Annotated in this window: 109 protein-coding genes and 2 riboswitches (1 of these 111 running past the window's edge); of the genes, 42 read left to right on the plus strand and 67 right to left on the minus strand. The window is 35.0% G+C overall.

Annotated elements, in window-relative coordinates; translation table 11 throughout:
- Positions 1 to 126 precede the first annotated feature (126 nt).
- On the minus strand, positions 127 to 492 hold the full coding sequence (locus tag AAC084_RS15610) for a GTPase (protein WP_339841137.1): 366 nt from the start codon (positions 490 to 492) through the stop codon (positions 127 to 129).
- Between the two features lie 497 nt (positions 493 to 989).
- Between AAC084_RS15610 and AAC084_RS15615 the strand changes: the two genes are divergently transcribed.
- The 18 genes from AAC084_RS15615 to AAC084_RS15700 all read left to right on the plus strand — a co-directional run bounded on the left by AAC084_RS15615 (position 990) and on the right by AAC084_RS15700 (position 14431).
- The gene (locus tag AAC084_RS15615; RefSeq protein ID WP_339841138.1) at positions 990 to 1643 is read left to right on the plus strand and encodes a hypothetical protein; all 654 of its coding nucleotides are present in this window, start codon (positions 990 to 992) and stop codon (positions 1641 to 1643) included.
- 247 nt (positions 1644 to 1890) lie between these two features.
- Positions 1891 to 2499: a hypothetical protein gene (locus AAC084_RS15620; RefSeq protein ID WP_339841139.1), complete on the plus strand. Its 609-nt coding sequence runs from the start codon at positions 1891 to 1893 to the stop codon at positions 2497 to 2499.
- A gap of 442 nt (positions 2500 to 2941) precedes the next feature.
- A complete protein-coding gene (locus AAC084_RS15625; RefSeq protein WP_339841140.1) occupies positions 2942 to 3793 on the plus strand; it encodes a DUF5694 domain-containing protein in 852 nt (283 codons plus the stop codon).
- A gap of 59 nt (positions 3794 to 3852) precedes the next feature.
- Positions 3853 to 4347, plus strand: coding sequence for an ATP-binding protein (locus tag AAC084_RS15630; RefSeq protein WP_339841141.1), 495 nt, complete (start codon positions 3853 to 3855; stop codon positions 4345 to 4347).
- Positions 4348 to 4353: 6 nt separating this feature from the next.
- The gene (locus AAC084_RS15635) at positions 4354 to 5097 is read left to right on the plus strand and encodes a zinc-dependent peptidase (protein ID WP_339841142.1); all 744 of its coding nucleotides are present in this window, start codon (positions 4354 to 4356) and stop codon (positions 5095 to 5097) included.
- Positions 5098 to 5189: 92 nt separating this feature from the next.
- Positions 5190 to 6293 carry a hypothetical protein gene (locus AAC084_RS15640; RefSeq protein WP_339841143.1) on the plus strand — a complete coding sequence of 368 codons (1104 nt, stop codon included), beginning with the start codon at positions 5190 to 5192 and terminating at the stop codon, positions 6291 to 6293.
- 184 nt (positions 6294 to 6477) lie between these two features.
- The gene (locus AAC084_RS15645) at positions 6478 to 6657 is read left to right on the plus strand and encodes a hypothetical protein (RefSeq protein WP_339841144.1); all 180 of its coding nucleotides are present in this window, start codon (positions 6478 to 6480) and stop codon (positions 6655 to 6657) included.
- Positions 6658 to 7164, plus strand: coding sequence for a DUF2314 domain-containing protein (locus tag AAC084_RS15650; protein WP_339841145.1), 507 nt, complete (start codon positions 6658 to 6660; stop codon positions 7162 to 7164).
- 109 nt (positions 7165 to 7273) lie between these two features.
- Complete coding sequence (locus AAC084_RS15655) at positions 7274 to 7864, plus strand: Crp/Fnr family transcriptional regulator (RefSeq protein ID WP_339841146.1); 591 nt, start codon at positions 7274 to 7276, stop codon at positions 7862 to 7864.
- A gap of 75 nt (positions 7865 to 7939) precedes the next feature.
- Entirely contained in the window at positions 7940 to 9244 is a 1305-nt protein-coding gene (locus AAC084_RS15660; RefSeq protein WP_339841147.1) for an amidohydrolase, read from the plus strand.
- Between the two features lie 143 nt (positions 9245 to 9387).
- A complete protein-coding gene (locus AAC084_RS15665; protein WP_339841148.1) occupies positions 9388 to 9771 on the plus strand; it encodes a DoxX family protein in 384 nt (127 codons plus the stop codon).
- A gap of 103 nt (positions 9772 to 9874) precedes the next feature.
- Positions 9875 to 10219, plus strand: coding sequence for a cupin domain-containing protein (locus tag AAC084_RS15670; RefSeq protein ID WP_339841149.1), 345 nt, complete (start codon positions 9875 to 9877; stop codon positions 10217 to 10219).
- A 9-nt stretch (positions 10220 to 10228) separates the two neighbouring features.
- Complete coding sequence (locus AAC084_RS15675; protein ID WP_339841150.1) at positions 10229 to 10630, plus strand: group III truncated hemoglobin; 402 nt, start codon at positions 10229 to 10231, stop codon at positions 10628 to 10630.
- A 171-nt stretch (positions 10631 to 10801) separates the two neighbouring features.
- Positions 10802 to 11437, plus strand: coding sequence for a transglutaminase family protein (locus AAC084_RS15680; protein ID WP_339841151.1), 636 nt, complete (start codon positions 10802 to 10804; stop codon positions 11435 to 11437).
- 97 nt (positions 11438 to 11534) lie between these two features.
- Positions 11535 to 12395, plus strand: coding sequence for a phytanoyl-CoA dioxygenase family protein (locus AAC084_RS15685; RefSeq protein WP_339841152.1), 861 nt, complete (start codon positions 11535 to 11537; stop codon positions 12393 to 12395).
- Positions 12396 to 12443: 48 nt separating this feature from the next.
- Entirely contained in the window at positions 12444 to 13031 is a 588-nt protein-coding gene (locus AAC084_RS15690) for a hypothetical protein (protein ID WP_339841153.1), read from the plus strand.
- A 48-nt stretch (positions 13032 to 13079) separates the two neighbouring features.
- A complete protein-coding gene (locus AAC084_RS15695; protein WP_339841154.1) occupies positions 13080 to 13661 on the plus strand; it encodes a hypothetical protein in 582 nt (193 codons plus the stop codon).
- Positions 13662 to 13771: 110 nt separating this feature from the next.
- Positions 13772 to 14431, plus strand: coding sequence for a hypothetical protein (locus tag AAC084_RS15700; protein WP_339841155.1), 660 nt, complete (start codon positions 13772 to 13774; stop codon positions 14429 to 14431).
- Positions 14432 to 14443: 12 nt separating this feature from the next.
- Here the strand turns inward: AAC084_RS15700 and gldC are convergent, their stop codons facing one another.
- Positions 14444 to 14779 carry a gliding motility protein GldC gene (gldC, locus tag AAC084_RS15705; RefSeq protein WP_339841156.1) on the minus strand — a complete coding sequence of 112 codons (336 nt, stop codon included), beginning with the start codon at positions 14777 to 14779 and terminating at the stop codon, positions 14444 to 14446.
- The gene (gldB, locus tag AAC084_RS15710; RefSeq protein WP_339841157.1) at positions 14780 to 15757 is read right to left on the minus strand and encodes a gliding motility lipoprotein GldB; all 978 of its coding nucleotides are present in this window, start codon (positions 15755 to 15757) and stop codon (positions 14780 to 14782) included.
- A gap of 70 nt (positions 15758 to 15827) precedes the next feature.
- On the opposite strand from gldB, the gene nadE reads away from it, so the two are divergent.
- Positions 15828 to 16616, plus strand: coding sequence for an NAD(+) synthase (gene nadE / locus AAC084_RS15715; protein WP_339841158.1), 789 nt, complete (start codon positions 15828 to 15830; stop codon positions 16614 to 16616).
- A 166-nt stretch (positions 16617 to 16782) separates the two neighbouring features.
- Positions 16783 to 17412 (plus strand): response regulator transcription factor, encoded by a 630-nt coding sequence (locus tag AAC084_RS15720; RefSeq protein ID WP_339841159.1) that lies wholly within the window; start codon positions 16783 to 16785, stop codon positions 17410 to 17412.
- 75 nt (positions 17413 to 17487) lie between these two features.
- Here the strand turns inward: AAC084_RS15720 and dnaG are convergent, their stop codons facing one another.
- Complete coding sequence (dnaG, locus tag AAC084_RS15725; RefSeq protein ID WP_339841160.1) at positions 17488 to 19467, minus strand: DNA primase; 1980 nt, start codon at positions 19465 to 19467, stop codon at positions 17488 to 17490.
- A 76-nt stretch (positions 19468 to 19543) separates the two neighbouring features.
- Between dnaG and AAC084_RS15730 the strand changes: the two genes are divergently transcribed.
- Positions 19544 to 19795 carry a zinc-ribbon domain-containing protein gene (locus AAC084_RS15730; protein WP_339841259.1) on the plus strand — a complete coding sequence of 84 codons (252 nt, stop codon included), beginning with the start codon at positions 19544 to 19546 and terminating at the stop codon, positions 19793 to 19795.
- Positions 19796 to 19856: 61 nt separating this feature from the next.
- On the opposite strand, the gene AAC084_RS15735 is transcribed toward AAC084_RS15730, so the two are convergent.
- The 11 genes from AAC084_RS15735 to AAC084_RS15785 all read right to left on the minus strand — a co-directional run bounded on the left by AAC084_RS15735 (position 19857) and on the right by AAC084_RS15785 (position 33102).
- Positions 19857 to 20930, minus strand: a complete 1074-nt coding sequence (locus AAC084_RS15735) for a hypothetical protein (RefSeq protein WP_339841161.1) — start codon at positions 20928 to 20930, stop codon at positions 19857 to 19859.
- Between the two features lie 115 nt (positions 20931 to 21045).
- Positions 21046 to 21798 carry a hypothetical protein gene (locus AAC084_RS15740; protein WP_339841162.1) on the minus strand — a complete coding sequence of 251 codons (753 nt, stop codon included), beginning with the start codon at positions 21796 to 21798 and terminating at the stop codon, positions 21046 to 21048.
- Positions 21785 to 22348, minus strand: a complete 564-nt coding sequence (locus AAC084_RS15745; protein WP_339841163.1) for an RNA polymerase sigma factor — start codon at positions 22346 to 22348, stop codon at positions 21785 to 21787. Before AAC084_RS15745 ends, AAC084_RS15740 begins: the two co-directional genes overlap by 14 nt.
- Positions 22349 to 22495: 147 nt before the next feature.
- The gene (locus tag AAC084_RS15750; RefSeq protein WP_339841260.1) at positions 22496 to 23473 is read right to left on the minus strand and encodes a polyprenyl synthetase family protein; all 978 of its coding nucleotides are present in this window, start codon (positions 23471 to 23473) and stop codon (positions 22496 to 22498) included.
- 166 nt (positions 23474 to 23639) lie between these two features.
- Positions 23640 to 24683 carry a 23S rRNA (adenine(2503)-C(2))-methyltransferase RlmN gene (rlmN, locus tag AAC084_RS15755; RefSeq protein WP_339841164.1) on the minus strand — a complete coding sequence of 348 codons (1044 nt, stop codon included), beginning with the start codon at positions 24681 to 24683 and terminating at the stop codon, positions 23640 to 23642.
- A 97-nt stretch (positions 24684 to 24780) separates the two neighbouring features.
- Positions 24781 to 25830 carry a tRNA preQ1(34) S-adenosylmethionine ribosyltransferase-isomerase QueA gene (gene queA, locus AAC084_RS15760; protein WP_339841166.1) on the minus strand — a complete coding sequence of 350 codons (1050 nt, stop codon included), beginning with the start codon at positions 25828 to 25830 and terminating at the stop codon, positions 24781 to 24783.
- Positions 25831 to 25908: 78 nt separating this feature from the next.
- Entirely contained in the window at positions 25909 to 27138 is a 1230-nt protein-coding gene (locus AAC084_RS15765) for a 3-phosphoshikimate 1-carboxyvinyltransferase (protein WP_339841167.1), read from the minus strand.
- A gap of 37 nt (positions 27139 to 27175) precedes the next feature.
- Positions 27176 to 27502 (minus strand): nucleotide pyrophosphohydrolase, encoded by a 327-nt coding sequence (locus tag AAC084_RS15770; RefSeq protein ID WP_339841168.1) that lies wholly within the window; start codon positions 27500 to 27502, stop codon positions 27176 to 27178.
- A gap of 40 nt (positions 27503 to 27542) precedes the next feature.
- Positions 27543 to 29516, minus strand: a complete 1974-nt coding sequence (locus tag AAC084_RS15775; RefSeq protein WP_339841169.1) for a hypothetical protein — start codon at positions 29514 to 29516, stop codon at positions 27543 to 27545.
- 63 nt (positions 29517 to 29579) lie between these two features.
- Positions 29580 to 31616 carry a transglutaminase gene (locus tag AAC084_RS15780; protein WP_339841170.1) on the minus strand — a complete coding sequence of 679 codons (2037 nt, stop codon included), beginning with the start codon at positions 31614 to 31616 and terminating at the stop codon, positions 29580 to 29582.
- 46 nt (positions 31617 to 31662) lie between these two features.
- Positions 31663 to 33102: a transglutaminase family protein gene (locus tag AAC084_RS15785; protein ID WP_339841171.1), complete on the minus strand. Its 1440-nt coding sequence runs from the start codon at positions 33100 to 33102 to the stop codon at positions 31663 to 31665.
- Between the two features lie 104 nt (positions 33103 to 33206).
- On the opposite strand from AAC084_RS15785, the gene AAC084_RS15790 reads away from it, so the two are divergent.
- Both AAC084_RS15790 and AAC084_RS15795 read left to right on the plus strand, forming a co-directional pair.
- The gene (locus AAC084_RS15790) at positions 33207 to 34160 is read left to right on the plus strand and encodes an IS1595 family transposase (protein WP_339841172.1); all 954 of its coding nucleotides are present in this window, start codon (positions 33207 to 33209) and stop codon (positions 34158 to 34160) included.
- 1 nt (position 34161) lies between these two features.
- Positions 34162 to 34287 (plus strand): hypothetical protein, encoded by a 126-nt coding sequence (locus AAC084_RS15795; protein ID WP_339841173.1) that lies wholly within the window; start codon positions 34162 to 34164, stop codon positions 34285 to 34287.
- On the opposite strand, the gene AAC084_RS15800 is transcribed toward AAC084_RS15795, so the two are convergent.
- From AAC084_RS15800 to rsgA, 4 genes are all read right to left on the minus strand, one after another.
- Positions 34284 to 34628 (minus strand): hypothetical protein, encoded by a 345-nt coding sequence (locus tag AAC084_RS15800; RefSeq protein WP_339841174.1) that lies wholly within the window; start codon positions 34626 to 34628, stop codon positions 34284 to 34286. The two genes, AAC084_RS15795 and AAC084_RS15800, sit on opposite strands and share 4 nt — an antisense overlap.
- Before the next feature lie 29 nt (positions 34629 to 34657).
- Positions 34658 to 35116: a DUF3857 domain-containing protein gene (locus tag AAC084_RS15805; RefSeq protein WP_339841175.1), complete on the minus strand. Its 459-nt coding sequence runs from the start codon at positions 35114 to 35116 to the stop codon at positions 34658 to 34660.
- A gap of 79 nt (positions 35117 to 35195) precedes the next feature.
- Positions 35196 to 35648, minus strand: coding sequence for a D-aminoacyl-tRNA deacylase (dtd, locus tag AAC084_RS15810; protein ID WP_339841177.1), 453 nt, complete (start codon positions 35646 to 35648; stop codon positions 35196 to 35198).
- Positions 35645 to 36598, minus strand: coding sequence for a ribosome small subunit-dependent GTPase A (gene rsgA / locus AAC084_RS15815; protein ID WP_339841178.1), 954 nt, complete (start codon positions 36596 to 36598; stop codon positions 35645 to 35647). Before rsgA ends, dtd begins: the two co-directional genes overlap by 4 nt.
- A 101-nt stretch (positions 36599 to 36699) precedes the next feature.
- Between rsgA and AAC084_RS15820 the strand changes: the two genes are divergently transcribed.
- Positions 36700 to 37512 (plus strand): hypothetical protein, encoded by an 813-nt coding sequence (locus AAC084_RS15820; RefSeq protein WP_339841179.1) that lies wholly within the window; start codon positions 36700 to 36702, stop codon positions 37510 to 37512.
- 189 nt (positions 37513 to 37701) lie between these two features.
- Positions 37702 to 38142: a hypothetical protein gene (locus AAC084_RS15825; RefSeq protein WP_339841180.1), complete on the plus strand. Its 441-nt coding sequence runs from the start codon at positions 37702 to 37704 to the stop codon at positions 38140 to 38142.
- Between the two features lie 64 nt (positions 38143 to 38206).
- On the opposite strand, the gene AAC084_RS15830 is transcribed toward AAC084_RS15825, so the two are convergent.
- From AAC084_RS15830 to AAC084_RS15930, 21 genes are all read right to left on the minus strand, one after another.
- A complete protein-coding gene (locus AAC084_RS15830; protein ID WP_339841181.1) occupies positions 38207 to 40297 on the minus strand; it encodes a DUF5723 family protein in 2091 nt (696 codons plus the stop codon).
- A gap of 156 nt (positions 40298 to 40453) precedes the next feature.
- On the minus strand, positions 40454 to 41536 hold the full coding sequence (locus AAC084_RS15835) for a bifunctional 3-deoxy-7-phosphoheptulonate synthase/chorismate mutase type II (protein ID WP_339841182.1): 1083 nt from the start codon (positions 41534 to 41536) through the stop codon (positions 40454 to 40456).
- A gap of 10 nt (positions 41537 to 41546) precedes the next feature.
- The gene (locus AAC084_RS15840) at positions 41547 to 42407 is read right to left on the minus strand and encodes a prephenate dehydrogenase (RefSeq protein ID WP_339841183.1); all 861 of its coding nucleotides are present in this window, start codon (positions 42405 to 42407) and stop codon (positions 41547 to 41549) included.
- 4 nt (positions 42408 to 42411) lie between these two features.
- Positions 42412 to 43557, minus strand: coding sequence for an aminotransferase class I/II-fold pyridoxal phosphate-dependent enzyme (locus tag AAC084_RS15845; RefSeq protein ID WP_339841184.1), 1146 nt, complete (start codon positions 43555 to 43557; stop codon positions 42412 to 42414).
- Positions 43554 to 44381, minus strand: a complete 828-nt coding sequence (locus tag AAC084_RS15850) for a prephenate dehydratase (RefSeq protein ID WP_339841185.1) — start codon at positions 44379 to 44381, stop codon at positions 43554 to 43556. Before AAC084_RS15850 ends, AAC084_RS15845 begins: the two co-directional genes overlap by 4 nt.
- A gap of 266 nt (positions 44382 to 44647) precedes the next feature.
- Positions 44648 to 45964 carry a hypothetical protein gene (locus AAC084_RS15855; RefSeq protein WP_339841186.1) on the minus strand — a complete coding sequence of 439 codons (1317 nt, stop codon included), beginning with the start codon at positions 45962 to 45964 and terminating at the stop codon, positions 44648 to 44650.
- A 75-nt stretch (positions 45965 to 46039) separates the two neighbouring features.
- Complete coding sequence (locus tag AAC084_RS15860) at positions 46040 to 47149, minus strand: serine hydrolase domain-containing protein (protein WP_339841187.1); 1110 nt, start codon at positions 47147 to 47149, stop codon at positions 46040 to 46042.
- Entirely contained in the window at positions 47146 to 47958 is an 813-nt protein-coding gene (locus AAC084_RS15865; RefSeq protein WP_339841188.1) for a head GIN domain-containing protein, read from the minus strand. The genes AAC084_RS15860 and AAC084_RS15865 overlap by 4 nt, the downstream gene beginning before the upstream one ends.
- 1 nt (position 47959) lies before the next feature.
- On the minus strand, positions 47960 to 49057 hold the full coding sequence (locus tag AAC084_RS15870; protein WP_339841189.1) for an acyloxyacyl hydrolase: 1098 nt from the start codon (positions 49055 to 49057) through the stop codon (positions 47960 to 47962).
- A 109-nt stretch (positions 49058 to 49166) separates the two neighbouring features.
- Entirely contained in the window at positions 49167 to 50120 is a 954-nt protein-coding gene (gene metF / locus AAC084_RS15875) for a methylenetetrahydrofolate reductase [NAD(P)H] (RefSeq protein ID WP_339841190.1), read from the minus strand.
- Between the two features lie 189 nt (positions 50121 to 50309).
- Positions 50310 to 53054, minus strand: a complete 2745-nt coding sequence (gene metH, locus AAC084_RS15880) for a methionine synthase (protein ID WP_339841191.1) — start codon at positions 53052 to 53054, stop codon at positions 50310 to 50312.
- Between the two features lie 10 nt (positions 53055 to 53064).
- A complete protein-coding gene (locus AAC084_RS15885) occupies positions 53065 to 53418 on the minus strand; it encodes a four helix bundle protein (protein WP_339841192.1) in 354 nt (117 codons plus the stop codon).
- Positions 53419 to 53457: 39 nt separating this feature from the next.
- Positions 53458 to 54447, minus strand: coding sequence for a homocysteine S-methyltransferase family protein (locus tag AAC084_RS15890; protein ID WP_339841193.1), 990 nt, complete (start codon positions 54445 to 54447; stop codon positions 53458 to 53460).
- Between the two features lie 118 nt (positions 54448 to 54565).
- Positions 54566 to 54684, minus strand: a riboswitch (SAM riboswitch).
- Positions 54685 to 54843: 159 nt separating this feature from the next.
- The gene (locus tag AAC084_RS15895) at positions 54844 to 55905 is read right to left on the minus strand and encodes an NAD(P)/FAD-dependent oxidoreductase (protein ID WP_339841194.1); all 1062 of its coding nucleotides are present in this window, start codon (positions 55903 to 55905) and stop codon (positions 54844 to 54846) included.
- Positions 55906 to 56021: 116 nt separating this feature from the next.
- Positions 56022 to 56840, minus strand: a complete 819-nt coding sequence (gene cobA / locus AAC084_RS15900) for a uroporphyrinogen-III C-methyltransferase (protein ID WP_339841261.1) — start codon at positions 56838 to 56840, stop codon at positions 56022 to 56024.
- A gap of 34 nt (positions 56841 to 56874) precedes the next feature.
- Positions 56875 to 58965, minus strand: coding sequence for a nitrite reductase (locus AAC084_RS15905; RefSeq protein ID WP_339841195.1), 2091 nt, complete (start codon positions 58963 to 58965; stop codon positions 56875 to 56877).
- A gap of 113 nt (positions 58966 to 59078) precedes the next feature.
- Complete coding sequence (locus AAC084_RS15910; protein WP_339841196.1) at positions 59079 to 60326, minus strand: GTP-binding protein; 1248 nt, start codon at positions 60324 to 60326, stop codon at positions 59079 to 59081.
- A gap of 82 nt (positions 60327 to 60408) precedes the next feature.
- Positions 60409 to 61359 (minus strand): sulfate adenylyltransferase subunit CysD, encoded by a 951-nt coding sequence (gene cysD, locus AAC084_RS15915; protein WP_339841197.1) that lies wholly within the window; start codon positions 61357 to 61359, stop codon positions 60409 to 60411.
- A 46-nt stretch (positions 61360 to 61405) separates the two neighbouring features.
- On the minus strand, positions 61406 to 62029 hold the full coding sequence (locus AAC084_RS15920; protein WP_339841198.1) for a phosphoadenosine phosphosulfate reductase family protein: 624 nt from the start codon (positions 62027 to 62029) through the stop codon (positions 61406 to 61408).
- A 17-nt stretch (positions 62030 to 62046) separates the two neighbouring features.
- Positions 62047 to 62310 (minus strand): DUF2061 domain-containing protein, encoded by a 264-nt coding sequence (locus tag AAC084_RS15925; protein ID WP_339841199.1) that lies wholly within the window; start codon positions 62308 to 62310, stop codon positions 62047 to 62049.
- A gap of 201 nt (positions 62311 to 62511) precedes the next feature.
- Positions 62512 to 62922: an Rrf2 family transcriptional regulator gene (locus tag AAC084_RS15930; RefSeq protein WP_339841200.1), complete on the minus strand. Its 411-nt coding sequence runs from the start codon at positions 62920 to 62922 to the stop codon at positions 62512 to 62514.
- 88 nt (positions 62923 to 63010) lie between these two features.
- Here AAC084_RS15930 and AAC084_RS15935 point away from each other — a divergent pair, with 88 nt between their 5' ends.
- Positions 63011 to 63538 (plus strand): hypothetical protein, encoded by a 528-nt coding sequence (locus tag AAC084_RS15935; RefSeq protein ID WP_339841202.1) that lies wholly within the window; start codon positions 63011 to 63013, stop codon positions 63536 to 63538.
- Positions 63539 to 63602: 64 nt separating this feature from the next.
- Here AAC084_RS15935 and AAC084_RS15940 read toward each other — a convergent pair whose 3' ends face one another.
- The 9 genes from AAC084_RS15940 to AAC084_RS15980 form a co-directional block, all read right to left on the minus strand.
- The gene (locus AAC084_RS15940; RefSeq protein ID WP_339841204.1) at positions 63603 to 64775 is read right to left on the minus strand and encodes an aminotransferase class I/II-fold pyridoxal phosphate-dependent enzyme; all 1173 of its coding nucleotides are present in this window, start codon (positions 64773 to 64775) and stop codon (positions 63603 to 63605) included.
- Between the two features lie 70 nt (positions 64776 to 64845).
- Positions 64846 to 68232, minus strand: coding sequence for a bifunctional aspartate kinase/homoserine dehydrogenase I (gene thrA / locus AAC084_RS15945; protein WP_339841205.1), 3387 nt, complete (start codon positions 68230 to 68232; stop codon positions 64846 to 64848).
- 100 nt (positions 68233 to 68332) lie between these two features.
- The gene (locus tag AAC084_RS15950; protein WP_339841206.1) at positions 68333 to 69607 is read right to left on the minus strand and encodes an O-acetylhomoserine aminocarboxypropyltransferase/cysteine synthase family protein; all 1275 of its coding nucleotides are present in this window, start codon (positions 69605 to 69607) and stop codon (positions 68333 to 68335) included.
- A 118-nt stretch (positions 69608 to 69725) separates the two neighbouring features.
- A riboswitch (SAM riboswitch) is annotated at positions 69726 to 69829 on the minus strand.
- Between the two features lie 390 nt (positions 69830 to 70219).
- Entirely contained in the window at positions 70220 to 71842 is a 1623-nt protein-coding gene (locus AAC084_RS15955) for a sulfatase (protein WP_339841208.1), read from the minus strand.
- Positions 71843 to 71937: 95 nt separating this feature from the next.
- Entirely contained in the window at positions 71938 to 73362 is a 1425-nt protein-coding gene (locus AAC084_RS15960) for an amidohydrolase (RefSeq protein ID WP_339841209.1), read from the minus strand.
- A 54-nt stretch (positions 73363 to 73416) separates the two neighbouring features.
- Positions 73417 to 75357: a CocE/NonD family hydrolase gene (locus tag AAC084_RS15965; RefSeq protein ID WP_339841210.1), complete on the minus strand. Its 1941-nt coding sequence runs from the start codon at positions 75355 to 75357 to the stop codon at positions 73417 to 73419.
- A 506-nt stretch (positions 75358 to 75863) separates the two neighbouring features.
- Positions 75864 to 76097 (minus strand): hypothetical protein, encoded by a 234-nt coding sequence (locus tag AAC084_RS15970; RefSeq protein WP_339841211.1) that lies wholly within the window; start codon positions 76095 to 76097, stop codon positions 75864 to 75866.
- A gap of 614 nt (positions 76098 to 76711) precedes the next feature.
- Positions 76712 to 77968, minus strand: a complete 1257-nt coding sequence (gene metK, locus AAC084_RS15975; protein WP_339841213.1) for a methionine adenosyltransferase — start codon at positions 77966 to 77968, stop codon at positions 76712 to 76714.
- A gap of 716 nt (positions 77969 to 78684) precedes the next feature.
- Positions 78685 to 78810 carry a hypothetical protein gene (locus tag AAC084_RS15980; protein ID WP_339841214.1) on the minus strand — a complete coding sequence of 42 codons (126 nt, stop codon included), beginning with the start codon at positions 78808 to 78810 and terminating at the stop codon, positions 78685 to 78687.
- Between the two features lie 314 nt (positions 78811 to 79124).
- Between AAC084_RS15980 and AAC084_RS15985 the strand changes: the two genes are divergently transcribed.
- The 3 genes from AAC084_RS15985 to AAC084_RS15995 are packed head-to-tail and all read left to right on the plus strand — an operon-like array spanning position 79125 to position 81326.
- Positions 79125 to 79739: a deoxynucleoside kinase gene (locus tag AAC084_RS15985; protein WP_339841216.1), complete on the plus strand. Its 615-nt coding sequence runs from the start codon at positions 79125 to 79127 to the stop codon at positions 79737 to 79739.
- Between the two features lie 26 nt (positions 79740 to 79765).
- The gene (locus AAC084_RS15990) at positions 79766 to 80740 is read left to right on the plus strand and encodes an aminodeoxychorismate synthase component I (protein ID WP_339841218.1); all 975 of its coding nucleotides are present in this window, start codon (positions 79766 to 79768) and stop codon (positions 80738 to 80740) included.
- A complete protein-coding gene (locus tag AAC084_RS15995; protein ID WP_339841219.1) occupies positions 80724 to 81326 on the plus strand; it encodes an aminotransferase class IV in 603 nt (200 codons plus the stop codon). The genes AAC084_RS15990 and AAC084_RS15995 overlap by 17 nt, the downstream gene beginning before the upstream one ends.
- 3 nt (positions 81327 to 81329) lie before the next feature.
- Here AAC084_RS15995 and AAC084_RS16000 read toward each other — a convergent pair whose 3' ends face one another.
- Positions 81330 to 82331: a phosphatase domain-containing protein gene (locus AAC084_RS16000; protein ID WP_339841220.1), complete on the minus strand. Its 1002-nt coding sequence runs from the start codon at positions 82329 to 82331 to the stop codon at positions 81330 to 81332.
- 234 nt (positions 82332 to 82565) lie between these two features.
- Here AAC084_RS16000 and AAC084_RS16005 point away from each other — a divergent pair, with 234 nt between their 5' ends.
- Positions 82566 to 83267, plus strand: coding sequence for an energy transducer TonB (locus AAC084_RS16005; RefSeq protein ID WP_339841221.1), 702 nt, complete (start codon positions 82566 to 82568; stop codon positions 83265 to 83267).
- Positions 83268 to 83331: 64 nt separating this feature from the next.
- Here AAC084_RS16005 and AAC084_RS16010 read toward each other — a convergent pair whose 3' ends face one another.
- From AAC084_RS16010 to AAC084_RS16025, 4 genes are all read right to left on the minus strand, one after another.
- Positions 83332 to 85740: a sodium-translocating pyrophosphatase gene (locus AAC084_RS16010; protein WP_339841222.1), complete on the minus strand. Its 2409-nt coding sequence runs from the start codon at positions 85738 to 85740 to the stop codon at positions 83332 to 83334.
- A 115-nt stretch (positions 85741 to 85855) separates the two neighbouring features.
- Positions 85856 to 86383: an inorganic diphosphatase gene (locus tag AAC084_RS16015; protein WP_339841223.1), complete on the minus strand. Its 528-nt coding sequence runs from the start codon at positions 86381 to 86383 to the stop codon at positions 85856 to 85858.
- A gap of 73 nt (positions 86384 to 86456) precedes the next feature.
- Entirely contained in the window at positions 86457 to 88958 is a 2502-nt protein-coding gene (locus AAC084_RS16020) for a DUF5686 family protein (RefSeq protein WP_339841224.1), read from the minus strand.
- Between the two features lie 106 nt (positions 88959 to 89064).
- Complete coding sequence (locus AAC084_RS16025) at positions 89065 to 90042, minus strand: pyruvate dehydrogenase complex E1 component subunit beta (RefSeq protein WP_339841225.1); 978 nt, start codon at positions 90040 to 90042, stop codon at positions 89065 to 89067.
- Positions 90043 to 90215: 173 nt separating this feature from the next.
- Here AAC084_RS16025 and AAC084_RS16030 point away from each other — a divergent pair, with 173 nt between their 5' ends.
- The 7 genes from AAC084_RS16030 (at position 90216) to egtD (ending at position 97330) form a co-directional block, all read left to right on the plus strand.
- The gene (locus tag AAC084_RS16030) at positions 90216 to 90956 is read left to right on the plus strand and encodes an electron transfer flavoprotein subunit beta/FixA family protein (protein ID WP_339841226.1); all 741 of its coding nucleotides are present in this window, start codon (positions 90216 to 90218) and stop codon (positions 90954 to 90956) included.
- A gap of 38 nt (positions 90957 to 90994) precedes the next feature.
- Positions 90995 to 91963 (plus strand): electron transfer flavoprotein subunit alpha/FixB family protein, encoded by a 969-nt coding sequence (locus AAC084_RS16035; protein WP_339841227.1) that lies wholly within the window; start codon positions 90995 to 90997, stop codon positions 91961 to 91963.
- 85 nt (positions 91964 to 92048) lie between these two features.
- On the plus strand, positions 92049 to 92678 hold the full coding sequence (locus AAC084_RS16040; RefSeq protein ID WP_339841228.1) for a bifunctional nuclease family protein: 630 nt from the start codon (positions 92049 to 92051) through the stop codon (positions 92676 to 92678).
- Between the two features lie 155 nt (positions 92679 to 92833).
- Positions 92834 to 94156, plus strand: coding sequence for a nucleoside transporter C-terminal domain-containing protein (locus tag AAC084_RS16045; protein ID WP_339841262.1), 1323 nt, complete (start codon positions 92834 to 92836; stop codon positions 94154 to 94156).
- 129 nt (positions 94157 to 94285) lie between these two features.
- Positions 94286 to 95110, plus strand: coding sequence for a thymidylate synthase (locus AAC084_RS16050; protein WP_339841229.1), 825 nt, complete (start codon positions 94286 to 94288; stop codon positions 95108 to 95110).
- Between the two features lie 71 nt (positions 95111 to 95181).
- Positions 95182 to 96342 carry an ergothioneine biosynthesis protein EgtB gene (gene egtB, locus AAC084_RS16055; RefSeq protein ID WP_339841230.1) on the plus strand — a complete coding sequence of 387 codons (1161 nt, stop codon included), beginning with the start codon at positions 95182 to 95184 and terminating at the stop codon, positions 96340 to 96342.
- Between the two features lie 19 nt (positions 96343 to 96361).
- Positions 96362 to 97330, plus strand: a complete 969-nt coding sequence (egtD, locus tag AAC084_RS16060) for an L-histidine N(alpha)-methyltransferase (protein WP_339841231.1) — start codon at positions 96362 to 96364, stop codon at positions 97328 to 97330.
- Between the two features lie 123 nt (positions 97331 to 97453).
- Here the strand turns inward: egtD and AAC084_RS16065 are convergent, their stop codons facing one another.
- A complete protein-coding gene (locus tag AAC084_RS16065; protein ID WP_339841232.1) occupies positions 97454 to 97750 on the minus strand; it encodes an isoamylase early set domain-containing protein in 297 nt (98 codons plus the stop codon).
- Between the two features lie 149 nt (positions 97751 to 97899).
- On the minus strand, positions 97900 to 98985 hold the full coding sequence (locus AAC084_RS16070; protein ID WP_339841233.1) for an aminotransferase class V-fold PLP-dependent enzyme: 1086 nt from the start codon (positions 98983 to 98985) through the stop codon (positions 97900 to 97902).
- Between the two features lie 55 nt (positions 98986 to 99040).
- On the opposite strand from AAC084_RS16070, the gene AAC084_RS16075 reads away from it, so the two are divergent.
- Both AAC084_RS16075 and AAC084_RS16080 read left to right on the plus strand, forming a co-directional pair.
- Entirely contained in the window at positions 99041 to 99430 is a 390-nt protein-coding gene (locus AAC084_RS16075) for a 2TM domain-containing protein (protein ID WP_339841234.1), read from the plus strand.
- On the plus strand, positions 99427 to 99942 hold the full coding sequence (locus tag AAC084_RS16080; RefSeq protein WP_339841235.1) for a dihydrofolate reductase: 516 nt from the start codon (positions 99427 to 99429) through the stop codon (positions 99940 to 99942). Before AAC084_RS16075 ends, AAC084_RS16080 begins: the two co-directional genes overlap by 4 nt.
- On the opposite strand, the gene murI is transcribed toward AAC084_RS16080, so the two are convergent.
- Both murI and pafA read right to left on the minus strand, forming a co-directional pair.
- Positions 99929 to 100717 carry a glutamate racemase gene (murI, locus tag AAC084_RS16085; RefSeq protein WP_339841236.1) on the minus strand — a complete coding sequence of 263 codons (789 nt, stop codon included), beginning with the start codon at positions 100715 to 100717 and terminating at the stop codon, positions 99929 to 99931. The genes AAC084_RS16080 and murI overlap by 14 nt on opposite strands.
- A 1-nt stretch (position 100718) precedes the next feature.
- Positions 100719 to 102392 (minus strand): alkaline phosphatase PafA, encoded by a 1674-nt coding sequence (pafA, locus tag AAC084_RS16090; RefSeq protein ID WP_339841237.1) that lies wholly within the window; start codon positions 102390 to 102392, stop codon positions 100719 to 100721.
- Between the two features lie 112 nt (positions 102393 to 102504).
- Here pafA and AAC084_RS16095 point away from each other — a divergent pair, with 112 nt between their 5' ends.
- Both AAC084_RS16095 and AAC084_RS16100 read left to right on the plus strand, forming a co-directional pair.
- Entirely contained in the window at positions 102505 to 103242 is a 738-nt protein-coding gene (locus AAC084_RS16095) for an ABC transporter permease (RefSeq protein ID WP_079513368.1), read from the plus strand.
- The gene (locus tag AAC084_RS16100; protein ID WP_339841238.1) at positions 103242 to 104009 is read left to right on the plus strand and encodes an ATP-binding cassette domain-containing protein; all 768 of its coding nucleotides are present in this window, start codon (positions 103242 to 103244) and stop codon (positions 104007 to 104009) included. The genes AAC084_RS16095 and AAC084_RS16100 overlap by 1 nt, the downstream gene beginning before the upstream one ends.
- Here the strand turns inward: AAC084_RS16100 and AAC084_RS16105 are convergent.
- The 9 genes from AAC084_RS16105 to porV form a co-directional block, all read right to left on the minus strand.
- Positions 104006 to 105475 carry a DUF389 domain-containing protein gene (locus tag AAC084_RS16105; protein WP_339841239.1) on the minus strand — a complete coding sequence of 490 codons (1470 nt, stop codon included), beginning with the start codon at positions 105473 to 105475 and terminating at the stop codon, positions 104006 to 104008. The genes AAC084_RS16100 and AAC084_RS16105 overlap by 4 nt on opposite strands.
- A gap of 2 nt (positions 105476 to 105477) precedes the next feature.
- Positions 105478 to 106557 (minus strand): mannose-1-phosphate guanylyltransferase, encoded by a 1080-nt coding sequence (locus AAC084_RS16110; protein ID WP_339841240.1) that lies wholly within the window; start codon positions 106555 to 106557, stop codon positions 105478 to 105480.
- A gap of 1 nt (position 106558) precedes the next feature.
- Positions 106559 to 107161 (minus strand): SprT-like domain-containing protein, encoded by a 603-nt coding sequence (locus AAC084_RS16115; protein ID WP_339841241.1) that lies wholly within the window; start codon positions 107159 to 107161, stop codon positions 106559 to 106561.
- A 2-nt stretch (positions 107162 to 107163) separates the two neighbouring features.
- Entirely contained in the window at positions 107164 to 107841 is a 678-nt protein-coding gene (locus tag AAC084_RS16120) for an SDR family NAD(P)-dependent oxidoreductase (protein ID WP_339841242.1), read from the minus strand.
- Entirely contained in the window at positions 107841 to 108893 is a 1053-nt protein-coding gene (locus tag AAC084_RS16125) for a M28 family peptidase (protein WP_339841243.1), read from the minus strand. The genes AAC084_RS16120 and AAC084_RS16125 overlap by 1 nt, the downstream gene beginning before the upstream one ends.
- Positions 108894 to 108981: 88 nt before the next feature.
- Complete coding sequence (locus tag AAC084_RS16130) at positions 108982 to 110628, minus strand: 2-oxo acid dehydrogenase subunit E2 (protein WP_339841244.1); 1647 nt, start codon at positions 110626 to 110628, stop codon at positions 108982 to 108984.
- Between the two features lie 4 nt (positions 110629 to 110632).
- On the minus strand, positions 110633 to 111631 hold the full coding sequence (pdhA, locus tag AAC084_RS16135) for a pyruvate dehydrogenase (acetyl-transferring) E1 component subunit alpha (protein WP_339841245.1): 999 nt from the start codon (positions 111629 to 111631) through the stop codon (positions 110633 to 110635).
- A gap of 185 nt (positions 111632 to 111816) precedes the next feature.
- Positions 111817 to 112305, minus strand: coding sequence for a cytidine deaminase (gene cdd, locus AAC084_RS16140; protein ID WP_339841246.1), 489 nt, complete (start codon positions 112303 to 112305; stop codon positions 111817 to 111819).
- A gap of 109 nt (positions 112306 to 112414) precedes the next feature.
- A complete protein-coding gene (gene porV / locus AAC084_RS16145; protein ID WP_339841263.1) occupies positions 112415 to 113563 on the minus strand; it encodes a type IX secretion system outer membrane channel protein PorV in 1149 nt (382 codons plus the stop codon).
- Between the two features lie 443 nt (positions 113564 to 114006).
- On the opposite strand from porV, the gene gldJ reads away from it, so the two are divergent.
- On the plus strand, positions 114007 to 115343 hold the 5' portion of the coding sequence (gldJ, locus tag AAC084_RS16150; RefSeq protein WP_339841247.1) for a gliding motility lipoprotein GldJ. It continues 331 nt past the right edge of the window; 1337 of the gene's 1668 nt are visible here — the first part of the coding sequence; its start codon is at positions 114007 to 114009; its stop codon lies off the right edge, out of view.

The raw sequence follows: 115343 nt of genomic DNA on the forward strand, positions 1-115343 counted from the left end.
CAACGGAAACCTAAAATAGTATCGAGAATCTTTGGAACACGAAAGGTTCTCGATATAAATTTCTCGTACCTCGAAATCCACTCGAACGGACATTTTTTCCAACAACTAACAACGAACAACAAACCACTAGCTACCAATCTCCGCAACCAACTCTTCTACCGTCTCCAACCCATTCAATTTCTCTGTTGTTACTAACACTTCTAAATCATGCGCTGTTTCTACTAGTATAATAGGATAAGTAAATGCATGCCCAAATTTGCTTTTATAGCTTTTTTGAAATTCATCTTTATGTAAGAATTCTAGTTCGTAGCCTTTGGTCAATAGACTTTCTCTAAAAGCTTTCCATTGCTTGTTCTCGGTAAAGCTACCGAAGGTTAACGAACAGAGTGCGCAGTCGTACGTTGCGGGGCTTATTATTTTATGGGCAAAATCAAGCATTTTGCTGCCCGTGTCGCTATTGGCATTATAAATAAAGAGAATTTTCTTTGACATGGTCTTTTGGTCGTAAAAATAAACCATACCATACATAATTTTAGACCATTTATGGTTTTCCGTAATGCGATTGAATGGTAATTTGTAGGTTTATTCTTTAGTGGTATCTTAGAAGGTATGGTTTAAGTGCTAAATTGAGAAATAAACATACCATGATACGTATATCCGTACGTCGGGCGCAATTTTGAATAATCATCCAAGTTTCAATTTCTATGAAAGAATATTTGCCGATAGTATTTTCAATTATTGTTATCGGGATTTTAGCCTATCGATATAGAAATAAAAGTGGCGACGATTCTGATTTTGATGATTTTGACTTTGATTGAGAAAGCCGGTTGGTAATATATCTTGCATTAAGTTTAAAAGAAAATGTAATTTGAGCAGAACGGACTTTTTAGCTAGTCTGTGCAAATGAACTTGAAAAGCAGAACGCAAACAGAACGCAGATGGACTTTTTAGCAAATTTGCGCAAATGGAATTCACTCAAGTGTAACTAAATGAACAAAAAGGAACAATTAAAAAAAGACCTAGATAAGATTACTAAAAGTATTGTTACTTTCCTTCAATCCTTTGAATTTTGCTATTACCTGAACTATCCGAAATCAGACAATATTTTAGATGAAAAGCATCTAAAATACATTTCCAATTCGGGGTTCTTTTCATTTTCGAGATATGCACTTTGGCGTTTAACAATTATTGAACTACATAAGTTAACAAATGACAATAAAGAAACGGACAAATATAACTTACACCATTTATTGAGAAAAATAGAAAAAGGCGGAATTTATCAATCATTAAATATAGATGAATTGAAAATTAGTGAATGGAAAAACGAATTAAAAAAACAGAATAAATCAATAGAACAAGTCAGTAGTTTGAGATTTAAGCTTTATGCTCATACAGACCATAATTACAAAAACGTTATTAACAATTCCGAATTGACATTAAAAGAAACTGAGGAATTGATAAATGTTGTTGTTAAAGTTATTTTCGAAATATATTCTATTGTTTTCGACACTCATTTTGAATTTAAACCAATTCACGAAAAGAAAACGCTAAGAAGAATTATAGATGACATTTTAACTAAACGAGAATCGGACAAGAAAAGAGTTGTTGAAAAATTTATACAAAATGCGAATAAAACTCAATAAAATTCAGCGTACTCGGACGAAAAACTGCGCCCAACATTGGCTATAACAAATAGGGCAAAAAGAGCTAAATTTAATGGCTATGGCGTGTTTACTAAGTAGGCCAAATCTTTTGGATTTGGCAATTAAAAAGAAAAAATAATTACAAAACAAAAAGCTCTGGCTCGCAGACCAGACGGAAACGAAAAGTTTCCTTGCCTGCCCTACTTGCCATAGCCTAAACGTTAGCAAAAATTAAAAACTGATACTTATGAAAAAATTTATTCAACTAATTTTACTTGTCATTTTAGCAATATCATGTAAAGAAACAACTAAAGATTCTAAATCTGAAAACAACAAAAATAAAGTTGCAACAAAAGAAGTCATTTCTATTAAACCAAAATCTGAAAAAAACGCAACATATTTATGCAAAATAAATGGCAAAGATTGGGCATATACAAAAGCTTCAGGCATTATTGATACTCATGCAAAAACAAAAGTACGAACAGCTATAATTACGTTTAAAAAGAAATTAGAAAAAGGGAGTGAGAATGTACAGTTATATTATAATCCAGAAACATTTGAACTAACTGCTGTTGCTATTCAACTACGTTTTTTACAAAAAGATGGCACAACCTCTACTTGCTACTATAATATAAAACCAGAAACCAGAAGTAAAAATCCACTAACGAAACTTGAAGGAAATATTGATTTATCTAACCCAACCAAAGCTTCGGGAACAGCAGAAATAAAGAACCTAAATATTAATTACGAAAAAGACAAACTTAAAAATATTGAGGATGCTGTGATTACTGTATCAGAGTTAAAATTTAGTGATGTAGGTTATTCTGATTTAGATAAAGTATTTAAAATTGATTAATGAATATTTAAAATATCGCAATTAATTATACGGTTAAAGCACAAGTGGTACTAGGTTTTTATAACTAAAACGGAGACACAATGGGGTCTAAAATTTCAAAAAAAATGGAAAAATACTTTTAGGTGAAGCTGTTTATGATTTTTTTGAATTTAATCACAAAAAATACGAAAATGAATTAATAAAATTTTTGACAAATAACTTTTGCTAACAAAGAACTGAGGTAAAAAACAAACAAATTCCTCCTTAATCTGAAGCATTGTTATTCTAGGCTGATAGATTCAAAAAAACAAATTCTTTGAATTTTTTTTAAAAATCTTAAAACCCCATGCTACAAATACTGACTCAGTCAAAACCATTTAAAGACAATACCGCTAATAATTGATAACATATCGATTTTAGTATTTTAACGAAATTGCAGACCACCAACCTAAAAAAACCATAAATGAAAATCTTAAAAATAGTAGTACCCCTTCTGATCGTATCGTTCTTTATTTCCTGCACCAATACACAAAAACCAGAAGTGAAAAAAAGTGACTCTATGTCAATAGCGCCTGAAAGTTCTAATACCAAAGTATTGAACTTTGCTACTTTTCATATGGGTTACACCAGCGATGCACATACGGTTGAATTCGATGAAAACAATAAGAAAAATAAAGACTCAATTCATCAAATAGCTAAAATGCTATCTGCTTTTAAACCCACTATTATTGCTGTAGAAACTATACCTGAATACAATGAGATCTTACAAAAAAACTACGCCACCTATTTAGAAGCACCAGATACTAGTTTTGAAGAACCAATTGAGGTTGAACTTCTTGCTTTTGAATTAGGAAGATTAGCGGGTGTAAAACGAATTTATGGTATTGACCATAAAATGGAATATAACTATGCTATTGGTTCAGAAATTACAAATGCAATTGATTCCGTAACGTACGTCGAATTTATGTCCAATCCGTTTGAGTCCGTCCCCAATCAAAATATATTTGAAGAAGGTATCTCGTTATATGAGAAATTGGCCCGAATGAATCATCCTAAAATATTGGATTTACTTATCACCGCAAATGCTGACATATTAACTTATGTAGGTACCGAAAATGGTTTTGAAGGTGCAGATGAAGCTGCAAAGTATTATCAAAGAAATTTAAGAATTTATTCGAATCTAAATAGACTTAAATTAGACAGTACCGATAGAGTTTTTATCATCTCTGGGGGGAGCCACACCGCATTTCTTAGAGAATTTATGCGCAGAGATAAAAAGTATGAAATGGTAGATACTTTTGAATATTTAAAATAGATAATTAGGGAGTAAGAGACTATACCCAAGATCATTGTTAAATTTCAGAATAGAAAACCATGCTACACCTCATCGTTGGAAATACAGGCTCAGGTAAAACTACCTATTCGAATGCATTGAAAAGTAAAACCAAAGGTGTACTCTTTTCAATAGATACGTGGAACAAGACCCTATTTCTACCAGACAAAGCCCCAGCCGACGGTTTAGAATGGTTTTTAGAGCGCATAGAACGGTCGGAGAAGATTATCATGAATTTGGTACAGCAATTGGAGCAATCGAACACCGATAGCATTCTAGACCTAGGCCTATCGAAATTCGAGCACCGAGAAAAGTTTCGGCAATTTGCAGCAGCCAATGACTTCAAAATTAAAATTCATTATTTAGATATATCTAAAGAAACACGCTGGCAACGTATACAACAACGAAATACCGAAAAAGGAGCTACGTTCGAATTTGAGGTCACCCAAGAAAACTTTAACTTCATGCAAAATTGGTTCGAGCAACCCAGTAATGAAGAACTTGTTGGCGGTGTCGTAATTACAGAGAAACCCTAATTTCATTTGAATATAAAACATCGGTTTATTAGTCTTTTTCTACGACAGAAAAGCAAGCAAGAATGCCATAGCATTCTAAGCAAATGGAGCACTTACTACACAGGGCTATCGGAAAGCAATAAAAAATCGTTTATGGTTAGAACATTACTCTTTCTACACACCACCGATTTTGACTCCAAAGAAGGTTTTGAACTTACCCTAGAAATGAAACTGGTGATCTGTAGTGCCTTTGTGCAAATTACATTTGGCCTACAACAAGATGTGCTGAATATATTCAATGAAGTTTTTGTTACGCCGACCTCCTATTCCTACGCTGGTAGAGATGTCTTTTATGACGGTGATGTAAACCCTTTTACCCAACGTGTAAATCTTTCGTGGCCTGCCGTAGAAAAAGGTTTTATCATTACCGATGACGGTTTAAATATTGCCATTCACGAATTCGGCCATTGCCTAATTATTGAAAACTCTAAACGCTCTTATCTGGCACGGACTTTCAACGAAAGTGACCTCAACACATGGAAGGCATTGGCCATTAAAAAAATACCTTTGGTTAAAGCCGGTGATTATAAAATTTTTAGGGAATATGGCGGCACTAATTTAATGGAACTATTTTCTATTACCCTAGAAACCTTCTTTGAATGGCCACATGAGTTTTACTCCTATTCGCCTACGTTCTATCGTATGACAGCGAAAGTTTTGCAACAAGACCCGCGTAATAGCAAAAACCCGAGGAAGCTTAAAAATGGGTGATCGAACCAACTCAAAAGAGTTCATACCCCTAAAATTATTCGTAGTATTGAATACAATCTATTTGTGATGTGCAATTATATCCTAATTAAAAAATGAAGAATACATCAACCTTTCTACTGCTACTATTTCTAATAATAGTTTTTAATTCTTGCAAAAATAAAGGTGGAGATTATGTATGCACGCCCTGTAATTTAGAATGTGATGAATTGGCCTTTTCAGAAGCTGGCATTTGTCCACATTGCCAAATGGAGTTACTAAAGAAAAGTAATTTAACAAGCAAAAAGGAACTAGTCAGAAATGAAATCGACATTCAAGAAGGTTCGGGAACATTTATAATAGAAGGCGGTGTTGGTAATGAACATAAAACCATAGAAATATTTTATCATAAGCCTAAAAATTTCGACCCATCATCTAGAATTTTGCTTGTAGTACCTGGTGCTGGAAGAAATGGGGACAGTTATCGAGATGCTTGGGTTGAAGAATCAGAAAAGTATAGTATTCTAATTCTATCTCCTATGTACCCAAAGGATGAGTACAGTTTTGAGGACTATCACTTATGCGGCTTAATTACGGACTCAAATTTGAAAAATAACATCAAATATGTTGAAGGCACTAATATAGCTAGACTCGATGAAGATAAATTTAATTTCAAAGTCAATCCAAATTCGAGCAATTGGATTTTCAATGACTTTGACAGAATATTTGATTTATCCGTAGCGGCTCTGAACTCACAGCAGAAAACATATGATGTTTTCGGACATTCTGCAGGAGGACATATATTACATAGACTTGCTCTATTTCAAAAAGACTCAAAAGCGGACAAAATTTTAGCTTCCAATGCCAGTTTCTATACGTTACCCTCATTTGAATCGAATTTCCCCTTTGGCTTTAAAAATGCTCCCATCGAAAAAGAATCATTAAAAAGTGCTTTTAAGAAAAGCTTAATTGTCTTTTTGGGAGAACTCGATAATGAAAATGAAACAGGAGGCACTTTCCTGCATTCGAAAAGTGCAAACGAACAAGGTCATCATAGATTGGAAAGAGGGAAATACTTTTTTAATACCTCTAAAAACAGTGCCGAGGAGCTGGACCTTGATTTCAATTGGGATTTACAGATAATACCAAATGTTGGCCACGACCATCGAAAAATGGGAGACGCTGCAGCGAAATATTTATATAGTGAAACGGAACAATAGCGATTACAAATAAAACATAAAGCGCTATATTTAAAGGCCTTGACTTATTTGCCAAGTCCGCAAAATCTATTGTATTTGGCAATTAAACAAATAAACTAATCACAAAACTAAAAGCTTTGGCTACGTGTACAGGCCTAATTGCCACAGCCTTATCATTAAGGTGCGAATTTTAAACAGACGACCTATGAAGTATAAGATAGTACCCAACATTATTTCTATAATCTTAGCTCTTATTATTGGAGTGGCCCTATTTAGGCAAATTGACTTTCAAAATATGACCGTTGAAAAACCCTTATTGGCCTTAGTATACCTCATCGCCTTTCTGATTTCTATCGGATTCATGATAAAAAAAAGCAAACAATAAATGAAAACAACGTTTACCTACATAACAATCGTACTTCTACTGTTTTCTTCGTGTAAAGAAAATAGGCCTTCAAAAGTAGAACGTGATGGCGAACCTAATGTCTACAATATAGAAAATGACAACGCCAAAATCAACGATGCTATTGAGAAAGCTAAAAATTCGATTCAAGAATTTACAATTGCGCTTAAAAGTGATAATCCTGATTTAGATTTCTTTGCCATCAAACAGAAATTTATAACCCGCGATGGTGGTGGTGAACATATTTGGGTGCAAGACATTCAGTTGGTCGACTCCGAATTTATAGGCACAATTGGCAACGAACCGGTATATACCAATGCAATACAATTAGGAGATACCATTACCGTAGACCGCGCTAATATCAGCGATTGGATGTATTATGAAAAGGATAAGATTGTTGGCGGTTATACCATTCGAGTGCTACGCGATGGATTATCAGATGAAGAAAAAGCACAATTCGACGCTAAAAACGGGCTTCTTTTTAAATAAAATAATAACCATCCTATCAATTCCGAGGAATTTAGAATCGATTATTCACAAAAAATAAAACCAGAATAGTTAATTTCATACACAACCAAACCCCTAAACCAGTGCACACTTGAAGAAAGAATATCAAGCCTATTTCGATACCTATTTCAACTTATTTTCACATGCAACGCCAGAGGAAATAGCGATTATAAAAATGCAGGTGACCATTAAAGAATATGGTAAAAAAGAGTTCTTTTTCAAGAGCGGGGAAATTCAAACCAAAATGGGCTTTGTCTGCAAAGGGTTATTACGCAGATATTATATTAATGACAAAGGAAACAGTATAACGACAGGTTTTGTGAATGAAAACAAATATGCTACAGATTACCCTGCCTTTATTAGACAAAAGCCTACGAAGTATTTTATGGAGTGCCTAGAGCCATCGATTATCATAGAATTGTCGTACGAACATATTCAAGACGGGTACAAAAAATTCAAGAGCAATGAAATGTATGGTAGACTAATCGCTGAAAAGGTTTTAACCATACAAACGGATAGGGTTGAGAGTTTTTTATTTGAAAATGCTGAAGAACGTTATCTCAATTTCATCAATGAAAATGCAGCTATCATGAACCGAATAAGTTTAACGCATTTAGCTTCATATTTGGGTATAGAACGACAATCATTAAGTAGAATACGGAGTAAAATTGCAAAAAAGTAATTTTGTCACATATGTGTCAGGTACATTTCACCACGGTATCGCAACTTTGCAGTAATAACCAATGAATAGCGAACCATGATTTCACATAATAAACTTCTAAGAATTGCCTTTTCGATATCCTTTCTTTTTTTGACCATTCTACTCAATGGACAAAGCATAGAACCTGATGCTACAATGCATCAAATAGTGCAACAACGAACCGATGAAATCTTTGACAGTTTGGTGAAAGTTCGTAGAGATTTACATGCGTACCCTGAATTGTCTGAGCAAGAAAAAAGAACATCAGAACAAATAGCGAAGTATTTAACCGCATTAGGTTTGGAGGTTAAAACCAATGTTGGTGGCCACGGTGTAGTCGGCATTTTAGAAACTCATAAAAAAGGTAAGCGAATCGCCTGGCGGGCTGATATTGATGCATTAGCATCAGAAGTGCCAGATAGTGTGTCATTTTCATCAAAAAATGAAGGTGTTCGTCATATTTGCGGACACGATGTACATACCACTATTGCACTAGGTATTGCCGATGTGCTTACAAGTATGAAGGATCGTCTTACAGGTACGGTTTATTTCATATTTCAACCCTCTGAAGAAAATATTAAAGGGGCAAAAGCAATGATAGAGGATGGTCTGTTTGACATTATCGATCCCGAAGAAATTTACGCTTTACATATAACACCCATGCCTTCTGGAATGATTTCTACAAGGGCAAACTGGCCTTTTGCCGGATATAGGACTGCAACGGTTTCTTTTAAGAACACGAGTGAAAATGACTCCATCATCAGCTTTACTAAAAAGCTACTTTTAAGCTTTCAAAATATTAAACCGGATAGCAAATTTTGGGATACCCGAAATTTATTAGACCCCAACATCGGTTTAGCAAACCCCAACACCATCTTTAAGGACTTTCTTACGGTAAGTCAGAATATAAAAATCAGCAAAACAGACACTGCACTATCGATAAGCACCAATATAAGTGTTAGTAGTCAACAAAAGCTTGATTCAATGATTTCTATGTTAAAAGAAAAAATAAGTACTTCGAAATTTTCAAAAAAATTAATTGACGTGTCGTTACCTGGCGATTACCCTGTGGTTTCTAACGATAAAGAATTAACGACCAACACCATGAATAGTTTATCTACCATTTATGGTAAAGAGCGTGTTGTTCCCACTTACGGCGCAGTACCTGATGGCCGTGGTGATGATTTTGCTTATTTTCAACATCAGATACCTGGAGTATATTTTTTATTAGGAGGTTCTAATTTTGAAAAGGGTATCATCTCAATGCCACACGCACCAAATTTTGAAGTAGATGAAAACAGTATAAAAACCGGAGTGAATTTTTTCTCATCAATGATCTTAGAAAGATTGCAAAATCAATAAAGCAAAAGGTTTCAATCCACGACGTATTTCTTGAGAAAGAAAAAGAGAGAACAATGCTAATTGAAAATAAAAAAAACGCGGTCAGAAACACTAAAAATTTTCATGTAAATTTATTCTGCCAATACAATCAAAATCATACTACTATGGAAACCTTAAAAAAAGTATCAAAAGGTGTTTTGTACACTTCGTATATTCTGCAAGGCATCGTCGTTCTCATGTTTTTAATGGGAGCTGTCAATAATTTGTTTCAAACGGAAATGGCCGTGGAAGGTGCCGTAGAATTTGGCTATCCTGAAGATACAGTGATGTATCTGGGCATTATTTTATTCGTCTCTACTGTTTTGTATGCTATTCCTAAAACTACCTTTATTGGAGCACTTTTACTTACTGCTTGGCTTGGTGTAGCAGTCGCTACGCACGTAATTCATAACGACCCTTTTACCAACATTCTTTTACCTATAATTTTCGGAATAATCGTGTGGGTCGCTATTTGGTTGAGAAGTGAAAAGTTGCGCGTACTGGTATAATATGCATGAATAATGTGGGTGATTTGACCTTGCAAATTTCAATACTATGAGAAGAGTCATAGTTTAACAATGTTCTTCTTCTTATCATTGCCAAAATTCAATTATGAACTCGACATCTTTTAACGAAAACCTAGATTTCAACGACAATAAAGTGGCCCTAAAAGTGCTATTAGAAACTTCCTTTTCTAAAGAAATACGCATTTTATTTAAAAAAGGGCAAATGATGAAAGAACACAAAGCACCCTTTCCTATTATTGTGCATATCTTAGAGGGTGAAATCGCATTTGGCGTTGAAGGCAAAGTACACGATTTAAAAAAAGGAGCGATACTTACCCTTGAAGGAAATATACCGCATGATCTAACTGCAAAAGCAGAAAGCATTGTACGGTTAACGCTATCAAAACAAGATACCGCCGATCGTGTAAAAGACGTTGTTGCACACTCATAAACGAATACTATGAACGATATCACCAATAGAGAAGATGTAGGCGTATTGGTACATGCATTTTACGGAAAAATAAGAGAGAACGAAATGCTGGGCCCAATTTTTAATGGCCACATTACTGATGAGCAATGGCCAGTACACCTCAGCAAACTCACTGATTTTTGGGAATCGAACCTCTTTGGACTTCGAACTTTTAGAGGGAGCCCTTCTGCCAAACATGTAAATGTCGATAAAAACCTTAACCATACCATCTCGCAAAATCATTTTGCACAATGGCTACAACTTTGGTTCGAGACCATTGATGAACTCTACGAAGGTGAATTGGCTACAAGAGCAAAGGATATGGCACGTAGAATGTCTACAGGACAGTATATTCATATTTGGCAAAACCGACCTGAAGAGTATCGGAAATAAAAGCTCTTTGTTGGCAATATCGGTTTCCAGTAAGTGGTACTAGTTCTCTGTATTTAGTGAACTAGTATTTGTACCTTAGTGTTTATAAAGTTCACGGGTGGAGCTACCATAAAGATTATTGAGCTTGTGATACTTGACAATAAAATAACACAAGACTTTAAACGTACCTCCATGGATTATCTTTCCCCCACCTATTTCTTTGATTACGAAACATTAGAAATTCAAAATCTAGTGACTGATGTTACTCCAGATTCTATTTCTGAACAAGAAAAAGCCATACAGCTTTATTTAAAAGTTCGCGACTCATGGCGCTACAACCCCTATAGTTTAAGTTTTACAAAAGAAAATTACAGGGCAAGTGTAATTGCAAAAAGAACAAAAGGGCATTGCATCGATAAATCGATTGTTTTAATTGCATGCTTACGCGCTGTGGGCATACCTGCTCGAATTCACTTGGCAAAAGTTAAAAATCATATTGGCGTAGAACGCTTGACGGAAAAGTTCGGCTCTAACGAACTCACCAACCACGGTATGGTCGATGCGTATATCAATAATAAATGGTTAAAGCTTTCACCAGCTTTCAATGCTTCTATGTGTAGTATGCTTAATGTAGCTCCTTTAGATTTTGATGGTGAAAATGATTCCGTTCTACAAGAGTTTAATGAAGATGGTAATCTCTTTATGGAATACTTAGAAGATTATGGACATTTTGAAGATGTACCCGTTGAATTTATGGTGAAAAATGCCCGAGAACACTACCCTCATATTTTCGATGCAGACCCTAACCAAACGGAATTTGAGTTGTAGGTTTTGACACACCTAAATTGCTAAATAGTTTATAATCCGTGCAAAGAAAATCTCAAATTTCGTAACTTGAGTATCGGCAACTTAAAAAATACTTGGCATGGAACGTATTACAAATCCAGATTCTGGTAATCATCGTAGAATAGGCATCAACTACATTATCAATGAAAAGGAAATTGAGCAGTTTCATGAACTCGGCTATGTCGTTTTAAATGATGTACTGACAGACGTAGAGATGCAGTTTTTAGACCCATGGTTCGACCATTTCGTTTTAGGCAAAGAAGCAGAAGATATGAAGAAAGATTTCTGTGATATGTCGCAACCCTATGGCACACCTATGGAAGATTTTCAACTGGTAAATGCCATGCTGCCCAGTACCTACCGCAAAGAATTAAAAAATAACATCTATCATAAAATTACCCAACGTATAGCCGACCAATTATATAAAAATGGAAAATCGTTGATGGACTATGAACAATTTTTAGCTAAAAAACCAAGTAAAAAAGGAGCTGAATTTGCCATGCACCAAGATTTGGGCTATTGGCCTAAAACAGAAAATACTTGGACAGCCACCTTTTCTTTGGCGCTTACAGATTCTGACCTTATCAACGGATGTCTACAAGTTTTACCTGGCACGAATAAAGAGCCAGAATTGCGTAAGCACTTTCCAAAATCGTACAGTAACGAAAGAAAAGATGGTAAGGTATCACGAGATGAAAGTCACACCTTAGTGATTGAAGAGCGTGAAGATGATAAAATTGTATACCTACCCGTAAAAAGAGGCAGTATTACCATACACGACGAACGTATTGTACATGGTTCTGCAGGTAATGAATCGAAAGACTGGCGCAAGACCTATGTTGCCGCTTATAGAGATATTGATACCATTGCGAAAGAGCGTGCCATTGGCTTTACGCATTCACATAACGATGTGGTGAATTGGGATAATATTATCATTTAGGAATTTACTTTTTCAGTACTTTCGACGCACATTTAAATGCTACATTCCTTGAAAAAATACACTTTTCTTTTATGCTGTTTATACACAACAGTATTCCTTTTCGGTCAAGAAACAATAGAATGGACACCTGATTACGTGTTGCAACTTAGCGACTACCAATCTCCAGAATCAGAAATAGATTCCGCGCTTACCTCCTATTCCATTTACTCCGGTTCTAAAATAGATTTCAGTTTTAATATGAATTCGGTTTCTTTTATGTTCACCAAAAATTTCAATAGCAAGGTGAAAACAATTTTTCAGCGAAATTTAGCTGTCTTGATAGCTCCTGATTCCATCACTGCAAATCAGTTGCTTCGCTTTGGTCGCTATGATTTTGATTTGGTCGAACTCTACGCACGAAAAATACGCAAGAAAATATATGAGGAAAAAGGAACTTTTAGCGACTCAAAATTATTTCAGCCTATTTTCAACGAACTACAAGAGGAGATGAATACGGTAAGTGCACAAGTTTTTAAAGCCACTGACTTTGGTAAAGATGCCGAAACGTTACAAAAAGAACACGAAAAGGTAACACTAGGGATACATGCTTTGTCCGACTTTTGTGAAAGTTGCAAACCAAAGAAAATAAAGAATTAAACATTCGTATTTATGTATTGGTGGTAGCTATTCCTAAAACCTATACATATGAAAGGCACGCTTATTTTACTAGTAATGATGACAAGTATTTTCTCCTGTAAAGAAAATACATCAAAACCTCAATTAGCAGATTTTAATACGGAAACCACAATTGTAGCGAATACATTTCCCGACAGCGTACCTACCTGTGTTGGAAAAGAAAATCTATTTGAGTCTATTCCGCATTTTGACACCTACGGAGAATATAATTTTGAAGTTGTCGGCTGTACAAAAAATGGACTTGTCGCGGTTTACGACCATTCTACCAATGAATTTTATGAGTTTAAGTTTACTATTAACCAAGAAGTAAACGAGAACAAAACCATGCTTAAATATATAAGAATGGGGTATAATTCTGCTCTAAAATATAAGGTAGACGGAAACGATGTTAGTGATTTACATCTATTTGATAACGAATTTGTGACCATTAAAAATGAACCTGAATATGATGATGTTACCTATAACGCTACCTACAAAGACAAATACATTATCATAGTCACTTTGCGCGGTAAAAACTTATCTAGCAAAGTAGCTATTGATGGTTTCCTGAAAAAGTACCTAGAAGTGATTAACAAAGACCTACTTATATAACTCATCTCTTTTAAACTCCAATTCAGTTGTCAAAACCAACAGGTGGGTTATTTGTATTATCAAGTTGTTTTTAAATTTTACATCTTTGAATAACAATTAACCAACCGACCATGGAGAACACCATTAAAATTTTCATCTACATACACGCCTTTTTTGGGGGATTAGGACTCATTTCTGGAATTGGAAGTATCATAGTAAGAAAAGGAAATCTAAATCATAAACGTTTAGGAAAATGGTTTACCTGGTCTATGATTATCAGCTCGGCCATTTCATTAGTAGTGGCTAGAATGCCCAATCATATCAACAACTTTTTATTCTTAATAGGCCTATTCACCATTTATATGGTGCTCGCAGGTAACAGAGCATTGACCTTTAAATCTATAAAAAAGACGGAGGCTAACTTTGTAGATAAACTTATTTCGGGCGTCATGGTGGTAAGTGCATTACTCATGCTTGGTTTTGGCATCAACGGACTTATTAATGACCATTCACAGAGTATACTGTTCTTGTTCTTCGGAGTATTTGGCATATTCTTACCCTATGGCGATTACAAACTGTTCTCTAAAACCCTAGAGAATAGAAAACTTTGGTTAATCAATCATTTAAGTAGAATGCTCGGCGCCCTAATAGCATCTATAACCGCTTTCTTAGTTGCGGGTATTAAATACGATAATTTATGGGCATGGATGATACCGACCGTTTTAGGAACCGTCTATATTATCTACTGGATTAAAAAAGTAAAAGGGAAATTGAAGCCGAAAACAGCTTAAAAGAACAATTGACTATTCCTTCAGGTTTAAATTCTCTGCGAAGTAATCACAGAAATCTTTCATGGTAGCTGTCATTTTATCGTCTTGTGTAGCCTTTAGAAAAGTGTCCGTTAAGGAAACTAAGGTTTGATGAAAAAATGTTTTCATTTCATCGACCGGCATATCTTTTGTCCAAAGGTCGATTTTCAAGGACTCTTGATTCTTACTATCCCAAACAGATAATAGCATTGCTTTTACCTCTTCATTTTCGATACCACCATCTTGAGCAGACCAGTTCAATGATTCAGGAATTCTATTTTCATCTAATCCTACACGTAACGTAATTTCTGATGTATGTAAATCTGCCATTTAATTTCTTGGTTTGTAATTTGATTTCTTAAAAATTTCTTCCTCAGGCATTGTCAATAACTGTTTTAAGCTTACAGTATTATTCTCCATAAATGCCTTAACAATTTGCCAGCCAATATATCTCCCTAATCTTCCTGGGGATTCATTATCAAGTTCTAACCCGAATTTCGAAAACGGGGCAGGCTCTAAAAATCGCTGGTTCAATTTATTTTCGGTACTATATAAGTATTCGTTTTCAATGAAATTACGCCATATAGGCTCTTCATTGGCAATCGCCCACGTCATATCCTCCTCAGAGTAGCCGATTCTCTTACGGTCTTCTACATTCGGCATTAGATAGTCTTTCAAATAAAGTTCTTTTCCGAAATAAACCATTCGTGCTAAAAAAGTTCTATCTCTTGGCCGTGGCACTACTTGCTTAGCAAAAGCACTGGCAACATCACTCACTAAATAATTACGATCTAAAGATTGTGCTATATAGCGTTGAAAGCCACCGTAATATTTATGCTGAGAACCCAAGTAATTATCAAGACTCACAAACAGTATACTATCGGTCAATATAATTCGGTTATTATAATCGACATCATTGGTTACCGTAATAATCTTCGGCACCGTATATTCTGGAAAATAGTATTTGATGTGTTTAAAGAGTTGCACCAAGCCTTTTTCCTCATCTTCAAAACTGCGAAAAGCATTACCTACTTCTTGAAATAATTCAATTTGAAGTGAGTCTTGCATTTTTGCTACCCAAACACTATCGGGAGCCGGAAATAGATATGGGTACATTTTTCGTAGTGCCGGTAAACCTTTTTCATCCGCAGATGCAAACTCACGATCGAATCTTGAAATTCTTAGGTCTATCGGTACAGCGTCTATTTCTTGCGCTACCTTATCACTATCATTACAGCTAAAAAGAATGAAAAAAACTGATAATAGTATAAAAATAGGTTTGACCTTGGTAAGTATTTTACAATACATTTTATTATTCACGGTGTTCAACTTATTTTTAAGGCAAAGTTAATTGATTTTAATAAATAATTGGAGCGGTATGCAAACTGAAAAGGTAATTGACCACATTGTACAATGGTTAAAGGATTATGCTACGAATGCAAAACAAAAGGGTTTTGTTATCGGTATATCTGGTGGAATCGACTCTGCAGTTACATCTACCCTTTGCGCTAAAACAGGTTTAGACTTATTATGTCTAGAGATGCCAATACACCAGGCACCAAACCAAAGCGACCGAGCATCAAGACATATTGATTGGTTAAAGGACAATTTTCCGAACTCGAAAAGGCAACCTGTTGATCTTACGCCGGTATTCGATAGTCTTGTAGCAGCACTACCACCCGTAGAAAATGAAGAGGAGCGTTTTATGTCATTGGCAAATACCAGAGCTAGACTACGCATGACCAGTCTTTATTATTTTGCTGCCCTAGAACAATATTTAGTTGCAGGTACAGGAAATAAGGTTGAAGATTTCGGAGTTGGTTTTTATACCAAATATGGTGATGGCGGAGTAGATTTAAGCCCTATCGCCGATTTAATGAAGACTGAAGTATACGCCATTGCAAAAGCTTTAGGAATTAACGAGGAAATAATTAATGCCGCACCGACTGATGGATTATGGGGAGATGATAGAACAGATGAAGACCAGATTGGTGCATCATATCCTGAATTAGAATGGGCCATGACCATGAAAGACGAAGGCAAAACAAGCGATAATTTTGAAGGTAGAAAAAAGGAAGTATTTAACATATTTATGAGATTAAATACCATAAATCAACACAAGATGCTACCGATTCCTGTTTGTGAGATTCCAAAACAACTTAAATAACAACTCAACTAAGAATGAGGTAATTAAAACGAATAAAAAGCGTTAAATTATTGGTTAGCACTAAAATAGTGCAACTTTGACTTCTAATTTAGAGTTTTAAGCCTTACATTGCATGTAGTCTTTTTAGACCAAATAGGTTTTTGAAAATCTATAAAAACAATATTTAATGATCAAAGTTTTAATAGCGGATAACCACCCTATAGTAAGAATGGGAGTTAGGAAGGTTCTAGAATCTGCTGAGGGTTTTGAACTGATCGATGAGGTAGCAACTACCGAAGAGCTTTTCGAAAAACTTAAAGACACAACTCCCGATGTTGTCATGCTAGAAATGGATATTCCTGAAGTAAATGGAATAGCAGCATTACGAAGAATCAAAAAAGACTACGCAGACGTAAAAGTACTTATGTATAGTGGTCAATCTGAAGATGTATATGCCCTTAGCGCTATTAGAGCTGGTGCTTTCGGTTATTTATCAAAATCTTCTGGCGTAGAATATATTACAGCAGCAGTAACGAAAGTAAGCGAAGGCAGCATGTTCATTACCAATGAATTAGCACAACGTCTTGCTTTTGACGAAGGCACTAAAAAACCTAGAAGATTCTTTAGAAAACTATCTACTAGAGAAATAGAAGTATTAAAACTTTTAGCTAGTGGCAAACGAAATAAAGAAGTCGCTTTAGGCTTAAACCTAAACGAAAAAACAGTTAGTACCTATAAAGCACGTTTAATGAAAAAATTAAATGTTGATAATATGGTAGATTTATTACAACAAGCAAAAGCGCTTGAATTGTACTAGTAGATTCTTACAACTGTCATAAATAAAAAAACCCCCGCCAATGGCGGGTCTTTTTTAATTATAAGTTATTTCAAACTAAGATAATACTCTATTCAATTTCTGATTTAGAAGCTTATTCAATTGAATGTAATTCATAATTTCTTCTAAAGCTTCACGATTATCTTCGTTAGACTGTTCAGTTGTTTTTTGTAATGCACTCATTCTTTTCTTGATAAGAAAACAACGTAAGGTCAAAATAGTTTCACTCACTAATTGCGCTACACCTATTTCTTTTTTCTTCGGATAAATCTCTTTGCTTTCCCAATTATCTAGCTTATAACGCTCCTCTTCCATTAAGATAGAAGAAATTTGATTTCCCATATCCTGATCTAGACCATTTACAAACGTAGTAATAGAAAATTCCCCTTCCTCGTTCAATGCTTCTATCAATTTAGTATACATGTTACGAAAATTTTCATTTGCCAATTCAATCTCATCTTCTTGAAGATCTAAATAAATTTTCTCGTAAACCTTAATTTTTAAAGATTCGGGCTCCAAAATTAAGTCGCCAGCCTCATTTTCTTTTAGCACTAAGTCTTCAAATTCCTCTTTATTAGTTCCATAAAGCATCAGCGATTCTATAATCTTACGCTCTAAAACATATTGAACATCGATCTTCTCACGCTCCTCTTCATGTCGTACAATCTCAAATGCTTTCTGCTCTTCTTTTTGTTGCTTTCTTTCATCAGCAGACTCTTTCTTGTCAATTTGTGCCAAAGTATTAAACAATACAGCCTCAGAAATATTCATAATCTGGGCACACTCTTGTATGTAAATTTCCTTTTGAATACGATCAGGAATCTTGGCAATACTATTTACAATATCACGTACTGTATCTGCTCTTTTTATAGGGTCGTTAGATGCTTCCTTTACTAAGAGCGAGGCTTTGAACTGAATAAAATCTTTTGAATTCTCCTCTAAATAGGCCGTAACCTCTTCAATCTCGTTGTTCTTTGCAAAACTATCTGGATCTTCTCCTTCAGGAAAAGTACATACTCGAACATTCATGCCTTGCTCCAAAATCAAATCGATACCTCGTAATGAAGCACGTAACCCCGCTGCATCACCATCGAACAAAACAGTTATATTTTTGGTAAGTCTATTGATTAGACGAATTTGCTCTGGAGTTAACGCTGTACCACTAGATGATACCACATTATGAATTCCCCTTTGTGCTAATTGTATCACATCAGTATACCCTTCAACCAAAAAGCAAGTATCTTCTTTTGCAATTGCCTGCTTCGCATGATAAATACCATACAAGACCTTACTCTTGTGGTAGATATCACTTTCGGGAGAATTCAGGTATTTAGCCGCCTTTTTATCGTTCGTCAAAATACGCCCACCGAAACCTAATACTCGGCCGCTCAATGAATGTATAGGAAACATAACCCTCCCCTTAAAACGGTCGAACTTTCGAGAACTATTCGGATTATTAGGGTCTTCTTTAACAATCGTTAAACCTGTTTTGGCTAGGTAATCTAGTTTATACCCTTTATCTAAAGCAGCGTTGGTAAAACCATCCCACTGATCTAAACAGTACCCTAATTCAAATTTTTTGATGGTTTCATCTGTAAAACCACGTTCCTTAAAATAGCTGAGACCTATTGCTTTACCTAACTCCGTATCCCAAAGCATTTCTTTAAAATGCGTTTGGGCAAACTCCGACACCAAATACATGCTTTCGCGCTCATTGGCCTGTTCTTTATCTTCATTAGATTGCTCCGTCTCCTCTACTTCTATATTATATTTTTTGGCCAGATATTTTATAGCTTCAGGATACGTGAAATGCTCATGTTCCATTAAAAAGGCCACGACATTACCGCCCTTTCCACTACTAAAATCTTTCCAAATCTGTTTTACCGGCGATACCATAAAACTAGGAGAACGCTCATCTGTAAACGGACTCAACCCTTTAAAGTTCGAACCTGACTTCTTTAACTGTACAAAATCACCAATAACCTCCTCTAAACGAGCAGTTTCATACACTTGATCTATGGTAATTTTTGAAATCATTCGAATTATCTCTGGACCCCTCTAATAGTGGGTTGTTTTATTTGTTTAATTTAGAATGTCAAAAGTAATTATAATTATGATCCTTTTCTTTGGAACACGCCCCGGAAAACCAGAAACTACAACGCTATTAAATTCTACCTGCCCTTATTGCCAACAACAAGGAACATTAACAGCTGTAACTCAAAAAAACTATTTCCATTTATTTTGGATTAAATTATTTAAAATTTCTACCAACAACTACATAGAATGCAGTCATTGTAAGCGTTTATATTATGAAAATGAGTTTACCGATGAAATGAATCGTGAACTATCCAGAATAAAAAAATAGCTGTAGTAACCGGTTTTTAAACACGGCACCACAGCTAAATTGATTGATGAATATATTTAACTTATAAATCGAATCGAAGACCTAAAGAGACATTACGCTGATCTACTGCAGCATCTTTAAAGATAGGGTTCAAATCGTACTTCACGTATAATAGAACTCCGTCAACACCGGCATAGGCACTTAATCCATAAATTAAATCATTAGTATTATAACCTCGTTTTAGTTTGTCCTTTACATTATCACCATTACGATCATATTTCAATTTTTGACGTGTTCCCATATTAAAACCAGCATAACCACCTAACCCAATTCTAAATTGATTTCGAAGTGAGTATCGCATTTTCTCATCTGTAGTTTTCAGCTTCGAAGGTCCAAATTCTAAATGCATTGGAAAAACTAGATTATCCATTCTGAATTTTGACTTATTCAAATCAAACTCAAATTCTTGAAGTTCGGTCTGACCATTTTCAAGTGCAACAAAGTATTGATTATCCTTAGGTTTTAATCCGTTGAATTGGAATGAAAAACCATAATTCAACCTCACAAAATTTGAATTTTTAAATAGTCGTGTACGCCATTGCCATCCCATTTCAAAAAACCGACTTCCGCCAATCTTATATGGAGAATCATTTAAAGATTGACCCTCAGTTATAACATTGTTTAACCCAATTGCCATTACAAAATCTGAATAGGTTCTTCGATCATAACGTACTTCCCTTTTCCAATTTTTAGATTTGAATATAATTGCCGGCTTTCCATTAATATCAACACCTAAACGAATACCTTTCCCAGTAACCGTATCCAACTCCATTAAAACTAACATTTTACCCTGATTACGCTCTAATAGATTTATTTGATTGTCAACAATAGCTATTCTATTCTCAATATTTAATGCTCTTTTTTCCGCAGCTTTTTGTTTAAGTAAGTTTGCTTCTTCCTCTTTTAAACTGCCATCTTGAAGTCGCTCATTAATATTCTCAACTTCGTACTTTAACGCTTCCTTTTCTTGTTGCGTTATTTTAGTTTTTTGCTCCTTTAATGTTTCAATTTTCTTTTCATATTCTTCTTGGGCAGATAAACTATGAACCATAAAAAGCGTTACTAGCCCTACTAAATACATTGTAATTGTTCTCATTTCGATTTTGATTTTTGACACGTTCTTTAACCTCCGCATCAGTTGATGAATAAAACTCCAGTCCCTGTCCCCATAGTAATTAATGGTGATATAGGATAAAACGATTTGTACTAGATTAATTATTGCGGTCGACAACAGCCGTTCGCACTTTAATAAAACTGGCTTTTAAAGAATTGAATATTTGGTCTCGGAAGGATTGATCAAGCTCCCCCTCAACCTCTGTCAACAAAGCCAAAGCATCGACAGATTTATCTGTATTAAATATTTTTTCATGTAAGATTTCTTGTTGCGCTCTTTTTAATAAAGAATCTACTTCGGCATCGGTCACCGAACTATATTGCTCTAAAACATCTATTTGAGCCACTATACCCGCTACCTTGGTATTTATAATATCATCTGACACCCTCATTGTATCAACCAATTTATCAGAAGAAATATTTTCTACTACAGCTACCTCTATATCATCATCTAAGCTGATTATTTCTTGTATTTTAGATTCTTTATTGGCTTTCTTTTTAATTACACTATTAACCTTTTCATCATCTGTTTGCGCTATGACCACTGGGGTTTCTTTCTTTATAGTTTCTAAAGGAACTATTTTTTTCTCCTTAAGCACTTCCTCTTTATCTGCATCTACAATTACCGTTGGCACATTGTTTACGGCACTATCTCCATTAAAATAAAACAATGTAACACCTAACAAAACAACAATACTTGCTGCAATACCCATCCATAAATACACAGGTTTCTTTTTTCTTTCATCAGTATTCAATTCTGATGAAATTTTTGACCAAGCATTCTCGGAAGGACGAATCTCTCGATCTTTAAACTGGGCTTTTATATGTTTTTCAAATTTATCGGTTTCCATACCCTATAATATTTTGTTGTCTTAATTGCTCTTGTAACAATCTTCGAGCTTTTAATAATTGTGTTTTTGAAGTACTCTCTGTAATCGAAAGCATTTCTGCTATTTCCTTATGCTTATACCCTTCTACCGTATACAGAACAAAAACCATTTTATACCCTTGTGGTAATGCATCTATCAGCTGCTGTATATGTTCGGTGTCTAAGTCTGTACTCTGTGAAATTTCTTCTGACTGATTTTTCTCATACACCTCATCATCATATACCACAAATTGTTGTTTTCTTAAATAAGAGATACTTTCACGAATCATAATTCTTCTCAACCATCCTTCAAAACTACCTTCGAACTTAAAAGTATCTAGCTTATTGAACATTTTCAGAAAGCCCTGCACCATAACATCTTCAGCAAAATGAATGTCTTTTATATATTGTCGACAAACACCCAACATTTTTGGAGCATTTTTTTTATATAAACGCTCTTGAGCATCTCGGTTACCCGATATAGCTTTTTTAATGAGCTGTTTTTCGTTTTTATAAAATGGTATAATTTTCAAAATAATGGTTTGGTCTTCTATTATACTAGACGCATAAGAATTACTAATAGTTGCCTGAAGATAAATAAATTTTAAAATTTATATTCAAACTACTGTAGTTCAGGTATTTAAAATGTAAAAAAATAGAATAATTTGTTATTGGCAAGTTTATTTTTTGCGATCCACCACATAATTCACCATCAATTCTAGAGCGCTTTTATAGTCTGACTCAGGATACGAGCTAAGAATGCTCAAGGCTTCGTCTCTATACGCTAGCATTTTGGTGACAGCATAATCTAATCCGCCTTTTTCCTTTACAAAAGAAATAACTTCTTTAACTCGCTGTTTATCCTTATTGTGATTTTTGACGGAATTGATAACCCAGTTTTTCTCTTTCTTAGTACAATTGTTAAGGGCGTAAATTAATGGTAAGGTCATTTTTTGTTCCTTAATATCGATACCTGTTGGTTTCCCGATTTTTTGGCCTCCGTAATCAAAAAGGTCATCTTTAATTTGAAATGCCATACCGCAGAGTTCGCCGAACTTTCGAAATGTTTCTACATCTGTACTTTCTGGTTTAACCGAGCAAGCACCTAATGAACAACATGCCGCAATAAGGGTAGCCGTTTTTTGGCGTATGATTTCGTAATATACATCTTCGGTAATATCTAGTCGTCGTGCTTTGTCAATTTGTAATAACTCACCTTCGCTCATTTCACGAACAGCAACAGATATTATTTTCAGCAAGTCAAAATCTTCATTATCAATAGATAACAAAAGCCCTTTAGACAGTAGATAATCACCCACTAAAACGGCAATTTTATTTTTCCATAAAGCATTTATAGAGAAGAAACCTCGACGCTTGTTGCTTTCATCGACAACATCATCATGAACCAAAGTAGCGGTATGAATCAATTCTATTACCGAAGCTCCCCGATACGTACGTTCATTGACTTCACCATTATTCAATAATTTAGCAGTAAGAAATACGAACATAGGTCGCATTTGCTTTCCTTTTCTATTGACGATGTAATAGGTGATTCTATTAAGTAGTGCAACCTTAGATATCATTGAATCCCTAAACTTGGATTCAAACAACTCCATTTCCTGGTAGACAGGTTCCTTTATTTGTGATACTATTTTCAGGTGCTCCTTCTTAGAAACTCAAAATTAGCGAAAAGCTAGCAGTTAACAGTACTCAGCAGACAGTTATCGATTATAGGTTGATAACTTCGGCTACGCTGAATAAACAGCTTAATACAAATTAAATAAATATGATTTTGAAAAAGCAATAGTACTAGATTTCTACTATTTAAGACTTATTCGCCAACTGACCACAAGCGGCATCAATATCCTTACCCCGTGAACGGCGAACCGTAACAATGATATTATTTTTTTCTAAAGACTGTACATATCTATCGATGGCTGCATTTGAGGCTTGTTTGAACTCACCATCATCTATTGGGTTATACTCGATTAAATTCACTTTAGAAGGCGCAAATCGGCAAAAATCGACTAATGCATCTACATCTTTCTGAGTATCATTAATCCCCTCCCAAACAACATATTCATACGTGATTCTACTTCTTGTTTTTTCATACCAATACTCCAATGATTCTCGCAAATCACTTAGTGTAAACTTGGCATTAAATGGCATAATCGATGTACGTATTTCATCAATTGCGGAGTGAAGGGATACAGCTAATTTAAACTTCACTTCATCATCGGCCATTTTCTTGATTAATTTGGGCACACCTGATGTTGAAACGGTAATACGCTTAGGCGACATACCTAAACCATCTGGGGAAGTTATTTTCTCTATCGCCTTTAAAACATTATTGTAGTTCATTAAAGGCTCGCCCATACCCATAAAAACAATATTACTTAAGGGTCTTTCGAAATACAATCGGCTTTCGTTATCTATTACCACCACTTGGTCATAAATCTCATCAGGATTCAGATTACGCATGCGTTTTAATCTTGAAGTAGCACAGAATCTACAATCTAAACTACAACCCACCTGACTAGATACACAAGCGGTAGTTCTTGATTTTGTAGGAATCAAAACAGATTCTACAATTAAATCGTCATGTAAGCGAACAGCATTTTTGATAGTGCCATCACTACTACGCTGCATTAAATCTACCTTAATGTGATTAATAACAAAATTGGCCTCTAGCATTTCTCTGGTTTCTTTTGATAAATTTGTCATCACATCAAAAGAATAGGCAGCCTTTTGCCAAAGCCATTCATATACCTGATTTCCACGAAAAGCCTTATCGCCATTGGAAACGAAAAAGTCCCTAAGCTGCTCACGTGTTAGTGCTCGGATATCTTTTTTCTTTATTTCTTCCATTGTCTTAAAGGTAGGTATTATAAAAATCCCGCTTTCTAATTAATTAGATAAAGCGGGATTTGATTTTATTTCCTTACTAAAAAGGAATTACTTGTACTTATATGATTAGCATGGCATCACCATAAGAATAGAACTTATAGTTTTCCAAAATTGCTTCTTTGTATGCTCTGTTCATTAAATCATGACCCATAAATGCAGATACCATCATCAATAATGTTGATTTTGGTAAATGGAAATTCGTAATCATAGCATTAGCAAGGCTAAATTCATAAGGAGGGAAAATAAATTTATTCGTCCAACCTTCATACGTATTCAATGTATGCTTTGAAGAAACAGCGCTTTCTAAACCTCGCATAGCCGTAGTACCTACAGCACAAATACGACGTTTTTTCAACTTCGCATTGTTTACGATATGTGTAGCTTTCTCATCAATAAACAGTTCTTCACTGTCCATTTTATGTTTTGAAAGATCTTCAACTTCAACAGGATTAAAAGTACCTAAACCTACATGTAATGTTAATTCTGCAAAGTCTATTCCTTTAATTTCCAATCTTTTTAATAAGTGTTTTGAAAAGTGTAAACCAGCAGTTGGGGCAGCAACTGCACCTTCATGCTTAGCATAAATAGTTTGGTAACGTGATTCATCTTCAGCTTCAACTTCTCTTTTTATATACTTAGGTAAAGGAGTTTCTCCCAATTCTCTAAGTTTTCTTCTGAAATCTAAGTATGCACCGTCATACAAGAAACGTAAAGTTCTACCTCTAGAGGTTGTATTATCGATAACTTCTGCTACTAGAGTATCATCATCACCAAAATATAGTTTATTTCCAATACGTATTTTACGTGCTGGATCTACAAGAACATCCCATAAACGTTGCTCTTCGTTCAATTCGCGCAAAAGAAAAACTTCGATACGTGCTCCAGTTTTTTCTTTGTTTCCATATAAACGGGCTGGGAATACTTTTGTGTTGTTCAGTACCATGACATCGCCTTCATCAAAATAATCGATCATGTCTTTGAACATTTTATGCTCAATCTTTCCTGTCTCCCTGTGGATAACCATTAACTTGGATTCATCCCTATTTTCTGAAGGATGTTCCGCCAATAATTCATTTGGAAGCTCAAAACTAAAATTTGATAATTTCATGTAGCTGATTTTTTAGTGTAGCAAATTGCGGCTGCAAAGATACAATCTGCAGATAGGCCTTGTCAAGTAAAACGCTAATTATAATTCTCTTATGGTAAAATGAAGTTGTTTAAGGTCGTTCCAAAAATCTGGATAGGACTTGGAAACCACCTCTGCATCGTTCACGTAAAGTGTGGTACGCATTGCCAATGGGGCGAATGCCATTGCCATTCTATGGTCATTATATGTATCAATGGCTATATCGGTTACAATCCCAATAGAAGTTGATAAGGTCAGTGTTTTATCGGTTACCGATACTGTTGCTCCTAATTTAGAAAGTTCAGTATCTAACGCAACTAAACGATCTGTCTCCTTTATTTTTAGCGTATGAAGTCCGGTTAAGTGACAACCAACTCCTAAACCAAAACATGTAACGGCAATAGTTTGTGCAATATCTGGCGCATTAGCCAAATCGAACTCATTTTCAGCGGAAACTTTTTTAGCTGTCTTTTTTAATGTGATTATATTTTCTCCGTAAGTAGTTTCAACACCAAAAGAGGTGTAAATTTTAGATAGTACACTATCACCTTGAAGGCTTTCTTTTTTATATGCGGATAAAGTTATTTCACTTCCCACATCAGAAAGTGCACATACGCTATAAAAATAAGATGCTGAGCTCCAATCAGATTCTACAACAAGTTTTGTAGGTACTATGTTTGCCTTTGGATAAACTTTTATACTATTCCCTTCAAAACTTGATTTCACACCAATTTCATCGAGTAAACCTAAAGTCATTTTGATGTAAGGTACAGAGGTAATTTTACCGACTAATTCTAATTGTAATCCGTTTTCAAGACTTGGAGCGATCAATAGCAAAGAAGAAATATATTGACTACTTACGTTCGCCGGCAGGCTAACTTTATCTTTTACGATTCGTTTTCCTTTAATATTTATTGGTGGATACCCTTCATCTTGTACATAAGAGATATCAGCGCCTAAGGATTTTAAAGCATCGACCAAAATTTTAATGGGTCTTTCGGTCATTCGTTTAGACCCTGTAAGCACCACTTCTTTTCCTTCTTGTGAAGCAAAATACCCTGTCAAGAAACGCATAGCAGTACCTGCATGATGAATATCTACAGTACCATTTGTTATCTTGAGTCCTTTCTCCATCACCTGTGCATCATCAGAATTTGAAAGATTTTCTATACGAATAGCTGGATACAAAGCTGCTAACAGTAAACTACGGTTAGATTCACTTTTTGAACCTGTTATAGTTATAGTTTCTTTTAAATATTTATCTGACGGGCCTGTTAAGTGAAGTTTCAAAGCGTATAATGTTTAAAATAGAACAACAAATATACGCCTATTTCAACTTTTTATTAGCGTGGTGACGGTCATGATCACGCTTTGTTTTTAAATCTAACTTTTTATCAAAAGCTTGTTGTAAATCGATACCTGTTTGGTTCGCTAAACACAATACTACGAACATTACATCGGCCAGTTCTTCACCTAAATCTTTATTCTTATCCGATTCTTTTTCGCTCTGCTCACCATAACGCCTAGCAATGATACGGGCAACTTCGCCGACCTCTTCGGTCAATTGCGCCATATTGGTCAATTCATTAAAATAACGAACGCCATGTTCCTTAATCCAATTATCTACAGCTATTTGTGCGTTTTCAATGTTCATAAATATATCCTGTTAATTTTTTAAAGTGTAAAATAAAGAACTATATCTTTTCTAAAACAATTAAAGATTGATTTTGTCCTTTTACCGCTTCACTAAAAAGTTGCTTAATTCCGGAATAATAATGATTACTATAATGAGCGGAATTTAATTCAAAAGTAAAAAATAAATTAAGGCTACCGGTTTCATTGTCCGATACGTTAAGTTTTAAATTACCACCATCATTTGACAAGCTAATATTTTTAGTTTCAGGTATCGATTTTACTTTATAACCATCGGGTATTTTCATGTTGAGTATATATTGATACTTCATTGGGTAACCAAAATCTATAGGAAAATTTCTCTCTGAAGAGATAAAAGGATTTTTATCAAAAAACTTAACAACAAAAGGATTCAAATAAATATTATCTCCTTGAAATAAATTTTCAATCTCAAAATTAAAGCGTTCGGTGATTTTCTTTTCATTAGAATACTTCAATACTTTTTCATAAGATACTATTTGAAAATCCTCTGAAAACCCCTCTTCTAATTTCTCAAGATAGTCCTCTTCTTTGGCTCTTTTTAAAATTTCATCTTGAGAAACCTTCTTATACCCTATATTGGTAAAATCAAACACCCCAGTGAGTTTTTGCTCAATTGGATTAATGGTCATTTGTGCCCTAATCATTTGTGCATTATCATTTTCAGGCTCAATATCAAACCAATAACTATCATTTTCAAAATCCATTACCCTACCATAATAATTTAAGCAACGAAAAGGTAACATTCCAAAGGGCATAAATTTATTCGTTGCATCCAACAAATATGCCTCTCCATCAATATCTACTTTCGCAACTAGATAATTAAAATCATTCATGACCGGGTGCGTTTTCTTTGGCAATCCACTTTTTCTTGTTGACAATAACATCATGTTCGCTTCAATTTCTGCAGCATGTAACAGATTTATTAAGGCTATATTTATTTCGGCTACATTACCTTTTTTATCATCGAAAGCTTTTTTTACTTTATTATCATGCCAAACTCCATATTCATCATTCCAAGCAAAATGATTTTTTACAAATTCGAAAATGTTCTTAGCACGCGTTAAATTGTCTCCTTCGGTCAATAACTTTTGGTCAACATTTTTTTCAAAAAAATTCTTCTTCCGTAGTTGGCTACCTATATCTCCATTTTTTTTAAACTCTCTATCAACAGTTTTCCATGATTTTGTATACTTTTCTGAACGGCCATAGAAGCTTTTATATTCAGATAGTTCAAATTCTATTTTAGATCTATAGTTATTAGATGAAAGCATATATTCTTCCGAATCTTTGAATGCGGGTATATCTTTCATAACATACCTTAAAGACTCGCATTCACTACTTTCTTCCAAACCAGGAAACTCGAAACACCCTTTTACAATTTTAGCCTCATTTACTTCTAAACTCAAATCTCCTATTAGACTTCTATTATACAACCAATTACCTGGTATTTCAGCATTGAATTCAGAGTAAATTTTAGGGATTTCTGATTGGAATTCCCATCCTGTAAAATTGAAATAGAAAGGAGATTGCATTTCATACTCATACTCAATTACTGATCCTTCTGTTATATTTGGGAAAGTGAATTTCAGTTGTGACCATTTTTCACTTACTTCTTCCTCAAAAAATTCATTCCTTTTTACATAATTCTTTATTTCCCCATTATGAGTTAGTCCCTTAATTTTAACTATTTTCTCTTTTCTATCTTTTGAACGATAAAGCGGAATTTCAATATTTGAATATTCAAAACCCTCTTTTTCTAAAATTTTAATTTTAGCGTGGTATTTTGTTATTAACCATATATAATTATCTCTAATCTCGAAATAATTATTTCCGTACTCATAAAGATAAACCGCTGTTGCATCTGAATCTTTTTCATCGGAGGCAAATATTTTTTCTGATTCTGTGAGTGTACCAAGTTCCATTTTGTATTGTGCAATTAAAGAACTACCACATAATAAAAACACTAAAAAATAAAATAAACTTGGTTTGAGCATGGGTTGGTATTTTACTAAAACTTATATCTCTACAATATTTGAAAACAGATTGTTTTTTTACTTCTAAACTTTAGTTAAGACAACCTTTTCATTTAACTTTTCAATCATCTTACTATAATATTCTTTTAAACTAGGGTAGTATTCCGCGGGTATAACAGGGAAATTAATTTTCTTTAATACTTTTAATTGCAAAACATTACCAACATGCATTATTGTAAAATTAAAACTCCCTAAACCATTAGGCAAACCAATTGCCATGGCCTCTGGCAAAGACTCTACGGTATAACCTTCTGGAAGATTAATTATACTTATTGACGTATTTTCAAAAGGAAAACTAAAATCTATTGGAAATTCTCTTTTTTCTAGTTTGAAAGGGTTTTCCTTTATTGATAAAAACAATAATGGTGAAAAATAAATTTTATCGAAAACTACATCAATATCACTTTCTGTAATAAAATCAAAAGATTCTATAGGTAACTTAGCTAGGTCATTTCTATTCTTTACCTCAAAATTTTCTATTTCAATTCCATCATTTTGCTCTACTAATTTGCTCAAATACGTTTCCTCTTTTTTTATGCTATATGCATTTCTAAAGGATAAAGCTTGATGATGTTTGTATACATTTCTTATTTTCCCAATTGCAGTTCCATTTTCGTTTAAAGTAATATTTTGAAAAGTTTGAATAGACCCTTTATTAATAGGGTAAAGATTTATTATAGCAGACTCACCATCTTTTTGAATCATACGTCCTTCCCAATTTAAGGCTCTAAAAGGTAATACACCAGGTAAACTATTTTGACTTGTAGCATCTAAAAGTATAATACCTCCATTAATTTTAACACTACTAACTACATAATTATATCCTTCTCTAGTAGGAAAAAGTGGCATTCCATTAGACCTTGTACTTACCAAAATAGGATTAGATTCTAGCTTAGCAAAATCTAACATTGCCGTTAGCATTAAATTAATTTCGGCCACATTTCCTAAACCGTTCTGATACGCTTTTTTTACGCCTTGTCTGGTATATTTTCCATAAGTCTTATCCCATTTTACTTTAGATTTTACAAATGAGAAAATTGCATTTACTTTCTCTTGATCATTAGTTAAACCTTTAATAAGATTATTTAAATCGTCTTTAAAATAGTTGGTCTTTTTTAATTCCTCTCCAAAACCAGAACTCTTATACACTGTTTTAACTACATCTTCCCAAGTACGTGAATAGAACTCCTTATTTGAATTTGGAAATTGAGTATAAGACAACTCATACTTTACTCCAGACCTATAATTACTAAGTTCATTTACAAATGGTTCTTCTTTTAGCGGCTGTATATTATTTATATGAAAGCTAGTAACATTACTCATATATTTCACATTACCTCTTACTTGGGTAGTCCTACCAAGACCTTGACCCACTCCTGCACTGCTACTACCTCCAGATGCAACACGTTGAGTGTAATCTAACGTTTTATTAAATTGTTCTCGTTTAGGCACTACATTGATAAAGCCTTTAACATTCATTCTAAAAACAAAATATTCTGGTGCATCCAAAAAAGCTTCTATTTTTCTTACTGGAATATCATGTTGAAAGATAAATTCGTCTATGTTGTAGATAAAGGGCGAGTTTATACTATACCTATATTCTACTACTGAACCTTCCTTAACATTAGGCATAGTAAACGAATTCTCATTTATACTTTCTGAAATCTCCATTTCAAACTTCCCTTCTTTTTTCAGTGAGGTTTCTTCTACTTTACCACCTACTAGATTATACGTTTTGGCCTTAAGTTTATAGACATCCTCTATTTCATTGCCATCTTTATATAATCGAATCTTTTTTGTAGCGTATTCAAAGCCTTCTTTATTATAAATCTTAATACGCTCATGAACATCTGTAACTAAACTAAAGCCAACACCGGCTATATAATTAAAATATGTTTTTCTATACTTATATAAATACTCTGCAGATGCCGTACTATCTATTGGACTAAACCTTTGTTCCAATTCTTGTTTGGATACTTTACCGTAATCATAATCTTGAGCCTCCATAAAAATAGACGTAAAAACAAAAGAAATGAATAAATAGAATTTTACTCTTTGCATAACATAATTTCCTAATAACATAAAAAATGAATGGTTTTAACTGTGATTATTTTTTCAACAGAACAATTTTATTCTTGTCTATTCTAGATATTTCTTTTCTAAAATTGCGGTAATCATCGTAAACGGTATTTGAAAAAACTCCAGATTGAATTAATAATCTTCTTTTATAATGCAATTTAGATTCTGAAAGTTGCTCAATGCTAACTTCAAATTCACCAAATTCATTATTAAGTTTTGTTGCCTTTAAGTTAGCCTCTACCTTATAACCTTTTGGTAGCTCTATTATAAAATCATCTTCATCTAAATACCCTCTTTTAATAACAATATCTCGGTTTCTATCTTTCTCCTTTTTAGGTACATATTCATTTCTATTCAACATATTTGGAGAAAAAAGAATACGATCACCTGCTTTAGAAAGGTAACCAGATGTCTTAAATTCAACGTTTTCAACAGTAACAATACTATCCTTATCATTAATTATTTCATGATTAAGAATGTGAATGTCATTGACATAATCCCAATAATGTTTATAATATTTTTCTACATCTTCTCTACTGTCATTTGCCAATCCATATTTTTGATTGTATTGTATGCCTGTACTTTTTATTTCTACTTGTACATTAATCTCACTTTTGTTTATAGTGATTTTCGCCTTTGTTTTTTGCATACTTTGTTCTGGCAGATACTTTTTTGATTTTACCATTTGACCTCCATTAGGACCAACTTTCAACACATACCTGTCATCCGTAAATGTTCCTAAAAAGTTTGCGGGTACTACTTGACTAGTACATTCTAACCATATTTCTTCACCATCTACCGGTACATTTAAAAAAGCATGGTTGCCTTGTAGCGAGGGAAAATCATAATCTAAACTTTGCATACTTGCATCTGCTGAAACAATGGTATAATATGAATCTATACCTACAGCCTTTAATAACGCCATGGTATAATTGGTTAAGCCTTTACAATCTCCATATTTTACCCTATCTACTTCATTAGCACTAATTGGCTCCCAGCCGCCAATACCCATTTGCACACTTATATACCTCGTATTATCTTGAACAAATTGATATACTCTTCTAATCTTTTCCTTAGGATCTTCTGTATCTATTACTAAACGTTTAATTTTTTCAATAGTTGAAACATTTAGTTCTCCCCTTTCTTTTAAAAGTGAATTATATATCCAACTACCAAATTCTTTCCATGTAGTTGCATGCCCATCTACCCCTTTCAAGTGAAAATCCTCTAATGCCAATTGTACATTAGGTGCAAAATCTCTAAATTCTGGATCAAAATCTTCAGATTCAATCGCTTTTAAATTAGTAGCATTATATTTTAGCCCATTTTCATTTGCTGCTCGTTGTACTTCAAAAGCATCTAGGTTATTGTCTTTAAATCTATATTTCATAGCTGAAGGTAAATTCAAAGTGAACTCACTTTTCTCTACACTAATTTTATATCCATCTAAAAAATACCAGCGCGGCATAAATGCAGTATCAGAAGTTGTATACTTTTTATTTAATACAACGCACCTCTCCCTATAATGGAATAAGAATTGATTGAAATACTAACAAAATAAAGCAATTCAAGATGAATATACTAGAAGTACAAAAGAAATATAATACCCAGTTGAAATGCCTGAAATTACTGGAAAAATTGCGGTGGGGTAAAGTTGTAAAATGCCCTTATTGCGCATCAAAAGAAACAAGTAGGCAAAAAACCGATAAAACACGGCATTCTTGCAAGAACTGTAAACGGTCATTTTCGGTGCTTGTAGATACTATTTTTGAGGATACTAGGCTGCCATTACCTAAATGGTTTGCGCTTATTACACTTATGCTAAACTCAAAATCAGGAATTTCCGCTAAAGAACTGCAAAGAAATATAGGTGGGAGCTACAAAACATCTTACTACGCAGCTATGAGGGTTAGAATAGGTATGTTGATACAGAATACCAAACTTAACGGCATGATCGAGATGGACGAAAGTTATTTTGGTGGAAAAGCCCGTAAAACTGGAAAGCACACGGACAATATCCCAGACCTTGCCAGTATCACCAATAAAAGAGGTCGTGGAACGAACAAAGTTTCCGTTGCTGGTATGGTTCAAAGAAAGGGCATGGTCAAAACTAAACTCATTGAAAAATTGACCAAAAGAAACCTCCTTTTTATGCTAAAGACCTACGCTAAAAAAGACAACTCCATTTTGATTACCGATGGTTTTAGATCGTATAAAGAACTTGAAAAATATATTGATAGGTTAGAGATAAACCACTCCAAAAGTTTCAGTAAAGGCATTGTACACGTGAATACAATCGAGGGTTTTTGGAGCTACGTTAAGAATGGAATACGAGGTAGTTTTAAAGCGATAAGTAAGAAGTATCTACCGCTTTATCTAATTGAATACGAATGGAAGTTCAACCACCGAAATTACAGGGGTGACGAGTTCGAGAAGTTCCTTAAAAACGCCCTGAAACAGGATAAGGAACTAGAATACTGGAAAGCAAAGAGCGGACAGAAAGTTAAGGAAATAGCATATAACTGATATGGAAAACATAAATCCTTTTTTAGTTGTAGCTATAGTATTCGGAAGCGGTGTTTTGATTACAGTTGGTTTCTTGGTTTTTTGGAAAGTGGCTATTTGGTTCTTTGAAGATTTTATGGATTTCTAATTTTTATTGGAACTACTAAAATTACCAATAGCATAACCTATAACAGAACCTAACAAAGTACCAAGTGTATTGTTTTCAATTTTATCCATTAATGATAGAGAAATAATAGTTACCAAAATGAATAAGACTATAACACTTTCTTTTAAAAAACGCCTAGACCAAAACTTTAGATTGTTGGTATTGTGTTCTTTTTTAACAATGTTATCATCCTTTTTTCCTTCATTTAAACTTTTTACGATTTTTTCTAGGTTAGTGTCTTTTAAAAACTCCTTTAAAATTTCTATAAGCTGTTGGTTAGATTCTTTCGGCTCTTTTTCTTGCTCTTGCTCAATATTTTCCATTTGTTCAAAAATTAGAACAGCTAATATACTTAAAAACAATAATCTATTCCATTATAGGGATAGGTGCGTAATACAATTGTATAGGGATAATTTACTGGAGTATATTTAAGAAATTTCACCCTAGAATCTGAATACAATGTTCCTTCGCCAGTAGCTGTTTGGTCAATAAAATCTTTTTCTTTGAATTTATCTATTTCCTTGCTATTATCATCGTATATAATTGCTTCAAGGTCTTTTATAGAAGTTTCTTTATCATAAAAAGCCATTGCATTTACATGTTTTGACCCGTTCTCATTTAAAACCGTCACGATTCTTGTTGACGTAACCTCCATATAATCAGAAGATTTAACTAAAATGCTCATTTCGTCTAAACGCACGATGGCATCTGCATTCTTTAAAAGGATAGGATTTAATTTGGAAAAGCTATAGTCTTGTGCTATTACAACATGACTTGTTATAAGCAAAAACAAAAATAGTAGTAAGCGCATAAAATTAAGTAGGCTGGTTATTATCCAAACGATAGAAACAGTAGATTTCTTACAAAATGTAGGAAAAATTTACAAAATTCTAAATTTTATTCTTTGAATCTATGATAATAGTCACCGGACCATCATTCAATAATTCAACTTTCATATCTGCTCCGAATATACCTGTACCTACTTTTTTGCCTAATTTTAATTCTATTGCGTTTACAAAAGTATCATAAAGCGGAACTGCTACTTCTGGTCGTGCAGCTTTTATATATGATGGGCGGTTTCCTTTTTTTGTAGCAGCGTGTAAAGTGAATTGACTAACCACAATAACATCTCCTTTATTTTCAAGAAGAGAATTGTTCATAATGCCTTGATCATCATTAAATATACGAAGGTTCACTATCTTATTCGATAGCCAATCAATATCCTCTTGAGTGTCAGAATTCTCTATACCTACCAAAACCAACAGGCCATCATTTATTGCACATAGCTGCTTTTCGTCTACCGTGACACTAGCCTTTGAAACACGTTGTACTACTACTTTCATTTTTTAACGTCGTGTATATCAATTCTGTAATTTTCATCCTCGCCTTTTACCATCTGTAAATAACTCTGATACCTGCTCCAAGCAATATCACCGGCTTCAAGTGCATCTTTCACTGCACATTTAGGTTCGTCTATATGTATGCAGTTATTAAACTTACAGTGTTGTTTCAATTTAAAAAATTCTGGAAAATAATTACCAATTTCTTCCTTTTCCATATCTACAATACCAAAGCCTTTTATGCCAGGTGTGTCTATGATACGGGCATCAAAACTTAAATCGAACATCTCGGCAAACGTAGTGGTATGTTGCCCCTGTAGATGCTGTTCTGATATTTTCTTTGTCTTTATATCTAAGTTTGGCTCAATAGTATTTACCAAAGTAGATTTACCTACACCTGAGTGGCCAGAAAACATAGAAGTCTTACCGACCATCATTTCTTTCACGGTATCTATATTTTTCCCCGTTAATGCAGAAATACCAATACAGGTATATCCTATTTTTCGATAAAGTGCCGCTAAAAATTTAATCTCATCGATTTCTTCCGGATTATACGTATCCACTTTATTAAAAAGTAATACAGCCGGAATTTCGTAAGCTTCTGCAGTAATTAAAAATCGGTCGATAAATACCGGATACGTTGGCGGGTTATTTAAGGTTACCAATAAAAATACCTGATCTAGGTTCGCGGCTATTATATGAGTCTGTTTCGATAGATTAACGGACTTACGTATAATATAATTCTTTCGTTTTTCAATTTCATTAATAATACCGATAGTGTCATCTCCTATAGTTTCGACTTCAAACCGTACGCGATCACCAACAGCTACCGGATTAGTGCTTTTAATACCTTTGATTCTAAATTTTCCTTTAATCTTACAGTCATAGAAGTCACCATCTTCTGATTTAACGGTGTACCAACTTCCTGTAGATTTGTATACTATTCCTACCATTTATCCAAAATACCTTCCATTTCTACAAAGTAACTGCTTTAAATACAAAAAATAATATAAATTTGAATTTCTAACTATAAATAACAACCAAAACATTGAAAATGAATTTCATTAAAAAATCAATACTATTTATCGCGCTTACAACTTTAACTTTTGGGTCTGCCCAAGAGACTATCACGAATGAATCTGTAGTACAAATGGTCGACCTAGGCTTCGATGATTATATGATCATTGATAAGATAAACACATCGGATGTTAAATTCGACGCGTCGATATCAGCATTAGGTAAACTTAAAAATGCTGGAGTATCTTCAGAAGTTTTGTCTTTAATCATGGACAAATCAAAACAGAACACAAAATCAAAAACTGGAATTTATTATACAGATGCTAGTGGAGAAGACAAATTGGTTCAACCAAGTGTTTTTTCTGGCTCTAATTCTAATGCAGTTGCTCAGAAATTAGTTTCTGGTTTAATCAACTCAAAGAAAAAAGCTCAACTACCAAAGACACAATCGAACAATGTTATTCGTCAAAGTAAACCTGAATTCACCTTTATTTTTGACCCAAGCGTAACCGAAGTTGATAATATGCAGAACAACCAAGGAGGTGATACAGGTATCTTTAACTGGTGGTTTAGAATGGCTAGTAACCCGAACGAATTTGTTTTGGTAAAACTTACCGTAAAAGAGAAAAAGAATCTTAGAGAAGTGATCACAGGTAAAAGCAGCTGGATTACTAGTAGTAGTGGTATCGACCCTAAATATGCATTGAACTTTGCTATTGAGGAAATTGAAGGTCACAAATTCAAAGTTACTCCTGATAACCTAGAGCCAGGTGAGTATTGCTTTATTTATCAAGGGCAAGTACCTCAAGGAAGAGAAAATCAATCTGTATTCGATTTCTCAGTTCAATAAAAAATACATTTTATATTAAAAACCCGACGCTAAAAGCATCGGGTTTTTTTTATGCCCTATCCCTACTCTCAACGTTTCAAGAACTGATGTATCACAAAATTTCAATACATTTTATGCAATTAAACATGTTTTACTTTGTTAATAATTCATAATCATCAAAAAGATGACCAATTATTAAAAGCCAAAATCATGAAAAAAACTATTTTTAGTGTTTTATTAATATTTAGTGGTGCCTTAAGTTTAAGTGCACAGGAATTTAAAGTAATTACCAGCGTAGAATCTATCGTATCAAGCGGACTAGGACGTTCTAGAATTATTGATGGAAATGAGGACAAAGATTATGCAGAATTTACCTCTACCCAAACCGAAGATGACAAAACCCGTAATAAATCTAAAAGAGATGAGATTAGGGTAAAAGACTTTGATGAAACTAAACTATTGAACTTTTTCAACATCGGTGGTATCCGTTTTCAAAACATTGCAGCGAATGATGCCATCATAAGTTCTAAAATAAACGCAATGGTTGCAGATGGCTGGGAATTAGCTTTTGTAACTAGTGCCGTAGAAAGTGATGGCGGAAAAGGTGATTCCTCAGGTATATTTATTACCCGATATATTTTTAAGAGATAAAAGTATCTACAATAAAAAAAGCCCGGTCAATTAGACCGGGCTTTTTTATTTTATGCAGTGTAACTCACTTAACTAAGTTAATTTCTACACGTCTATTTTTCTGCCTACCATCTTTATACATATTTGTAGCAATAGGCTTACTTTCTCCATACCCTACCGCTGTTAATCTAGAAGAATCAATACCTCCATTAATTAAAAACTTCAATACAGATTGCGCTCTGTTCTCAGATAGTTTCTGATTAGTAGCAACAGAACCAATACTATCCGTATGACCTTCAACTGTAAAATTGGCATTTGGATATTCATTCAATATACTAATGATATCGACTAACACCGGCGTAGATTCATCTTTAAGGATTGATTTACCTGTAGTGAATAGGATAGTTTTTGCATACGCATTCAAAGATTTTTGAACCTCAGCGGTAACTTCTGGTTCAGGACAACCATTATTTGCCACAGTTCCCATTTCGTTAGGGCATTCATCATCTTTATCAAAAATCGAATCACCATCACTATCTGGCCAAGGGCAACCATTATTTTCTACTGGTCCGGCCTCATTAATACATTCATCCTCATTATCCATTACGCTATCTCCGTCAGAATCAACCCAAGGGCAACCACCATTTTCTACTGGTCCGGCCTCATTTACACATTGATCCTCATTATCTAAAACTGAATCCCCATCAGTATCTCCCCAAGGACAACCATTGTTCTCAATTGGTCCAAAATCTTTTGGACACCCATCTTCTTTATTTGGTATACCATCTCCGTCTGAATCTTTAGGTTGACCATAATACACCGGTATTTTTAACCCCGCATATACATCTGCACCTTTAATTTCACTTCTTGTGAATGTAGAAATCAATGAACCAGAGCCGATGTAAAGTGGACCTGCACGTAAGCCTGCTCCTATCTGCACGCCACTATACTGATAGCTACTTATAGGTAAATAAAAACTAAACCACTTACTTTCAAAACGAGGTGTTAATGATAATACATTAGTAGTTCTAATTGTATTCTCACCTGCCGAGCGCATTGACAAATCAGTATTTAAGTTCAAATAAAAATGATTCTTAATATTCCAATCTGCATTAAAATGAAGTGCCGTCGGCAAACCAGCTTTTATATCTTCTGAAGCTTGAGTAAACGTATAAAGGTTTTGCAAATCATCAGAATCTTCGATATTATCATAATCATCTTGAGTAATCGTATTATTAATATTATAATTATCAATTACACCGCTTTTATAATTAATAGACCCAATATCTGTAACTGATAAGCCTAGTTTAAGCTTGTACTTATTTTTATCTTTCATGACAGTAGTTGCACCATCCGTTCCTGTAACTACATAATTCTGATAATCAGGTCTCCATTCATAGACAAAACCTAAATCGAATCCAATTCCCTTTGCGTCTGGCACTTCGTAATCATAATTATCACTATCATAATTATCTGCACGACCATATAACAAATCACCTGTAGACTCCAATGTTCCAATAGTTGAACTATCGGGTAAAGTCGCACCATCGGCATCATAATTAATAGTTACATTTCTACCTGTAACGTAAGCATTACCGAAACCTTTTAAATACTTTACGGAAAGACCACCCTTTAAAAAGTGTTCTTCTTTATTCATCAGCTCTTGAGCATAGGTAAGCCCAACTTCAGCCCAACCATTTCCAGAAGCATAGAAATTACCTTCATCTACTAAAAAATCTTGACTCTCATCAATACTTTCATCAAGGTCATCAATACTTTCACCGTTGAATTCATTACCCGTTACAAAGCTTCTGGCTCTTGTAAATATTGCTATAGATGACTTTTTACCCACATTAAACATAAATGACGGTCCTAAAATATCTACTGTTCCTGAAAAATTATTGTTGTTGGATACCGATAATTTTGCATCGGTATCGTACTCAAAATTACTTGACGTTAAATCTGAAAAGCCAACACCTACATAATCATTGGCAAAAAACGCACTAGCTCCAATTAAGTTAATATCTGTTTTAAACCTTGAGTCGGCAATATTTGCCGGGTTGGCAATTACACTATTTACACCACTGTAATTATCAGTCAAATAACCAATATAAGATTGTGCCTTTGCCGATAAAGACATTATCAGCATAATTGTAAAAAGAAAACATTTTTTCATACTCTTTGGTTTGATTGTTTATTAGTTTGTCAATTCCCTAACGAATGACTTTTATTCATATTGTAGTTTTGTGTATTTTTTCCTACATTTTTATTTTAATCAAAAAAAAACATCCGCAATATGCGGATGTTTTATATCTAAAAAGTTAAGCTAACCTTAAGCGTTTACTATTTTCTCTTGGTGACGAATAGATTCTTGATGAATAGCTTTGAACATACGAAGAACGAATTCTTCACTTAGTCCTTTGCTTTCTCCTTCTAGAATCATTGCTCCTAAAATTTCGTTCCAACGTGTACTTTGCAATACTGCAACGTTCTTCTCTTTTTTAAGCTCCCCGATAGCATCTGAAGTTTTCATACGCTTACCTAAAGTTTCGATTAATTGATTATCAAAAATATCAATGTTCGCTCTTAGGTTGTTCAATTTCGCATTGTACTCAGCCTCTGTATTATCTTCTTTACGGATTTTAAGATCTCTCATAATCTGAACCAACTTGTCTGGTGTAACTTGTTGGGCAGCATCACTCCATGCATTATCTGGATCATGATGAGTTTCAATCATCAATCCGTCAAAATTAAGATCTAGAGCAGTTTGTGATACATCAAATATCATATCTCTATTTCCTGTTATGTGAGATGGATCATTGATTATAGGTAAATCTGGAAATTTAGTCTGTAAATCAATTGCCATTTGCCATTCTGGAATATTTCTATATTTCGTTTTCTCATACGTTGAGAAACCTCTATGAATAACTCCTAAATTTTTAATATCCGCAGTAGCCAAACGCTCAACAGCTCCTAACCACAAGGCTAAATCAGGATTTACCGGATTCTTTACCAATACGATTTTATCGGTTCCTTTTAATGCATCAGCAATTTCTTGAACGATAAATGGACTCACAGTTGATCTTGCGCCGATCCATAATAAATCGATATCATGTTCTAAAGCCAATTCAACGTGCGCACGATTCGCTACTTCCGTAGCAGTTTTCATACCCGTTTCAGCCTTAACTTTTTGAAGCCATTTAAGGCCCAATGCGCCTACACCTTCAAAATTTCCTGGGCGAGTACGTGGTTTCCAAATACCTGCTCTGTAATAGTTTACATCGGTATCTTTTAAAGAATGTGCTATACCTAACACTTGGTCTTCTGTTTCCGCACTACATGGCCCTGCTATTACTAGTGGATGGTCTAGCTTTAAATCATCCAACCATGTTCTCATTTGTTTTGAATTTTCCATTTTAATTATTCTATTTCTTGTTTAACGGTATTCCTTTTAATATTCCTTTTATCTTATTCGTATTGTTCATTTCATTGTAAATACCTTCGTAATCATCTTGCAGCAGTAATTCTTTAAATGCTGTAAGATTTTGAATGTATTCTTCTAGTGTTTCAACTACATTCTCTTTATTCTGTTTAAAAATAGGTGTCCACATGGCAGGTGAACTTTTTGCCAAACGCACCGTACTTTCAAATCCACTGCCCGCCATATCGAAAATATCACGTTCGTTTTTCTCTTTCTCAATAACTGTCTTGCCCAACATAAAAGCACTGATATGCGATAAGTGAGACACGTAGGCGATATGCTTATCATGCGCTTCAGGATTCATATAGCGAATACGCATTCCTATTGCTTGAAAGACTTGCAATGCTTTCTCTTGGAGTTTAAAAGCAGTCAACTCAACTTCACAAATTATATTCGTTTTGTCTCTGAACAAATCTTTTATAGCAGCCGACGGACCAGAAAACTCGGTTCCTGATATTGGGTGACATGCTAAAAAGTTTCTTCTCTTCGGATGACTCTCTAAAGTTCTACAGATTAAAGATTTCGTTGACCCGACATCAAAAACAACACAATCTTCAGGTACGGCATCCAATATTTTCGGAAGCTCTGTCACCATAACATCTACCGGAATACTAACAATCACCATATCTGCCAATTGTAAATCTTGGTATGTCGCTTTCTTATCGATAATTCCTAAATCTTTGGCCTCTACCAAATGTGTAGCATTAGAATCTATACCATAAACGGTAACATCTTCTTGCGTAGACTTTATGTCTTTTGCTAAAGAACCTCCAATTAAACCTATACCGATTACAAATACATTCATCAAACTAAAATCTTGCGATTGCCTCTTTTATTTTATCTTCAGTAATACAAAGTGAAAAACGAATATACCCTTCGCCATTGCTGCCGAATATCGTTCCTGGGGTAATGAACAAATCCTTTTTATATAATATGTCATCTATAAACTCTTCGGATGCCACACTACCTTCAGGTAATTTTGCCCAAACGAACAAACCTACAGCCTCTCTATCATAAGAACAACCAAGCGAGTCTGCTAATTGAAAAATCAATTCTCTACGTGCACTGTATACCTTGTTCAATTCAACGAACCAATCATCACTACTTTCTAAGGCTGCTATGGCTCCTTTCTGTATTCCGTAGAACATACCAGAATCCATATTACTCTTCACTTTTAAGATAGCATTGATATGATCTTCACTACCTAAAACAAAACCTACACGCCAACCGGCCATGTTAAACGTCTTGCTCAAAGAATTCAATTCTAAGCAAACCTCTTTCGCATTCGGTATACTTAAAATACTCGCAGGTTCTGAATTAAGGACAAAACTATACGGATTGTCATTAACCAACAGAATATCATGTTCTTTTGCAAAGGCAACAATTTTCACAAATTGTGCTCTAGTCGCCGTAGCACCAGTTGGCATATGCGGATAACTCAACCACATAATTTTCACCTTTGACAAATCTTCTTTTGCCAAATTTTCTAAATCTGGAAACCATCCATTCTCGGCAGTTAAATCATAATACTTCGGCACCGCACCTACCAAATTAGTTACTGATGTATATGTTGGATACCCTGGATTCGGAATCAACACCTCATCACCTGCATTTAAAAAGGCAAGGCTAATATGCATGATGCCTTCCTTAGAACCCATTAATGGTAGAATTTCAGTGGCCGGATCTGCTGTTACGTCAAATCTCTTCTGATAAAAATTAGCTATAGCCTCTCTTAATTGTGGCAAACCTTGATAACTCTGATATTGGTGTGCCCCATTTTCCAATACAGCTTCCTGTATTGAATTAAGCACGTGTTTTGACGGAGTCAAATCTGGACTCCCGATTCCCATATTAATAATAGGTTTACCTTGAGCCATTAAGCCACGTACTTCTCTTAACTTTTTTGAGAAGTAATATTCCTGTATGGTTTTAAGTCTGTCTGCGGTCTGTATCATGCTCTCACATTTTTATATTCACCCAAAACCTTAAAGTCTTCTGTCATGATGTTCAACAGACTTTTTGCTTTTGAAAACTCCTTAAAATCAACAAAGGTTATGTCTACAAAAAAGGCATATTTCCAAGGCGTCTCTATCACTGGTAAAGATTGTATTTTCGTTAAGTTCAATCTGCAATCACTCATAACATTAAGTACAGCGGCTAAACTTCCCCTTTTATGGTCGGTTATAAAACGTACAGAAGCCTTCGTAATTTCGGGCTCTGGCAACGTGCTTTTTTCTGTTTGCACAATGATAAAACGCGTAGCATTATTTTTAATGGTCTGTATGTCGTTTGCTACGATGTCCAAACCATATAATTCTGCCGCAACATTGGGTGCAATAGCTGCAATATGCTCTAATTTTTGTTCTTGTATACGTTTTGCCGTTTCTGCAGTATCTACATCTTCCACTAATTTAATATGTGGATATTGTCTAAAATATTCCTTGCATTGCAACAATGCCATAGGATGTGAACTCACTTCAGAAATATCTTCTATTTTCTGACCTCTCATTACCATAAGGTTATGATGAATGTTTAGATAATACTCGCCAATAATATGTAAGTTATTATGGTTCACCAATGCGTAATTTGGAATTATTGAGCCCGCAATGGAATTCTCAATAGCCATTACCCCTTGGTCTGCCTCTTTAGATAATAACTTATCTACCAACTCATCGAAAGAAAGACATTCAACAAGCTCTATATCATCGCCAAAACAATCTTTTGCTACTTGATGATGATTGGAACCTTTAATTCCCTGTATGGCTATTTTTAAACTCACTTTTAGTCAATTATATTCAAAAAAAAAGTTCCGATATATATCGGAACTTAATTCTATTTTATTTTTAAAATATGCTAGAACAGTCCCGTACCTCTCTTAAAAAAGAAGTAAAAATAAAAACCAGTCCAGAAATATTGTTTTGTCATTGTTCTTGTAAACTTCGGCTAATGTAGTAATTATATTTAAAAATGGTTGTTTTACTTATAATTTTTTTGAGATTATCAATTTCCATCTCAAAACGAACAGTTTTTGTGCAAAACATAACTTTATTGATTTGCGCTTGGTTGAAAGTAAAATGGAATAGACCAATTGTACTCTCGAACATCTCCTAAGGTTTTAGTTACTTCGATTGTATTCTTACCTTTTTGCAATAGTTCCTTGTCTATAAAACCAACGACACCAAACTGCTCTGATATTTGATGGTGTTTTTTAAGAAATTCCATATTTATCAAAACACCATTTAATTTAACCTTATGATATGCATTATAACATTTTAAATAAAAATTACGCCCTCGTAACTTATTTTCAATTCTTGTTAAACCCTCCTCATCTTTATATTCGCCGCATACGGTATCTTGATAATTACGTTCGTTATGAAAGACAGGGATAAATAATTTTACTGTAGTACCTTCAATAATATCTGATTGTATTTGCGGAGTTACCAAAAACGTATTATTTGGATTTTGGTCATAATAATAACCCAGATACATTTGATCACTGTACTGTTTATCTAAATCTATTAAATAAAAAATATTAGTGTCAGTAACTTTAACAATAGCAACACACATTCCAGATACAAAAAACAGCAGAACTAAAAATACTAATGATTTCTTCTTTTTAAAATTAGAAGCAAAAGCCATTGAAACCTGTAATAAATACTTGTACAAAGGACCATAAGTCACCATTGATGCCCATTTCACCAGCTTAAAAAATGAATTCTGAATAATTTCATTATCCTTGAAGGTCTTTAAATTCCCAACGATACTGAAGATGGTTTGTAATACCAACAATAAACCAATTAATACCGCTGGAGCTAACAGTAAATAAGCATGCACATATTCTGATAACAAATTATAAATAAGCATGTAGATACTCATAGACACAGCTAAATAAGAGTAAATCAACAATATGGTAAAAGCTGCCGAAAATATCACACTACACAATTCATCTACTTTTTGAATTGTCTCTTCTTGTTTCGGTAAGATTCCCAATATTTTTTTGGTGTAGATTTTAGAGTAGGCACTATCCTCTAACCCGTAGTCGGGAAAAACCGAATTTAGACCTACTAAACCTATCCAATAGGCACGTAGAAAGAAGTGAATAACAAACATCGAAACCAATATACTCACAGCCAAAAGGCCCATGAAGACAATAAAATATGCGTATTTATATTGCTCAACAGGTAAAAGTTCAATGTATCTATTAGTAATCCACTCTACTAAACCAAATAATTGAAATGTACCAAAAATGGCGATGGCAGAGACCAGTAATTCTGCCTCCCAACTTTCTTCCTTTAATCGCTGAAGCCATTTTAAGGCATTCTTATTCTCTAAAATTTCGGTAGTTTCTGTTGGTTGGCTCATAAAGGTTAATCAAATCATATTGATTGGTAAAACTAAGATACCCTTTCTTCAAATACTTGAAAAACAATTATATCATTAACACTCAACTGGATTAAAAAAACAGTTGATAACGGAATCTAACTCTTCCTGAATTTTAGGATCCGTACAATTTATTAAAATTGAAAAAACAAGTTGCTCCGCCGGATATATAAAGAAATTAGAATATCCTCCTACTCCATTACCTACATGTCCGTAGAATTCTCTGCCATGTAAATCTTCACTTACCTGCCAGCCTAAACCATAGTATATTTTCTTACCATTTACCTGCTGAGAAGTTATAAATTGATTAAGAATTTCTTCTTTTACTATAATTTTATTGCCCAAATATGCCTGTCCGAATTTGGCAATATCTTCCGATGTAGAAAGATAACCACCACCCGCCAATTTGTAAAAATTATCTACAGGAATGGCTTTTCTAAAACCGGCTGCAATCTTCGTATAAAAAGTAGCCTTTCTACTAGTACCCTGCAAAAAATCGCCATTTTTATTCTTACCATTAGGAGGTTCAGGAACTAACGTATTTATCATCCCCAAAGGATTCAATACCCTTTCTTGAACATATTGCTCAAAAGGAATTCCACTAGCCTCTTGCATTGCAAAGGAAATTAAAACCCAATCGAAACTATTATATAAATACCCTTTACCAGGTTCAAACAACAAAGGCGAATCTTCAAAAACCCTTAAACTATCTTTTATAGTCAAAGATTTATTTAACCCATATTCTTTTCCTTGATACCCTCTAATTCCTGCAGTATGGCTAGCCAATTGTCTAATAGTAAAATCCCATTGTTTTTTAGGATAATAAGGAACATACGTATAAAAAGAAGCATCCAAATCTAATATTCCATCTTGAACCATGCATGCCAATGCGGTAGCTGCAATCGGTTTTGATACACTGGCAATTCGAAAAATTGTTTGTTGTGGATCTATGTATGATTTTTGCTCCGAGTCGGCATAGCCATATCCTTTTTGAAAAATGGTTTTTCCTTTCTTTAAGACTGTAATAGACAAACCCGGAAACTTATTTTTCGCATACAAATCTTGCAAAAACGAATCTGCCTTCACTAATCCCTGCAATTCAAGATTTTCTCCTATTACACGATTAGCAGCAAATATATTTTTTAGATATTTAAGTATGGGATTCATTCCACAAAAATAAGTCTGCCATTATATAACTCTTCAACCGCGACCTCAGTAGGTCTGGTATAACTTAAAACATCTCCTGTACCTCGAAGAACACCCGAAATTTTTAATTGCGGATTAACAAGTATATCGTTTGATCCTCTATGATTTAGATTTACATTTTGAGCTATCAACTCTTGTGCCTCTATTCGAGAATCACCAGCTGCTATATTGATATTCAAATTTCCCACATTTCCCCTTAAATTGAAATAGGCAATACCATTTACCGTAATACTTAACGATGTTACGTTTAAATCTAAATTGAACTCACCATCCGTAGTTTCTGCTTCAGGATTTGTAAAACTTTCTGATAGCAAGCTTAGGTTCTCAAAACTTAAAACTCCGTCGCTTCGAATAGGAAAACCTGTACTGCTACGAATACTAGTTAAATTTGGGGTTGTCACATACACTACTGTTGTAACATAGTCCCTTACATAATTACAGTCATTCGTATCGGATAATATTAAACGACCATCTTCTACCACTGCAGCTACTTCATTCCGTAAATTCTTACCAGTTTCAATTTCAACCTTTTGGGTCGCTCCTTGCTTTACTACCAAGGTAATATTTTCAAAAACGGTTATCGTAGTAAACTCCGCTACCTCAACATCTTCTCTAATAATTTCTCCCGTCTCTTGAAAACAATCTGATGCATTTTCAGAATCACAAGAATTTAAAGAAATAAGAATGAATAGGAAACACAACAGGCTAAAGAGGCTCCGACTGCGTTCAATCAGATAACTATTTATACTATAATTTATTTTTTCTTTCATCCTATAATCTTATTCCAATTCCGAACTCAACAGCCTCTGCTTTTGCTCCATGCGATTTCAAGGTTATTGCCCCATACATTTTATCTCCAAAATAACGTTTCAACCCCATACGGTTATACATACGACCCTCAAAATCAAAAGGGTAATACACATAATAACCTAATTGAGAAATAATTGACATTTTATTAATGAACAATTCATGTCCTACAAAAACACCTACCCGCTTATAGTCGTCGTCTGCCGCAACATTATTTTCAGGAAATGCTATACTTTGATAGCGAATTAATTCTTTTAAGAAATTGGAGAAATATACGTCTGTCCCCAATTGAATGGCACTCTTTCTCCCTAACCTTTTATCGGCGTAAGCAGAAAGCACAACAAATCCGTATTGTCCTGAATCAATTACATCACTTTCATTCAACCCTGTTCTTAACGCAAAATTATATCGTAAAGGCTCTGTTACTTTTTCTTTTTCACGATGTACATATTCAATTTCAGTACCCCCATCAAGGTCATATACCAAGCCCGCATTAAAAGCCAATGTATTCGTTGAAGTATTCGGTGCCCTAAAATTTGCATTTGAATAATGCATGATAGAAATACCCGCCTTAAAGCCTAATCCTGCAAAAATATTCTCTTTATGATAATTAAACATGAGGTACGTTGAACTCAAAACATCAGACCCATAAGCATTATTCCGAAAGTTAGTTACCTTATCATACGGATTAGTTACATACGCTATTCCTTGACCAATACGCAATTGCAGGTTTCGTTTTAATAGGTAAAAATTATAATGTGCGTATAAACCGTAATTATCACCTAGCGTTTTATTATTTGTATTCTGATAAATAAATGAATACCCTAAATCTGGATAATTATATAATTCTTCCCACGCTTTAGAACCATAGGTCTTACGGTTATAGCTAAGAATAACACCATTAGGATGCTCACTTATCAAATGAGATATATCTGGATTGTGCAACATAATCGACCCATAGAATTGATTCACATCTAGGGTGTACTTTTTAAGCTCAGTACTTTCTTGCGAAAAACAAAAGGAAACGGAAAAAAGTAGGAAAACAAATAGCCTTAGATTCATGGAAAGCAAAAATAAATATATAGTATTAAGTACTGAGCATGAAGTATCAAGTTCTTTTAAAACATTTCGCTTTAAATCTAATTACTATTTAACCTGTACTAGGTGCAAACTAAAAAAGTTCTTTAGCTATCGCTTTTATATTATCAGATTTCCCCATAGAATAGTAATGTAAGACAGGTACACCGGCTGCTTTCAATTCTTTCGATTGCTGAATGGCCCATTCTATACCTACGGCCCTAACTTCTTTATTATTTTTACAACTATCTACAGCTTCTATTAAATCTTGTGGAATATCTATTCGAAATACTTGAGGCAACAACTGCAAATGACGTTGCACCGCAATAGGCTTAATACCAGGTATAATGGGTACTGTAATTCCAATATTTTTTGCAGCCTCAACGAACTCAAAATACTTTTGATTATTAAAAAACATCTGGGTAACGACATAATCAGCTCCTGCATCCACTTTCTCCTTCAATCGCTTAAGATCAGATTGTAAGGACGGTGATTCTAAATGCTTTTCAGGGTAACCCGCTACACCAATACAAAATTCACTCGAATGCTCGCTCTCTATCGTTTCATGTAAATACTTACCGCAATTAAGATCTTTAATCTGCTTAACTAAATCTATCGCAAATGGGTGCCCCCCATCCGTTGGTTCAAAATACTTCTGCTCACTACGAGCATCTCCACGTAAAGCCATTACATTTTGTATTCCTAAATAATGGCAATCGACCAACATATACTCCGTCTCCTCTCTGGTAAAACCTCCACAAATGACATGCGGTACCGTATCAATATTATATTTATGTTGAATAGAAGCACAAATACCTACCGTACCAGGGCGCATACGTGTTGTTTTTTTATCAAGAAGTCCTTCTTTCTGTACATAAATAGTCTCTTCCCTAGATGTGGTAACATCAATAAATGGAGGATTAAATTCCATCAACGGGTCTATATTATTATACAGTTCCTGTATATTTCTCCCTTTAACCGGCGGTACTATTTCAAATGAAAATAGCGTTTTACCTTTGGCGTTAGTAATATGGTCAGTTACTTTCATATTCTTGCTGCTGTCCTCTATAAACGTGAGGAAACCTTGTTCAGGCTTTATTTATTAATTCTTAATCAACTTTATTTTGGGCGTTCGGGCGGGCTTTCTGCTATATTTTTTCTATTGAACAACTTGAGGTTTAATCTCAAGCTTATGAACAAAAATAGAAAAAAATGCCGCTTCAATCCCTAACGCGTATTACACATCTACAATATTTGGAGATAACCATTTCTCCGCCTTTTCAAAAGCTATGCCCTTTCTTTCAGCAAAGTCTTTCACCTGATCCTCTTTTATTTTTCCAAGTCCAAAATAGCGTGCTTCTGGATTTCCAAAATAATAACCACTTACAGATGCCGCTGGCCACATAGCCAAACTATCTGTTAGCTCGACACCAATTGTTTCTTTTACCTTTAAAACATCCCAAATAGTCAATTTTTCTAAATGATCCGGACAAGCAGGATACCCTGGCGCAGGACGAATACCTTTATATGATTCATGTATCAGTTCTTCATTGCTTAACTCTTCTTTCGAAGCATAACCCCAATGCTTCATACGTACCTCTTTATGGAGGTATTCTGCGAATGCTTCGGCCAATCTGTCTGCCAATGCTTTCACTAAAATAGAATTATAATCGTCCAAAGCCTTTTCATATTGGGTCGCCAATTCTGCAGTACCAAAGCCTGTAGAGACGCAAAAACAACCGATGTAATCTTGTTTACCACTTTCTTTAGGAGCTATGAAATCTGCCAACGCATAGTCAGCCACTCCTTCTCTTTTCTGCAATTGTTGACGTAGCGTTCGGAACGTGTAGTTCTCGACTGTACTCGGGTCGATATTAATAGGTCCTACAGAAATATCATCATCGTTAACTGAATTTGCTGGAAAAAGTCCGAAGATTCCTTTGGCCTTCAATTGTTTTTTAGAAATGATTTGCTTTAACATTTCTTGAGCGTCAGCAAATAATTCGGTAGCCTGCTCACCTACTACATCATCGGTTAAAATTGCAGGGTATTTCCCATGTAATTCCCAACTTCTAAAGAACGGAGTCCAATCAATATAGGGAACTAAAAGATTTAAATCCATATCTTCAATAACCTGAATACCTAAGGTATTAGGCTTACATATTTCAGATGTTTTCCAATCAATTTTAAACTTGTTTCTACGTGCTGCAGAAATAGGTTTATATGTTTTACTTGAAGATCTATTTAAAAATTTACCTCGAAAAACATCATAATCTTCTTTAATACCCTTTTTGTAACTTGTAGACGTTTCCTTTTTTAATAAATCGCCCACCACAGTTACAGCTCTAGACGCATCATTTACATGAACTACGGCCTCACTATATTTCGTATCTATTTTTACGGCAGTATGAGCCTTACTTGTTGTAGCGCCACCAATCAATAAAGGAAGTTTAAAATTCTTACGCTCCATTTCCTTGGCCATATGTACCATTTCATCCAACGAAGGCGTAATTAATCCACTAAGACCAATAATATCTACATTGTGCTCAATGGCAGCTGCAATAATTTTTTCTGGTGGTACCATCACCCCCAAATCCACAATTTCGTAATTGTTACAAGCTAAAACGACACCAACAATATTTTTACCGATATCATGAACATCGCCCTTTACCGTTGCCATCAATATTTTTCCGGCACTATTAGAGTCTCCCTCTTGTGGATTCAGCAATTTTTCTTCTTCGATATACGGCAATAAATACGCAACCGCTTTTTTCATGACGCGTGCAGACTTAACTACTTGGGGTAGAAACATTTTACCACTACCAAATAAATCTCCAACAACGTTCATACCGGTCATTAAATTTCCTTCAATAACCTCTATTGGTTTATCGGCAACCTGCCTAGCTTCTTCTATATCTTCAATTATATATTGGTCAATACCTTTTACCAAAGCACGCGTAATTCTATCTTGTAAAGGTTCTTCTCGCCACGATAAATCAATCTTACTTTCTTTTGTTTTCCCAACGACTGAGTCTGCAAAATCGAGTAATCTCTCCGTTGCATCATCTCGTCTATTTAAAATAACATCTTCTACACGCTCCAATAAATCTTTAGGTATATCATCATATACCTCCAACATACTCGGGTTCACGATACCCATGTTCATACCTGCCTTAATTGCGTGATATAAAAATACCGAGTGCATCGCTTCTCGAACAGGATTATTTCCTCTAAAAGAAAAAGAAACATTACTTACCCCACCGCTGACACTAGCATGAGGAAGGTTTTCACGAACCCATTTCGTAGCCTTTATAAAATCTAGTGCATTAAGCTTATGCTCATCCATTCCTGTTGCAACAGGAAAAATATTAAGGTCAAAAATAATATCCTCAGGAGCGAAATTTACTTTTTCAACTAAAACGTCATACGACCGTTTAGCAATTTCGATACGTCGTTCATAATTATCTGCTTGGCCAACTTCATCGAATGCCATTACTATTACCGCGGCACCATACCGTTTTATCAATTTAGCATGATGCAAAAACTGCTCTTCACCTTCTTTTAAGCTTATAGAATTTACCACACATTTACCTTGAACAACCTGTAAACCTGCCTCTATAATTTCCCACTTAGAACTATCTATCATGATAGGTACTCGCGAAATATCGGGCTCAGCAATGACCAAGTTCAAAAACTTGACCATAGCCTCCTTACCATCAATTAAGCCATCGTCCATATTTATGTCAATGACCTGAGCTCCATTTTCAACTTGTTCTCTAGCAACCGCTAATGCCTCTTCAAATCGCTCTTCTTTTACAAGACGAAGAAACTTTTTTGAACCAGCAACATTAGTTCGTTCACCAACATTTATAAAGTTGGTTTCCGGAGTAACGATTAAAGGTTCGAGTCCACTCAACCGCAGATATCTGGTTGTTGGTTGTTGGTTGGTTGTTGTTGTTGGTATTTTAGACCTATTGCTCATTTAATCTATATCACTTTTTAAAATAATTGATAAATCCATTTATCAATTTCTTACAGCTAATAATTCTCTTATTTATAGCTTCAAAATCTTCTTTCTCAATATAACTTAAATCAAGAGCTATATATAGTTGGGTCTCCAATTCATATAAAGAACCTCTTGAAATATGTAAAAACTGTATTGTATCAGCTGCTGTTCTTCTTCCGCAACCTTCTGCTATATTTGAGGGAATAGAAACAGCGCAACGCCTTAGTTGATTTGTAAGTCCGTAAGTTTCTTCCTTTGGAAAGGACTTTGTTATAGAATATATATCCTTTACAAGGACCCTCGATTCTTTCCAAACATCCAATTCTGTGTAAACCTTCATTATCTTACTATTTTTTTGCCATCAACCAACAACTAGCAACTAAAATTCTCGCGGAGCAAAATTTTCAACCATCTTTGCTATCGCTGTAATATGTTCTGGGGTAGTACCGCAACAACCGCCAACAATATTAATCAATCCTTTTTCTACATATTCCCTAATTTGTTCTGCCATCTGATCGGGAGTTTCATCATACTCGCCAAAAGCATTAGGTAAACCTGCATTAGGATGTGCAGATACTGCATGCTCACTTTTGGTTGACAACACCTCTAAATGGGGAATTAATTGACTGGCGCCTAAAGCACAATTGAAGCCTACCGATAAAATAGGAATATGGGAAATAGAAATCAAAAATGCCTCTGCAGTTTGACCGGATAATGTTCTACCCGATGCATCGGTAATTGTTCCGCTAACCATAATAGGAACATCAATATTTCGCTCTTCTTTCACTTCTTCAATAGCGAATAATGCAGCTTTTGCATTGAGGGTGTCAAATATAGTTTCTACCAACAGTAAATCTGAACCACCATCTAACAAAGCTTCAACTTGTTGTTTGTAAGCTATTCTTAATTCATCAAAAGATATTGCTCTATAACCAGGATCATTCACATCTGGCGACATACTTGCCGTCTTATTAGTAGGGCCAATACTCCCTGCAACAAAACGAGGTTTATTCGGCTCTTTTTTAGTGAATTCATCGGCAACCATTTTAGCGATACGTGCAGACTCATAATTGAGTTCATACACCAAATTTTCCATATGGTAGTCAGCCATGGCAATGGTTGTGCCTGAAAAGGTATTTGTTTCTACGATATCTGCACCTGCACCAAAATACTTACGATGAACTTCTGCAATTGCTTCTGGCTGTGTTAAGGATAATAAATCATTATTACCTTGCAGTGGATGCTCCCAATCTTTAAATCGTTCGCCTCTAAAATCTTCTTCCTGGAATTTATATCGCTGTAGCATGGTACCCATAGCACCATCCAATATTAAAATTCTTTCTTTTAAAATTTCCTTTATATCCTTCATATTTCACTGTAAAAGGTTCTACGTTCAATAAAAGTTAATACGAATCAAGCAAGGAAAGGATAGAGTATGATCTTTCTTAAGTTATCTGTCTTTATCGTGTCATTACGAATGACTTGTCCTGTAACCCTCCGAAATTCTGAAGCAGGAAAAAGATAGAATGTAGCACCTTCTTGTCCTATTGGGAAAGGGTTGCCAAGGTTTCATCGGGTCTAGTCCCTCCGCCTTTCTTGATAACGTTTCAATCTATTTATGAACGAATTGCAAAGTAACGGTACTACCCGTTGTAATCCAAAACTTCATTGAACTTTTTAGCCAACGAAATTTCGAGAATTTGTCTTAAAAAAAACCTCTGAAAATGCAAAATCTTCAGAGGTCTTACTATTATTAGTATTTACTTTATGCAATACTCTGTACGACTTCTTTTTTAGCTTCTTTTTTCGAGCCATCAAATCCTTCAACACCACCTACGGTAGTATATTTCATAACATACCTTTTTCCCGGATTGATTTGTTGATATGCAAACTGACACATTACTGCAGCTTCATGAAAACCTGAAAGAATTAATTTTAATTTACCTTCATACGTATTCACATCACCAATTGCATACACCCCAGGTATATTGGTCTGGTAATCTCTTGCATTATTGACCTTAATTGCATTCTTCTCTATATCCAATCCCCATCCACCTATTGGTCCTAATTTAGGAGAAAGTCCGAATAAAGGAATGAAGTGATCAACCTCTAAATACGTGTCTTCCTTTTCTTTATCTGTATGTTTAAGTACTACCGCTTCAAGCTGATTCTTACCATGCAACTCCTTTACCTCAGCTTTGGTCACCAATTTAATCTTGCCCAATTTAGCAAGTTCAGATGCTTTTTCAACCGAATCTAAAGCCCCTCTAAACTCATCTCTTCTGTGAACCAAGGTTACCTCGGAAGCTACATCAGTTAAGAAAATTGCCCAATCTAAAGCAGAATCGCCACCACCGGCAATAACTACTTTTTTATCTCTATATACCTCAGGATCTTTAATCATGTAAGAAACACCGGTATCCTCAAAATTTACAATATTAGAAATGGGAGGCTTTCTTGGTTCGAAAGAACCTAACCCTCCAGCAATAACCACTACAGGCGCATTATGTTTTGTTCCCTTATTTGTTGTTACTACAAAAGAACCATCTTCTAATTTATCTAAAGTCTCCGCTCTTTCACCTAATGTAAACCCAGGTTCAAAAGGTCTAATCTGTTCCATAAGGTTATCTACCAATGTACCTGCTAAAATTTCTGGAAATGCAGGAATATCATAAATCGGTTTTTTAGGATAAATCTCTGAACATTGACCACCTGGTTGGGGTAATGCATCTATTAAATGCGTTTTCAACTTTAATAATCCCGCTTCAAATACCGTAAATAATCCGGTTGGCCCCGCTCCTATAATGAGCATATCTGTTTTAATCATACCTCTTTTTTAGTATTGAGTAAATAGTATTGAGTTTCTTTTCCTAAAATCACTCTCTTACTACCACTCTTTATTTTACTTACAACTTATAACCCTCTATTTAAACTTCTTATTAATTAACTATTAATTGTTTCGACTGCACTCAACCGAACATTTTCATCATTCGAATATGCACGCTTTGCCTCTATCAAAGATTCGCGATGTCTTACCACCTCGCCTATTATTATGATTGCAGGATTTGAAAGCTTTTGTTTCTCAACCACCTCAACTATAGTTTCAATAGTGGCTACACCAACTTTTTCATTTTCTCGCGTACCATTTTGAATAATTGCAATTGGCATTTCTGACTTACCCTCATCCTTAAATAAATCTACTATTTGAGGTAGTTTTGACATTCCCATTAAAATTACCACTGTCGCACTACTTTTAGCTGCCAATGCTACATCTGTAGATAATTTATGCTCTTTAGTAGTACCCGTAATTACCCAAAAACTTTCTGACGCTCCTCTTTTGGTAACAGGTATATTTTGATATGCAGGTACACTTAAACTTGATGAAATACCAGGCACCATAGCAACTTCTAAACCAAACGCGGCAGCATATTCCATCTCTTCTGATCCACGACCAAAAACAAAAGGATCTCCCCCTTTCAATCGCACCACATGTCCGTGAGATTTGGCTCTACTTATAATAAGTTCGTTGATTTGCTCTTGCTGATACGCATAACAACCTTTACGCTTGCCAACGAATATTAATTCTGCATTCTTAGCATAAGTCAAAAGCTCTTCATTCACTAGAGCATCATACAAAACCACATCTGCATTCTCTAAAGTCTTGATTGCTTTCAAGGTAATGAGTTCGATATCACCAGGACCTGCGCCAACAACAGTTAACCTCCCTATGCGTTGCGAGGGAGCGTCAACTATTGAATTGATTGTTTTTTGATTGGATAAATTATTGATGTGCATATTATACTTCTGCTAATTCTTGTTGTCTAAATTTTGCAACAGTTTCTAAAAATAACTTCGCATCTTTTAAATAAAATTCAGCAAATGCTTTTGAAGGCTCTTTTTTATTCAATTGAAGCACCATATGTTCAAATCCGCCTGCAACAGCAATTCTTCCATCGGCTACAAATTTCTCATCGAAATCTTTAATGATACTTACATGCGTATTTACTTTCGTATTCTCTGACGTTAACATTGCTTTCGCAGAATTTACCATTGAAGAATACGCGTGATAGATGCTCGCAGACCATTTTTCTGCGTCGAACATATCTTGTGCATTCTGAATTTTCTCTTCACTTTCAAAAAGTAACGTTGCAATTAAATCAATTACGACACCAGCACATTCACCAACACCAATTGCTTTCTCATAACGTTCTGTATTTCCCCAGTCAATAAAATCTTCAGCAGTCAAATCGTCTACTGATGATAATGGAGTCAGGAAATCATAGAAATACATTTGACCTTTTTCTGCATAATAATCTGGGAATGATAAATCACCTCCATTTGCATCAAAGTCATTTAGTATTAAACGTAATGCTTCTGGACCTCTTTTACTTGGTACTTTCACTACCTTATCAGCAAAACGACCTTGACCATTACCATCAGTACTACCACCTAATAATACTTGAAGCGCAGGTGCTACTAATTTATCTTTTGTACGGACAGACATCCCTTGAAAACCAATATTTGCCATATTGTGTTGTCCGCAGGCATTCATACATCCACTTATTTTTATAACAACATCTTCGTTGTTTATATAATCTGGATATTCTGTTTTTATAACTCTTTCTAATTCCTCTGCAATACCTGTACTACTGGCAATACCTAAATTACATGTATCTGTACCTGGGCAAGCAGTTATGTCTAAAGCTTTATTATAACCAACATCTGCAAAACCTAATTTCTTTAATTCCGAATAGAAAAATTCAATATTTTCTTCTTTTACGAAGGGAATTAGAATGTTTTGACGAAGCGACAAACGTAGCTCTCCCGCTGCATATTTCTGCACCAAATTCGCTAATAAACGCGCCTTATCTGTATAAAAATCACCTAATAAAACTTTGATGCCGATAGCAACATAACCAAGTTGTTTCTGCGGAACCACATTCGTTAATTTCCACTGTTCAAATTCTTTTGCATCCGTTATTTCAACTGCAGGAACTTTTAAATCTGAAACTTTAGTCTTAGGATAATCTTCTGGATTAATTGGAAATGTATCAAAAGGAACCGCTGTTTTCTCCGCAGCCAATAATTCTTTAAATCCGTCCAGACCTAAATCTTTCAACAAGAATTTCATTCTTGCCTTTGCTCTACTCTTACGTTCACCGTAACGGTCAAAAACCCGTATAACCGTTTCCATTAAAGGAATAATTTGATCTGCTGGTAAAAAGCTATATAACTCATCTGCATGTCTTGGCTGAGAACCCAATCCGCCACCAAGCATTACTTTAAATCCTGGTTCTTCATTTTCAAGCTTAGCAATAAAGCCTAAATCATGCATGTAAGACAATCCGGTATCGGCATCACTAGCAGAGAAAGAAACCTTGAACTTACGTCCCATTTCTTGACTCACAGGATTACGTAGAAAATACTGAAATAAGGCATGTGCATATGGTGAAACATCAAAAGGCTCATCTACATCAATACCTGCAGTTTCACTCGCCGTAACGTTACGAACTGTATTTCCACAAGCCTCTCTTAACGTTATATCATCTTTCTCTAATTGTGACCATAATTCAGGTGTTCTGTTCAAATCTACATAGTGAATTTGAATATCTTGACGCGTAGTAATGTGCAATCTACCCGTAGAATACTCATCTGACACATCACAAATACGAAGCAATTGCTTAGAAGTTACCTTTCCGTAAGGTAACTTTATACGAATCATTTGAACGCCTTCTTGACGCTGACCATATACTCCTCGAGCCAAACGTAGGCTTCTAAATTTCTCCTCATCTAGTTTACCTCCATGGAACTCATGAATCTTACGTTCCAATTCAAGGATATCCTTTTCAACTACCTGATTTTCTATTTCTGTTCTAAAACTCTGCATCGCTTAGTATTAAATGTTCAGCACCATGTACCGAGATAAATTATTACTATATTTTGCCTATAGATTTTATAGACTTATTAAAAACAGCCAATATTACAATTGACCTTTTCTATTTAACTAATGAAGCCCGCTCCTACGGTACTATTAGATTTTGTATCTATTAAAATAAACGAACCGTTAGTTCTGTGATTCTTAAATTGATCATAGAAGATTGGTTTATTTAAACGGAAGCTAACTTGGGCAATATCATTCATGCCTAACGAATCGATTTCCGTATCAATACCTGAATAATCTGGAGCTATCTTATGATGCACTTGTTCAACCTTAGCCAAAACTTTATTGACACCGTGTTGTACTATATATTTATTTCCGGCAGCTAACGGTAATGAATCCATCCAAGAAATAGTAGCAGTAAATTGTTTATCAACTGTTGGTAAATCATTAGCCTTCACTAACATGTCGCCACGACTTAAATTAATTTCATCATCTAATGTTATCGTCACCGACGACCTTCTAGATGCTGTTTTATATTTCTTGTCATGGAAATAAATATCCTTTATTCTAGATCGTGTTTGTGACGGAAGCGCTACCACCTCATCACCTACACTTAATTCACCACCATACACTTTACCCGCAAATCCTCTAAAATCATGATGCTCATCCGTTTTTGGACGGATAACATACTGGACTGGGAAACGTGGCGTACCCACATTAAAAATATCTTTCCTATCTAAAGTCTCAAAATGCTCTAATAATGTTTGTCCCTCATACCACGGCGTCTTATCAGATTTGTTTACCACATTATCTCCCTTTAATGCACTCACAGGGATAAATGTTATTTTTTGATCTTGATAATCACGCTTAGCCATCAATTCTTCAAAATCAGCTTTAATAGCGTTATATTTTTCTTCAGAATAATCTACCAAATCCATCTTATTAATCGCTACAACAACATCTTTGATACGTAACAAATTATTGATGAAAAAGTGTCTATTCGTTTGTTCGATAACTCCTTTACGCGCATCTATTAAAATAATGGCAGCTTGAGAAGTAGAAGCTCCTGTAACCATGTTACGGGTATATTCTACATGCCCAGGGGTATCTGCTATGATGTAACTTTTCTTTGCTGTAGAGAAATAGATATGGGCAACATCTATTGTTATTCCCTGCTCACGTTCTGCAACCAAACCATCTGTCGCTAAAGAGAAATCTAAATAATCGTATCCCTTTTGCTTACTGGTCTTTTCTATTGCTTCCAACTTATCGCTAGTAAGTGATTTTGTATCGTAAAGTATTCTTCCAATTAAGGTACTTTTACCATCATCTACACTACCTGCTGTTGCTATTTTTAGTACTTCCAATTTCGTTGTTCGTTGTTGGTTGTCGGTTGTTGGTTTTATTCGTGATTTCCTATCAACGAACAACCAACAACTATCAACCAGATTAAAAATATCCTTGTTGTTTTCTTTTCTCCATGGCTGCTTCAGAACGTTTGTCGTCTATACGAGCCCCTCGTTCTGAAATAGTGGAATCTCTAATTTCCTCTACGACCTTGTCTATACTTACAGCATCTGACAAAACGGCCGCTGTACAAGACATATCACCTACCGTACGGAAACGAACTAATCGTTCTTCTACTACCTCATCTTCTTCTCTGAATACAATATCATCTTCTGCAGACCATATCATACCATCCCTTAAAAAAGTTTTACGTTTATGCGCAAAATAGATAGACGGAATTTCAATTTCTTCCTCTTTGATATACGACCACACATCTAATTCGGTCCAATTAGATATTGGAAATACCCGTACATTCTGACCTAATTCAATTTGACCGTTCAACATATCGAACAACTCTGGACGCTGATTACGCTCATCCCATTGTCCGAAATCATCCCGAACTGAAAATATACGTTCCTTAGCCCTTGCTTTCTCTTCATCTCTACGTGCACCACCAATACAAGCATCGAATTTAAATTCTTCGATTGCATCTAATAGTGTTGTTGTCTGTAAACTATTTCTACTAGAATATCTACCAGACTCTTCCTTTACTTTTCCTTGATCAATAGAATCTTGTACATTTCTTACGATGAGCTCTAATCCTAATTCTTCTACCAACCGATCTCTAAATTCTACAGTTTCAGGAAAATTATGCCCCGTATCAATATGCATTAAAGGGAAAGGTATTTTTGAAGGCCAAAAAGCTTTTTGTGCCAATCGAACCAATGTGATAGAATCTTTACCTCCAGAAAATAAAAGAACTGGCTTCTCGAATTGCGCAGCAACTTCTCTTATAATGTAAATAGCTTCATTCTCTAGCGCATTAATATGTGCCGTATCATTTAAAAGTTCAAGCTGAGGTTGTAATTCTAATTCCGTACTTGTGTTACTCATTATACTTTTCTTAGATAAATTATCTTAATTCTATTCTATCCCTGTATTAACTATGTAATCCACATTCTCTATTCTCTAACACCTTTGTTGGGTCAAAATAGTTATGCTCGTTGGGGAGTTTATATTTTTTTAAATAGGTATCTAGCTGTGTATCGTTCCAGTGATAAAATGGACTCACCTTTAAAACACCATCTTTACTTAGGCTTAAAATATCTAAGCTGTCTCGCAAAGCAGTTTGTCCTTTTCTAAGATTGGTAAACCATACATCTGGTTTAAAATCTGACATCGCCCTTTTAAAAGGCTCTAGCTTCACTTGTTCTGTAAATTCTGCATGCCTAGGATCATCAATTTGCGGTATTCCCATAACTGCATCTCTGTGAGCGGTTGTCTGCTTAGGAACATATAGTTTAATATTCAAGTTCAGTTTTCCTATTAATTCTTCTGCGTGCTTATAGGTCTTAGGCGTATTATACCCAGTATCGCACCAAACTACAGGAATATCATTTCGTACTTCAGATATAGCATGTAAAATAGCCACCTCATAAGGTCTGAAATTGGTCGTTACCACTGGCGCTTGACCATGTTTAACCGCCCATGAAATTATTTCTTCTGGTGGAATACCTTTAAACTGAACATTCAATTTTTGAACTTGTGCGTCTGTTAGTGCCATATTACTATCCCCTTTTATTATTTACCCCACTTAATTAAATTCCAAAAACGCTCATGAAAAAAGTATAAAACCATTTTCGTTACAAAATCAATGGATGCGATTGAGGCAGCAACTGAAATTTCACCAGTAAGTATATAAGATATAATCAAGGTATCTAATGTACCGATCACCCTCCAACTAAAGGCCTTCGCAATACTACGTATAGGTTTTTCAGATGTTTTATCATCTTCGTACGTTGTTTTGCTTTCTTTTTTATTAAAAATAAGTTGATCTGCAATCATCCTTTTATTCAATTTTTATTACCCTACTAATTTAATAGAGTTTTCAAAAATAATATTTATTTCCAAAGTAGTCGGATAAAATCAAAATAAATTTCCATTACCCCATAGATTTAGTAGATTATTAATAAAAAGGCGTGAAAAATTCATATTTCGCAATGTATTTGACAATTGCAAAAAAGAGGTTTAATAAAACTTAAGTATTTATGAGATAATATCCTTCAGCGTGTTATTTCTATAAACATCTAACGCACTGTCACGCACTTGTAGCATTAATTTGTGTACAGAACAAGCTTGTTCATCGGGGCAATCATCACAGCTTTCATAAAAATTGAGACTTACACAAGGTACCATGGAAATAGGACCTTCCAAAACGCGCATTACATCGGTCATAGAAATTTCTTCTGGAGTTTTCAATAAATAATAACCTCCACCTTTCCCCTTTTTAGAACCTAAAAAACCAGTCTTTCTAAGACTTAAAAGAATACTCTCCAAGAATTTCTGGGATATGTTCTCCTTCTCAGCAATTTCTGAAATCTGTACAGGCTTTTTATCTTTTTGTGAAGCTAAATAAGCGAGGGCCTTTAAACCGTATTTTGTCTTTTTGGAGAGCATAATGCTAAGATAGCCAAATATAAAAATATCCCTATTATACTTTAAGTCACAATTTCGACGTTCATACATTCAACCCTAAAAACAAATCATGAAAAAATATTTATTACTATCAATTTTAACAGCATATACTGTGATACTCTCTTCATGTTCTAAAGATGAAGATGGTGTTTCTAACGCTACCGAAGCTCAGATTGTAGGCTCTTGGAACCTTACAGCACTCGAAGCTACAGATGGTAGATCGAACACTACTATCGAAGACACTTCAATACCTGCCACTTTTAATGCTGTTGGTAAAGATTTTGATACTATTGTCACTTTTTCAGAAGAGCCACAAATTGTTACTAGCGAAGGCTCTTACACCACTGTTTTAACGACTACAATAATGGGCCAAACTGAAACAGATGAACAGGATGGGGAAGATTTTTTTCAGTCTAATGAATGGAGATTAGACGGCAGTACGCTATATTTTGGTTCAGGTGATGATGAAGTTGGTTTTACTATAATAGAACTTAATGATTCTAAAATATCTCTTCGCTACAACTTAGATGAAACAGTAGAATCATTTATCGGTACTTCAACCGTTAGCGCAACCTATAACATGACGTTAAGCAAATAAAATTATTTCTTACAAATGAAAAAGCCCGGTATATACCGGGCTTTTTTTATGTTTTGAAATGTTATTACCCTAAGGCTTGCTCAATATCAGCTATGATATCATCTATATGTTCTAAGCCAACCGATATACGCACCATACCATCTGAGATACCGACAGCAGCACGCTCTTTAACACTTAACTTACTATGCGTAGTTGATGCCGGATGCGTTACAATTGTTCTTGAATCTCCCAAATTGGCAGAAAGAGATAATAGTTTTATAGAATCGAAAAACTCTCTACCAGCATCTAAACCACCCTTTACTTCAAATGCTACTACACAACCACCTGCCTTCATTTGCTTTTTGGCGATTTCATATTTCGGATGCGATTTTAAGAATGGATATTTTACCCAATTAATGTTCTCGTTACCTTCCAGATATTCTGCAAGTTTCAGTGCATTTTCACAATGTCTATCTACGCGTACCGCCAAAGTTTCTAAACTTTTAGAAAGTACCCATGCATTGAATGGTGACAAAGCCGGACCAGTTATTCGAGAAAATCGATAGACTTTATCCATCAATTCTGAATTACCAACCGTAATTCCTGCTAGAACTCTACCTTGACCGTCCATTAATTTAGTTCCGGAATGAATTACTAAATCAGCGCCGAACTTTATCGGTTGCTGCAAATAGGGCGTTGCAAAACAATTATCAATAATCAAAATTAGATTATTACGCTTAGCAATCTTTCCTAATTCTTCCAAATCCAACACATCAACTCCTGGGTTGGTAGGTGTTTCAGCATAGATTATTTTGGTGTTGGGAGTGATCATACTTTCAATCTGCTCCAATTCGTCAATCTTAAAATAGGTGTGACTAATATTCCATTTTGGAAAGAAATTAGAAAATAACGAGTGGGTTGAACCGAATATACTTCTAGCCGATAATATATGATCACCACTATTTAAAAGTGCTGCTAATGTTGAAAAAACTGCTGCCATACCCGATGCGAACGCAAATCCGTTTTCGGCACCTTCCATTTGACATACCTTTTCTATAAATTCAGATGAATTAGGATTGGAATATCTAGAATAAATATTTCGCTCTTTCTCTTCTGCAAATGAAGCACGCATATCTTCAGCATCTTCAAACACAAAACTAGAGGTCAGATATAAAGGAACGGAATGCTCTAGATTCTCACTACGTTTTAATTGCGTACGTATGGCGTTTGTTTCAAACTTATTATTGTTCTCTTTCATCTCTATTTTCTTTCCTCTTTATTCCTTCCTATTATTTCGTACCTCGTATTTCTAACCCTTTTACCTTAAATCACCCTTTCTCTGCAATTCTCAAAATATCTCCAAATACTCCTCTTGCCGTTACAGCCGCGCCAGCGCCAGCACCTTGAATTACCAGTGGTTTTTCACCATAAGATTCTGTATAAATCTCAATAATGGAATCTGACCCTTTTATTTGGCCCAGTGAACTTTCTTTTGGCACGGATATTAGTTTCACATCTAACACCCCTTTTTCCTTTTGCAGGTTTCCATGTAAATCACCCACATACCGTAGCACATGGTTTGGCTTTTGATTCTTTTTAATCTCATCGAACTTGGCATCCAACACCTCTAGATGTTCCAAGAAGAAATCCACATTTCCATCTTGTAACTTTTTTGGGATAAGATTATCGATATGAATATCCGAAAATTCATTATGCAAATCCAGTTCACGGGCCAGAATCAATAATTTACGGCCTACATCGTTTCCTGATAAATCTTCCCTTGGGTCAGGCTCTGTAAAACCTTGTTTCATCGCATCTTTTAATATCGATGAAAATGGTATATCAACTTCCGAAAATGTATTAAAAATATAACTTAACGACCCTGAAAACACCCCTTTAATTCTCGTAATATTCTCTCCGGATAAATGTAATAGTTTTATCGTATCAATCAACGGCAAACCTGCACCTACATTCGTTTCATATAGATATTGCTTTTGATTCTTCTGTAGTTCTTCGCGTAATAATTGATAAAAATCGTATCGTAAGGTATTCGCAATTTTATTCGATGATACTAGGTCAAAACCATGCTCTACAAAATCAAAATAATTAGCAACAAAATCACTACTTGCCGTATTATCTATTGCAATAAGGTTTTCTAAATGATGGCGTTTTGCGAAATCAAAGACATCTTGAATTGTATAGGGCTTACCTTTTTGCTTTAGATTGTTTTCCCAATTTTTAGTGATTCCCTTTTCATTCAGTAATATTTTCTTAGAATTTGCGATTCCAAAAACACGTAGATCAAGACTTTTACGTTCCTTAATGGTTTTGGCAGATTTTAATATTTGGTCAATCAAAGTACCACCAACATTACCGTGTCCAAAAATAACTATGTTGATTTTTTTACTGACACCGAAAACTTGACCGTGCATTACATTTACGGCCTTGTGCAAATCTGCCTTTTTAACTACCAAACTTACATTCTTACCCGATATGGTGTTATTGAACAATAAGGGAACAATTTGGTTTTTTATCAACGCGTTAAACGGATTATGAAACGTACTTAAATCTTGGCCCACAATAGAGATGATAGACACATCATCCATCACCGTAATCATATTGACATCCTTAGATTCAAAATCATTACTAAACTCATTCTCCAAAGCCAATTTGGCTCTTTTAGCCTTGTCCTTTTTCACCACTAGCCCAATACCTCTTTCTGAAGAACCTTGAGATATAATACTTACACTGATATTACTAGACTCGAGCGCTTTAAATATTCTGGCATCTACACCAACTTTTCCTAAAAGTCCGCGGCCTTCAATATTGATCATGGCCACATCCTCAATAACAGAAAGTGACTTTATACCTTCCTTACTAGTCTTGGCACTGATTAAGGTGCCTTCATTATCATCATTATACGTATTCAAAATACGCAACGGAATGTTCTTTTCTATAAGTGGTATTATCGTTTTAGCATGTAAAATGGTTGCTCCAAAATTCGCAAGTTCATTCGCCTCGGCATACGAAAGGTTTGAAAGCCTTTTCGCTTCTGGCACATAATCAGGATTTGCCGTATAAATACCATCGACATGTGTATAGTTCTGTAATTCTTCGGCATCTAAAAAATTAGCCAATAATGCTGCAGAATAGTTACTTCCATTTCTTCCTAAGGTGGTTGTCTCACCATCTAGCGTTGAGGAAATAAAACCTGTAACCACAGCTACGGTATCTTTCGGTATCTCTGCAAACTTTAATAAAACTTGCTCCTTAGATTCTGCTTCCAATACTTTAGCATCACCAAAGGTATTATCGGTTCTAATAATCTCTCGTGTATCTACTAGTTTAGCTTTTACGCCTTTTCCAATCAATAATTTGGTAACCAATTTTGCAGAAATAAGCTCTCCATACGCCAAAACCTCATCTTTGATTTTAGCACTATAATCTCCTAATAATGAAACACCTTCGTATAACTTTGCTAAGCCTTTAAACTCTGCTGATAAACTAACATTAGAGTAGGTATGCTTCTGATATTTTTCAAGTGCTTCAAAATCCTTTTTATAATCCTTTCCTTTTGCTGCTTTTTCAAGAATATCCTCTAATTGATCCGTAGCTTTTTCCCTAGCGGATAATACAATGGCTATATTCTCATCATTATTCACCTTCTTTTTGACAATATCCAAAACACGTTCTAGCCCTTCGCCATTGCTTAAAGACTTACCTCCAAATTTTAAAATTTTAATTTTCTTTATGTTGCCATTGGAATTGAAAATACCTGAAAGTAATTTTTCCATTTGGTCGAACTCAATCAAAAAGGCATCATGACCATGCAACGATTGAACCTCACCATACGTAACATTGCTTTTGGCCTGCGCCAATTGCTTAAAAGTATCCTTGTTTTCTTGCGCTGTAAAGAACATATCAGAATCCACACCAATAATATGGATGTTGGTATCACTATTCTGAAGATTATTGAAATTCTGTTCTCCACCTCTCGTAACATCAATCGTTTTTAATAACTGGTTCATCAGCTTATAGGCAGACAATTGAAAACGCTCTTGTAGCTTATCACCATGATGCATTAACCAACTTTCTACATTAAAAACCTTCAATTCCTCATTGGTGCTTCTTTTGAAACGCTCTTTGAAAGATGCCGGAGTTCTATAACATAACATAGCATGCATACGTGCATCATGAACAGGTTGTTTCGAATTCACCAAAAACTGTTCTTGAATTTGGCAATTGGCAATTAACCAATCGGTCGATTTCCAATCAGATGCTACAGGTATTAAATGTTCCGTCAGATTTGGCTTTATTGCCGCCATTTCCCATGCAATTCCGCCGCCTAATGAACCACCAATTATAGCAAATAAACGTTCAATTCTCAGTTGCTCAAGGCCTAACAAAAACAACCTAGCTACATCGCCAGCAACAAAATCCTTATAGTTTTCGATAATGAATTTATCATGGCCGTTTCCGGGAATATTGAACGCCAAAATTGTGTATTTCTGACTATCGATACATTTCTCTTCACCGATAAGTGCAGACCACCAACCATCATCTCCGGTTACATTCGAATTGCCCGTTAAAGCATGATTCACCAAAATAATCGGTGCCGTATGTAATTTCTTCCCGAAGACTTGATAAGACAATTGAATGTCTTGGGTAGCGCCGCTTAGGGTATTATATTTTTCAATCTGTAATTGATGTAACATGTATAGATAAAATAACAAGTGTATGTTGAGTGATGGAGGTTAAGACCAATTACTTTCCCTCCATCATATCAATCTAATCTTATGAAATTAATAGGTAAAATTAAAGACTTTCAAATGCCTGTGCTAAATCTGATTTTAAATCTTCAATATCTTCCAAACCAACAGATAAACGAATTAAATCTTGACCAACTCCTGCATTCTCTTGCTGCTCTGCATTCAACTGTTGATGGGTTGTACTTGCAGGGTGAATAATTAATGATTTCGTATCACCAATATTCGCTAACAATGAAAATATTTTAGTCGCATCGGTTACTTTTTTTGCAGCTTCAAATCCGCCTTTTACTCCAAAGGTAACCAATCCACTTTGCCCTTTTGGTAAATATTCTTTTGCTAAAGCATTGTACTTGTTACTTTTAAGTCCTGGGTAATTCACCCATTCTACTTCATCTCTACCTTCTAACCAAGTAGCTAATTCTAAGGCATTTGCACTGTGCTGCTTGATACGAACCGGTAAGGTTTCCAACCCTTGTATGATCTGAAATGCGTTAAACGGACTCAATGCTCCACCGAAATCACGTAATCCTTCCAATATCAATTTAAAAGTAAAGGCTGCAGCTCCTAAAGCTTCACTATATACCAAACCATGGTACCCCGCAGATGGTTCTGTGAACTCTGGGAATTTTCCGTTGGTCCAATCAAAAGTTCCGGCATCGATAATAGCACCACCTAAAGAAGTTCCTTGTCCGCCAATATACTTTGTAAGTGAATGAATTACCAAGTTTGCGCCATACTCAATCGGATTCAATAATACTGGTGTCGCCACTGTGTTATCAACTAAAAAAGGAACACCTGCCGCTTTCGATTCTTTTGAGATTGCTTTCAAATCCAACACATCTAATTTCGGATTCCCTAAAGATTCCACAAAAAATGCTCTAGTATTATCTTGAACTGCATCCTTAAAATTTTTGGCATCAGAAGCATCTACAAACGTAGTTGTGATTCCGAATCTTGGCAGTGTTACATTCAATAAATTAAACGTACCGCCATATAAACTGCTCGATGCCACAATATGGTCACCTGCTTTCAATAAAGTCAATAATCCTGTTGAGATTGCCGCTGTACCCGATGCGAATACTACCGCACCTATACCACCTTCTACAGCTGCCAATCTATCTTGTAAAATTTGATTGGTCGGGTTGTTTAAACGCGTATAAATAAAACCAAGTTCTTTTAATGAAAAAAGATTGGCGGCATGATCCGTATCGTTAAATACATAGGATGATGTCTGGTAAATAGGCACAGCCCTTGTACCACCATTGGTGGTTGTATCGTGCCCTGCGTGTAATGCGTTTGTTGCTAATTTGTAATCACTCATGATTTTGTAGTTTTTAAATATTATTTAAATAATTAAAAAGCTCATCCTCGACCGACATAAAATGTGGGTAGGTAAAATCAAAAAGTTATAAGAAAGTAATATCGAAAAAAATCGATTACTGTTATCCTTCCCGTAAGGGTAGAATGTAGCACCTTCTTTGTATAGAACAAAGGGTTGCTAAGGTTTCAAAGGGTCTAATCCCTCCACCTTTCTTGATAACTATTCAATATGTGTTTGAACTTTGAACTGCAAATATAAGGGCAGGGGATTTTAAAAACCTAATGATTTTTAAAAATTTAAATAAAATAACAAGTTGTGTATCTAAAGGGTCTGTTTGTAACTAAAAACGCAAATAATCGCTCATACTTGCTGATTTTTTTCGCATTTGTTAGAAAACTTTCTTAACGACGGATGTTAGTCCGATTGGTTTTTGCGCCCTTTTCGAAAGTAGAAATTTTATTGAGAAACTTGGTTGCAATTAGATTTTTCCCCTGTTATAAAACAAACTTAGCTCACCCAACGAGGTTCTCGATACACTCTTGACCTAATGAAAAATTAGGTCAAGAGCATTCGAACTGACAATACGTTTTACAAATATTTACTGGAAATCAATTATTTAATCATTCCAGCACTCTTGTATTTATCAATATATTTTTGGTCTTGTTCTGGCGAGTCTTTATAGTACTTCCTCATCTTCACTAAATCCTTTTGCAGTTTTTTAACGGTAGATGCGTAGGCTGGGTCATTGAACACATTGTTCATTTCATTTGGATCATTTAACCTGTCATACAATTCCCATTCGTCTACATCATAGTAGAAATGAACCAGTTTAAATTCTTTATTCACTAGTCCGTAATGCCGCTTTACCATATGAACTGACGGATATTCATAATATTGGTAATACACCGCATCACGTGTCCACTCTTTTTTATTTCCTTTCAAAAGCGGAATTAAACTCTCTCCTTGCATATCATTTGGTGGTTCAATACCTACAGCTTCTAACATGGTTTGTGCAAAATCTAAATTTTGTACCATTTCATTCTCTACAGAACCTGGCTTTACTACATTTGGCCAACGTACCAATAACGGAGTTTTGAAGGACTCATCATAAATAAATCGTTTATCGAACCAACCATGTTCACCCAAATAAAAACCTTGGTCTGATGTGTAAATAACAATGGTGTTTTCTGCTAATCCGCTTTCATCTAAATAATCTAATAAGCGACCTACGTTATCATCAACAGAAGAAATACTACCTAAGTAATCTTGCATGTAGCGTTGGTATTTCCATTTCATTTTCTCGGTATCGGTCATTTTAGGCCAATTCTCATAGAAAAAATCATTGATGGAATCTAAAACCGGATCGTACAACGCTTTTTGTTCTGCGGTGGCACGGTTATACGGACCATAGAAACCATTTTTAAACTCTTCTACTACCGGAAAAACAGTGCCTTCCATTTTCGCCAAAGTCTCTGGTCGTATTTTACTATCATGACTGTACATCATGTGCGTCAACAAATTCATTTCGGCTGTTTTCGCTGCCGAACCCCTATTCTTGTAATCGTCAAAAAGTGTTTCTGGCTCTGGGAATGTTTTCTTGGTGAATTCCTTAAACTTATCTGGTCTTGGCCACCATGGACGATGCGGCGCTTTATGCAAATACATCATCATAAAAGGTTCATCGTCAGACGCTTCTTTCTTTAACCAATCTAACGAAACATCTGTGATGATATCGGTTACATAGCCTTGCTTGGTAATGGTATCGCCGTTGGTTACGATAAAATCGGGATTAATATAATTTCCTTGACCTGGTAGAATCATGAACTCATCTACCCCTTTTGGGTTGTTCCCAAAGTGAAGCTTCCCAAACATCGCTGTTTTATAGCCGTTCTCTTTAAATATCTGTGGAAAGGTCGTTTGCGTAGTATCGAACGGAAAGTAATTATCTACTTTCCCGTTGATGTGCGTATGCTTACCCGTTAGTATCGTTGCCCTTGATGGTGCACAAATAGAATTCGTAACACTCGCATTTGTAAACAACATACCTTCTTTCGCCAAGCGATCAATATTCGGAGTTTTCAGCAATTTATCGTCATACGCGCTAATGGCTTGGTACGCATGATCATCTGACATGATGAAAATAATATTCGGCTTTTTCTTTTTATTTTTTTGTGCCTTTGTGCTTAGTGGTAACAGGAACAAAATACCTGCTATAGCTATGATTATTTTTTTCATTTTCGTTGTTGTTGTTGTTGTTGTTGTTGTTTGGTTAGTTTGATTGTATTAAAAATAAGGAAATTTTAAGGAATTCATCCAGGTTGATAGTCTGATTACTTTCTATAATCTAAAGCTGGTTCTCTATCTCCCAATAAAGCTTCGTACTTGAAATCAGCCCCTCTTCTCTTCTCAAATTCGACTTTCACTTCTTTTAAAATTGCCGGTTTCTCATAAATATCAATTGCGGTCAATGCCATTGTTTTAGCAGCAACCATCATTCCTTTGAATCCAATATCGGTTCCGCCAGCTGCAACTGCTTGCCAACTATGAGGTGGAGTTCCTGGCACCCAAGTTGCTGTTCTAACGGCCGCGGTCGGTGCATTCCAGCTAACATCACCAGTATCTGCAGATGCTTTTCCATAAGTAAATACCATCGGTTTAATAGCATTAGCACTTTCAATAAGTTTTGGTGTTTTTAAAGTTTTCTGAATTTCTTCAGCAAACAAAATTTCTTCTTTGGTATAGTTTACACCACCGACCAACTCCATATTTTTATGCATCAATGTCGCAAGCACTTCATTTGGCAACCGTTCATAAGTACCTCCAATAATTTCGTAAGACATCTCTGTTTCTGTTCCTATTGCCGCTCCTTCTGCAGCTTTAATGACTCTATCCCAAACTGCTTTTACTTCTTTTCTATTCGAATGGCGAACAACATAATAAACTTCAGCTTCTTCAGGTACGATATTAGGAGCGTCGCCTCCTTTAGTAATTACATAATGAATACGAGTAGATTCTGTCGTGTGTTCTCGAAGCATATTTACCAAATCGTTCATTCCTTCCACACCATCAAGAGCAGAACGACCTAGTTCTGGTGCTGCCGCCGCGTGTGAAGAAACTCCTTTAAATCTAAATTTTCCAGATATTGTTGCTAAATTAGTACTTGGATTAGAAGTATTTTCGTCGCCTGGGTGCCATGAAACAATTGCATCGATATCATCAAAAAGACCTGCTCTAACCATATAAACTTTTCCTGACCCTCCTTCTTCTGCAGGAGTACCATAAAATCTAATAGTACCCGATTTTTTTGATGAGATTAACCAATCCTTAACGGCAATAGCGGCTGCCATTGAACCTGTTCCGAATAAATGGTGACCGCAGGCTTGACCGGGGGCATCAACTACCCTAGTTTTCCTGAATGGTTCTGCAGCTTGTGACATTCCTGGTAGAGCATCAAACTCTCCCAAAACACCTATCACTGGTGAACCTGAACCATAAGTAGCCGTAAAAGCAGTAGGTATGCCTGCTACACCTTTCTCAATTTTAAAACCCTCTGCACTAAGTTTTTCCTGCAAAAGTACCGAGCTGTTTTCCTCTAAGTATCCTAATTCAGGATTTTCCCAAAGTTGGTTTGCAATACCTTTGTATGCCTCATACTTAGAGTCTAACTTCTTTATTATCTCTTTTTTACTTTTTTGAGCAATAGAACAGTGGGAACAAAGGGCAAAAACAATTGTCACTAATAATAGTTTTTTCATTTTCTAGTTATTTTAATTTAATAAATATTAAGCAAAATTTCTTCTCTTCTAACACTACTCCAATACCGAAAACTCAATACTAGAATCTGTAAATACGGTATGAGTTTGGGTTTTAAAGTCCGACTCGTCTGCTTCAAAAATATTATCTACATACGTCTGAGGATTTAAATCTATCAGTGGAAACCAAGTGCTTTGCACCTGCACTTGTAATTTGTGTCCTTTTTTAATGGTATGAAAAACATCTTGCAATTTTATAGTAACATCGGTCTTTTGGTTAGCTACAAATGGTTCTGGGTCTGAGAAGCTATTTCTAAAACGCCCACGTAACACTTCGCTACGTACCATTAAATGATAATTGCTCATTTTTAAATGATCTTGCATACCTTCATAGGCCGGTTCATCTGCTGGGTGCACGTCAATGATTTTTACGATCCAATCTGCCGCTGTTCCTGTAGTGGCTACTTTTAGTTTCGCTAGAATATCTCCGGCTAAGGTCATATCATTTTCCATGACTTCAGTTTCAAAGACCAATACATCGCCACGGCGAGCAGCAAAACGCTGATCATCGGTCATGTATTTTCTTGGGGTAAAAACCGTTTTAATATCTTCTGAATACGGTACTGGTTTATTAATATCGCTTATAAACTTAATGCCTTCTACTATCTTTGGCTCAGTTGTTAATTCTTGGTCTGCAGATAGGTACATGTCTTTTTTAACCATTCCCTTTGGTGGCCATGTATCATAGGTTTTCCAGTCTTTTCTTCCCGTATCAAATACATAGGCTTCAGGCAATCCACTATTTTTATCGCCATTTCCTTTTAAAAAATGGTCAAAGAACTTTTTCTCAATTTTTTCTTGAAAAAACTCAGAAATAGAATCTCCGAAATAGTAGTTCCCCACAATATTCTGGCCTTTGCTACGTGCCCATCCACCGTGATCCCATGGTCCGAAAACCAACGTATTGTAATTATCGGCATTGTACTTTTCAATATTCTTGTAGGTTTCTAAGGGTCCGTATAAATCCTCAGCATCAAACTCCCCTGCTACGACCATGGTAGCTACCGTTGGTTTTACATTTTTTAAATGCTGTATCAATCCCCTACTTTGCCAAAGTTCGTCGTAGTTGGGGTGTTCTTTTAACTCGTTCCAGAAATAATCATCGGTCACGCCTTCTTTTGCCATACGTGGCGTATCGGTAGTTTCATATTCAAAAAAGCGATCTAGATTTTTCAGCGGACCTTCATCTAAAAAGAATTGATATTGATCCTCGGTTGGTAATTCTGGTAAAACATACCACGCAGTGTCGATAGGTTTATCACCATCTGGTCTTGGAGTTCCGAATAAAGATGTTGCTCTAAAATAGCTCAACAAATAAGCTCCGTTGTGGTGAAAATCATCAAAAAAGAAATCGGCAATACTCGCTTGTGGCGAAGCTGCCTTCAATGCCGGATGCGCATCTACAACGGCATACGTAGAGTAAAATCCGGGATAAGAAATTCCCCAAATACCTACATTGCCATTATTGTTCTCAACATTATTTACTAGCCAATCTATCGTATCATACGTATCTGAGCTTTCGTCAATATCGGTATCCGTTTTTTTGTTAGGATTGTATGCACGCATATTCTCATAATGCCCTTCGCTCAACCAACGACCACGAACATCTTGATAGACCACGATATAGCCCTCTTGCATCATATGGACATTCGGTGCAATTTTTGTCTTGAACTTTCCTTCACCATAAGGTTGTGAGCTATACGGCGTACGCTGCATAATTATCGGATATTCTTTAGAAATATCTTTAGGGGAATACACAGTAGTATGGAGGTTTACGCCATCACGCATAGTGATATCCACCTCTTTTTTGGTGTAGTTATCCGCAACGTAGGTTTCGGAAATCTCAGCTTCTGCTACTTTGGGTGTTTTTCTACAGGAAATGATCAGTGTAGAAAGAAAAATAAGCGTAAAAAGATGTTTGACGGTAAACTTTGGCATGTCTTAAGAATTTGAAGTCTTAAAGCTAAGAAAGTTTACTCGATTATCGAGATTTAAGTATTCTTAGGCCTGCCTAAAAATTTAAGTTTGTTCATTACTAAATACCTAGAATATTAGCTGTGCCTATTTAAAACTGTATAAAATAAAAATCGCCGGAAAGGTTGATTTTTTTTACTACAAGTAAATTAGCAAATACGTATTTGCAAGGCACAAAGCAAACTGCCCCACTCGTGTTCACTATAAAAAGATTGCATCACGGTGTTCTCAATGACAATTCTTATAAAATTTTGACATAAAAAAAGAGCGACTAGTAGGTGAGTCGCTCTTTTTAAATTTGCTAATTCAAGTCTTTTAAATCATGAATAACTTCTTTGTTAAAAGTAGAATTCCTGAATAAAAATTGTTTCGGTTAACTTGTACTACTGATTCTTGGTTAAGTTGATTTTTCATTGGGGGCATGTTTTTAGGTTAAATTTTACTTTGGGGGAATTTGTATTAGGTTATTTTTAATCATGAACGACAAATCCGTTAGCAGGTTCTGCCACCTTAATTTCTTGTGTAATTACTGCCGTAGCAATTCCCTTAAAATCATCATTACTTAGTATAATACTATATTCAATTTTCTCTGCATCACGTATTACATACTCAGATATTAGGTCAGTATCTTTCGAACAGGATTGAAAAGCAATACACATTAAAATAGCTAAAGACAATTTGGGAAATCTTAGGCAAACATTCATAGGTTAAGTTATTTTTTAAATAAGTAGGTTTTAAAAGACTCGATACACTTAGATAGTAACATGTTTAGGTCAACATTTGGGATTTCAACCTGTACATGTTTCTGTCCGTTTTCGGTTAGTACTAGTACTATGCATTTCATCTTTTCTTATTCAGTGATTTGGGATTCACTCTTAATTACATTTCAAATATATGTAATACTTTTCCTACAAACTTAATTTTGTGGCAAAACCATTCAAATTTGTTGTGTAAAGGTCATTATCAGTAAGTCACATTAAAATTAGACTCCAATAACATCATACCATAAAATAAAATCAATTGGGAATAACGTCTTTGCGATGCCGATAGCTATCAGTAGAAGCAAATTGATAAATACGTGTCCCGAATAGACCGATTACTACGCTATTTCTTCCAAAAGGTAGAATAGTTCTCAAAGACGTTTAGCATTTAGTTCGATACTATGTTGCAAAAAAAATGCTTCGTGAAACACGAAGCATTTATCTATTTGACATTAAATAAATTAACCTTCTTTGCGATGCCGATAGCAATCGGGACAAGCAATCTATGGAATACGTGTATCGAAGTAGCAAATTGCTTTACTATGCACGCAAGCAAATTATAAATTAAACGCTTCTTTTATCTCTGTAACTTTATCAAGCTTTTCCCAAGTAAACAATTCCACTTCTCTTTCGATACGACCGTTATATGGTGATTCAAAAACCTTGGTAATCGTAACAGGAGTTTTCCCCATGTGTCCGTATGCAGCGGTTTCCAAATAAATAGGGTTTCTTAGTTTTAAACGTTCTTCAATTGCGAAAGGTCGCATATCAAATAATTGAGCCACTTTCTTAGCTATTTCGCCATCGCTCAACCCCACTTTTGAAGTACCATACGTATCAACATAAATAGACGTTGGTTCTACAACACCAATCGCATAACTTACTTGTACCAAAATCTCATCTGCTACACCTGCAGCCACTAAATTTTTCGCAGCATGTCTTGCTGCATATGCAGCACTACGGTCAACTTTACTTGGGTCTTTTCCGCTGAAAGCACCACCACCATGAGCTCCTTTTCCACCATAGGTATCAACAATTATCTTACGACCCGTTAAACCAGTATCTCCATGAGGACCGCCAATGACAAACTTACCCGTTGGATTAATATGATACTTGATTTGTTCATCAAATAACTTTTGAGTTTCTGCAGGTAACTGCGCCTTTACTCTCGGGATTAGAATAGAAATGATATCTGATTTAATCTTAGCAAGCATTTTTTCATCATCCTTGTCAAAGGCATCATGCTGCGTAGAAACCACAATGGTATCTATACGTTGTGGTTCATTGGTATCAGAATATTCAATTGTAACCTGCGCCTTGGCATCTGGTCTTAAATAACTGATTTCTTTGTTCTCACGTCTAATTTCAGCAAGGGTGTGAAGAATTTTATGAGAAATATCTAATGCCAATGGCATGTAATTTTCAGTTTCGCTAGTCGCATAACCGAACATCATACCTTGATCACCAGCACCTTGTTCCTCTTTTGAACCACGGTCAACACCTTGATTAATATCTTGTGACTGCTCATGAATCAATGAAATAACACCACAAGAATCTCCACTAAACTGATATTCTCCTTTAGTATATCCTATTTTATTGATAACCTCACGGGCAATGCACTGTACATCTAAATAGGTATCACTCTTTACTTCACCAGCCAATACTACCTGACCGGTAGTTACCAATGTTTCACAAGCAACTTTACTTTCTGGATCAAAGGCCAGAAAATTATCTAATAATGCGTCACTGATTTGATCCGCAACTTTGTCCGGATGTCCTTCACTAACTGATTCTGATGTAAATAAATATGGCATAACAAACTTTTTTATTCTTAAAAAGGATTTGAACGAATGCCGAAAAGAAGTATGATGAGAAATTTATCTACATCAACTGCTTTAGCATTTTTTTGTTCACTAACCGCTTAGGTTGAAAACAGAGGTTGCAATCAGTCAAATCCCTCCTCTATATTTTAATTAGGTTACAAAAGTATTAAAAATGTTCAGTTCCATATCTTAATATGGTGTTATTTATTGACGCAATCAATAATCTTCAATTTACTCAGTTGCTTTACCAATATCATAAGTCATATTTTATTGAGAAAAGTATGTAGCGCGGTTATACAAAATAAGCCTGTGTACTAAAGTATAATTCATTAGTATTATCACTATTTAGCGTAGTGGTATTTAATAAATTCGCACTCTTTATACCGTACTCCCATCGGCTATCTTTTTTCTGATACGTCAGGTTCGATTCCAAAAAACTATACTTTTTCGAGATAGTATTTACTTCATTAGTATAGTTGTAATAATCGTAATAAATATAGAAAATAAAATTCTTCAAAAAACTGGTATCGAAGCGAGCGTAAGGTCTACTCGTGTAAAAGATCATTTCCAAATCACCGTTTTCATAATTATTTACAGTATACCGGTAGCAAAGTTCTAAATTAGGCAGATTTTTGAAAATGGTAGATAGGACACCTGTATAATTTTGCGTTAATGAATTTGAGGTACGTTGTTGGTCGTCTGCTAAATTATTGGTCGTAGACCAAACCTAGGTAACCCTGTACCGATGCTTTTATCTTACCAAAAGTACGTTCATATTTTCCGCTTCCCGTTAACGACTCATCTTCAAAATTAGAGTTGATAGTGCTACTCACACTATTAATACCAATAATATTAACCCAGCCTTTTAAAGCATCTATTCGTTTGGTTTATGCTATGTACCCAAAAATGTTTGTGAACTTAAACATATTTAAGCTAAAGAAATTAAGCGAAAGGTTATGTTAGTATACATGTTAAGACTCACAAAAATGCAATGGGTTTAATGAACCTTTCAATAGAAAATAAATATATACAACAGATTTTTTTTACGTCATACAACAAATATGTTTTTACTTCCTATAGTTATCTTGTATCTTGTACCACCTAATTTGCTGAAAACAACAACACAACCATTAATCAATTTAGTTCTATGCACATAGCAGTTGCCGGAAATATTGGTGCAGGAAAAACAACCTTGACCAGATTACTTTCAAAACATTATAAATGGGAAGCGCATTTTGAAGATGTTGTTGAGAATCCCTATTTAGATGATTTTTATAATCAAATGGAACGATGGAGCTTCAACCTTCAAATCTATTTTTTAAACAGTAGGTACCGTCAAATTTTACAAATTAAGGAAAGCGGTAAGGATATTATACAGGATAGAACAATTTATGAGGATGCACATATATTCGCACCTAACCTTCACGCTATGGGTTTAATGACCAATCGTGATTTTCTAAACTACTCTAGTCTATTCGACCTGATGGAAAGTTTAGTTGAACCACCTGATCTGCTAATCTATTTAAGAAGTTCTATACCCAATTTAGTGAAACAAATTCATAAACGTGGACGTGAATACGAAAACACAATTTCAATTGAATATCTAAGCCGATTGAACGAGCGTTATGAAGCATGGGTGCATGGCTATGAAAAAGGGAATTTACTTATTATTGATGTTGACGATTTAGACTTTGTTGACAATCCTGAAGACTTAGGTACTATTTTGAATAAAATAGACGCTGAAATTAACGGCTTATTTTAGTAAATCCTTCCTTAAAATCAACCCAATTGGAAGATTTCGAACAGAAGGTTACTCGCCTACTACACGAAGAAAAACCGTTTTTATTTATAATTGACTTCAACAAGTCTGAAAAACTGGTGTATTCATTTGAAGAAGCGGCCAACGAAAACATATATTTCAATATTAAAGGAAAAGGCAACGACCACCTTCTAAAATCAGAATCATTTGTTGATATCCCCATAGACCTTCTACCAAAACCTATTTCAAAAGAAACATATAAAATAGCTTTTGATACGGTTAAGAAAGAATTAAGTAATGGTAACAGCTTTTTACTGAACCTCACTTTCCCAACCGAATTAAAAACTACTGCCGGTTTAAAAGATATATACAAGACAGCTTCGGCACCTTATAAGCTACTTTATAAAGATAAATTCGTTCTTTTTTCACCAGAGTGTTATCTAAAAATAAAGGATGGAAATATATTCTCATACCCTATGAAGGGCACCATAAATAGTGATATACCTAATGCTGAAGAATTATTGCTCTCTAATAAAAAGGAACTATACGAACACAATACCATTGTAGACCTTATAAGAAATGATCTTTCTATGATTGCTAAAAAAGTAAAGGTCAACAAGTTCAGGTATATAGAAAAAATTAAAAAAGGTACTCAAGAATTATTACAGACCAGCACTGAAATACAAGGTGAATTACCGAAAAATTGGAAAGATGATTTTGCCTGTTTACTATTGAAAACCTTACCGGCCGGCTCTATTAGCGGAGCTCCAAAAAAGAAAACGATAGAAATTATTGAACGTGTAGAAATTATGCCACGCGGATTTTACACTGGCGTTTTCGGAGTCTTCAATGGTTCTGAAATTGACAGTGCGGTCAGTATTCGGTATATTGAACAAGTTGACGGACAACTATATTATAAGAGTGGTGGTGGAATAACCCACTTAAGCCAGCTTGACGAGGAATACCAAGAACTTTTAGAAAAAATTTATGTACCCATTATTTGAATCTGTTTGTATAGAAAATGGCCAAATGAAGAATGGTCAGTATCATGAATTACGGTTCAAAACATCTTATTTTCAATTCTACGGATGTGAACCGAAGTTTTCTTTATTTGACAAATTAAATCTACCTCAATTAGATCGCTGTCTTAAATACAAATTACGAATCGATTATAAAGAAACCGACTCAACATGGACAGTTTCTGAATACCTCAACAAAATACCTACAAGCCTATTATTATTAAAAGATGATGACATAGATTACAATTTAAAATATACTGATCGCAAACAATTGAATCAACTCTACTATAAAAAAGTAGATTTTGAGGATGTATTGATTGTAAAGAATGGTCATATAACAGATGCAACTTATTCCAATATTATCTTTACCGATGGACACAAAATTGTGACGCCTTCTACCCCACTGTTACATGGAACTTGTAGAGCCAGACTTATTGCTGAAGAAAAAATTACAGAAGCTCCAATCAAAGTAGATACTATTCACCTATTTGAAAGCTTTCAATTAATCAATGCTTTAAACGATTTTAATGAAGACAGGTGGATTCGTATTCAAAATATTGTAAACGGATAGGATTTAGATAAATCCGTTCTCTTTAGCATGTTCAATGGCTTCTGAAGTTTTGTTCACCATTAAAAAAGGTATATCGGTAAAATCTGAAAAGAGGTTTTCAATACGTTTCATTCGTTTTGAATGATTGACACTGCGTAAGTAGATTGCTTTTATTCTCCCCGGAAACAGCGTTGAAATTTCTTGATAAATATCACCGTCTTTTTCACCACTATCACCAATTAAAATAAATGGCAAATCAGGATACGCTTTTAATAAATTGCTAATTTCTCGTTGCTTCTGTGGTTTCTCGTCATTCTTTTTACGCATTCTAAAACTGGCCATACTTCGCAATAATATAGGCCCTTTAGGAAAGTTATTCGTTTTTAAAAAGAGTTCTAGATATCTATATAAATTCCAAGGGCTATGGCTCACATAAAACAAAGGGTTCGCTTCACTCCCTGTTTTCCCGTTGTGGAGTTTTAAATAAAAATCTGAAGCTCCTTCTAGTTGCCTTCGCTTAGTAGCGCGCTTAAACATAGTATTCAAAATCACTTTCCATTTTAAAGAAGAAACTACGCCAGTATGCAAAATGGTATCATCGATATCACTGATTACTCCGAATTTAGCATGTTCACTAGGAATCAGCATTTCCCCAGGAAATCTATTTTGCAATAAAATTTCTCTTTTTAAATTGGTATCGGTAAATGACAGTTCAAAATTTACCCAGCCTTCATCATTCGTTAAATTTTGAAGTCCCTCAATATTTTCATCAATCAAATAATACCCATCGTCATCAGTAGTGCCTTCTACCGTCTCTCCGTTGGCAAAAGTTATTTTAAGAGCAGTATTTCTTACTTCATCGGTTTCAAACCGCTTCCAAGTATTCCCCATCAAATTGAAAATACCTTTTTGGTCTAAATCAATATTTTCATCCTCAATAGCACGACCTCGTACATACAGCCGGGTTGCACTGCCATAAGACTGAAAGTTAATAATCTGAAGCTTGTCTTTCTTGAAAATACCCATGGCGTTAAAATTACGGTCTTTCCGCTACCTTTTAAATTATTATTTCAACAAATAATAATTTACTCCTCGATATAAACCGTCTAAGCAGAAAGACTCGCTTAATAGCGTCATTTCACTCATTCAAAACCACCACTGACTCATTCCTTGTTTCATAACCTCTACCTATGAAATAGCTTTATGAAAGCAAATGAGTAATAACCCAACTTGTTTTAAGCAAGTCTAAATTTTAAAATTATGAAACCAAAAAAAAATCCACAGAAAGACCTCAACAAGAACAGTACAACTTATTTCGTGTTTGGGTTACTACTCGTACTATCAATGGTATATGTAGCCTTAGAATGGAAAACATTTGAGCCTGAAATAAATTACGACTATAGTATGAACACTCCTGAGGGCATAATTGAAGAAGAGCCTGTAAAGGATTTCAAAGTTGAAGAACCAAAATTGAAACAGGTTTTGCCTCAAGAAATAAAAATTGAAGAGAATGACACAGAAGTTGAAGAGACGGAAATAATAGCCATTGAAGTTGATGCCAACACCGAAGTCTTAGAAGTATCAGATTTTGAAGTTGTTGAAGAGCCTGATGAAGTTGAAGTAAATTGGGTGACTATTGAAGAAGTACCTGTTTTTCCTGGTTGTGAGAACGAAAAGGACAAGAGAGCTTGTTTTAACGAAATGATGCAAAAGCATATAAGAAAAAATTTCAGATACCCAGAATTAGCCCAAGAAATGGGACTTCAAGGTAGGGTAAGCACTCAATTTATCATCAACAAAGACGGTAGTATTGGAACTATTCGCAAAAGAGGTCCGCACGAACTTTTAGAAAGAGAGGCTGCTAGAATACTATCTAAACTACCAAAAATGACCCCCGGAAAACAGAGAGGTACTGCCGTAAAAGTTCCTTTCAGCATTCCAATCACCTTTAAACTGCAGTAAATTAAAGCACAAAAAAACCATCAGCAATGCTGATGGTTTTTTTATTATGAAAAGAATGAGTTAACTACTTTTTTATTTCTATTTCAGTAGTGGTTCCTTTTTCCAAAGCATTTGCATTTTCAAAAGCAGCCAATTGCGCTTCTACTTCTGCTTTAGTGCCGTTATAAGAAATCTCTTCCGTTACAGCTTCGCCGTTAACCGTTGTGGTATACGTAATTGTAGCTTCAGCTAAATCTTTATTCTCAACATTCAAATCAATATTGATTTCCTTTGCATCATTCTGCATAGTAACACCATCTTCAGCATGTCCGCCTAAAATAGGAGCAATTACCAAACCAATTAAACAAGTCAATTTTATTAAGATGTTCATTGATGGACCAGAAGTATCTTTAAAAGGATCACCAACAGTATCACCTGTAACTGCTGCCTTATGAGCCTCAGAACCTTTATATGTCATTTCACCATTAATCTCAACACCAGCCTCAAATGACTTTTTGGCATTATCCCAAGCACCACCAGCATTATTTTGGAATATCGCCCATAAAACACCTGATACCGTAACACCAGCCATATAGCCACCTAACATTTCTGCAATTGCCAGTTTATTCATTCCAAATAATAATGGTACGAAAGCAATTACTAATGGAAAACCAATGGTTAACAAACCTGGTAACATCATTTCTCTCAGAGAAGCCTTTGTGGAGATTGCAACACACTTATCATATTCTGGCTTACCCGTACCTTCCATAATCCCAGGGATCTCTTTAAACTGACGTCTAACTTCTTGAACCATTTCCATAGCCGCTTTACCAACCGCATTCATTGCCAAAGCTGAAAATACAACCGGTACCATACCACCTACGAATAACATTGCCAAAACCGGAGCTTTAAAAATGTTTATCCCATCTATACCTGTAAACGTTACATAAGCAGCGAATAAAGCTAAAGAAGTTAATGCTGCAGAAGCAATGGCAAAACCTTTACCTGTAGCGGCAGTAGTGTTCCCCACTGAATCTAAAATATCGGTTCTTTCTCTAACTATAGGTTCTTGCTCACTCATTTCTGCAATACCACCGGCATTATCAGATATTGGTCCGAATGCATCGATAGCCAATTGCATTGCCGTTGTTGCCATCATTGCCGATGCTGCCAAAGCAACACCATAAAAACCTGCAAATGCGTATGAAGACCATATAGCCGCTGCGAACAATAACACAGACGGAAACGTTGAAATCATACCTGTTGCTAAACCTGCGATGATATTTGTACCTGCTCCTGTAGAGGATTGTTGTACAATTTTTAAAATTGGAGATTTCCCTAATCCTGTATAATATTCAGTGACCGAAGAAATAACAGCACCTACTATTAGACCTACCAACGTAGCATAGAATACACGCATAGAAGATATTTGCTGAATTCCCTCTCCGAAGAATTCCATTTCCATAGTTTCAGGAAGCATCCAAGTCACCAATCCGAAACAAGAAATAGCAACGAGAACAATAGACGTCCAATTACCTATGTTCAAAGCGCCCATAACTTGAGCTTCTTTGGCATCATTGTTCTTAATTTTCACCAACATTGTACCAATAATTGAAATGATAATTCCTACACCTGCGATAGCCATTGGCAAAAGAATCGGACCAATACCACCAAAGGCATCAGAAATACTACCGCCCATATCCTTAATTACGTAGTTACCCAAAACCATAGCGGCTAGAACTGTTGCTACATATGAACCAAATAAATCTGCTCCCATACCTGCAACATCACCAACATTATCACCAACGTTATCGGCAATTGTAGCTGGGTTACGAGGGTCATCTTCTGGAATACCTGCTTCTACCTTACCTACTAAATCTGCACCTACATCGGCAGCTTTCGTATAGATACCACCGCCTACACGTGCAAACAATGCAATCGATTCAGCACCTAACGAAAAACCTGCTAGTGTTTCTAGAACAATTGTCATATCCATTGTTGAGGTCCAAACACCACCCATAAAAAACTGGAAAAAGATGATGAAAAATATTGTTAGCCCTAGAACTGCTAAGCCTGCAACACCTAGCCCCATAACGGTACCACCACCAAATGAAATTTTTAATGCATTAGGTAAACTTGTACGGGCAGCTTGTGTTGTACGTACATTGGTTTTAGTTGCTATTTTCATTCCTATGTTTCCTGCAAAAGCAGAAAATATAGCACCGAATATAAATGACACTACAATTAACCAATGAGTTGTTGGTACTACAAATGAAACTATAGCAAGTAAAACACTTACTATTACTACGAATATGGACAAAAGCTTATACTCTGCACTTAAAAAAGCTAAAGCGCCTTCATAAATGTAATCTGATATTTCTTTCATTTTTCCATCTCCCGCATCTTGTTTCATTACCCAAGACCTCTTGATACCCATATAAATTAGGCCTAAAACAGCCATTACTATTGGCATATAAATCATTAGTGACTCCATTTAATCTGTTGTTTGTTTAGTTATAAAATTAGCGCGGCTAAAGTAGTAAATTAGAATAGAATAAAAAAAGCCACTTTTTAGTTTAAAAAGTGGCCTTAAAATCGGTAATAATTATTTAAATGACAAAAGTACGTTTTGCTTTGTGCTCACTTTCGTTATATCTCTTCACACATTCGTGGTATATTTCTATTGCTTCTTTAGCATCTCCCCAACCACCAGTATCTACTTTTTTCTCCTCTAAATCTTTATATACTTGAAAGAAATGTTCAATTTCTTTCAATCTATGAGGATTTAAATCGCTAATATCATTATTGTTACTCCAAATTGGGTCTGAAACAGGAACGCAAATAATTTTCTCATCTGGTCCTTTTTCATCGGTCATATGAAATACACCTATTGGCTTAACTTCCATTACTGTCATTGGATATGTAGGCTCTGTTCCCATTACCAAAACGTCAAGTGGATCCTTATCCAAAGCTAAAGTTTCTGGTATAAATCCATAATCCCCAGGGTACATCATGGAAGAAAATAGCATACGGTCAAATCGTATTTTATGTAATGCAAAATCGTATTCGTATTTATTTCTGCTTCCTTTCGGAATTTCTATTAAAACATCAAAGGTTAGTCCTTTAGCTGCTGCCATATTATTAGTTGTTTAGTTTAATGTTGTCTAAGACAACGTTACTTGTTTGTTATAATTGTAAAAATTAATTGAATTAAAAGACAAATCCAAACGTTCCGGTAACTCCGAACGGCCTTGCATTAGGATTATCTAGATAATTGCCTCTAAAATTGAAATCCAATCTAAATATCTTGAAAATATTACCTATACCGAAGGAATATTCATAATATATCTTTTCTGAAGGTGCACGTAACGGTGTGTTTGCCGTTGCGGGTGCGCTCAATGCTTTATTTGCATCGGACAAATCTCCCCATACTCCTCTAATCGCCACTAATTCCCTAAGATTAAATTTTCTAAGGAAGGGTATTCTTGAGAAAAACCTACCATTGAAATTATGCTGTAAATGAACCGCAGCATATGTGTCTGTAACGAATTCGTAAAAATCTAAATTTGGAAATGTACCATAGTTAGAGAAAAAAGTTTGATTCCCTGGCACTACACTTAACAGCCCTAAAGGCACTTCTCCGAATGTTTTACCAAGCTCTACAGTACTCAACAACCTACCGAAACCCCCTAATTGCCAAGGTTGACTATATGAAAATTGAAGCTTGCTATAGTCGAAATCACTATCTAATACTCCTTTAGTCCCTTTAGTATAATTTAATAATATGGTACTATAGGTATCGTTAACATCACGACGTTCTACACCATAACCAATAGTTTTCTTACCTGGAGTATATAGAATAAGTGCATTGAAATCAAATTGTCGTATTTCTGACGAAACACCTGTTGGAGATTCTGGATCCACATAGTCCAAACTAAAATCATTTGGCAAAGCAGAACTTAATGTTCTAAAGGTTCCACCCGCGGAAACCTTAAAATTAGTTAGCGGTTCAATTTCAAAATTAAGAGCACTAAGGTTAATATTTGTCAGTCGATTGTTAGCACCAACTGTCAATAAAGACGAAGATGCGATGCTTCGCCCAAGCACATCATTGGTTGCCGTTAAACTAACACCTAGCTGTTCAATATCCCTACGATTACCTCCAGAGACAATCAACCTACTATTTCTATCCACTAAAAACTTACCAGCAAGACCATGTTTAAATTTATGATCTTTAAACCCATAAGCAGTATAACCTTCAATTCGCCAAGGATCGTTTTGGCCGTAATATGTTCTTGCACCTATTCTCACTCGAGCTCCTTCAGCACTGTTGTATCCGAAAAAATCATAAACCGAACCTAAATCTAGGTTCCATTTATCCATTTCAACATACCCTGAACCTAGAATACTTACAAAATTGTAGTAGGATTTAAATTTAGGAACCGTTTTAAGCGTATCTAATAATTTATAAATTCCTTTCTCATCTTTGTTTAAGCTTTCCAGTCTATTTTTCTCCCAAAACACATCATCCTTCAATATTTGAGTAACGTCTAATGGATTCCGCTCTTTTCTATATGCTTCTTTAGGCTTAGGCTTGTCAAAATCATAATTATCATAAACGGTAGTTCGTTTACCATACAGACCCCTAGATTCTTCTTTCTTGTTAAAACTGAAATCACTCAACATATAGTCACGTTTCAGTAGAAAAACAGAATCGTTCATTACCTCAAAATCTTGTTCTATATAGATTTCTTTTACCCAGTTGATGTTCGCACTTTTGGTTACCTGTAGATTAATGTTCTTTATAGCATATGTAGTATCATTTACCCAAAAATCACCTTTAAATGTAAGTTCGTTTTTACGTCGAGGGTAGTATACAATATTGTAACACCATTTATTATCGATAAATGCACTATCACGCAACGCATAATTATAGGTGTCAATACCCGTTTTGGATAAGGGGCTTGTAAAACTTTTATCAAAAAATTTTAAATAATTATTATATACATCATATTCTTGGTACAAGTCTTTTACGAAGGCAATGATGGCCTGATTATTTTCAAATCCTGAGTTCTTATTCCCTAAAATATCTTCCTTTTCTTCGTTCAATTTATTATCACCGTAAACTTTAGAAAATGTTTCATTCAAGAAAATAGGTAGATAAGTTTTTCCTGTAATTCTAGACGTATCTAAATCTTGAAATACAAATTCAAGTCCTTTAAAAATTTTACTCTTTATCAAAGAACTATCAATTGTATTTAAATCGAACTCAACCTTCTCGTATTTATCAAAGGCATATTGATTAAACTGCCTAACACCGTTTTGACGCTTCTTCGCCCAAATCTTTCGAAGAATATCGATCGCAGGGTTATTCTTCTTTGATTGTTTACCCGCTATTAGCACTACTTCATTTAATTGCTCCGCCGACTCTGCAAGTACAATCTTTAAATCATACATTACCTTACCTGTGACTTCTAGCTCATATTCCGTATACCCAATAAATGATACCATTACTGTAGGGTAGTCACTCTCTGACTCTAGGTAAAACCTACCGTCATCATTAGTGATTGTACCTTCTGTTGAATTCTTAAAAAAAACATTAGCAAATGACACTGGCTCACCTTGTTCATCAACCACAATACCCCCAATCTTAGTTTGAGCATGTGCTATAAAAAAACAAAAACTGACTATTATAAAAAATATTCCTTTCATTAAAATTCTTGGTTGTCCTGCATTTTTTAAATCAAATCACCTATCAATAAAAAAAGCTTCTCCAGACTTGGTCGGAGAAGCTAAGATACTTTTACAAAAGTATTTTTTATTTATATAAAACTTTCTTAACAGCTGTAACGACATCTTTATAATTAGGCAACCACTCAGCTAATAAAACTGGCGAGTAAGGTGCAGGAGTATCAGCTGTGTTAATTTTAACAATAGGAGCATCTAAATAATCGAATGCATGTGCTTGTACATGATATGTAATTTCAGTAGCAACATTACCAAATGGCCATGCTTCTTCTAAAACAACTAAACGGTTAGTCTTTTTTACAGATTTTAAAATTGCCTCATAATCCAATGGTTTAACAGTACGTAAATCAATTATCTCACAACTAATTCCTTCTTTCTCTAATTCATCGGCAGCTTTATCAGCTTCCTTAATAATCTTACCAAAAGATACGATTGTAACATCTTTACCTTCACGACGAATAGAAGCTACCCCTAATGGAATAGTATAGTCTCCTTCTGGCACTTCACCCTTATCACCGTACATTTGCTCAGACTCCATAAAAATAACCGGATCATCATCACGAATTGCCGCTTTTAATAACCCTTTTGCATCTGCTGGGTTAGACGGTACCACTACCTTTAAACCAGGGCAGTTTGCAAACCAACTTTCAAAAGCTTGTGAATGCGTTGCACCTAATTGACCTGCAGACCCAGTTGGACCTCTAAAAACTATAGGACAAGGAAACTGCCCACCGGACATTTGTCTAATCTTAGCCGCATTATTTATAATTTGATCGATACCTACTAACGCAAAGTTAAAGGTCATGAATTCAATAATCGGTCTATTTCCCGTCATTGTAGAACCAACTCCTATTCCTGCAAAACCAAGTTCTGAAATTGGTGTATCAATAACCCTTTTAGGGCCAAATTCATCCAACATACCTTTGGAAGCTTTATAAGCGCCGTTATATTCAGCTACCTCTTCACCCATCAAATAGATAGACTCATCCTTTCTCATTTCTTCGGACATCGCCTCGGCTATCGCTTCTCTAAATTGTAGTGTTTTCATCTATTGAAAATATTATTCTTTGTTATATGCTAGAAAGCAAGCAAAAATAGGAAATATAATATCAATTAACAGAACGCGGTATTTAAAAAAAGTTATAAAATTTACTATGCATGCATAGTAAATTTAGAATTAAATAGTTATCTTCGTCCTCATTGATTTAAAGTTTTTTACACATGAAGATATTAGTTTGTATAAGTAATGTTCCAGATACCACCTCAAAAATTAATTTCACTGATGGCGATACGAAATTCGATACCAATGGTGTGCAATTTGTTATCAACCCAAATGATGAATTCGGATTGACAAGAGCTATGTGGTTCAAAGAAAAACAAGGGGCTACGGTACATATTGCAACCGTTGGCGGACCAGGTGTCGAACCTACAATGCGCAAAGCGCTGGCTATTGGCGCAGATGAAGCCTTTAGAATAAATGCAGAACCTACCGATGGTTTTTATGTTGCTCAACAATTGGCCGAAGTTGTTAAAAACGGAGGTTACGATTTGGTTATAGGCGGTAGAGAATCTATTGACTATAATGGCGGTATGGTGCCAGGAATATTAGCATCATTATCTAACATGAATTTTATAAATTCTTGTATTAATCTAGAAATTGATGGCAATAATGTTACCGCTGTTAGAGAAATTGATGGAGGTAAAGAGAAATTGAGTAGTTCACTTCCTCTTGTTGTTGGCGGTCAAAAAGGATTAGTAGAAGAAAGTGATCTTCGCATACCGAATATGCGTGGTATTATGATGGCTAGAAAGAAAAGCCTAAGTGTCTTAGAACCAGTAAATGGATTAAAAGCCACTGAGGATAAAAAATTCGATAAACCAGCAGCAAAAGGTCAAGTAAAACTTGCCGATAGCGTTGATCAATTGATTGACCTATTACATAATGAAGCTAAAGTCATTTAATATCCCAGAAATTAGGATAAAACTTAAAAAGAAAAAAAATGTCAGTTTTAGTATATACAGAATCAGAAAAAGGAAAATTTAAAAAGAACGCACTAGAAGTTGCTTCTTACGCATCGGCAGTTGCTAAAATGATGGGCACCACTGTTACGGCGGTCGCCTTCAATAGTACTGATAATGAATTGTTAGGTGAATATGGTGTTTCTAAAGTATTACATATAAAGGATGATTCTTTAGCAACTTTTAATGCCGGCGCCTACGCAGCATCTATTGCACAGACTGTTAAAAGTACAGACGCTAAGGTTGTAATCCTCAGCTCTAGTACCGATACAAAATATTTAGCCCCACTATTAGCAGCAAAACTATCTGCAGGATATGCACCTAATGTAGTACAGGCTCCGGAAAGTACTTCTCCTTTTATGGTCAAAAGAACTGCCTTCAGTAATAAGGGATTTGCGCACACTCAAATAGCTACTGACATCAAAATAATTGGAGTATCTAACAATGCGTTCGGAGCTCATGAAAACAAAACAGATATAACTGTTGAAGAAATTAGTGGTTCTACGGATGATAATACGAACGACACTAAATCAGTAGAAATCGATAAAGTAGTAGGTAAAGCAACTATTGCCGACGCAGATATAGTTGTTTCTGCCGGAAGAGGATTAAAAGGTCCAGAAAATTGGGGAATGATAGAAGAACTTGCCGATATTCTTGGTGCTGCTACAGCATGCTCCAAACCAGTTTCCGACCTTGGTTGGAGACCACATGGCGAGCATGTTGGCCAAACAGGTAAGCCAGTAGCAAGTAATCTTTACATTGCAATCGGTATATCTGGAGCAATTCAACATTTGGCAGGTGTAAGCGCTTCAAAAACTAAAGTTGTTATCAACAATGACCCAGAAGCACCATTTTTTAAAGCAGCAGATTACGGAATTGTTGGCGATGCCTTTGAAGTAGTTCCTCAGTTGATTGAAAAATTAAAGGTTTTTAAAGCTCAAAACGGCTAATTTTTTGTTATTTTGTGCCCCTTAAAGGGCTGTTCAAGTAGTTGGAGCCCCAAGTATTTGAACAGCCTTTTTTAGTTAAAGATATATGAGTCTAGTACGTTTAAAAATAAAAGGCATTTCTTATAGCCAAACACAAAACGGTGCGTATGCACTTATTTTGAATGAAGTAGAAGGTGATAGAAAATTGCCCATTGTCATTGGCGCTTTTGAAGCTCAATCTATAGCAATTGCTTTAGAGAAAGAGATAAAGCCGCCCAGACCCCTTACACACGACCTTTTCAAGAATTTCTCAGATAGGTTCGATATTGTTATTAAGCAAGTTATTATTCACAAATTAGTGGATGGTGTTTTTTATTCCAGTATCATTTGTGAAAGAGATGGTATCGAAGAAATCATAGATGCCAGAACAAGCGATGCCATTGCTTTAGCTTTGCGTTTTAACGCACCTATATTTACCTATAAGACCATTTTGGATAAAGCCGGAATTTTTCTAAAATTCTCCTCAAAGGATAAAGAGAAAAAGGATAGCGATGACAGTATAATGGTGGATGAAATTCTACAAGAAGGTGAAACTATAGAAATAGAATCTGGAGCTAGTGATGGTTATACCGAGCTAACAATTGACGAACTGGAGACAGAATTAAAAAAAGCAGTCGTCAATGAAGACTACGAAAAGGCAGCAAAATTGAGAGATGAAATCTCAAAACGCAACTAAACACTAAATTACAATTTATGAAAAAGGGCAAATGGCTGCTATTTTTTGCACTAATACTCACTACAATTACTTTTGCTCAAGACGTAGACTTAACTCAAACCATACAAGACACTGCCGACACTACTTTAGTTGAAGATGTCGCTACTGCTAGTGTTATGGGTATGGAACCAAATGAAGGCTTTTCCCTTAATAGTCTTGGTAGAGGTATTCTTGGAATGGCTGTCTTATTACTTTTAGCATTTTTATTCAGTTCTAATAGAAGAGCTATTAACTGGAAAACTGTTGGTATTGGGCTTGCATTACAGTTAGTTATTGCTATTGGCGTACTTAAGATTCCATTTGTACAATTGGTTTTTGAGCAAATTGGAAGAATCTTTGTTAGCATTTTAGAGTTTACCCGCGCAGGTAGTAAATTTCTTTTTGAAGGTCTTGTAGTAGACACGGGTACTTTCGGGTACATATTTGCTTTTCAAGTACTACCAACAATTATATTTTTCTCTGCTCTAACCTCCTTATTATTCTATTTAGGGTTGATACAAAAAGTGGTGAAGTGGCTTGCTTGGGCACTTTCTAAAACCTTGGGTATTTCAGGACCTGAGAGTCTTTCTATTGCCGGAAATATATTTCTTGGACAAACCGAAGCTCCTTTATTGATAAAAGCATATCTAGAAAAAATGACCAAATCAGAGATTCTATTGGTCATGATTGGCGGTATGGCAACTCTTGCTGGTGCAGTTTTAGCTGCTTATATCGGATTTTTAGGTGGTGAAGATGAATTGTTACAATTGGTTTTTGCTAAACATTTATTAGCTGCCTCGGTAATGGCCGCACCAGGGGCAATTGTCATTTCAAAAATACTATATCCCCAGACTGAAGAAGTAAATAGCGATATTCATGTATCGTCAGAAAAAATAGGCTCAAACGTATTGGATGCTATTGCAAATGGAACAACAGAGGGTTTAAAATTAGCCGTTAATGTAGGTGCAATGTTATTGGTATTTGTCGCTATTATCGCTATGGTTAATGGTATTTTAGAATGGACAGGTGATTTTACTCATTTAAACTCATGGATTGCTGAAAACACATCGTATCAGAAATTTTCTCTTGAAGCAATTTTAGGTACTATTTTCGCTCCATTAATGTGGCTCATCGGTGTTGCCAATGAAGATATTATGCTGATGGGACAACTACTAGGAATTAAACTTGTCGCCAGCGAATTTGTGGGATATATACAACTAACAGAATTAAAAGATTTAACTACCCTGCCCCATTTAAAATATAATAAATCGGTAATTATGGCAACCTATATGCTTTGTGGTTTTGCAAACTTCGCCTCTATTGGTATACAAATTGGAGGTATTGGATCTCTTGCCCCAGGACAACGTAAAACTTTATCTGAATTCGGTATGAAAGCTGTTTTGGGTGGTTCTTTAGCTTCACTGCTTTCTGCTACTATTGCGGGTATGATTTTGGGATAAGTAATGAATCAAGATTAATTTTCGTTAATAAATTCTTATAACCCGTTCTATAAATCCTTTTCTAAAATTCATCTAAATAGTATTTTTGTGCGACCTCGAAAATCCATTTTCGAGACTAATACTATTTATATGAAACAATACCACGACCTTTTAAAACATGTTCTTAAAGAGGGTAACCAAAAAGGTGACCGAACAGGAACGGGAACTAAAAGTGTATTTGGTTATCAAATGCGATTCGACCTTAGTGAAGGTTTCCCTATGGTCACTACTAAGAAACTGCATTTAAAATCTATCATATATGAATTATTATGGTTCCTAAAAGGTGATACAAATATTGATTATTTAAAAGAAAATGGAGTGCGCATCTGGAATGATTGGGCAGATGAAAATGGTGATTTAGGTCCTGTTTATGGTCATCAATGGCGTAACTGGAACGATGATGAAATTGATCAAATTAAAGAGGTAATTCATTCACTAAAACACAATCCTAATAGCAGAAGAATGTTAGTAACCGCGTGGAACCCTAGTGTACTACCCGACACTTCTAAATCATTTTCAGAGAATGTTGCTAATGGAAAGGCCGCTTTACCACCTTGCCATGCTTTTTTTCAATTCTACGTATCTGATGGAAAGCTATCTTGTCAATTATACCAACGAAGTGCTGATATTTTCTTAGGCGTACCTTTCAACATTGCATCTTATGCGTTGTTCACAATGATGATGGCACAAGTATGCGGTTACGAAGCCGGTGATTTTATTCATACGTTTGGGGACGCCCATATTTACAACAATCACATGGAACAGGTTGAGCTGCAATTAAGCAGGGAACCTAGGTCTTTGCCAAAAATGCAAATCAACCCTGATGTTAAAGATATTTTCGATTTCAAATTTGAAGATTTCACTTTAGTTGATTATAATCCACATCCTCATATAAAAGGAATGGTTGCGGTTTAGTATCAATTTCTTAATTTATAAGGTTAATTACAGTTGCTCAATTTTTTCTAACTTAGAAAAAAATTGTTTTGATGATTAGTACTGATACGCTCCTAGATTTCTTCATAGAAACTCGAGAGCAAACTGAGTTAATTTGTGAACCCCTAGAAATTGAGGATTTTGTTGTTCAACCCATTATCGACGTTTCTCCACCAAAATGGCATCTTGGTCATACTACTTGGTTCTTTGAAGAATTTATTCTAAAAGAATTTGACAAATCTTATAATGTTTTTAATGATGATTTTTCGTTTGTTTTCAATAGTTACTACGAAACCGTTGGTAAACGTGTAATTCGAGCAGATAGAGGCAATTTATCAAGACCTTCTGTTAAAAAAGTATATGATTATCGGCATTATGTCACCAATGCCATGAGCAACTTACTTAATTTAAACCAGAACAAAGAGCTACGTCAAATTCTTGAAATTGGAATTCATCATGAAAAACAACATCAAGAATTATTATTGACGGACATCAAATATATTCTGGGTAACAATCCGCTTTTACCAAAATATTCAGATTTATTCAAAGAATACAGGCTGGATTATAAGGAGCCTAAATGGATAAGTTTGAACGAAGGCATCTATGAAATCGGGCATAATTCTACTGACTTTAGTTTTGATAATGAATTAGGGAGACACAAAGTATACTTGCATAACTATGCTATATCAAACAATCTTGTTACCAACGCTGAGTATTTAGAATTTATTAAATCTGACGGTTACAAGCGTTTTGACATTTGGCACGCCCAAGGATGGGATTGGGTTCAACAAAATAATATTATAGCTCCTTTATATTGGCATCAAATTGACGGAGTTTGGTATAATTACAGTCTCAACGGACTTACAGAAATTGATTTAGCAGCTCCTGTCACTCATATATCCTATTATGAAGCGTTTGCATACGCCCAATATAAAGGTTGTCGTCTACCTACCGAATTTGAATGGGAAGCTGTACAGGAACGGTTTAATTGGGGCCAACGATGGGAATGGACAGAAAGTGCTTACCTACCCTACCCTAACTATAAAAAAGCTGATGGTGCATTAGGCGAATACAATGGAAAATTCATGGTCAATCAGAAAGTGCTACGTGGTTGTTCTGTAGCTACCCCAACGAAACATGCGAGACATACATATCGCAATTTTTTTCAAACCGATTTAAGATGGCAATATACCGGTATAAGGTTAGCCAAGTAATTACGACTTACTCATTAATATGCAGAATATAAAAGAAAAATCATCTATTACTATAGAATTTGAACAAGAAGTTTATACTGGTTTAACTGACCACCCAAAACATCTTTCTTCAAAATATTTTTACGATAAAAAAGGCGACAAGCTATTTCAAGATATTATGGCGATGCCAACATATTATCTTACTGATTGTGAATATGAGATTTTTGTAAATCATAAAGCAGAAATTACTGAATTATTTTCAAGACAAGGAACTTTTGACTTGATAGAACTTGGTGCTGGCGATGGTAAAAAGACCAAAATTCTTTTAAAAGAATTAAGTGACAAGAATATTAATTTTACTTATTTACCCATCGACATAAGTGAGAATGCACTGAACCAACTAGAAAATTCTATTAAAAGAGAATTTCCAAAAGTGAAAGTTCAACCATTTCAAGGAACTTATTTTAGTGCATTAGAAGAGATAAGTTATCGAAAAAATAGAAAAATTATTTTATTCTTGGGCTCAAATATTGGCAATTTAGAGCATAACCAAGCAAGGGGATTCATGAAAAAAATTCAACAGCTAATGACTGCTGATGATTTACTTTTTATGGGGTTTGACCAAAAGAAAAATCCGCAAACGATTTTAGATGCTTATAATGACCAAGATGGTATTACAGCTGCATTTAACAAAAATATATTAGCAAGAATAAATGCTGAAATGGGTGCCAACTTCGATTTAGACGAATTTTTACACTGGGAGGTTTACGATCCTGAAACAGGGACCGCAAAAAGTTATCTTGTATCTAAAATAGAACAAAGTGTTCGGATTGGAAACTTAGATTCAACAATAACTTTTAAACCATGGGAAACAATACATACCGAAATTTCACAAAAATATGATGATGAAATTATTACATGGCTTGCAAAAGAAGCTGGCTTAAAAATGATTACGTCATATCAATCGAAAAACAACGAATACAAAAACTGCGTATTTAATAAATCATAAATTAAACCTCAACATTTTAAATAATCACAATTAAAATTTATGTGACCATTTAGAAAATGGACTAAGAAAAAAGGTATACTATCCTAAGATAATATACCTTTTTTTATACAAAAATTTAATTGACTACAATTCAATAACAGCATTTTCAGAACCAGCAAACTCATTCCATTGGTACCGATCAGCCTCAGCTTCATTAATGTATTCACCATCAACCAAGTACTTGAATTCATAAGAATTTTCTTTTGGAAGCTCAATAGTCCCTTTAAAGGTACCATTCTTTAATTTTTTCAATGCACTAGTTTTTGGGCTCCAGTTATTAAAGTCTCCAACTACAGCTACTTTTTTTGCTTCTTTCGCAGGAACCGTAAAAGTCACCTTACACACAGGCTTTGTTTTTAAATATTGTTTTGCAATTGCCATGATATTTATTTTTAATATTCATAGCAAAACTAGCACAATAAAACACTCATTTCCAACACTTAAGATACTTTTGTGAAATTGATAAAAAATAATGCTTTTTTGTAGCTGCTAAAGAATTTAACGCTACAATTATTGCTTTTAACGAATAGCTATCTCCTTGTTTTTAAGATTTTTACAATGGAATCAATTTCCTTTTCGGTATTGTAGAAATGAAAACTCAACCGTACACCTTCACCTCTTTGGGCACAATACACATCGTTCGCTGAAAGATGTTGAAAAGTTGCATCATCAGCCCTAATATTGAAAATAGTACTATGCATTTTTCTTTCTTTAAACATCTCGTCTAAAAGTCCCAATGCCTGAAATTCATTTTTTGCTTTTTCAGATAATCTTTGGTTCTGTTCCGTTATTTTATCCATCCCAATTTTCGTAAAATAATCCAATGAATACTTTAAACTCCCAAAGTTTAGAGAAGACAAATGACCTGGCTCAAATAATTTAGCAAATCGTATCGTATCCTTTTTATCTAAATCACCATTTGCAGCATTAAAACCTATATTATTTATAGAAACTTCTTCTTTTATACGGTCAGAGAAAAGCATAAATCCATTTCCATAACCAGCCAATAACCATTTATAAGCACTGGCCCCTAAAACATCAATGCCTGAATTATCAAAATCAAATTGTATACTACCACAAAACTGAGTGCCATCTGCAATAATCAATAAATCTGGAAACTTATTTTTAAGTTGCTTCAAGAAATCTAAATCTATTGAAAAACCATCTAACCATTGCACTAGACTTAAAGCTAGCACATCTATATGTTCCTTCTCAATAGTTTCTTGAATACGATTTTCTAAATTAGAAACCATTTTTAAGTAATGAATATCGAAACCTCGGTTCTCGAAACCCCAATTAAGGGAAGGATAGTCATTTTCAATAAGAAGTATTTTTTTCTTCGGATGTATACCTTCCAACAAAACATTTAGCCCCGTAGAAAAATTGTTAACTAACGCAACATTCTCACGTTTGCAATTAAAGAACGCTCCAACCGTTGTTCGTGTATCCGATAACATTTTTAAAGTTTTCACGCGCATATCACTACCGTAAATCAAAAAGTCAAGATCATGTTCTTGTCTCCAATCTAATAACGATTCATACATTAAACCGTACACCGCCGTATTTGCATAAATACCTTTTCGTAAAACGGGAAATTCCTTTCTAAATTTTTCCATAGCTTATTGAGTAAAACACAATTCCTGTATCTTTGTGCCAAAGATAGGAAGAGCGATGTTTTCCAAAAATAAAAATACCTCCAAATTAGATTTAGAGCAGCATGAACTTTTAGAATATGCTCAAAAAAGAATTCAGCAAAAGAAACGACTTTATACGCATTTCGTTGTTTTTTTGGTGGGTAGTGTTTTCTTGGTGCTTATAAATAAAATTTTTAAATACGGACAGGAATATAATTGGTTTATTTGGGCCATTACCTTTTGGGCATTTCTGTTCGCTCTACATATTATCAATGTTTTTGTAACTAATAAATTCATGGGTAAAGACTGGGAACGGTCTCAGCGTGAGAAACTGGTGCAAAAACAAAAAAATAGGATTGTAGAAATTGAAAAGGAAATAGATTCTGCTCCAATAATAGAAATAGACACCAAAAAAAAATTGCTTTGAGGACTCTAATAATGATTGCCGCAGCCGCAGAAAATAATGCCTTGGGAAAGGATAATGATTTGCTATGGCATTTACCAGATGATTTTAAACGTTTTAAAAAATTGACCTCTGGACATAAAATAATAATGGGAAGAAAAACTTATGAAAGTTTTCCTAAACCATTACCAAATAGAACCCACATTATTATCACCAGAGATAAAAATTACTCGGTAGATTATGAGGAATGCATTGTGGTTCATTCTTTAGAGGATGCGATTGCTCTTGTTAAAAATGAGATTGCTTTTATAATTGGAGGTGGGGAAATTTACAAATTAGCTGAAAAACAATCAGATAAAATAGAACTTACACGTGTACACGCCAACTTTGAAGATGCAGACACTTTTTTTCCTGAAATAAACGAAGACTGCTGGATGATGACGAAACAAGAATTTCATCCTACAGATGAAAGACATAAGTTTTCATTCACCTATATCACCTACGAAAGAAAAAACAATGCTCTTAAAAATCTTTAAAACAAACGGATAACTTCAATTTTTCGGTTGGTAATATGTTCACCAATACTTTTTCATTTTTATTGATTAAAAACTGATGCGCACCCTGAACATTCGAGTTGTTTAATAAATTAAATTTCTCTAACACAGATTTGGTCTGTCGAGCGACCGCCTGCCCAGAATCAATTATAGTCACATTTTCTGGTAGCATTTTTTTTAATATTGGAATTAAGTAAGGATAATGCGTACAGCCCAAAACCAAATAATCCATTCCCTTATCAAGCATAGGGGATATATAACGCTCTAATAGGGTATATAATTCATCGCTTTGTAAATTTCCGTTTTCAATCATTTCAACTAAACCAGTACCACGTTGTTCTAAAACAGTGATACCGGCAGCATGATTTTTTGAAGTACTATGAAACAAACTACTTGATAATGTTCCTTTTGTGGCCAATACGCCTACTATTTTTGACTTCGAGTTTATTGCAGCTGGTTTTATAGCTGGCTCAATACCTATAAAATGAACTTTATAATGCTCTCTTAGATAATCGATAGCATTGGTTGTAGCCGTATTACAAGCAACTACAATGAGTTTACACCCTTTAGCTAACAAGTACTCGGTGTTCTTAATACTTAATTCTAAGATACGTTCCTCAGATTTTTCACCGTAAGGGGCATTCTTGCTATCGGCCAAATAAATACAGTCTTCATAAGGTAACAGTTCTTGAATTTCGCCCCAAATAGAAGTTCCTCCAATACCAGAATCAAAAATACCTATTGGCCTTTTATCCATATTACTCTAATACCTCTGTTATAGGTTTACCGCTTGTACCGCTTGGGAAAGAAATTCCTAAAAGAGCGGAAATGGTTGGGGCAATATCCGGTATTTCAGTACGATTAACCGTAGACCCCGGCTTTATTCCCATCCCATAAAACAATAATGGCGCGTGAGTGTCATATATCTGTGGCGAACCATGGGTTGAACCGGTATTATTATATGAAATAAACCCTGGTTTTAAAACCACTAAAACATCACCAGATCTCTTCTGATTATATCCATTTTGTAAAATGTAAGGGATACCTTTAGTATATTCATTATTCCACATCTGACTTGCTGTATAAACCCTATCAATAGCATCATACCCTAAAAATTCTTGAGCAATTTCCCTTTGAACATCAGCCAGGTTAAGATCAAGGTTTTTTACAATTTTATGATCTAAAAACAATTGATAGTTAGAATAGTTTTTTACAATATCCTCTGTCCCATATGTGTATTTCAAAAACTCTGCAAGCCTTTTTGAATTGGATGCATTATCAATATACCCAGCAGGAATTTTTTGATCTTTTAAATATGATGGAACTTCGATAGCTGCATGATCTGCCGTTAAGAACAATGTGTATTCACCTTCACCAACATTCTTATCAAGTGCTTTAAATAATCGAGCTAAATCTTCATCTAACCTCAAGTATGTGTCTTGAACTTCTTTAGAACTTACCCCATACATATGTCCTACATAATCTGTACTTGAAAAACTTACCGCTAAAAAATCGGTTATTTCATCTTTACCCAATGCTTCTTGTTGTAAGGCCTCTATTGCAAAATCAGTAGTTAGCGAATTTCCAAAAGGCGTTGCTTTTATAATATCGAAATCTTGAGTTTTATTTAAAAGTGCAGTTGTACTATGAGGAAAAGTAGGCGATGTTTCACCTTCAAATAAGCCTTCGTATGCGTTGTTATCCGTTCCGCTCTCCTTATATTCTTTAATATCCTTTAATGTATTCCATGCTTTCTTATAGGATTGTGCTTTACCCGAAGAATTAAAATCTAGCACCCATTTTGGAAGCTGATTCATGTAATATGAACTAGTAATCCACTTTCCTTCATCTGCGCCATGAAACCAATACGCAGCATTAGCGGTATGACCACCAGGTAACACGGCTCCTCTATCTTTCAAAGCAATGGCAATTGTTTTCCCCCGCATTTGATTATTCAATCTTAATTCATCTGTGATAGTTGTAACCGTCATTCTATGAGGAGACATTTTACCTGCATTTGAAGTTGTACCGACAGATGTATAAGAATCATCAGATGCACAATACACATCAGCATCTAATTCCTTATCATACCAGTCATTGCCTATAATACCATGTACAGAAGGGCTAGCACCCGTGTAAACCGAAGTATGACCAGGCCCTGTACTGGTAGGCGCATAATTAAAATGGTTATTCTTACAATTGAAACCTTCCTCTACCAATCTTTTGAAACCATCTTTACCAAAATGATCATAAAAGCGTGTCAAATAATCATAACGCATTTGATCTACAATAATACCAACCACCAATTTTGGCTTTGACCTTAACTGTTCATCACTTTCGTCATCCTTGTTCCTGTTTTGCGCCGATAAATCTGCCGTAAACAAAATTGCCCCAAAACACATAGCAACAATAAAATTCAATCTCATTTTCATACTTATACATTTGAACCGTAAAAATAAAATAATTTACACCTTTAAAAATTAAACCGAGGTTAAATCAAGTGCTTTATTGTTATTTTTACGATAAGAATTCTATTTTTAATCAATGAATTATTTAGCATCTGTAGGAAGCTATGCAATTATGATCCGTGAGGTATTTAAAAAACCTACTAAATGGAGAATAATGAAATCGCTTATTTATAAAGAAATAGACGAATTGATTTTTAGCTCTTTGGGCATTATCATTTTTATCTCCTTTTTTATTGGTGCTGTTGTTGCCATACAAACCGCTCTTAATTTAACGAACCCATTAATACCACGAAACCTAATTGGTTTTGCTACTAGGCAATCCGTTATACTAGAGTTTGCACCTACATTTGTCTCTATTATTATGGCTGGAAAAGTAGGTTCTTACATTACATCGAGTATTGGTACAATGCGAGTGACGGAACAAATAGATGCATTAGAGGTTATGGGGGTCAATTCATTAAACTACTTGGTCTTCCCAAAAATTATAGCTATGCTTTTTTATCCCTTTGCTATAGCAATCTCAATGTATGTGGGGATTTTTGGCGGATGGATGGCCGGTGTTTTTGGCGGATTCTTAACAAGTGCTGATTTTATTACCGGACTTCAAACAGATTTTGTTCCGTTTCATATTGCCTATGCTTTTGTAAAAACATTGATATTTGCTTTTGTCATAGCTACAATACCTTCTTTTCATGGTTTCTACATGAAAGGTGGTGCTTTAGAAGTTGGCAAAGCAAGTACGACATCATTCGTTTGGACTAGTGTTGTCATCATCATATTGAATTATATTTTAACCCAACTTTTATTAGGATAATGATAGACGTTCGAGACATACATAAATCTTTTGGTGACGCCCATATCCTTAAAGGAATTTCCACCACCTTCGAAAAAGGAAAAACCAATCTAATAATTGGACAAAGTGGTTCTGGTAAAACAGTTTTCCTTAAATGTCTTTTAGGTCTTTTTGTACCTGATGAAGGTGGAATTGCCTATAACGGTAAACTATATTCTGAACATACGGATAATGAGAAAAGAGACTTACGTCAGGAAATGGGAATGGTTTTTCAAGGCAGCGCTCTTTTCGATAGTATGACGGTAGAAGGTAATGTAACCTTCCCTCTAGAGATGTTTACAAATCAATCGAGATCTGAAATGAAAGATCGCGTAGATGCGGTTCTTAAGAGAGTTAATTTAGTAGATGCAAATCATAAATTTCCTTCTGAAATTTCAGGAGGTATGCAAAAACGCGTGGCCATAGCTCGTGCCATTGTGATGAATCCGAAATATCTTTTTTGCGATGAACCAAATTCTGGCCTTGATCCCAAAACTGCTATTCTTATAGATGACCTCATTAAAGAAATTACAGAGGAGTACAATATTACAACAGTCATCAATACGCATGACATGAATTCGGTAATGCAAATAGGAGAAAAAATTATTTTCCTTAAAGACGGACTCCTGGAATGGGAAGGAACTAAAAACGAAATTTTTAAAACCGATAATGAGGCGGTTACTAATTTCGTGTATTCATCTGATCTCTTTAAAAAAGTACGCCAGATGTACCTTCAAGAACAAAATTAATCTTTAGGAATTTCTTTTATTTGAATATTCTTATTGTTTAGCCTCAATCGTAACCACTCCTGTAATTTATTCATATCCTTTACAGTCTCTACTCTATTTGCTTCTTTTTTCCAAGTAACCTCAAATAAAGGTATACTATCAGTCTTTGTAAAATCAGTAGAGATTAAATAAGCATATCCTAAACGTTCTAAATTTTCATAATTCGTTTTCGCTTCGAGACTAATTTCTTTAAAAGGGATTTGATTAGATGAAATCTGATTATATCGAGTCAATTCAGTTTCTAAAAATTTGATTTTCTCATCCTTACTAGATAAAATGCTCTTTTGTGATTCATATAATTCATTCACATACTTTAACTCATTCGCATCACCGTTTCTTGAACCTTGAACAACATTAAGCACGCTTCCTTTTAATTGTTTGTATTCGGCCATTTGAGTACGCCAAGTCGCTATTACGTTTTCTGGTATAGCTTCGTTACCCATAAAAACCAATTCTATTTTAGAATTTTGACCGTTGTTATAAACTACCTCGCTAAAATCTTTTAAAAACTTGCCTTCACCTGAAAATTGATAAGGCTCAATTTTCTCTGTTATAAAATTATCGGCATCTCTAGTAAATAATGATTTTTGAAAAACATTATAAAAAGTAAACCCTGCTGGTATCATAACTAAAATAGCTAATAATGATGCTAATCTACTTATCAATCTTCTCCTTTGAGAATTGACATAACGCACCATTGGAAAACGCAACAACTTTATTACAAGAAATGTCGCTAACGCTATAAAAATAGTATTGATTATAAAAAGGTACATTGCCCCAGTTGCGTAAGACCAATTTCCTATCGCTAAACCAAAACCTACAGTACACAAAGGTGGCATTAATGCTGTTGCGATAGCTACACCAAAAATAACACTTGCTATAGTTCCTTTTTTTGCCCGTGCAATAACCAATGCCAAACCACCAAAAAATGCGATAAGCACATCTCTAATATCGGGTGCTGTCCTCGCCAATAGTTCAGAAGATTCATCTCTTAACGGAAAAAATCGGTAAAATAAGTACGCTGTAATGACACTCAACACCACCATTACCGTAAAATTCTTTAGAGACCTTTTTAAGGTATCTATATCATTAATCGCCACAGACATACCTATTCCTAAAATAGGTCCCATAAGTGGCGAAATTAACATCGCACCAATTACAACTGCAGTAGAATTAGCATTTAGACCAATTGAAGCAATAAAAATGGAGCAAATAAGAATCCAAGATGTATGCCCCTTAAAAGGTATGTCGGCAATAATAGCTTCCTTTGTTGCTTGTTGGTCCGTATTGGTACGAATATCTAACAGCTCGGAAAGAAATTTTTTAACACTACCTAAAAGACCTTGAAAATCTTTTCTAACCTCATCACCACCGTTACCCTCATTGCTAGTTGGAGTGATATTGTCTTGATCTAAATTATTTTCCATATCTATGCGAATTCATCACCGAAGGTATCTTTTACCTTATTGAGAACTTGTTTTATATCTTGCTCTTTTGCCTTAGGATAAATTAGTAGCACCTCATCTTTATCAACAATAATATAATCATTTAAGCCATCGATTACAATAACTTTACCAGCCTTAGACCTAATCATATTACCACTTGCATCTTGAGTTAAGACTTTTGCATTTACTATAGCATTATTATTTTCTTCTTTGTCAAGCTTATCATATAAAGAGCCCCAAGTACCCAAATCGTTCCAATCAAAAGTTGCTTCTAACACGTAAATAGCATTTGAATTTTCTAAAATAGCATAATCAATAGAAATGTTTTCTGCCTTAGGATAATTCTCTGAAATAAATTTCCTTTCATCTTCTGTATTAAAGCAAACCAAACCATCTCTAAATAATTTATATTGTTTAGGTTGATACTTTTCAAAGGCATTTACAATGGTTTTTGCGCTCCACATGAATATGCCTGCATTCCACAGAAAATTACCTTGCGCTAGAAAATCTTTTGCAGTTTCATAGTCTGGTTTTTCTCTAAACTGATTTACCTTTTTAATTTGTGCAGTATCCTCATTATTGTATTCTATATATCCAAACCCTGTATTTGGAAAGGAAGGTTTTATACCTAAGGTGCATAATACATCTTCAGTCTCACATTTTTTAAAACAAGCAGTAACATCTTTTGCGAAAGCTTCTTCATCTTCAATCCAGTGATCACTAGGCGCTACTATCATTACCGCATCTTCATTCATTTTCTGAATTTTCATTGCAGCATATAATATACAAGGTGCCGTATTTCTCATTGCAGGCTCAAGAACTACTTGCTCCTGTTTCACCATAGGTAATTGCTCTAAGACCAAATCATTATAGCGTTCATTTGTAAGAATTAAAATATTCTCGGCAGGTATAAACTTGTTCAATCTTTGAAATGTTTTCTGTATGAGTGTGGTACCTGTACCCAACATATCATGAAATTGCTTTGGATTTTCACTTGTACTTATTGGCCAAAATCTAGATCCTACTCCACCAGCCATTAAAACGGCATAATAATTTTTGTTCATGTCAGCTTTTTATTAATTCTACTTCGGCGTTTGGTTGAAAAAGAAACATCCTGCCTGTCGATATTTCTACACATTCATAGCGCTTTGTTCGTTTATTTCCTTTTTTAAAAAGTTTACCATTATACATGCGAAAAATGCTACCTATCGGTAATTCGTAAACGTAAGTTTTTTCTGATTGTTGTTCATCGAATTGTTTTAAAGCAATGGATAAGTGAGCATCTGTACTACTACTGGCTTTAGGGTTCTTAAAATGTCTGGCCAATAAAGGAAGTAGTTGAGAAGGAAATACCTCAGGCCGAATAAAAGGAAGCATTAAATATTGAAACGTTCTTTTCCACTCTATTCCGTGTGGCTTAATATTGCGTCCGTACTTCTCAAATGCAACCAAGTGCGCTATTTCATGAATTAGCGTGATTAAAAACCTATATTTATTCAAAGATGCGTTAACAGTAATTTGATGATTACCATCTTTTCTTCTTCTATAATCCCCATGCCTAGTAACACGTTCATTCACGATTTTCAGATGAACCTGGCTATCTTTGATTAGCTTAAAACAAGGGCTAACAGCCAACTCTGGAAGATATTTCGTTAATGTTTGTTGCATTCTTAAGGAGTACTACTACTTACTTGTAATATTTTACCGTTATATAGTTTTTGACCGTTCAATGCAAAATTCATAACATACTCAGCCATCTCAATTGCCGAAACCGGTGCCTTATATCCCGGAAATGCTTCTTCTAGCATTTCAGTCTGTACGGCTCCTAATGCTAGTGCATTAAAAGAAGGACCTGTCTCTTTAAATTCTTCCGCCAGTAATTCGGTTAAAGTTAATACCGCACCTTTACTTGAACTGTATGCTGATAAACCTGGAAACTTTGCACTACCTTGTATACCTCCCATAGAGCTTATCGTAAGCACATGTCCATCCTTAGCCATAAACGGAACAACCAATTTAGTCATTGCAGCAACCCCAAAAACATTCACTTCATAGACCGACTTGAATTCTTCTTCTGTAGTTTCCAAAAATGGCTTGTTTAACAATCTACCTGCATTATTTATTAATGCTCTAACAGTTCTATTATCTTTTAAAAAATCAGCTAATTTTTCACGGTCAGAAATTGAAGACACATCGAAGGAAAATGAAACAATATTTTTATGATTAAGCTTTTTTATCGGTTGTTCATTTCTAGACAACGCTAAAACCTTATAACCAGCATCTGCTAATAATTTACTTAGTTCAAAACCGATTCCTCTACTGGTGCCTGTAACAATAATGTATTCCATTAATTATACTTTACTTCCTTAATAGGAGAATTTATAATACCTGTAAGCATTGGTATGGTTTCATTAACAATTGTTGCCATATATATATAATCCATTAAGGAAGCTTCATCTCCTACTTTATGGTATTCCCCAAAATTAGTAAAATCGAAAGAACTATATGTTTGTGATGGAACATTAAATGCATCGTGAAAAGGAGCATTATCTGAACGCCTAAAAAGATTAAATTCCTTTGCTTTAGGCAGAAAACCTACAAATTTTTTGTTTGCATATCTATTACTGACATCTGCCAAATTCGATAATTCATATCCTGTTAAATATAAACTGTGATCCTTGTCAACCATTGGAACGCCAACCATCTCAAAATTGAGCATAGTATACAAATCTATATTCTCTGCTTTTAATCTTTCGGCCAAATGTTTTGAGCCAAGTAGTCCCTTTTCTTCCGCAGAGAAAAGAGCAAAAATAATGCTTCGTTTGTTCTTTTTAATGTTACCAAAATATCTAGCAAACTCCAAAACTGTAGTTGTTCCAGAAGCATTATCATTTGCTCCATTTGCAATACTATCGACCACTTGGCCACTCATTAAGCCAATATGATCATAATGTGCACCTATAATTATAACCTCATTTTTAAGTTTAGCATCTGTACCTGGCAAATAACCTACAACATTATAAGCCGTTCCATCAGAATAGTTTGATAAGGTATCACGATAAGAAGAAAAATAAGGTTGAATATTATTCTTCTCAAATACATTTTGTATAAAGTCTGCAGCCTTGGAGATACCTTCGCTACCCGTATCTCTACCTTGCAATTCATCTGAAGTTAGAAATAACATAATATCCTCAATATTTTTAGGAGTGCTATATGCCTTAAGCTTTGATGTTAAACCAGAAGATTTAATACCTTCCCCATTATTAGGTTTAGGTTGCAAAACGTCATTTTGAACCACTTTGGAATTATTGGTAGGATTCAAAACTGTAGCTTGCTCTACTTTTGCTCCACCACAACCTAATAATAAAATACTAAAAATGGCAATGATTATATGCTTCATATTGTTGTTGTTGGGTTTAAAATCTAAAGATAAAAAAAGCATCCCGTTGAAAGGATGCTTTAACAATTCTATTTATAAAATCAATTTCTTATGCTAACATAGTAACTGGATTTTCTACGAAATAACGTAATGTCTGGAGAAATTGAGCTCCTACAGCACCATCAACAGTTCTATGATCACAGGCCAATGTTAATTTCATTGTATTACCTACCACGATTTCACCATTCTTAACAACTGGTTTTTCGACTATAGCACCTACTGATAAGATTGCAGAATTAGGCTGATTTATAATACTTGTAAATTCTAGTATACCGAACATACCCAAGTTTGATACGGTAAACGTACTACCTTCCATTTCTGAAGGTGCAATTTTCTTATTACGAGCTTTACCTGCCAAGTCTTTAACTGCGCTTCCTATTTGTGTTAAACCCAATAAATCTGCATGTTTTACAACTGGCACAACTAAACCTTCATCTACTGCTACCGCAACACCCATATGAATGTGCTTATGATATTTTGTTGTATCTCCGTTCCACGAAGTATTTACTTGTGGATGTTTTCTAAGAGCCATCGCACACGCTTTTAATACCATATCGTTAAAAGAAACTTTGGTATCTGGTAAACTATTTATTTGAACTCGAGATGCTTTCGCATTGTCCATATCCACCTCAATGGTTAGATAAAAATGAGGTGCATTAAATTTAGAATTACCTAAAGCTTTGGCAATTGCCTTGCGCATGTTTGAATTCTTAACTTCTTCTGTGCCTACTTCACCAGAAGGTAATGCCATAGATACAGGTTGAGAAACTATAGCACTTTCAGCTTTTACTTCTGAACTCGCTGGTTTAGCGTCTGTACTCGGAGTATAATTTTCAATATCTTTTTTAGTAATTCTACCATTATCTCCTGTACCGGTAACTTTTAATAAATCGATACCTTTATCCTCCGCTATTTTTTTAGCTAAAGGAGATGCAAATATTCTTTCTCCATCAGATACTGATTTAGAAGCCTCTTTATTCTCAGTTGAACTTTCTGATTTCTTTTCAACTTCTTTAGACGTAGTAGTTGATTTCTTTTTACCGCCTCCAGTTACACTACTTAAAACAGCATTAACATCTGTACCTTCTGGACCAATAATTGCCAAAACTTGATCTACAGGAGAAGATTCACCTTCTTGAAGACCGACATACAACAACTTACCAGAATAAAAAGACTCAAATTCCATAGTCGCCTTATCTGTCTCAATCTCAGCTAATATATCACCTTCTTCAACATCGTCACCTACATTTTTTAACCAGCTAGCCACGGTACCTTCTTCCATGGTATCACTTAATCTAGGCATTTTAATTACTTCTACTCCTTCAGGAATTTCAGCACTACCTTCAGCATCGTCAGACATTTCCTCTGAAGTTTCTTCTGTAGCATCTTCACTTTCTGATGATTTATCTTCTGAAACCGCTGCTGTACCTCCACTAATTAAACCGGAAACATCTTCACCCTCTTCACCAATAATCGCCAATAAGGTATCAACAGGAGCTGCCTCACCTTCTTCAATACCTATATATAATAAGGTACCTTCATTGAATGATTCGAACTCCATCGTCGCTTTATCTGTTTCGATTTCAGCTAAGATATCTCCTTCTTCAATTTTATCACCAACCTTTTTCAACCATTTAGCCACGGTACCTTCTTCCATGGTATCACTTAAACGGGGCATATTTACTACTATAGCCATCTAATTACAATTTATGTTGAACAAATGGAAAATCCTCTTGTTCGTAAACCATATCATATAATTGGTTTACTGGTGGATAATCTGATTCTTCTGCAAACTTCTCACATTCCTTAACCATTTCTTTGACATTTTTGTCAATATCCTTGATTTCGGCATCAGTTGCGTATTTATTTTCTTTTATAATATCCAACACTTGAGTTATTGGATCTATCTTCTTGTACTCTTCAACTTCATCTTTTGTTCTATAATGCTGTGCATCAGACATTGAGTGGCCTCTATATCTGTATGTCTTCATTTCAAGAAAAGTTGGTCCACCACCACTTCTAGCTCTATCAATCGCTTTGCTCATTTCTTGAGCAACCGTAACTGGATTCATACCATCAACCGGTCCACATGGCATTTCGTATCCCAAACCTAATTTCCAAATTTCAGTAGAAAAAGAAGTTCGTGCCACAGAAGTACCCATTGCATAACCATTATTTTCACATATAAAAACTACAGGTAATTGCCATAACATGGCTAAGTTAAAAGTTTCATGTAAAGACCCTTGTCTAACAGCACCGTCACCCATATAACATAAAGTCACAGCTTCTCTACCGTGGTACTTATCACCGAATGCCATACCAGCACCTAAAGGTATTTGACCACCTACAATACCATGACCACCATGAAAACGATGTTCTTTAGAAAAAATATGCATAGACCCTCCCATACCCTTGGAAGTACCTGTTACTTTCCCAAAAAGCTCAGCCATTACTCTTTTAGGATCAACTCCCATACCTATTGGCTGAACGTGATTTCTATAAGCAGTTATCATACGGTCTTTAGAAAGATCCATTGCATGTAAGGCTCCTGCAAGAACTGCTTCTTGGCCATTATACAAATGAAGAAATCCTCTTACCTTCTGCTGAATATATACAGCAGCCAATTTGTCCTCAAATTTTCTCCAAAATAGCATGTCGGCATACCATTTTAAATACGTTTCCTTGGTGATTTTTTTCATCAATTTTAACTAAAGGTTTAATTCTTTATAGATTCCAAAGGTTAAACTCACCTAGGTATCGAAGAAGAGCAAAAATACACATATAAATGAATCGATAAAAATAATAGAAGTAAATCAGTTAAGAAATTATATGCTTAACAAATAAGATATTTAACGTGTTTATTCACAACCTTTCTATAAAAATTTCAATTTAAAAAAGTACTATTAAAGCCTAAAGGGAGTAAATCTGCTAATGAATTACATTCTATTATACTACCTGTCTCTCCCATTAATAGTATTCTTATTGGCTCGCCTTGTCTAAATTCATATTCTGAAATCGACTGCCTACAATTACCACAAGGCGCAGCCGGCTCATTCACTTCGTGATTTAAGGATGCTGCAGAAATAGCGATTGCCTTTATTTTCACACCAGGATATTTCGCACCAGCATAAAAGACAGCAACTCGCTCTGCACAAAGGCCAGATGGATATGATGCATTTTCCTGATTATTACCTTCAATTATCTCACCATTCTCTAATAATACAGACGCACCTACATAAAAATCGGAATACGGGGCATATGCTCTTTTTCTTGCACTTACTGCCAAATTCATTAGCGCTTCATCTGCTTTCTGTAATTCTTTTAGGGTATTATATATTGTAATAGAAAAGCTTATATCCTTTTGAATAGCCATATGTATCTTTTAAATGTTAATCTACGAATTAATAATTGAGTATGATTTAAAAATGAAAGCATAAAAAAACCTGCATGATAGCAGGTTTCTTTATTATATTATTTAGATATTAATCATTGTAATATTCTTCCCCTAAATTAAAAGTAAGTGAAAATCTTAAAGTATTCTCTAATGGATTTCTAACTTGAGATGTTGAAAATAAATAAGATAAATCTATTTGAGCTGCCTTAAATTTAAAACCAGCACCTAAAGTGAAAAATTTTCTAGAACCTTTTTCCTCACTTTCATTAAAATAACCTGTTCTAAGCATGAACGCATCTTGATATGTGTATTCTGCACCCAAAGCCCATGTAAACTCTTTTAACTCTTCACTAAAACCATCAGGCGCATCGGTAAAAGAATTGAATATACCACTGAATCCGCTTTCATTTTGATAAATATCATTATCGGCCGAATCAACATCACCGTCATTATCATAATCTTGTGGAGTCGGCACAAGAAGCTTATTGAATTCCGTTGTTAAACCTACCACATTATCTTGATCTAAAATAAAATCAAAACCACCTCCAAAACTCAAATTACTAGGCAAGAAGTTCTCTTGTCCACCAGCATCATATTGAATTTTACCCCCAATATTGGAAAAATTAAAACCTCCCCTCCATCGACCATCAAAATTATTGTATGCTATCTCATCAGATCTGTAATACCCTGCAACATCAACTGCAAAAGAACCTGCAGCCTGAGAATCTTCTGAACCATTTTGAGGCAATTTCAAATTTGACCTTATGTATCGACCTGCTACTGCCATTGAAAACGTAGGACTTAATTTCAATGAATACGAACCATCTAAAGCTAACTCATTTGGTTTTGCAATAGTACCTGGATCATTCGCAAATTGTCTTAATTCTATTTCACCCAAAGTAAAGTACCTAAGACTTACCGCGAAAGCACTCTGATCATCTATTTTATTAAAATAACTAGCATTCAACAAAGAAATGTCTGTTATTATGCTTTCTAAATAAGGAGTATAACTAACACCAATACCCATTTTACGTTCTGCAAAAGCAAATTTAGCAGGATTCCACTGTTGGGAAAATGCATCTGTAGATGTTGCCACACCCATATCACCCATACCCGCTGATCTGGCATCGGCCGCAATCGTAAGGAATGGTACAGCTGTAGTAATTACACGTTGGTCATCCTGCGCGAAGACATTCCCAATTACAAGTACAAAGAAAATTATTGAAATTTTTCTCATTATAGAACAGTTCTTTATATTTTTAAAGCCGAAATATAGTGTTTTCATTATTTCAACTTTAATATTTTACATGTAAACGTCCTTTTTCCCGTTATCTTGCATGAATATTAAGTTTTTTATCAGAAAAAGTTCATTCTACATTAAATGAGCATCCATTAAAGTATAATCAACACTGAAAATCACCTAGTCGAATTCTACCATAAAAAGAAATCTTCAAAACCATACTATTTAGCTGTTTTACACGTTATCCTATTTAAGCGGACCCAATATTTATTACAGGTTCGATTCGTGATGATTAAATTTATTTTGAATTGTAAAATAATCTCACAAAAACACCGTTCTATTGAGCGAAAGTGACAAACAAATTAAAAGAAAACATAGTATCATATTGTTATAGTCGCCAAACAACTATAGAATATGAAAATTGAACTCAAGTCCTAATTATGAAAAAACATTTAATAAAAGTTGTACTCTCATGCACTGTTATTGTAGGAGGTTTTACAGTAAATAGCTGCTCTAAATCTTCATCCTCAAAAAACACGTCTAGAGCTACAGGTTGGAAAATAAATGCCAAGGAAGGTGGATTTCAATATAATACCGACTTCAAAGAGCAAGAAACTGCTCCAGGATTGGTATTTGTTGAAGGTGGTACTTTCACCAAAGGAAAGGTACAAGATGATGTCATGCATGATTGGAACAACACACCGACCTCTCAACATGTTATGTCCTTTTACATGGATGAGACCGAGGTAACCAACGTAATGTATTTAGAATATCTAGATTACCTTAAAAGTGTCTATCCTCCAGAGAATCCTAAATACACCAATATTTATGTAGGTGCATTACCAGACACATTGGTTTGGAGAAACAGATTAGGTTTCAACGAAACTATGACTAACAATTATCTAAGGCACCCAGCATATGCGGAATACCCTGTAGTAGGTGTAAACTGGATTCAAGCTACTCAATTCGCCAAATGGAGAACCGACCGTGTTAATGAGGTTATGTTAGAAAGAGAAGGATATTTATCTGAAGATGCAAAATATCAAGCAGCTACAGGAGAAGTGCAAGGAACTTTTAGTACTGAAGCTTACCTAAATAGACCTGAATCTGTTTATAACGGACAAATTGATTCTCTTCAAGGGAAAATGAAAAAAGATAGTACATCTACTTTCGCAAAAAGAAGTAGCGGTATCATTATGCCAGAGTACAGACTTCCTACAGAAACAGAATGGGAATATGCTGCCCAAGCACAAGTTGGACAAAGGGAATACAATAATTATCGTGGTAGAAAAAAATACCCATGGGAAGGTGATTATACTAGAAATGGACAACGTGTAGGTAGAGGTGACCAATTAGCTAACTTCAAACAAGCTAAAGGTGATTATGGCGGAATTGCAGGATGGTCTGATGATGGTGCTGATATTACTGCAGAAGTTATGTCATACAAACCAAATGACTTAGGTCTTTACGACATGGCTGGTAACGTTGCAGAATGGACGGCTGATGTTTATCGCCCTATAGTTGATGATGAAGTAAGTGATTTCAACTATTACAGAGGTAACATTTATATGAAAAGCGCCATCGGTGAAGACGGAAAAGTTAATATTCTTAGAGATTCAATTGTTTACGATACCTTACCTAACGGAAAAGTTGTAGCCGTAAACCTACCAGGAGAAATAAAAATGATACCTGTTGATGAAGAAGAAACCTATTTAAGAACAAATTTTTCTTCTAGCGATAATAGAGGCTACAGAGATGGTGACGCAGGCTCTTCTAG

It is taken from the genome of uncultured Maribacter sp., from assembly GCF_963977385.1.
Classification (GTDB): domain Bacteria; phylum Bacteroidota; class Bacteroidia; order Flavobacteriales; family Flavobacteriaceae; genus Maribacter.

Bases quoted from the DNA above. Each gene is read 5' to 3' on its own strand.
- AAC084_RS15610 (WP_339841137.1), bottom strand. From the start codon at position 492: ATGTCAAAGAAAATTCTCTTTATTTATAATGCCAATAGCGACACGGGC.
- AAC084_RS15615 (WP_339841138.1), top strand. From the start codon at position 990: ATGAACAAAAAGGAACAATTAAAAAAAGACCTAGATAAGATTACTAAA.
- AAC084_RS15620 (WP_339841139.1), top strand. From the start codon at position 1,891: ATGAAAAAATTTATTCAACTAATTTTACTTGTCATTTTAGCAATATCA.
- AAC084_RS15625 (WP_339841140.1), top strand. From the start codon at position 2,942: ATGAAAATCTTAAAAATAGTAGTACCCCTTCTGATCGTATCGTTCTTT.
- AAC084_RS15630 (WP_339841141.1), top strand. From the start codon at position 3,853: ATGCTACACCTCATCGTTGGAAATACAGGCTCAGGTAAAACTACCTAT.
- AAC084_RS15640 (WP_339841143.1), top strand. From the start codon at position 5,190: ATGAAGAATACATCAACCTTTCTACTGCTACTATTTCTAATAATAGTT.
- AAC084_RS15645 (WP_339841144.1), top strand. From the start codon at position 6,478: ATGAAGTATAAGATAGTACCCAACATTATTTCTATAATCTTAGCTCTT.
- AAC084_RS15650 (WP_339841145.1), top strand. From the start codon at position 6,658: ATGAAAACAACGTTTACCTACATAACAATCGTACTTCTACTGTTTTCT.
- AAC084_RS15660 (WP_339841147.1), top strand. From the start codon at position 7,940: ATGATTTCACATAATAAACTTCTAAGAATTGCCTTTTCGATATCCTTT.
- AAC084_RS15665 (WP_339841148.1), top strand. From the start codon at position 9,388: ATGGAAACCTTAAAAAAAGTATCAAAAGGTGTTTTGTACACTTCGTAT.
- AAC084_RS15670 (WP_339841149.1), top strand. From the start codon at position 9,875: ATGAACTCGACATCTTTTAACGAAAACCTAGATTTCAACGACAATAAA.
- AAC084_RS15675 (WP_339841150.1), top strand. From the start codon at position 10,229: ATGAACGATATCACCAATAGAGAAGATGTAGGCGTATTGGTACATGCA.
- AAC084_RS15680 (WP_339841151.1), top strand. From the start codon at position 10,802: ATGGATTATCTTTCCCCCACCTATTTCTTTGATTACGAAACATTAGAA.
- AAC084_RS15685 (WP_339841152.1), top strand. From the start codon at position 11,535: ATGGAACGTATTACAAATCCAGATTCTGGTAATCATCGTAGAATAGGC.
- AAC084_RS15695 (WP_339841154.1), top strand. From the start codon at position 13,080: ATGAAAGGCACGCTTATTTTACTAGTAATGATGACAAGTATTTTCTCC.
- AAC084_RS15700 (WP_339841155.1), top strand. From the start codon at position 13,772: ATGGAGAACACCATTAAAATTTTCATCTACATACACGCCTTTTTTGGG.
- gldC (WP_339841156.1), bottom strand. From the start codon at position 14,779: ATGGCAGATTTACATACATCAGAAATTACGTTACGTGTAGGATTAGAT.
- gldB (WP_339841157.1), bottom strand. From the start codon at position 15,757: ATGTATTGTAAAATACTTACCAAGGTCAAACCTATTTTTATACTATTA.
- nadE (WP_339841158.1), top strand. From the start codon at position 15,828: ATGCAAACTGAAAAGGTAATTGACCACATTGTACAATGGTTAAAGGAT.
- AAC084_RS15720 (WP_339841159.1), top strand. From the start codon at position 16,783: ATGATCAAAGTTTTAATAGCGGATAACCACCCTATAGTAAGAATGGGA.
- dnaG (WP_339841160.1), bottom strand. From the start codon at position 19,467: ATGATTTCAAAAATTACCATAGATCAAGTGTATGAAACTGCTCGTTTA.
- AAC084_RS15730 (WP_339841259.1), top strand. From the start codon at position 19,544: ATGATCCTTTTCTTTGGAACACGCCCCGGAAAACCAGAAACTACAACG.
- AAC084_RS15735 (WP_339841161.1), bottom strand. From the start codon at position 20,930: ATGAGAACAATTACAATGTATTTAGTAGGGCTAGTAACGCTTTTTATG.
- AAC084_RS15740 (WP_339841162.1), bottom strand. From the start codon at position 21,798: ATGGAAACCGATAAATTTGAAAAACATATAAAAGCCCAGTTTAAAGAT.
- rlmN (WP_339841164.1), bottom strand. From the start codon at position 24,683: ATGGAAGAAATAAAGAAAAAAGATATCCGAGCACTAACACGTGAGCAG.
- queA (WP_339841166.1), bottom strand. From the start codon at position 25,830: ATGAAATTATCAAATTTTAGTTTTGAGCTTCCAAATGAATTATTGGCG.
- AAC084_RS15770 (WP_339841168.1), bottom strand. From the start codon at position 27,502: ATGAACATTGAAAACGCACAAATAGCTGTAGATAATTGGATTAAGGAA.
- AAC084_RS15775 (WP_339841169.1), bottom strand. From the start codon at position 29,516: ATGCTCAAACCAAGTTTATTTTATTTTTTAGTGTTTTTATTATGTGGT.
- AAC084_RS15780 (WP_339841170.1), bottom strand. From the start codon at position 31,616: ATGCAAAGAGTAAAATTCTATTTATTCATTTCTTTTGTTTTTACGTCT.
- AAC084_RS15785 (WP_339841171.1), bottom strand. From the start codon at position 33,102: ATGCCGCGCTGGTATTTTTTAGATGGATATAAAATTAGTGTAGAGAAA.
- AAC084_RS15790 (WP_339841172.1), top strand. From the start codon at position 33,207: ATGAATATACTAGAAGTACAAAAGAAATATAATACCCAGTTGAAATGC.
- AAC084_RS15795 (WP_339841173.1), top strand. From the start codon at position 34,162: ATGGAAAACATAAATCCTTTTTTAGTTGTAGCTATAGTATTCGGAAGC.
- AAC084_RS15800 (WP_339841174.1), bottom strand. From the start codon at position 34,628: ATGGAAAATATTGAGCAAGAGCAAGAAAAAGAGCCGAAAGAATCTAAC.
- AAC084_RS15805 (WP_339841175.1), bottom strand. From the start codon at position 35,116: ATGCGCTTACTACTATTTTTGTTTTTGCTTATAACAAGTCATGTTGTA.
- dtd (WP_339841177.1), bottom strand. From the start codon at position 35,648: ATGAAAGTAGTAGTACAACGTGTTTCAAAGGCTAGTGTCACGGTAGAC.
- rsgA (WP_339841178.1), bottom strand. From the start codon at position 36,598: ATGGTAGGAATAGTATACAAATCTACAGGAAGTTGGTACACCGTTAAA.
- AAC084_RS15820 (WP_339841179.1), top strand. From the start codon at position 36,700: ATGAATTTCATTAAAAAATCAATACTATTTATCGCGCTTACAACTTTA.
- AAC084_RS15825 (WP_339841180.1), top strand. From the start codon at position 37,702: ATGAAAAAAACTATTTTTAGTGTTTTATTAATATTTAGTGGTGCCTTA.
- AAC084_RS15830 (WP_339841181.1), bottom strand. From the start codon at position 40,297: ATGAAAAAATGTTTTCTTTTTACAATTATGCTGATAATGTCTTTATCG.
- AAC084_RS15835 (WP_339841182.1), bottom strand. From the start codon at position 41,536: ATGGAAAATTCAAAACAAATGAGAACATGGTTGGATGATTTAAAGCTA.
- AAC084_RS15840 (WP_339841183.1), bottom strand. From the start codon at position 42,407: ATGAATGTATTTGTAATCGGTATAGGTTTAATTGGAGGTTCTTTAGCA.
- AAC084_RS15845 (WP_339841184.1), bottom strand. From the start codon at position 43,557: ATGATACAGACCGCAGACAGACTTAAAACCATACAGGAATATTACTTC.
- AAC084_RS15855 (WP_339841186.1), bottom strand. From the start codon at position 45,964: ATGAGCCAACCAACAGAAACTACCGAAATTTTAGAGAATAAGAATGCC.
- AAC084_RS15860 (WP_339841187.1), bottom strand. From the start codon at position 47,149: ATGAATCCCATACTTAAATATCTAAAAAATATATTTGCTGCTAATCGT.
- AAC084_RS15865 (WP_339841188.1), bottom strand. From the start codon at position 47,958: ATGAAAGAAAAAATAAATTATAGTATAAATAGTTATCTGATTGAACGC.
- AAC084_RS15870 (WP_339841189.1), bottom strand. From the start codon at position 49,057: ATGAATCTAAGGCTATTTGTTTTCCTACTTTTTTCCGTTTCCTTTTGT.
- metF (WP_339841190.1), bottom strand. From the start codon at position 50,120: ATGAAAGTAACTGACCATATTACTAACGCCAAAGGTAAAACGCTATTT.
- metH (WP_339841191.1), bottom strand. From the start codon at position 53,054: ATGAGCAATAGGTCTAAAATACCAACAACAACAACCAACCAACAACCA.
- AAC084_RS15885 (WP_339841192.1), bottom strand. From the start codon at position 53,418: ATGAAGGTTTACACAGAATTGGATGTTTGGAAAGAATCGAGGGTCCTT.
- AAC084_RS15890 (WP_339841193.1), bottom strand. From the start codon at position 54,447: ATGAAGGATATAAAGGAAATTTTAAAAGAAAGAATTTTAATATTGGAT.
- AAC084_RS15895 (WP_339841194.1), bottom strand. From the start codon at position 55,905: ATGATTAAAACAGATATGCTCATTATAGGAGCGGGGCCAACCGGATTA.
- AAC084_RS15905 (WP_339841195.1), bottom strand. From the start codon at position 58,965: ATGCAGAGTTTTAGAACAGAAATAGAAAATCAGGTAGTTGAAAAGGAT.
- cysD (WP_339841197.1), bottom strand. From the start codon at position 61,359: ATGAGTAACACAAGTACGGAATTAGAATTACAACCTCAGCTTGAACTT.
- AAC084_RS15920 (WP_339841198.1), bottom strand. From the start codon at position 62,029: ATGGCACTAACAGACGCACAAGTTCAAAAATTGAATGTTCAGTTTAAA.
- AAC084_RS15925 (WP_339841199.1), bottom strand. From the start codon at position 62,310: ATGATTGCAGATCAACTTATTTTTAATAAAAAAGAAAGCAAAACAACG.
- AAC084_RS15930 (WP_339841200.1), bottom strand. From the start codon at position 62,922: ATGCTCTCCAAAAAGACAAAATACGGTTTAAAGGCCCTCGCTTATTTA.
- AAC084_RS15935 (WP_339841202.1), top strand. From the start codon at position 63,011: ATGAAAAAATATTTATTACTATCAATTTTAACAGCATATACTGTGATA.
- AAC084_RS15940 (WP_339841204.1), bottom strand. From the start codon at position 64,775: ATGAAAGAGAACAATAATAAGTTTGAAACAAACGCCATACGTACGCAA.
- thrA (WP_339841205.1), bottom strand. From the start codon at position 68,232: ATGTTACATCAATTACAGATTGAAAAATATAATACCCTAAGCGGCGCT.
- AAC084_RS15950 (WP_339841206.1), bottom strand. From the start codon at position 69,607: ATGAGTGATTACAAATTAGCAACAAACGCATTACACGCAGGGCACGAT.
- AAC084_RS15955 (WP_339841208.1), bottom strand. From the start codon at position 71,842: ATGAAAAAAATAATCATAGCTATAGCAGGTATTTTGTTCCTGTTACCA.
- AAC084_RS15960 (WP_339841209.1), bottom strand. From the start codon at position 73,362: ATGAAAAAACTATTATTAGTGACAATTGTTTTTGCCCTTTGTTCCCAC.
- AAC084_RS15965 (WP_339841210.1), bottom strand. From the start codon at position 75,357: ATGCCAAAGTTTACCGTCAAACATCTTTTTACGCTTATTTTTCTTTCT.
- AAC084_RS15970 (WP_339841211.1), bottom strand. From the start codon at position 76,097: ATGAATGTTTGCCTAAGATTTCCCAAATTGTCTTTAGCTATTTTAATG.
- metK (WP_339841213.1), bottom strand. From the start codon at position 77,968: ATGCCATATTTATTTACATCAGAATCAGTTAGTGAAGGACATCCGGAC.
- AAC084_RS15985 (WP_339841216.1), top strand. From the start codon at position 79,125: ATGCACATAGCAGTTGCCGGAAATATTGGTGCAGGAAAAACAACCTTG.
- AAC084_RS15995 (WP_339841219.1), top strand. From the start codon at position 80,724: ATGTACCCATTATTTGAATCTGTTTGTATAGAAAATGGCCAAATGAAG.
- AAC084_RS16000 (WP_339841220.1), bottom strand. From the start codon at position 82,331: ATGGGTATTTTCAAGAAAGACAAGCTTCAGATTATTAACTTTCAGTCT.
- AAC084_RS16005 (WP_339841221.1), top strand. From the start codon at position 82,566: ATGAAACCAAAAAAAAATCCACAGAAAGACCTCAACAAGAACAGTACA.
- AAC084_RS16010 (WP_339841222.1), bottom strand. From the start codon at position 85,740: ATGGAGTCACTAATGATTTATATGCCAATAGTAATGGCTGTTTTAGGC.
- AAC084_RS16015 (WP_339841223.1), bottom strand. From the start codon at position 86,383: ATGGCAGCAGCTAAAGGACTAACCTTTGATGTTTTAATAGAAATTCCG.
- AAC084_RS16020 (WP_339841224.1), bottom strand. From the start codon at position 88,958: ATGAAAGGAATATTTTTTATAATAGTCAGTTTTTGTTTTTTTATAGCA.
- AAC084_RS16025 (WP_339841225.1), bottom strand. From the start codon at position 90,042: ATGAAAACACTACAATTTAGAGAAGCGATAGCCGAGGCGATGTCCGAA.
- AAC084_RS16030 (WP_339841226.1), top strand. From the start codon at position 90,216: ATGAAGATATTAGTTTGTATAAGTAATGTTCCAGATACCACCTCAAAA.
- AAC084_RS16035 (WP_339841227.1), top strand. From the start codon at position 90,995: ATGTCAGTTTTAGTATATACAGAATCAGAAAAAGGAAAATTTAAAAAG.
- AAC084_RS16040 (WP_339841228.1), top strand. From the start codon at position 92,049: ATGAGTCTAGTACGTTTAAAAATAAAAGGCATTTCTTATAGCCAAACA.
- AAC084_RS16045 (WP_339841262.1), top strand. From the start codon at position 92,834: ATGGGTATGGAACCAAATGAAGGCTTTTCCCTTAATAGTCTTGGTAGA.
- AAC084_RS16050 (WP_339841229.1), top strand. From the start codon at position 94,286: ATGAAACAATACCACGACCTTTTAAAACATGTTCTTAAAGAGGGTAAC.
- egtB (WP_339841230.1), top strand. From the start codon at position 95,182: ATGATTAGTACTGATACGCTCCTAGATTTCTTCATAGAAACTCGAGAG.
- egtD (WP_339841231.1), top strand. From the start codon at position 96,362: ATGCAGAATATAAAAGAAAAATCATCTATTACTATAGAATTTGAACAA.
- AAC084_RS16065 (WP_339841232.1), bottom strand. From the start codon at position 97,750: ATGGCAATTGCAAAACAATATTTAAAAACAAAGCCTGTGTGTAAGGTG.
- AAC084_RS16070 (WP_339841233.1), bottom strand. From the start codon at position 98,985: ATGGAAAAATTTAGAAAGGAATTTCCCGTTTTACGAAAAGGTATTTAT.
- AAC084_RS16075 (WP_339841234.1), top strand. From the start codon at position 99,041: ATGTTTTCCAAAAATAAAAATACCTCCAAATTAGATTTAGAGCAGCAT.
- murI (WP_339841236.1), bottom strand. From the start codon at position 100,717: ATGGATAAAAGGCCAATAGGTATTTTTGATTCTGGTATTGGAGGAACT.
- pafA (WP_339841237.1), bottom strand. From the start codon at position 102,392: ATGAAAATGAGATTGAATTTTATTGTTGCTATGTGTTTTGGGGCAATT.
- AAC084_RS16095 (WP_079513368.1), top strand. From the start codon at position 102,505: ATGAATTATTTAGCATCTGTAGGAAGCTATGCAATTATGATCCGTGAG.
- AAC084_RS16100 (WP_339841238.1), top strand. From the start codon at position 103,242: ATGATAGACGTTCGAGACATACATAAATCTTTTGGTGACGCCCATATC.
- AAC084_RS16105 (WP_339841239.1), bottom strand. From the start codon at position 105,475: ATGGAAAATAATTTAGATCAAGACAATATCACTCCAACTAGCAATGAG.
- AAC084_RS16110 (WP_339841240.1), bottom strand. From the start codon at position 106,557: ATGAACAAAAATTATTATGCCGTTTTAATGGCTGGTGGAGTAGGATCT.
- AAC084_RS16115 (WP_339841241.1), bottom strand. From the start codon at position 107,161: ATGCAACAAACATTAACGAAATATCTTCCAGAGTTGGCTGTTAGCCCT.
- AAC084_RS16120 (WP_339841242.1), bottom strand. From the start codon at position 107,841: ATGGAATACATTATTGTTACAGGCACCAGTAGAGGAATCGGTTTTGAA.
- AAC084_RS16125 (WP_339841243.1), bottom strand. From the start codon at position 108,893: ATGAAGCATATAATCATTGCCATTTTTAGTATTTTATTATTAGGTTGT.
- AAC084_RS16130 (WP_339841244.1), bottom strand. From the start codon at position 110,628: ATGGCTATAGTAGTAAATATGCCCCGTTTAAGTGATACCATGGAAGAA.
- pdhA (WP_339841245.1), bottom strand. From the start codon at position 111,631: ATGAAAAAAATCACCAAGGAAACGTATTTAAAATGGTATGCCGACATG.
- cdd (WP_339841246.1), bottom strand. From the start codon at position 112,305: ATGGCTATTCAAAAGGATATAAGCTTTTCTATTACAATATATAATACC.
- porV (WP_339841263.1), bottom strand. From the start codon at position 113,563: ATGAGAAAAATTTCAATAATTTTCTTTGTACTTGTAATTGGGAATGTC.